Source organism: Pradoshia sp. Z6_59, from assembly GCF_058267515.1.
Window position 1 is genome coordinate 1 of the sequence record NZ_JBZCPP010000015.1, and the last position, 91,772, is coordinate 91,772.

At 37.2% G+C, this 91,772-nt stretch carries 84 protein-coding genes, 1 pseudogene and 1 riboswitch; of the genes and pseudogenes, 27 read left to right on the plus strand and 58 right to left on the minus strand.

Features of this window, described 5'->3' with window-relative positions; translation table 11 throughout:
- The 3 genes from AC4D4B_RS14390 to AC4D4B_RS14400 all read right to left on the minus strand — a co-directional run.
- The coding region (locus tag AC4D4B_RS14390; protein ID WP_491000341.1) for a class I SAM-dependent methyltransferase at nucleotides 1-400 on the minus strand (400 nt) is incomplete at its 3' end.
- Between the two features lie 251 nt (nucleotides 401-651).
- Nucleotides 652-1,761: an NAD(P)/FAD-dependent oxidoreductase gene (locus AC4D4B_RS14395; RefSeq protein WP_490996682.1), complete on the minus strand. Its 1,110-nt coding sequence runs from the start codon at nucleotides 1,759-1,761 to the stop codon at nucleotides 652-654.
- Nucleotides 1,762-2,086: 325 nt separating this feature from the next.
- Nucleotides 2,087-3,193 carry an NADH-dependent flavin oxidoreductase gene (locus AC4D4B_RS14400; RefSeq protein WP_491000342.1) on the minus strand — a complete coding sequence of 369 codons (1,107 nt, stop codon included), beginning with the start codon at nucleotides 3,191-3,193 and terminating at the stop codon, nucleotides 2,087-2,089.
- Between the two features lie 553 nt (nucleotides 3,194-3,746).
- Here AC4D4B_RS14400 and AC4D4B_RS14405 point away from each other — a divergent pair.
- Complete coding sequence (locus tag AC4D4B_RS14405) at nucleotides 3,747-4,679, plus strand: aldo/keto reductase (protein ID WP_491000343.1); 933 nt, start codon at nucleotides 3,747-3,749, stop codon at nucleotides 4,677-4,679.
- Between the two features lie 2 nt (nucleotides 4,680-4,681).
- On the plus strand, nucleotides 4,682-5,209 hold the full coding sequence (locus AC4D4B_RS14410) for a GNAT family N-acetyltransferase (RefSeq protein ID WP_491000344.1): 528 nt from the start codon (nucleotides 4,682-4,684) through the stop codon (nucleotides 5,207-5,209).
- 57 nt (nucleotides 5,210-5,266) lie between these two features.
- Here the strand turns inward: AC4D4B_RS14410 and AC4D4B_RS14415 are convergent, their stop codons facing one another.
- Entirely contained in the window at nucleotides 5,267-6,901 is a 1,635-nt protein-coding gene (locus AC4D4B_RS14415; protein ID WP_491000345.1) for a SulP family inorganic anion transporter, read from the minus strand.
- Between the two features lie 454 nt (nucleotides 6,902-7,355).
- Here AC4D4B_RS14415 and AC4D4B_RS14420 point away from each other — a divergent pair, with 454 nt between their 5' ends.
- On the plus strand, nucleotides 7,356-8,498 hold the full coding sequence (locus tag AC4D4B_RS14420; RefSeq protein WP_491000346.1) for a sensor domain-containing diguanylate cyclase: 1,143 nt from the start codon (nucleotides 7,356-7,358) through the stop codon (nucleotides 8,496-8,498).
- Between the two features lie 265 nt (nucleotides 8,499-8,763).
- Here the strand turns inward: AC4D4B_RS14420 and AC4D4B_RS14425 are convergent, their stop codons facing one another.
- The 3 genes from AC4D4B_RS14425 to AC4D4B_RS14435 all read right to left on the minus strand — a co-directional run bounded on the left by AC4D4B_RS14425 (nucleotide 8,764) and on the right by AC4D4B_RS14435 (nucleotide 10,747).
- The gene (locus tag AC4D4B_RS14425) at nucleotides 8,764-8,910 is read right to left on the minus strand and encodes a hypothetical protein (protein ID WP_491000347.1); all 147 of its coding nucleotides are present in this window, start codon (nucleotides 8,908-8,910) and stop codon (nucleotides 8,764-8,766) included.
- 210 nt (nucleotides 8,911-9,120) lie between these two features.
- A complete protein-coding gene (locus AC4D4B_RS14430) occupies nucleotides 9,121-10,248 on the minus strand; it encodes a PQQ-dependent sugar dehydrogenase (protein WP_491000348.1) in 1,128 nt (375 codons plus the stop codon).
- Nucleotides 10,249-10,312: 64 nt separating this feature from the next.
- Nucleotides 10,313-10,747: a helix-hairpin-helix domain-containing protein gene (locus AC4D4B_RS14435; protein WP_139063870.1), complete on the minus strand. Its 435-nt coding sequence runs from the start codon at nucleotides 10,745-10,747 to the stop codon at nucleotides 10,313-10,315.
- Nucleotides 10,748-10,901: 154 nt separating this feature from the next.
- Between AC4D4B_RS14435 and AC4D4B_RS14440 the strand changes: the two genes are divergently transcribed.
- Both AC4D4B_RS14440 and AC4D4B_RS14445 read left to right on the plus strand, forming a co-directional pair.
- On the plus strand, nucleotides 10,902-11,492 hold the full coding sequence (locus AC4D4B_RS14440; RefSeq protein WP_066108088.1) for an undecaprenyl-diphosphatase: 591 nt from the start codon (nucleotides 10,902-10,904) through the stop codon (nucleotides 11,490-11,492).
- A gap of 244 nt (nucleotides 11,493-11,736) precedes the next feature.
- Nucleotides 11,737-12,294, plus strand: coding sequence for an isochorismatase family protein (locus AC4D4B_RS14445; RefSeq protein ID WP_066108091.1), 558 nt, complete (start codon nucleotides 11,737-11,739; stop codon nucleotides 12,292-12,294).
- 51 nt (nucleotides 12,295-12,345) lie between these two features.
- On the opposite strand, the gene AC4D4B_RS14450 is transcribed toward AC4D4B_RS14445, so the two are convergent.
- A complete protein-coding gene (locus tag AC4D4B_RS14450; RefSeq protein ID WP_491000349.1) occupies nucleotides 12,346-13,275 on the minus strand; it encodes an EamA family transporter in 930 nt (309 codons plus the stop codon).
- Nucleotides 13,276-13,443: 168 nt separating this feature from the next.
- Between AC4D4B_RS14450 and AC4D4B_RS14455 the strand changes: the two genes are divergently transcribed.
- Nucleotides 13,444-13,920, plus strand: coding sequence for a C40 family peptidase (locus AC4D4B_RS14455; RefSeq protein WP_490996694.1), 477 nt, complete (start codon nucleotides 13,444-13,446; stop codon nucleotides 13,918-13,920).
- A 296-nt stretch (nucleotides 13,921-14,216) separates the two neighbouring features.
- On the opposite strand, the gene AC4D4B_RS14460 is transcribed toward AC4D4B_RS14455, so the two are convergent.
- From AC4D4B_RS14460 to AC4D4B_RS14475, 4 genes are all read right to left on the minus strand, one after another.
- Nucleotides 14,217-15,071, minus strand: a complete 855-nt coding sequence (locus AC4D4B_RS14460) for a DUF2785 domain-containing protein (protein ID WP_491000350.1) — start codon at nucleotides 15,069-15,071, stop codon at nucleotides 14,217-14,219.
- Nucleotides 15,072-15,229: 158 nt separating this feature from the next.
- A complete protein-coding gene (locus tag AC4D4B_RS14465) occupies nucleotides 15,230-15,964 on the minus strand; it encodes a class I SAM-dependent methyltransferase (RefSeq protein WP_491000351.1) in 735 nt (244 codons plus the stop codon).
- Between the two features lie 186 nt (nucleotides 15,965-16,150).
- Nucleotides 16,151-17,179: a S66 family peptidase gene (locus AC4D4B_RS14470; RefSeq protein ID WP_491000352.1), complete on the minus strand. Its 1,029-nt coding sequence runs from the start codon at nucleotides 17,177-17,179 to the stop codon at nucleotides 16,151-16,153.
- A gap of 362 nt (nucleotides 17,180-17,541) precedes the next feature.
- Entirely contained in the window at nucleotides 17,542-18,393 is an 852-nt protein-coding gene (locus AC4D4B_RS14475; protein ID WP_491000353.1) for a DUF1186 domain-containing protein, read from the minus strand.
- A gap of 145 nt (nucleotides 18,394-18,538) precedes the next feature.
- Here AC4D4B_RS14475 and AC4D4B_RS14480 point away from each other — a divergent pair, with 145 nt between their 5' ends.
- Together AC4D4B_RS14480 and AC4D4B_RS14485 are read left to right on the plus strand one after the other, a co-directional pair.
- Nucleotides 18,539-18,883 carry a DMT family transporter gene (locus AC4D4B_RS14480; RefSeq protein WP_491000354.1) on the plus strand — a complete coding sequence of 115 codons (345 nt, stop codon included), beginning with the start codon at nucleotides 18,539-18,541 and terminating at the stop codon, nucleotides 18,881-18,883.
- On the plus strand, nucleotides 18,883-19,197 hold the full coding sequence (locus AC4D4B_RS14485; protein WP_491000355.1) for a DMT family transporter: 315 nt from the start codon (nucleotides 18,883-18,885) through the stop codon (nucleotides 19,195-19,197). The genes AC4D4B_RS14480 and AC4D4B_RS14485 overlap by 1 nt, the downstream gene beginning before the upstream one ends.
- A 74-nt stretch (nucleotides 19,198-19,271) precedes the next feature.
- On the opposite strand, the gene AC4D4B_RS14490 is transcribed toward AC4D4B_RS14485, so the two are convergent.
- Nucleotides 19,272-20,165 carry a TetR/AcrR family transcriptional regulator gene (locus AC4D4B_RS14490; protein ID WP_490996701.1) on the minus strand — a complete coding sequence of 298 codons (894 nt, stop codon included), beginning with the start codon at nucleotides 20,163-20,165 and terminating at the stop codon, nucleotides 19,272-19,274.
- A 187-nt stretch (nucleotides 20,166-20,352) separates the two neighbouring features.
- Here AC4D4B_RS14490 and AC4D4B_RS14495 point away from each other — a divergent pair, with 187 nt between their 5' ends.
- The gene (locus tag AC4D4B_RS14495) at nucleotides 20,353-21,864 is read left to right on the plus strand and encodes a DHA2 family efflux MFS transporter permease subunit (protein ID WP_066108113.1); all 1,512 of its coding nucleotides are present in this window, start codon (nucleotides 20,353-20,355) and stop codon (nucleotides 21,862-21,864) included.
- Nucleotides 21,865-21,882: 18 nt separating this feature from the next.
- Here AC4D4B_RS14495 and AC4D4B_RS14500 read toward each other — a convergent pair whose 3' ends face one another.
- The 6 genes from AC4D4B_RS14500 to AC4D4B_RS14525 form a co-directional block, all read right to left on the minus strand.
- Nucleotides 21,883-23,418 carry an ABC transporter substrate-binding protein gene (locus AC4D4B_RS14500; protein WP_491000356.1) on the minus strand — a complete coding sequence of 512 codons (1,536 nt, stop codon included), beginning with the start codon at nucleotides 23,416-23,418 and terminating at the stop codon, nucleotides 21,883-21,885.
- 430 nt (nucleotides 23,419-23,848) lie between these two features.
- Nucleotides 23,849-25,471 (minus strand): glycoside hydrolase family 13 protein, encoded by a 1,623-nt coding sequence (locus AC4D4B_RS14505; protein WP_491000357.1) that lies wholly within the window; start codon nucleotides 25,469-25,471, stop codon nucleotides 23,849-23,851.
- 203 nt (nucleotides 25,472-25,674) lie between these two features.
- Nucleotides 25,675-26,811 (minus strand): FUSC family protein, encoded by a 1,137-nt coding sequence (locus tag AC4D4B_RS14510; protein ID WP_491000358.1) that lies wholly within the window; start codon nucleotides 26,809-26,811, stop codon nucleotides 25,675-25,677.
- Between the two features lie 9 nt (nucleotides 26,812-26,820).
- Nucleotides 26,821-27,534, minus strand: coding sequence for a hypothetical protein (locus AC4D4B_RS14515; protein ID WP_491000359.1), 714 nt, complete (start codon nucleotides 27,532-27,534; stop codon nucleotides 26,821-26,823).
- A gap of 222 nt (nucleotides 27,535-27,756) precedes the next feature.
- The gene (locus AC4D4B_RS14520; protein WP_491000360.1) at nucleotides 27,757-28,440 is read right to left on the minus strand and encodes a CAP domain-containing protein; all 684 of its coding nucleotides are present in this window, start codon (nucleotides 28,438-28,440) and stop codon (nucleotides 27,757-27,759) included.
- 515 nt (nucleotides 28,441-28,955) lie between these two features.
- Entirely contained in the window at nucleotides 28,956-29,411 is a 456-nt protein-coding gene (locus AC4D4B_RS14525) for a nucleoside deaminase (protein WP_490996707.1), read from the minus strand.
- Nucleotides 29,412-29,784: 373 nt separating this feature from the next.
- On the opposite strand from AC4D4B_RS14525, the gene AC4D4B_RS14530 reads away from it, so the two are divergent.
- Nucleotides 29,785-30,678 carry a cation diffusion facilitator family transporter gene (locus tag AC4D4B_RS14530; RefSeq protein WP_490996708.1) on the plus strand — a complete coding sequence of 298 codons (894 nt, stop codon included), beginning with the start codon at nucleotides 29,785-29,787 and terminating at the stop codon, nucleotides 30,676-30,678.
- Between the two features lie 131 nt (nucleotides 30,679-30,809).
- Here AC4D4B_RS14530 and AC4D4B_RS14535 read toward each other — a convergent pair whose 3' ends face one another.
- Nucleotides 30,810-31,400: a methyltransferase domain-containing protein gene (locus tag AC4D4B_RS14535; RefSeq protein WP_491000361.1), complete on the minus strand. Its 591-nt coding sequence runs from the start codon at nucleotides 31,398-31,400 to the stop codon at nucleotides 30,810-30,812.
- A gap of 408 nt (nucleotides 31,401-31,808) precedes the next feature.
- On the opposite strand from AC4D4B_RS14535, the gene qoxA reads away from it, so the two are divergent.
- The 7 genes from qoxA (at nucleotide 31,809) to AC4D4B_RS14570 (ending at nucleotide 38,469) form a co-directional block, all read left to right on the plus strand.
- Nucleotides 31,809-32,741, plus strand: coding sequence for a cytochrome aa3 quinol oxidase subunit II (qoxA, locus tag AC4D4B_RS14540; protein ID WP_490996710.1), 933 nt, complete (start codon nucleotides 31,809-31,811; stop codon nucleotides 32,739-32,741).
- A gap of 33 nt (nucleotides 32,742-32,774) precedes the next feature.
- Nucleotides 32,775-34,721 carry a cytochrome aa3 quinol oxidase subunit I gene (qoxB, locus tag AC4D4B_RS14545; protein ID WP_490996711.1) on the plus strand — a complete coding sequence of 649 codons (1,947 nt, stop codon included), beginning with the start codon at nucleotides 32,775-32,777 and terminating at the stop codon, nucleotides 34,719-34,721.
- Nucleotides 34,718-35,314, plus strand: coding sequence for a cytochrome aa3 quinol oxidase subunit III (qoxC, locus tag AC4D4B_RS14550; RefSeq protein WP_066108148.1), 597 nt, complete (start codon nucleotides 34,718-34,720; stop codon nucleotides 35,312-35,314). Before qoxB ends, qoxC begins: the two co-directional genes overlap by 4 nt.
- Nucleotide 35,315: 1 nt before the next feature.
- The gene (qoxD, locus tag AC4D4B_RS14555; protein WP_066108151.1) at nucleotides 35,316-35,597 is read left to right on the plus strand and encodes a cytochrome aa3 quinol oxidase subunit IV; all 282 of its coding nucleotides are present in this window, start codon (nucleotides 35,316-35,318) and stop codon (nucleotides 35,595-35,597) included.
- 249 nt (nucleotides 35,598-35,846) lie between these two features.
- The gene (locus AC4D4B_RS14560) at nucleotides 35,847-36,155 is read left to right on the plus strand and encodes a DUF2628 domain-containing protein (protein WP_490996713.1); all 309 of its coding nucleotides are present in this window, start codon (nucleotides 35,847-35,849) and stop codon (nucleotides 36,153-36,155) included.
- Nucleotides 36,156-36,397: 242 nt separating this feature from the next.
- On the plus strand, nucleotides 36,398-36,955 hold the full coding sequence (locus AC4D4B_RS14565) for a TetR/AcrR family transcriptional regulator (protein WP_491000400.1): 558 nt from the start codon (nucleotides 36,398-36,400) through the stop codon (nucleotides 36,953-36,955).
- 119 nt (nucleotides 36,956-37,074) lie between these two features.
- The gene (locus tag AC4D4B_RS14570; RefSeq protein ID WP_490996789.1) at nucleotides 37,075-38,469 is read left to right on the plus strand and encodes a DHA2 family efflux MFS transporter permease subunit; all 1,395 of its coding nucleotides are present in this window, start codon (nucleotides 37,075-37,077) and stop codon (nucleotides 38,467-38,469) included.
- A 58-nt stretch (nucleotides 38,470-38,527) separates the two neighbouring features.
- On the opposite strand, the gene AC4D4B_RS14575 is transcribed toward AC4D4B_RS14570, so the two are convergent.
- Nucleotides 38,528-39,460, minus strand: a complete 933-nt coding sequence (locus AC4D4B_RS14575; RefSeq protein ID WP_491000362.1) for a TRM11 family SAM-dependent methyltransferase — start codon at nucleotides 39,458-39,460, stop codon at nucleotides 38,528-38,530.
- A 134-nt stretch (nucleotides 39,461-39,594) separates the two neighbouring features.
- Here AC4D4B_RS14575 and AC4D4B_RS14580 point away from each other — a divergent pair, with 134 nt between their 5' ends.
- Entirely contained in the window at nucleotides 39,595-39,870 is a 276-nt protein-coding gene (locus tag AC4D4B_RS14580; RefSeq protein WP_490996715.1) for a CC/Se motif family (seleno)protein, read from the plus strand.
- A 66-nt stretch (nucleotides 39,871-39,936) separates the two neighbouring features.
- Here the strand turns inward: AC4D4B_RS14580 and AC4D4B_RS14585 are convergent, their stop codons facing one another.
- The 3 genes from AC4D4B_RS14585 to AC4D4B_RS14595 all read right to left on the minus strand — a co-directional run bounded on the left by AC4D4B_RS14585 (nucleotide 39,937) and on the right by AC4D4B_RS14595 (nucleotide 44,385).
- The gene (locus AC4D4B_RS14585) at nucleotides 39,937-41,754 is read right to left on the minus strand and encodes a carbon starvation CstA family protein (RefSeq protein ID WP_491000363.1); all 1,818 of its coding nucleotides are present in this window, start codon (nucleotides 41,752-41,754) and stop codon (nucleotides 39,937-39,939) included.
- 137 nt (nucleotides 41,755-41,891) lie between these two features.
- Complete coding sequence (locus AC4D4B_RS14590; RefSeq protein ID WP_490996717.1) at nucleotides 41,892-42,626, minus strand: LytR/AlgR family response regulator transcription factor; 735 nt, start codon at nucleotides 42,624-42,626, stop codon at nucleotides 41,892-41,894.
- A complete protein-coding gene (locus AC4D4B_RS14595) occupies nucleotides 42,601-44,385 on the minus strand; it encodes a LytS/YhcK type 5TM receptor domain-containing protein (RefSeq protein WP_491000364.1) in 1,785 nt (594 codons plus the stop codon). The genes AC4D4B_RS14590 and AC4D4B_RS14595 overlap by 26 nt, the downstream gene beginning before the upstream one ends.
- A gap of 345 nt (nucleotides 44,386-44,730) precedes the next feature.
- Between AC4D4B_RS14595 and AC4D4B_RS14600 the strand changes: the two genes are divergently transcribed.
- Nucleotides 44,731-45,642, plus strand: a complete 912-nt coding sequence (locus tag AC4D4B_RS14600) for a GRP family sugar transporter (RefSeq protein ID WP_491000365.1) — start codon at nucleotides 44,731-44,733, stop codon at nucleotides 45,640-45,642.
- Between the two features lie 621 nt (nucleotides 45,643-46,263).
- A riboswitch (glycine riboswitch) is annotated at nucleotides 46,264-46,341 on the plus strand.
- A 172-nt stretch (nucleotides 46,342-46,513) separates the two neighbouring features.
- Nucleotides 46,514-47,860 carry an amino acid permease gene (locus AC4D4B_RS14605; RefSeq protein WP_491000366.1) on the plus strand — a complete coding sequence of 449 codons (1,347 nt, stop codon included), beginning with the start codon at nucleotides 46,514-46,516 and terminating at the stop codon, nucleotides 47,858-47,860.
- A gap of 150 nt (nucleotides 47,861-48,010) precedes the next feature.
- On the opposite strand, the gene AC4D4B_RS14610 is transcribed toward AC4D4B_RS14605, so the two are convergent.
- The 4 genes from AC4D4B_RS14610 to rbsK form a co-directional block, all read right to left on the minus strand.
- Complete coding sequence (locus AC4D4B_RS14610; protein WP_491000367.1) at nucleotides 48,011-49,453, minus strand: DUF4179 domain-containing protein; 1,443 nt, start codon at nucleotides 49,451-49,453, stop codon at nucleotides 48,011-48,013.
- Complete coding sequence (locus tag AC4D4B_RS14615; protein WP_491000368.1) at nucleotides 49,422-49,988, minus strand: sigma-70 family RNA polymerase sigma factor; 567 nt, start codon at nucleotides 49,986-49,988, stop codon at nucleotides 49,422-49,424. Before AC4D4B_RS14615 ends, AC4D4B_RS14610 begins: the two co-directional genes overlap by 32 nt.
- A gap of 295 nt (nucleotides 49,989-50,283) precedes the next feature.
- Complete coding sequence (gene adhP, locus AC4D4B_RS14620; RefSeq protein ID WP_066108183.1) at nucleotides 50,284-51,309, minus strand: alcohol dehydrogenase AdhP; 1,026 nt, start codon at nucleotides 51,307-51,309, stop codon at nucleotides 50,284-50,286.
- A 234-nt stretch (nucleotides 51,310-51,543) separates the two neighbouring features.
- Nucleotides 51,544-52,458 (minus strand): ribokinase, encoded by a 915-nt coding sequence (rbsK, locus tag AC4D4B_RS14625; protein WP_490996723.1) that lies wholly within the window; start codon nucleotides 52,456-52,458, stop codon nucleotides 51,544-51,546.
- Between the two features lie 291 nt (nucleotides 52,459-52,749).
- Here rbsK and exaC point away from each other — a divergent pair, with 291 nt between their 5' ends.
- The 3 genes from exaC (at nucleotide 52,750) to AC4D4B_RS14640 (ending at nucleotide 56,353) form a co-directional block, all read left to right on the plus strand.
- Nucleotides 52,750-54,270, plus strand: a complete 1,521-nt coding sequence (gene exaC / locus AC4D4B_RS14630; RefSeq protein WP_491000369.1) for an acetaldehyde dehydrogenase ExaC — start codon at nucleotides 52,750-52,752, stop codon at nucleotides 54,268-54,270.
- Nucleotides 54,271-54,285: 15 nt separating this feature from the next.
- Entirely contained in the window at nucleotides 54,286-54,654 is a 369-nt protein-coding gene (locus AC4D4B_RS14635) for a DUF779 domain-containing protein (RefSeq protein ID WP_491000370.1), read from the plus strand.
- A 202-nt stretch (nucleotides 54,655-54,856) separates the two neighbouring features.
- Nucleotides 54,857-56,353, plus strand: a complete 1,497-nt coding sequence (locus AC4D4B_RS14640) for a peptide MFS transporter (RefSeq protein WP_175354309.1) — start codon at nucleotides 54,857-54,859, stop codon at nucleotides 56,351-56,353.
- Between the two features lie 88 nt (nucleotides 56,354-56,441).
- On the opposite strand, the gene AC4D4B_RS14645 is transcribed toward AC4D4B_RS14640, so the two are convergent.
- The 6 genes and pseudogenes from AC4D4B_RS14645 to AC4D4B_RS14670 all read right to left on the minus strand — a co-directional run bounded on the left by AC4D4B_RS14645 (nucleotide 56,442) and on the right by AC4D4B_RS14670 (nucleotide 65,730).
- The gene (locus AC4D4B_RS14645) at nucleotides 56,442-58,823 is read right to left on the minus strand and encodes a polyprenyl synthetase family protein (protein ID WP_491000371.1); all 2,382 of its coding nucleotides are present in this window, start codon (nucleotides 58,821-58,823) and stop codon (nucleotides 56,442-56,444) included.
- A 239-nt stretch (nucleotides 58,824-59,062) separates the two neighbouring features.
- Nucleotides 59,063-59,938, minus strand: coding sequence for a spermine/spermidine synthase domain-containing protein (locus AC4D4B_RS14650; RefSeq protein WP_491000372.1), 876 nt, complete (start codon nucleotides 59,936-59,938; stop codon nucleotides 59,063-59,065).
- Nucleotides 59,939-60,142: 204 nt separating this feature from the next.
- Nucleotides 60,143-61,536: pseudogene (locus tag AC4D4B_RS14655) on the minus strand (sugar porter family MFS transporter).
- 413 nt (nucleotides 61,537-61,949) lie between these two features.
- Nucleotides 61,950-63,368 (minus strand): L-arabinose isomerase, encoded by a 1,419-nt coding sequence (araA, locus tag AC4D4B_RS14660; RefSeq protein WP_491000373.1) that lies wholly within the window; start codon nucleotides 63,366-63,368, stop codon nucleotides 61,950-61,952.
- Between the two features lie 33 nt (nucleotides 63,369-63,401).
- The gene (locus tag AC4D4B_RS14665) at nucleotides 63,402-64,097 is read right to left on the minus strand and encodes an L-ribulose-5-phosphate 4-epimerase (RefSeq protein ID WP_491000374.1); all 696 of its coding nucleotides are present in this window, start codon (nucleotides 64,095-64,097) and stop codon (nucleotides 63,402-63,404) included.
- Between the two features lie 22 nt (nucleotides 64,098-64,119).
- The gene (locus tag AC4D4B_RS14670) at nucleotides 64,120-65,730 is read right to left on the minus strand and encodes a xylulokinase (RefSeq protein WP_491000375.1); all 1,611 of its coding nucleotides are present in this window, start codon (nucleotides 65,728-65,730) and stop codon (nucleotides 64,120-64,122) included.
- Nucleotides 65,731-66,060: 330 nt separating this feature from the next.
- Here AC4D4B_RS14670 and AC4D4B_RS14675 point away from each other — a divergent pair, with 330 nt between their 5' ends.
- Nucleotides 66,061-67,152 (plus strand): GntR family transcriptional regulator, encoded by a 1,092-nt coding sequence (locus AC4D4B_RS14675; RefSeq protein ID WP_491000376.1) that lies wholly within the window; start codon nucleotides 66,061-66,063, stop codon nucleotides 67,150-67,152.
- Nucleotides 67,153-67,298: 146 nt separating this feature from the next.
- On the opposite strand, the gene dhaQ is transcribed toward AC4D4B_RS14675, so the two are convergent.
- Nucleotides 67,299-68,297, minus strand: a complete 999-nt coding sequence (dhaQ, locus tag AC4D4B_RS14680) for a DhaKLM operon coactivator DhaQ (protein WP_491000377.1) — start codon at nucleotides 68,295-68,297, stop codon at nucleotides 67,299-67,301.
- Nucleotides 68,298-68,316: 19 nt separating this feature from the next.
- Entirely contained in the window at nucleotides 68,317-68,874 is a 558-nt protein-coding gene (gene dhaS, locus AC4D4B_RS14685) for a dihydroxyacetone kinase transcriptional activator DhaS (RefSeq protein ID WP_491000378.1), read from the minus strand.
- Nucleotides 68,875-69,050: 176 nt separating this feature from the next.
- Here dhaS and dhaK point away from each other — a divergent pair, with 176 nt between their 5' ends.
- Entirely contained in the window at nucleotides 69,051-70,808 is a 1,758-nt protein-coding gene (gene dhaK, locus AC4D4B_RS14690) for a dihydroxyacetone kinase subunit DhaK (RefSeq protein ID WP_491000379.1), read from the plus strand.
- A gap of 197 nt (nucleotides 70,809-71,005) precedes the next feature.
- On the opposite strand, the gene AC4D4B_RS14695 is transcribed toward dhaK, so the two are convergent.
- The 13 genes from AC4D4B_RS14695 to AC4D4B_RS14755 form a co-directional block, all read right to left on the minus strand.
- The gene (locus tag AC4D4B_RS14695; protein WP_491000380.1) at nucleotides 71,006-71,152 is read right to left on the minus strand and encodes a hypothetical protein; all 147 of its coding nucleotides are present in this window, start codon (nucleotides 71,150-71,152) and stop codon (nucleotides 71,006-71,008) included.
- Between the two features lie 49 nt (nucleotides 71,153-71,201).
- Nucleotides 71,202-71,435 carry a hypothetical protein gene (locus AC4D4B_RS14700; protein ID WP_491000381.1) on the minus strand — a complete coding sequence of 78 codons (234 nt, stop codon included), beginning with the start codon at nucleotides 71,433-71,435 and terminating at the stop codon, nucleotides 71,202-71,204.
- A gap of 131 nt (nucleotides 71,436-71,566) precedes the next feature.
- A complete protein-coding gene (locus AC4D4B_RS14705; RefSeq protein WP_491000382.1) occupies nucleotides 71,567-72,358 on the minus strand; it encodes a phosphotransferase in 792 nt (263 codons plus the stop codon).
- Nucleotides 72,359-72,782: 424 nt separating this feature from the next.
- A complete protein-coding gene (locus tag AC4D4B_RS14710; RefSeq protein WP_491000383.1) occupies nucleotides 72,783-73,175 on the minus strand; it encodes an HIT family protein in 393 nt (130 codons plus the stop codon).
- 132 nt (nucleotides 73,176-73,307) lie between these two features.
- Nucleotides 73,308-73,727 carry a universal stress protein gene (locus AC4D4B_RS14715; RefSeq protein ID WP_491000384.1) on the minus strand — a complete coding sequence of 140 codons (420 nt, stop codon included), beginning with the start codon at nucleotides 73,725-73,727 and terminating at the stop codon, nucleotides 73,308-73,310.
- Nucleotides 73,728-73,739: 12 nt separating this feature from the next.
- Complete coding sequence (locus AC4D4B_RS14720) at nucleotides 73,740-75,167, minus strand: SulP family inorganic anion transporter (protein ID WP_491000385.1); 1,428 nt, start codon at nucleotides 75,165-75,167, stop codon at nucleotides 73,740-73,742.
- Between the two features lie 317 nt (nucleotides 75,168-75,484).
- Nucleotides 75,485-76,237: a DUF1129 family protein gene (locus AC4D4B_RS14725; RefSeq protein WP_491000386.1), complete on the minus strand. Its 753-nt coding sequence runs from the start codon at nucleotides 76,235-76,237 to the stop codon at nucleotides 75,485-75,487.
- A 12-nt stretch (nucleotides 76,238-76,249) separates the two neighbouring features.
- Complete coding sequence (locus tag AC4D4B_RS14730) at nucleotides 76,250-76,579, minus strand: PadR family transcriptional regulator (RefSeq protein WP_491000387.1); 330 nt, start codon at nucleotides 76,577-76,579, stop codon at nucleotides 76,250-76,252.
- Nucleotides 76,580-76,835: 256 nt separating this feature from the next.
- Nucleotides 76,836-77,696, minus strand: coding sequence for an AraC family transcriptional regulator (locus AC4D4B_RS14735; RefSeq protein ID WP_491000388.1), 861 nt, complete (start codon nucleotides 77,694-77,696; stop codon nucleotides 76,836-76,838).
- Nucleotides 77,697-77,867: 171 nt separating this feature from the next.
- The gene (locus tag AC4D4B_RS14740) at nucleotides 77,868-79,013 is read right to left on the minus strand and encodes an anti-sigma factor (RefSeq protein ID WP_491000389.1); all 1,146 of its coding nucleotides are present in this window, start codon (nucleotides 79,011-79,013) and stop codon (nucleotides 77,868-77,870) included.
- Nucleotides 79,006-79,503 (minus strand): RNA polymerase sigma factor, encoded by a 498-nt coding sequence (locus AC4D4B_RS14745; RefSeq protein ID WP_491000390.1) that lies wholly within the window; start codon nucleotides 79,501-79,503, stop codon nucleotides 79,006-79,008. Before AC4D4B_RS14745 ends, AC4D4B_RS14740 begins: the two co-directional genes overlap by 8 nt.
- A 376-nt stretch (nucleotides 79,504-79,879) precedes the next feature.
- Nucleotides 79,880-80,509, minus strand: a complete 630-nt coding sequence (locus tag AC4D4B_RS14750; protein WP_491000391.1) for a hypothetical protein — start codon at nucleotides 80,507-80,509, stop codon at nucleotides 79,880-79,882.
- 29 nt (nucleotides 80,510-80,538) lie between these two features.
- A complete protein-coding gene (locus AC4D4B_RS14755) occupies nucleotides 80,539-81,252 on the minus strand; it encodes a hypothetical protein (RefSeq protein ID WP_491000392.1) in 714 nt (237 codons plus the stop codon).
- A 362-nt stretch (nucleotides 81,253-81,614) separates the two neighbouring features.
- Between AC4D4B_RS14755 and AC4D4B_RS14760 the strand changes: the two genes are divergently transcribed.
- Both AC4D4B_RS14760 and AC4D4B_RS14765 read left to right on the plus strand, forming a co-directional pair.
- Nucleotides 81,615-82,109, plus strand: coding sequence for a DUF7878 domain-containing protein (locus AC4D4B_RS14760; RefSeq protein WP_491000393.1), 495 nt, complete (start codon nucleotides 81,615-81,617; stop codon nucleotides 82,107-82,109).
- A gap of 150 nt (nucleotides 82,110-82,259) precedes the next feature.
- A complete protein-coding gene (locus tag AC4D4B_RS14765) occupies nucleotides 82,260-82,745 on the plus strand; it encodes a hypothetical protein (protein ID WP_490996751.1) in 486 nt (161 codons plus the stop codon).
- A gap of 483 nt (nucleotides 82,746-83,228) precedes the next feature.
- On the opposite strand, the gene AC4D4B_RS14770 is transcribed toward AC4D4B_RS14765, so the two are convergent.
- The 9 genes from AC4D4B_RS14770 to AC4D4B_RS14810 all read right to left on the minus strand — a co-directional run bounded on the left by AC4D4B_RS14770 (nucleotide 83,229) and on the right by AC4D4B_RS14810 (nucleotide 91,485).
- Nucleotides 83,229-84,932, minus strand: a complete 1,704-nt coding sequence (locus tag AC4D4B_RS14770; RefSeq protein WP_490996752.1) for a methyl-accepting chemotaxis protein — start codon at nucleotides 84,930-84,932, stop codon at nucleotides 83,229-83,231.
- 789 nt (nucleotides 84,933-85,721) lie between these two features.
- Complete coding sequence (locus tag AC4D4B_RS14775; RefSeq protein WP_491000394.1) at nucleotides 85,722-86,138, minus strand: DUF4304 domain-containing protein; 417 nt, start codon at nucleotides 86,136-86,138, stop codon at nucleotides 85,722-85,724.
- A 411-nt stretch (nucleotides 86,139-86,549) separates the two neighbouring features.
- On the minus strand, nucleotides 86,550-87,047 hold the full coding sequence (locus tag AC4D4B_RS14780; protein WP_491000395.1) for an SMI1/KNR4 family protein: 498 nt from the start codon (nucleotides 87,045-87,047) through the stop codon (nucleotides 86,550-86,552).
- A gap of 281 nt (nucleotides 87,048-87,328) precedes the next feature.
- Nucleotides 87,329-87,520 carry a hypothetical protein gene (locus AC4D4B_RS14785; protein ID WP_491000396.1) on the minus strand — a complete coding sequence of 64 codons (192 nt, stop codon included), beginning with the start codon at nucleotides 87,518-87,520 and terminating at the stop codon, nucleotides 87,329-87,331.
- A gap of 801 nt (nucleotides 87,521-88,321) precedes the next feature.
- Nucleotides 88,322-88,807, minus strand: coding sequence for an NUDIX hydrolase (locus AC4D4B_RS14790; protein WP_491000397.1), 486 nt, complete (start codon nucleotides 88,805-88,807; stop codon nucleotides 88,322-88,324).
- Nucleotides 88,808-88,960: 153 nt separating this feature from the next.
- Complete coding sequence (locus AC4D4B_RS14795; RefSeq protein ID WP_462406241.1) at nucleotides 88,961-89,302, minus strand: hypothetical protein; 342 nt, start codon at nucleotides 89,300-89,302, stop codon at nucleotides 88,961-88,963.
- Between the two features lie 145 nt (nucleotides 89,303-89,447).
- A complete protein-coding gene (locus tag AC4D4B_RS14800) occupies nucleotides 89,448-89,669 on the minus strand; it encodes a hypothetical protein (RefSeq protein ID WP_490996756.1) in 222 nt (73 codons plus the stop codon).
- Nucleotides 89,670-90,204: 535 nt separating this feature from the next.
- Nucleotides 90,205-91,074, minus strand: a complete 870-nt coding sequence (locus AC4D4B_RS14805) for an SMI1/KNR4 family protein (protein ID WP_491000398.1) — start codon at nucleotides 91,072-91,074, stop codon at nucleotides 90,205-90,207.
- A 156-nt stretch (nucleotides 91,075-91,230) separates the two neighbouring features.
- Nucleotides 91,231-91,485 (minus strand): hypothetical protein, encoded by a 255-nt coding sequence (locus AC4D4B_RS14810; protein WP_491000399.1) that lies wholly within the window; start codon nucleotides 91,483-91,485, stop codon nucleotides 91,231-91,233.
- Nucleotides 91,486-91,772: the final 287 nt, after the last annotated feature.

Sequence of the window (91,772 nt, forward strand, 5' to 3'; positions counted from 1 at the left end):
TTCCTTCATCAATAGCTAAATCAAATATATTTTTATGTATAAAGTTAATTGTTAATCCACTCTCTTTAGCCCGCTCTCTCCCCCATCTCAAACTTTCTTCAGATGAATCTACGGCATCAACATGACAACCTTTTTCAGCAAAAAAGATTGCATTTCGCCCGGGACCACATCCTAATTCCAATACTTTACTCCCAGGAACAAACAAGCCCTTGTCGAAATAATCTACCAAGTTTTCATCAGGCTGATTAGAAAAAAAAGGTACATTCCGATCACGATTCAAATAAAATTGATCCCAGTCAAACCTGGTTTGCTCTTTTAATAATTGATCCATCATCTTCAGCAAATCTTCATGGCTATAAATAGTTTCCACTACTTTTTCCTGCCTCTCTAAATTTATCATCCAATCTTATTTTACCATTTTATAACAATTATACATACTAAGACTACATTACTATTAGAGTCGTTTGGAATGATAAATACTTATGTACGACGTTTTAAAATAGCATGTAAAAGCAGGATTATAGCGGCCTTTTAATGAACGTACAATTCGATATAAAAATTCCAGTTTCAGAAAATGATGTTTCACCTGGGGGGTCGAATGGTTTTCTATTTGAGTATGACAAAGGGTCCATGATAAACATGGACCCTTTGTTACGCAAGAGCACCGTCTGGATTATAGGCGGATATATCGATATCCGTTTCTTGCCCGACTATTAACTTTGAGAGCTGTGACGCGATAAATGGACCCATCGTCAGTCCTGATGCCCCTAGGCCATTTATGACATAAAGATTAGAGTGATGCGGCATACGGCCGAATACGGGAAGGAATCCAGGAGTAAAAGGCCTGAAGCCAACCCTTGTTTCGGTCAAACCTGCATTTGCAAGACCGGGAGCAAGCTTAGTTGCTTTCGTTAGTACTTCCAGTACACCGCCTGCCGTTACCCCGGTATTCATCTCTTCATCATTTTCGTGCGTAGCACCAGCTATTATCCGTCCATCTGGAAAAGCAAGCAGATATTGATCGTTGGGCGGAATAATTACTGGCCAATCATGTGTTTCGGCATGGGTCAGCTTTAAATGACAAATCTGTGCTTTCTGAAAACTGACTTGCATCTGATATCCTAAGGGTTCTAATAATTGACCGGCCCAAGCACCAGCAGTAACTACGACCTGATCAGGCATCCATTCTTCATTGCCAGCTGTCACAACGATTCGTTCTGCTTTCATAGAAAGCTGTGCTTCGGCTGATACGAATCGTGCATTGTACTTCCTGGCTGCCCGCTGTAAGGCATTTCGCAAAGCCCGGCCATCAACGCGAGCAGCACCGCTGACATGTACCGCTCCATATCCTTCAGTAAGCATAGGAAATAACCGTTTTGCTTCGTTTTCGTTCAGAAGGGTTATCTTGCCCATCTCCGGTGCATCCGTTTTGCGCATTTCAGCACGTTGAAGCATCGCATCCAGTTTTTTAGGATCCTCATGCAGGCTCAATGCACCTACACGGGCATAACCCGTTTCAGTTTCTCCATCTTGACGAAGTTCTTCAATTATTTCCGGATAAAAGCGAGCACCACCTTTGGCCAGCTGGTACCAATCTTTATTTCGACGCTGAGATAACCATGGACAAACAATCCCTGCTGCAGCATCTGTCGCTTGTCCTTTATCAAAACGATCGATCACAGTTACCTGTAAGCCCGCCTTGGCAAGCTTATATGCGGTAACCGACCCTGCTATACCTGATCCGATTATTGTTATATGCATATACACCGAACATCCTTTTCTTCATTTAACTACAATATACCATAGCATAATCGACCTTTTCTCAGTATGATTATCGAATGTGACACAGTAAAAATAACCTGAACATTCTTAGACGGACCATAATGATGGAGATAGACTTACTTTGGATTTTTAGAAGTGATAGACTAGTTGCATCTCACCAAAGCAATAAAATCAATCATGAACTAGCAAAAAAACCTCTCATACGAGAGGTTTTTAAAAGCAATCCTTCTATCTGTTTATACTCAAAAGTCTCTTTCTAACGTAAGTACCAATGCTGAATTTTCCCTTTATTGGCTATCTCCTGCTATTCTTTTGTCGGAACCCAGCCTTTTGTCTGCAGGATGATGTTCCAAAGCGGTTCTGGAAGGCCATGACGATCTTCACGAGCAGGATCAATCAAGCTGGTAATTTCGTCTTCGCGTCCTTCTTTGATCTTTGTAACGAATTCCGGGTCGATTAACATTTCACGTCCCATGCCAATCAATGGTACTCCTGTATCTTTGGCTGCAGCCACGTCTTCGGCAGAGTATAAGGATCCGACGCCAATTAGAGGCATTCTATTATTGATGCGTTCCTGGATTAGATCAATGCGTTTGACACTCGCATCCGCACCGCGGCGTGCTGTGGAATGGAAGTCCATTAAAGATACATGCAGGTAATCCAATGGCTTTTCCACTAGAGCATCAATCAGCTCAAGTGTTTCTTTCATCGTTAATCCAGGAGTTTCCGGTTCCTCAGGAGAGAAACGATAACCAACAATAAAGTCTTTGGAGCCGTGTTTATCAACAGCACTTCTGACTGAGTCGATGACAGCCAATGGGAAACGCAAGCGCTCGCCCCATTCATCTTCACGGCGATTGGAAAATGGAGAGTAGAATTGTTGAATAATATATCCATTTGCACCGTGAATTTCGACGCCATCAAAACCAGCTTCGATAGCTCGGCGAGTTGCTTCGCCGAAATCAGCAACGATTTGCTGTATTTCTTCAGTTTCCAATGCACGTGGTGTAGCTGTACCTTTCTTTTCTACAGCACTTGGAGCAACTACATCCCCATTTGGCACTAGATCTGCCCCAGCTTCCCGTCCGCCGTGGTGAAGCTGGATGATTGCTTTAGCTCCCTCGGCTTTTATTGTATCTGCCTGAGTTTTCAGGCCTGCTATATATGTATCGCGTACAATGGATGGCTGTCCTGGGAACGCCTTTCCGTTATCGGATACATTTGTTGCAGCAGTAATGACCAAGCCTATATCCTTGGAACGCTGCGCAATATATGGAAGCTCCTGATCAGAAATCGTACCATCAGGATTGGAAGAGTAATGTGTCATTGGAGCGAGTACGAACCGGTTTTTCAGCGTAACGCCATTTGGCAGTGTAAAGCTCTCAAAAAGAGATGCGTATTTTTCATTCATGAGCTATTCCTCCTTTGTATGACCTTTATTCTAGTGAGTTACAAAAAGGGTAGCAAACAAAATGCTCATTCGTAAGTTAGTTATTATTTGTAACAATCTTGTACAGAAGAAGCTCATTATTGGTTTTCTGGATTCAGTAGTTAAGATTTCAGATTATGAATTCGTCAAAATTTATTGTTTTTATATTGATACAAAAGTTATTCATGTTAATCCAATCAATCATCTTTCTTGCTATACTCTCTTTTATAACTCTCTAGTAATCTGCGCATTATTTATTCAACAAAATTCCCCCCTGAAAATATAGTTACTTATTCGTAATAAATTTAATATTATTTTCATCTAAATGATATTGATAATCGTTATCATTTACAGTATACTATTTTTAGAACACATCATAAAAGCCATAGAACATAAATCCCCCCCTCTTGCATAAAGGCCCTAAGAGTAGTATCTTAGGGCCTTTATCTATTTATCAAATTCTAAATCCTATCATTTCCATATACTTCCTTACCTTTGTTATGATTGAATCATTACATGTTAAGGGGGGTTTTTTATGAATAACAAAATTCAGCTAGGTAAAACAGACTTACTTGTAAATCCGATAGGCCTTGGAACTAATGCAGTTGGAGGACATAATATCTACCCAAATCTCGATGAGGAAACTGGACGTGAAATCGTACGGACTGCCATCGATCATGGCGTGAATTTTATTGATACTGCCTATATTTATGGCCCGGAACGGTCAGAAGAATTAATCGGAGAAATTGTTAAAGAAAAAGGCAATCGTGAAAACCTTGTTATAGCTACAAAGGGGGCTCATAAGTTCATCGAAGATGATGTGGTAGTTGATAACTCCCCTGCATTCCTTATTAAAACTGTCGAAGAAAGCCTAATGCGTTTACGTACAGATTATATAGATCTCTTCTACATCCATTTCCCAGATCAGAATACACCAAAGGATGAAGCAGTCGGCGCCTTAAAGGAATTAAAAGATGCCGGGAAAATCCGTGCAATCGGAGTATCCAATTTTTCGTTGGAGCAATTAAAAGAGGCCAATAAGGATGGATACGTTGATGTAATCCAATCTGAATACAATTTATTTAAAAGAGATGCTGAAAAAGAGCTTCTCCCCTATACCGCCCAACACAATATATCCTTTGTTCCGTACTTCCCGCTGGCTTCCGGTCTTTTAACTGGAAAATTCACAAAGCATTCTACTTTTAGTGACGGACGTTCTCGTAATCCATTATTTCAGGGAGAACTATTTGAGCAAAACCTAAAAAAAGTAGAACAACTACGCAAGATTTCGAAAGCTAAAGACGTTGAAATCGCTCATCTTGTCCTGGCATGGTACTTGGCGCAGGATTCAATTGATGTTGTTATCCCTGGCGCAAAACAGCCGGAACAAGTCGTTGATAATCTTAAAACACTGGAAGTTATGTTATCCCATGAAGAAATCCAACAGATTAGTTCAATTTTCGAATAAGAATGGAAAAGCAGTCTATGAAACATATTGTGAAGTGGAATCAAACAGATGATTTACTTAAGCCAATCGTTTCTCTGTATCAACAAGTATGGACTATTGATACTGACTGTACAGAACAATTCAAACGACATATGAACTACGAAGGTTTTAGAGGATATATATATCTGAATGAAGAAGAGATTCCGGTTGGATTCGCCTATGGTTACGCTTCTCTACCGGGTCAATATTATCGTGAACGAATAGCAAACAATCTAAAATCCGATATATCCAATGCATGGCTAACCAATTGTTTTGAGTTCGTTGAATTATGCGTTCACCCATCCGTGCGCCAAAAAGGAATTGGTTCGCTATTACATGATTCCCTATTGACAGGCATACCTTTTGATACAACTATATTAACGACTCAGCACTCTAATCTGGCTGCAAGGAATCTATATGATAGAAAAGGATGGACTGTCATCAATGATTCCTTCTTCCCTAATGAAAAGACAAAAGAACGATATCTAATATTCGGCAAAAAGCTGTCATAGCTTATATTAAAAAAATAAGGAGAGCAGCCACACCGGCACTCTCCTTCTATCTTTATATTAACCTTGTATTTGATTGATTTTTGCAAGCGCCTGGTCAGTACTCCAGAATATATTGTCTTCTCCAACAACCTCCAGAATACCACCTCTTTCAAATCTGCTAAGAACTCTCCGCTGTACTCCGCTAAAGATGATTTTTACACCTTCTTGTTTCTTTAATTCACAGAATTCTACCATAGCTTGTACTCCTGAACCGTCAATGGAGGATACTCCACGCATGGAAAGGATCATAACACCTTGATTAATGTCTTCAAGGCGCTCAGTCAACGAGCTCACCGTTGCAAAGAATATAGGACCGGTGAGATAAACTACCCGAATATCTTCGTATGTCTGATTTGATTTTATCCCTTTTCCTTCTAATTTTTCGATATCAACTTTACTGATATTCATTTCTACGTCGGCACTGTTAATAACAAACAATATGGCTGAAAGGGCAATTCCTGCAACAATGGCAACCGTTAAATCAAACACAACGGTAGCTAACAATGTTAGCAAAAATTTAAAGATAGCGCCTTTGAATTTGTGAGAAAAGATATAATGGATACTTTCCCATTCATTCATCCGCCATGCCGTCACAATCAAAATACCCGCTAATGCAGACATCGGTATACTCGACATAATCGGGCTGAGGAGAAACATTGACAAAAGCAAACCAATCGCATGGAAAATCCCCGTCAATCTTGTTACCATACCAGCTTTAATCGCTACACTCGTACGGGCAATCGCAGCAGTAGCCGGAACACCGCCAAAGAATGGGATAATCATGTTCCCAATTCCCTGTGCAACCAGTTCACGATCCCCATTCATTTTTTCTCCAACCATGCGACCGGCAGAAGCCCCGCATAGTAAACTTTCAATCATTCCTAAAGCCGCAATACTGATTGCCGGCCATATCAAGGCTTCGATTTTAGCGAAGGATAAATCACCAAATACCAGTCGATTTTCCGGTAAAAATGTTTTAGGTATATCTCCCACGACCGCTACCGGTAATTTTAAAACGGCATTGATAATTAAAACAATCAGCAAGGCTGCCAAGGATGATGGGATTATAGCGTTCCATTTTTTTGGCCATACAATCATCGTGACAACTGTTATAATACCAATTACTAATGTAGCAAAATCAGGATTAAAACCATTCTCTATATAAGACATGATTTGGGCAATTGGATTCTCTCCGCTCGATTCGACTCCAAAAAAGTTATCTACTTGTCCCATCGCTATAATGATAGCAATTCCTGATGTAAACCCCGTTATAACTGGCATCGGTATAATAGAAACGACGCGTCCAAATTTCAGTAGGCCGGCAATCACCAATAGGATACCCGCCAGCAAACAGGCAATAAATACTCCATCAAGTCCATACTGGGCAACAACAGCAATCAAGATAGCTGACATCGCTCCCGTTGGTCCTGATATTTGATAGGAAGCACCTGATAGCATACTGATAATTAATCCTGCAAGAATCGCTGTAATTAATCCAGCAGCCGCATCCGCCCCACTGCTCACCCCAAACGCTAGAGATAAAGGGAGTGCAACAGCGGTTACTGTAATACCAGCCATAATATCTTTACGTAGCTTTTCAGAATTATAGCCGGCAAATTCATTATGCAAATCGTGAATATATTGTTTAAGCATGCTGATTCTTCTCTCCGTAATAATATGATAATAATCGCAACCTTATTATTATACTGACCTTGGATAATGAATTCTATTAACAATCAATTCCAAATCATCCTAGTACAAAAAAGAGAATGATATATCGAATATTAACGTAATTTTCCCCATAAATTTAAGGAGTACTATATCGTAATCTCTATTCAGCACTCCATTTAGGATATATAAATAAAATCCAAAAGTTTACAAAATAACCTATAAATGCATCATAAAATATTGTAGAATTAACTTTTAATACCATTAGAAAGAGTGAGTTACTCTGTATAAAAAAGTCTTCAAGTGGCAAATTGGCCATCGTTTCTTCTGGAGTTTATTATCAATCGGATTTATCTGGGTATGTTTAAACTTAGGTTCACTTTTCTATGTTAAAGGTGAATTCGCTTCATCGAACAAAGTGCTGAAGCAGCTAGATTCTATGAATCAACATGTTCTCGTACTCTATCAATCTTTAATTGATCAAGAGACCGGACAGCGCGGATATAGTTTATCTAAAAATGCTACCTTTCTTGAACCATTTTATGAGGGATCTGAAACCTTCAAGCAAACATCCGAAAAGCTCAAACAGGATATCACTATTTTTCCAGATGTCAGTGGATCTGTCAGCACCCTAATTGCCAGCGGAGAAGTTTGGAACAAGGAGTATGGATATGTTCAAATTAATATAACTAAAAATAATAAACAGATTTCCAATGATAAGCTTGCGGATAGTAAAGTTGCCTTCGATACCATACGTCACGACTACAAAGAAGCAACGAATGAAATCAAGCAATTGAAATTAAGATTGGAGGAGCGTTCACAAAACAGAGTGATGATTATTCTAACCATTTTTTGTTTTGGAATTCTGCTTATGCTGGTACTGGCTGTTTACTATATCATCCGGCATTTAACCAATTTGGTTCAACCGATTGTTGAATTGGAACACAGCGTTACTTCTTATTCCATGAAGGACTTTTCGGTTTCTGTCCCGAAATATCATAAGGATGATGAATTGGGCCGATTGATCACCGGTATCGAACATATGCGTACCGAACTAAAGGAGAAATTTTTCACACTTGAATCTATCGCCTATAAAGATGGGTTAACAGGGATTAATAATAGGAGAACGGCAGATTACTATTTAACAAATTTTATAAATAAAGCTCCTATGGAAAATGATTTAAGTATCATATTAATAGATATCGACCATTTCAAGGATTTCAACGATAAATACGGACATTTGGAGGGAGATCGGTCGTTAAAACACGTTGCTTCAGTTTTGCAGAAACATGTCAAAACCTTTGATGTACTTGCACGTTTTGGCGGTGAGGAATTCATTCTAATTTTGCCGAAAACTAAATATCTGTGTGCGTTGAAGGTCGCTGAGCGCTTACGGAAAGCGATAGAAAAAGAAGCTCTTGAGACATATCAAATCAGAGCGAGCTTTGGTGTAACCACCTTTGAAAAAGGGGATACCTATACTTCTCTTATTCATAAAGCAGATAAAGCTTTATATAAGGCGAAAGCAAAAGGAAGAAATTGCGTTGAACTTATGCTTACAGATATTGAATCACTCAGCTAGCATTAGTGGCTGAGTGTATTTATTTTATTTTTAACAGGAATATGGCTGCTATAATTCAACCACTCCAATTATCCCGAATATCAGCTGGAGGATATTGACATATCTAATCAGAATAACTTGAGCAATTATCCAAAAACAGAGAACTGAACCCATCATCAGCCCTGCTTTACCTGCTCTTGGATTCCCACTCTTCAAACAAATCCATGCAGACCAACCACCGCCAATCCCATTTAGTCAGAATAATAACAGGCCTGGTATAAACCAGCTACTTTTTTATAATTGTTAAACGTATATCCTTCAATTGGTTTTGAAATGCCGCTTCATTCAAATGACCTGACCAAAAGCTTTCTAGTGCTCTTTTCCACTCTCTCGATTCTCCGATTCTCGGATATCCCAAATTACTGTTTAACATGCTAGTCCCCCTATCTAAATAAGCCCAAACTAAAAAGCATTCCTATCCTCTTCTACTAAAAAAGATAGAAATGCTTTAAAACATTCCCTTAAATTTAAGGTTTACGACTTTTCACACCTCCCTTTCTCCACGTAGGTATTGTAGTGTAAAAAAAGAATGGCAGGTCTCCTGACTTAGGATCTTCACTTTTTCCATATTCGTACAGAATAATCAAATATCTGTTTTAGGAATCATCCTGATGATGCGGTCGTCTTTGTCTGATGGATTGCCCCTGCCATCCCTATTATTCGTCATCATATATAAGGTTCCATCCGGCGCTTCGATGATATTCCTGATGCGCCCATACTGATCTTTAAAGAGCGATTCTATGCTTTTCACCTGTTTTCCGGATTCATCAAGCTCTACCTTAAGAACCTGCACGCCACGCAGATTGGCAATCAGCAATTGGTTTTTCCATTCACCCTTCGAGACAAATGTCATTCCCGACGGGGCCCATGTTTCAGTTGCGCTATGAGCAATCGGCGTTTCCATTCCCTCTTTTGCTTCATCCCCCTGAATTATTGGCCATCCATAGTTTTTCCCTGCTTCAATCAAATTAATTTCGTCATGTGCTGATTGACCATGTTCCGAACTGAATAAATCTCCTGTAACAGGATGCCAGGCAAGTCCCTGCGGATTGCGATGCCCGTAGCTATAGACAGGCGACCCCTCAATTGGATTATCATCCGGAATGGAACCATCAAGATGGATTCTAAAAATTTTACCGCCCATACTTGTCTTATCCTGGGCTAAGTCAGGTTCATACCGATCTCCTGCTGTAATATAAAGCATCCCGTCTGGTCCAATCTTAATTCTCCCACCATTATGATTTGTATCTCCAACAATTCCATCAAGGATCACTTTATCAATCCTTGCTTGATTGTCACCTACTACAAGACGAAGAATACGATTTTTGATTTCACCATTATCTTCATAGGAGTGATACGTATACATAAAATGATTCGTTTGGAAATCAGGATCCAGTGCCAGTCCAAGTAATCCTCCCTCCCCTTCACTGATAAAAGGCGCTGGCAAAGACAGGAGAGGTTCTTCCCTTACTTTCCCATTACGGATTTCTCTTATTTGGCCAGGCCGTTCCGTAAAAAATATTCGTCCATCATCGGCTATAACCATTTCCCATGGTACATTGAGACCTTCAGCAACGACTTCTATCTCATATGGCTGCTTTTCATCTGTCTCAGTCTGTTTAACAACCGTGTCATTTTTCTCTTCCTTTGAACAACCAAGCAGAGCCATCATAATCAAAAAGGGGGGTAACAAGCGAAATATTTTTTTCATATTGGCCTCCTATTTATATGGGCTTTTTCAATGATTCTTCTAAAGAGGTCATACAAGGGGATCACTACTTTTCAGGGCGAGTAGGAGGATATCCCTGAGTATTTCGATATGCCTTCCGCTCGTCCGTAAAATCAGACCATACTAACACACAATTCAATTCATTGGCATGATAAACAATACAGCGGATTTGATCTTCCACACATGGATCGACACGGCATCCAACCAATTCTTCATAGCGGTCGAATAATTCTGCAGGATTTTCATTTCTAACGTCGTTTACAGAATAGAATCCCAGTACTTGTACCATCATTTTAGATGCACCCAACCCGATTGAAGGGATTTCCTGAAAGTCTAACAGACCTTTTAACTCCTTAGCCCGATCTGTAGAACAATTCAGTATGATTTTTAATTCTTCTGTTGTTTTCGTTGGTATTTGGTCTATTCGAACCTTGTTTTTACGAAGATTACTCCGTTCCGTCCCCGATAATGGCAGTTTCATTTATAGCCTCCTCTTATTCTTAGTTTTGTTAAATTTTATCATAATCCTTTCATACAGCTAAACGATATCGTCTAGAATACAAATACTATATAGAATCTCTTGAAATATTTAAGTAAATTATCCATAATAGAATAACTTGGGAGGAAATGAAAAAATGACTAATTCTGAAGCAAATATCACATTATTTCGTGCAGTCAATGACATTGGTAAAGAGTATCCGGACATCAATCCACTTTTTATTTTTTTTGCTGAATATACAGTATACTGCTTAATACTGGTTCTGTTGTTTTACTGGCTAACTCGTAATACTAGAAATAAATTAATGGTTGTCAGTGCTGTTATTGCTTTTTTTATCGCCGAAGTAACGGGCAAGTTAATTGGTATGATTTATTCACATCATCAGCCATTTGCCGTTTGGTCCGATGTAAACAAGTTAATTGAAAAAGAGGTTGGAAATTCTTTTCCGAGTGATCATACGATTGTATTCTTCTCAGTTTGTATAACCATTGCCCTCTTTCGTAAACGATTCTGGTATTTATGGACAACACTTGCACTCCTTCTTTCTATTTCCCGAATCTATGTAGGAGTCCATTACCCCGTTGATATTTTAGTAGGTGCACTTCTTGGAATAGGTGCGGCTTTGCTCGTTCACAAAATTATTCCTAAACAAAAATGGATTAGACAATCCATCGCTCTATACGAAAAGGGCGAAAGCTATCTGTTTAACCGAAATAAAAGTATTTAATCAACGTTCATTACAGCAATACAGCCGCCGACTAGATCGGTGGCTTTTTTATTTTTGCGTATCTTTTTAAAAGAAGCTATGTTAAGGTTTAATTGTCTGAAAATTACATTTATTAATTTTTAGGCATTATATTATCAAGGAGGTTAATTATATGAATATGGGACTATATCACAACTCAAAAAAAACCAAGGGGAATACAGCTAAATAAAAGAGCGCTTCCCCAAATTAGAAAGGGGAAAATCAGTTGAATCAACTATTATTAATTATTGATGCACAACAGGAACTAATAGATGGGAATCAAGACATGAGGGCTGTTTTTAAAAAAGAACAGCTTATTCAAAATATTAATTTAGTAATTAAAAAGGCAAAAGAGGCAAATGCCACGATAGTTTGTGTAAGAGATCTTGATATAGCCGGAGGTAAAGGGAAAGGATTTCAAGTTCATGATGAAATTCATCTACCTGTGGAAACAAAATTCTTTGACAAAGCAGCAACGAATTCCTTTCACGGAACTGGACTATTAAATTATTTAAAATCTAATGAAATTAATCATATTGTTATAATGGGCTGCGAAACACAGCATTGTATTGATAGTGCAGTCAGAACCGCTACTATTAATGGCTTCGATGTCACTTTAGTTGGTGATGGACATTCCACAATCGGCAATGACATTTTAAGCCCGGAACAAATCATAAACCATCATAATAAAACACTTCATGGCCATTACAATATAGAACATTTTTCTATTGTAAGAAACGCGGAAGATCATTTATTTCATCCCAGCCATGATTCGTACCGATAAACAGCAACAGGATCCCAATTCTTAAACAAATTGGGATCCTGTTTGTTTTACTCAATGATTATCACTGGATTTCTTCCCTGCCGGTTTATCAAAAAGGGCTAAAATGAAGACGGTACTGATAATACAGATTGTACCAAGCCACTCGGCTATTCCAAACGTAACATGCAGCCAAAGTATGGATACAACCGCTGCAGCAACTGGTTCCACAGATGCCAGCACACTTACCTCTGTAGCTCGAATATATTTCATACTTTCCAAATAGCATATAAACGGAACAATCGTACCAAATATAATCACAAAAATAACAGCAAGTACTGCATAAAAGCTCCATTCTCCCTTAAACTCCCATGGAGGATTATAGAATGAAAAGCAAACTCCTCCTATTAGCATTGCCCACCCTAAAACGAGAGTTGAACCCCATTTAGGAAGCAGTTTACGCGGAAGCAAAGTATAAAATGCTAAAGCGAATGCCGAACCAATTCCCCACATCAAAGCACTAACCGAAATCGATAAACTATGTATATTTCCTCTAGTTGCAATCAGAAATGTCCCCAATATGGCCAAACCTACAACAAGGATCTCTTTATTTGTAGGCAGCCTTTTTGAAATCACGGCAAAATAACAGGTAATGATAACTGGTGTTAAGTACTGTAAAACGGTGGCCGTAGCCGCATTGGAATAATTGATAGCCATAAAAAACGTGTATTGCACAGCCAATAAACCTAAAATGCTGAACAATAAAAGACTTCTTGCGTCTTTCTTGTCCTTCCAAATAGCACCTATCCTACTCTTTACTTTTAAAGAGACCAGGAACAAGAGAACCATTCCAGATACAAGCAAGCGAATACCCACAACCCATTCCGGGGTAAATCCGGCATAATGAAATAAATACTGCGCTACTGTTCCACATACTCCCCATAAAATACCGGCAGTTAATACCAGTAAAATTCCTTTAACTCTCGTATTTTTCAATAAAATCATGCTGTTCCCTCATATATTTCATAGTTTACAGTGCTATTATACTTTGATTTTCACAGAAAAGGGGAAGTTAAATTAGGGAGGTAAGAATGTAATATTTGAATCATAAAGTGCTCTGCTCAATAATAAGATATCCTTGTGTCAAAAAATTCTTTGAAAGCAGGGATGTTAATGTTAGCTTTACATGCAAGAAAATCCTCTATTCTGTTTGCCGTCGTAACAGCTGTTCTTCTACTCTTTTCAACCTTCTTCAGCCCAATACATGCTGATGCAGCACAATCTAAAAGTCAAAAGGCTGTTGCCTATTCAAAAAAATTAACGAACAGTCCATATAAATGGGGCGGAACAACACCAAAAGGGTTCGATGCCTCCGGTTTCACACAATATGTATTTTCAAAAAGCGTAGCAAAAAAATTACCGCGCACCAGTGCCGATCAACATAAAACAGGTACTTCCGTTGCTAAAAATAAATTGAAAGCCGGGGATCTAGTATTTTATAAAACGGACGGGAAAAAGGTATCATTTGTTGCCATTTATATCGGTAATAATAAATTTATTGGCGCTACATCAAAAGGAGTTAAAACACAAGATATGAATCTCGATTATTGGAAGAAACGTTATGTAGGAGCAAAACGAGTAGTTCAGTAAGCAGATGGATTGGTAAAATAAAAACTCTTTTTCTACTGGAAAAAGAGTTTTTACTCTTGATTAGCGGTAAAACCAAGTCATTCTCTCTAAATCTAATTAAATTTCCGTTTAATCAAATTTTAGTTTAGCGTGAATTTGCTCTCTATGCTGAAAAGATGAGGGTCCTCTGCCTTTATATAGCCCTTTTGAAATAACTTTTTTATACATAAAATACAGCTCCATTCTATAAGAATAGGCTGTATATTCAACCCTACAAAAACGTATGAAGATTATTTACAGAACAAAAATTTACTCTTTCAATAGATTCTTACCAGGCTATGTTCAATCTTCTTCTGAAGTGGCAATAGTCTAGGATTACCGTTAATTTTAATGTAAAAACTCTTTAAAAATGTTTTGATATTAAATACTAATAACCAATACTTTTCTTTTTCAATCTGTTCCTTTTGAATTTTTAATTCATCCGGTAAGTGTTGAAGTAATTCTTCTATTTCTATTACATTCAATCCTCTTTCTAGCATATTGAGAATAGGGATTAATAACCTTTCATCTTCATCGTGAATATATACACTACTTGATATAAAAACTTTACTCCATAACACTCTTAATATTTCAGGGTAATCTTCTTTATCTAGCTTTGGGTTCATCACCAACTCGTCAAAAGTGTCAGCTACGTGGGCGACGCTATGTGCCCACCCCTTACCCTCGATATATCCTCTTAAATCCTCTTCAAGATCAATGTACCGTATTAGCTTTTCTTTAATGTTATCAATAGTGACTTTCGATAAAAAATTTACTTGATTATCTCTGCCCAGTATTAATGCTATTAACAGGGTAGTAAACGTTCTTGTGAACACCGTATCGGATTCCTTTTCACCGATTCCCTTAAACATTAATTCATTTATACAAGTATCTAAGAGCTCAATTAAAAGTTCAGTTTCAATTTGATTGTTCTCAATAATTAATTTATAAAAGGAGGTATAGATCAGTTGGTCTCGGAGTTCACTATCCGTAGAACCAATATGCTCTAACATGGAGTTTAATAAGGAAGTTTCATCCAAGTCTTGCCAATAACATTTTCCATTTTTAAGTTCAGTCAAGATAGACTTTAGTTCACTTTCGCTCAATGAAACATTTCCTGACGATAACCACATAATTATCCCCTTTTTTCTTTAATTGAATATTGAATACTACATAATCATATTTGTTAGCTGGAAATACTCTTACAAACACAACACTATAAAATGTAAAATTTTCTTAACCTCATTTCATACTGTGAATAGCTGTATTCCATATCCCATTTAATGAATCATTATTTTTTTATACAAGAAAATGCCAGCACAACTGGAATTCTAAGCCTTCTTTTATATTCTTTCTCATCGGTGAAGTTGTCACGTACAGGTTTACCTTCTCGTAAATCAATCACTGAAAATCCAGAACTGATTAGTGCTCTAAAATACTGTTCGATAGTTCGGTGATATTTCACCACGATTTGTTCAATCCAAGGTTCTTTTCTTTCCCCCTCAAGGAAATAGTCATCCACAATCCAATTTTCACGTCTATCACCTGTTTTTTTACTAGTAAAAGAAGCTGTCGTAAGAGGATGCTGAACACTGAATACAAACTTACCTGCTTCTTTTAAAGACAAATGGATGTTACGAAACAAAGAATATATATCAGAGACATAATGGATTGCAAATCTGGATGTTACAATGTCAAACTTTTCTTCTACGTATGTATATGATTCCATTGTATGATGATGTACGCTTCCATTCACACCTGATAGGTTTCTCTTTGCTTCCTCCACCATTTGTTCAGAGCCCTCTATCCCAGTGTAGGACGCTGCACCGCGTTCTACTAAATCTTTGCCGAAGGAAGCATCACCACAGCCCAAATCTAATATATCTTTATTTTGAAATTCATTTAGTAGTTCATACATAATTGGAGTTTCAATAGCATTATTGGGACTATCTTTCCTGCTTCTTCTTTTCATAAATTCCGAAAAAAAATCTTCCTGTTCATAAACACTTGGTCCCCTATATTCCATCCATCTCTCCCCCTATGAAATTCTCAACCTACCCTTTAGTGGTCTATTTATCTGCATTCAATGCAGAGCAACGGAATATTAAAAGGAAGGCTGCTCAAACCTACCCCTCTTAGAAGATTGTCCTCTAAGACTCCTATTTCAGTTACCTTCATAGTCCCTGCTTCGGGGGTGTGTAAACCTCAAACCTTAATTCACACCCGCTTCAAGTATGCTAAATGTTTTTCTTTCACAATCCATTTCAGCCATAGCCCCGAGAGGAATAATACTCATTGGAGCCGTATGTCCAAAACTCATATTATAAAGAATCGGCAAATCCGTTAACTTTAACTCATCCCGTACCACACTAAGGATTGCTTCCTTATACTCATCGTAATAACAATCATCATATGGCTTAGAAAATAATAAACCCTTAGCATTTTGCAGAATTCCCTGCGCCCCGTAATTGCGCAGCCATCCAAGAAACAATTCCGGATTTACTTTCACTTCTGATGTCTCAAAAAATATCAGTTTATCCCTCCATTCATCAATCGCAGGCCATACTACAGTCCCTTTAAGCATTTCCAGCACATCCATGCATCCTCCCAATAATTTCCCCCTATGTATTCCCTCTCCCTGTAACAACTCATAACCGCTGTGCGGAGCAGTCTTTCTTTTACGTGTCCAATTTTGTTCTTCCCAAGGGATATATTCACTTGTCCATTCAGAAGGCGGTCCAACTTCGCCAATAGGTTCACCTGAAAATAAAACCCGTTTCACCCAATGATACGTATAATCAAAAGCCTCTACATTCTCTGCAAATTCAGCCAGAATCGAAGGACCATAATAACTCATTACCCCTGCCTTATAACAAATAAAATGAGTGACTGTAGAGTCAGAATAGCCAAGAAAAATCTTTGGATTATTTTTGATTACCTCATAATCAATGTATGGAAGCATTCGAATGCTATCATCTCCACCAATACAAGAGAATATCCCCTTAATTGATGGATCCCGAAAGGCATTCATCAAATCACGTGCCCGTTCTTCTGGATGATTATATACATACTCTGATCCCTTTAATGTATGAGGCAGCTCAACGACTTCTAAGCCAAATTCCTCTAACCGTTTCTTTCCTATCTGATAACGCCAATAAATATCAGGATCTCCTGCTCCACCCCATGAAAAACTGGCTGTAGCAATTCGGTCTCCACTACTTAATCGATTTGGCTTCTTCAACTCTATTTCACTCACCACTTTCTTTTACAATTATTTCCTTAATTGATTATATTATAAAAAATTCAAAATATATAAATAATTGTTTAACTATACTATTTTTAATAGTAATCTCACCATTTTCTTATAACCTAATGCAGGAGAACAGTGTGATGAACGTATTGAAACTCTGAGTGATTAATACACGATAAATGCTCGAATACATAAGCAGTATAGTAAATTGGCACTTCTACTCTACTTCACCTTCGTAGAGTAAGTGCCTTTTCATCACATGCAAAATACCCCCATATGTACAAAAACCCAACTTGTACATATGGGGGCTCAAATCCATAAAAACTATAAATCAGGATTTTCCACAGCATTTCTTATACTTTTTTACTTCCGCATGGGCATGGATCATTTCTGCCCACTTTTATGCTTCTGGAAGCCTGTGAATTTTCGGGTTGATAATGACCAGCCCACCACGTGAACTCTTCATGAACGTTTGTAATGGGCCGGCAATCATTTGCATATATCGGATCATAGTTCCTAAATTGCTCCTCCACATCATCGAGCGACATATGAAGGGCATTCACTTTCTTTTGGGCAAAAACCTCTTTGATATCATCATATAAATCCCGAAAATTTAATACCATACAGGAATCAATTAAAATAGTATACATATAACCAGATTCATCTTCCAGCTCCCCCTGCAGTAGATCATGATAGTAATATTCAACCATTTCCCTTGATATACGTTTTTGCAGGACAAGGGATGTAATTGCTTGAATCCCAGTAGCACGAATACACTCATCCAAAGATTGATCATCAATTAAATCAAATAATGCATCCAAATCCGGCATGGAAGGGATATTTCCATCCATAACTATTTCACCGGGATATGTATCAGCAAGTATACGGCCAGCCGTTGTAACCAGGTAATCATCATATAAATCCAAAGCAATATCATCCGGTAATTTTAAAGTTTGTAAAAATGGATAAAATGCTTCTCTGACGTTTAACTGTCCCAACAAAACAGCTGCATAAATATGGTCAATTCGATCAGGTTCACTAAGAAACATTTCTGGTTCCTTGCGAACCAAATCTACTATACCCAATAGCTCAGGAATAACATCCTCACGAATCATTAGGAGATCAAGTTCCTCTTTCGGATAGGTGTCGCCTATATAGCGAATCTTTTTTACTAATTCCTTGGTCGAAATAGTTAGATCATCCATTCTTTCACCCCTGTACCTTTCTTATATAAGTAGTTTATCAAACATTCTCTCAATTCTTCTACTCGCAAACCATTTTTATAATTGCTAAAATGAACAACAGTACAAACAATCTGCTATATTGTTATATCACTAGGGAGTTGTTTTGATGAACAGACATTGGTTAAAGGTTATTGTAGGGGCCTTCTTTGAGATCATCTGGGTAAGCGGTCTAAAAAATGCAGATAGTATATGGATGTGGCTGATTACACTAGCTGCAATCTGTATCAGCTTTTATATGATGATTGATGCAAGCCGCCACCTGCCGGTTGGGACGGTATACGCTGTCTTTGTTGGATTAGGAACAGCTGGAACGGTTATTGCGGAGATTCTCTTCTTTAGTGAACCGTTAAAAATAGAGAAAATAGCATTAATCCTTCTCTTATTAATAGGTGTGATTGGTCTAAAAATAGTGACTGATGAAGACACCTCCAAAAAGGAGGCAAATCAATAATGGCCTGGTTTGCACTGGTTATCGCTGGATTTTTAGAGATATTTGGGGTCGGCATGATTAATAGATTGAATAAAAATAGGGATTTCACATCCCTGCTTCTTTTGATTGTCGGTTTTTCAGGGAGCTTTTTCTGTCTATCATTCGCAATGAAGACACTTCCCATGGGTACTGCCTATGCTGTATGGACTGGTATCGGTGCAAGTGGGGGAGCATTAATTGGCATGCTTTTATTTGGAGAAGCGAAAAGTTTAAAACGAATTATTTTCATATTACTCATTTTAATTTCTGCTATTGGCCTTAAACTGGTATCATAATAGATCAAAATAGAAGGGACACACAAAAAACGAGCCATGCTATGGCAAACAATTTGCTTAGCTTGGCTCTTCTATTACTTGTTCAACCATTCCATGATGATTTCTCTAAACTTCTCATAGCAGGAAGTACCCCTCAAGATAGAATCATGATTTAATGAAGCAATCATATTTTTAACTAAGTAATGTCGCGGCTCTTTATTATGCAATAGTTCATCTTGCAGGAATTCGATTATTTGTAGCTTTTCCGCACGAAACTCAGCATCAACAACCTCTTGTTCAAGGTAAGTCTTTAGTTGGTTAACGGATTGGATTAAATCGTAGCAAAAATCCCTGTTTCCTTTTGGACCCTCCGGAATAAACATAGTTAACACTTCCGGTTCTATTAAAACAACATCATTCTTACTTACATCATCAACAATCACCTTTATGCGATCTAAATAATAACGAATTGCTTTTTTCGCATCAAGATCTCCTTTTGCAATACTATAAAAATGCATGTGGTGTTGGACCATGGCGGATAGAATAATTGCACAATCTAACAAATACGGTTTCTTCTCCACCCCAAAAATATCGACAAGGCGGTTGTGAATCCAATTTAAATATAACCATCTCGTTTGTTTCAAATAATCTTTTAGTTCAATATCATTAGATACCATTACATCTTCAATAAGGGCAAATAATTGATTATGCGAATGTGATTTCCTTTGTACATAAAGTTGCTCTATAAAGATGTCTATATTACTGAGATCCCTCCCAATAATTAATTCATCTCGCTGTTGGTGATACTCTTCAAGGAAGGAATCGTATACAGCTTTGAAAAGTTCACTTTTAGAAGGAAAATAATTATAAAATGTTCCTCTGGAGATCCCGCTATCTTCAATAATTTCTTGAATAGACGTATTTCTATATCCCTTTCCAATGAAAAGTTTCTTTGCATGGCTGATAACTTGCTTTTTTCTTACGTTCATAACAACTCAATCCATTCCTATGACTTCAGTTATTTGAGTGTATATTAGCTTATTTTTAGGGTAAATACAAATTTATATATTCTAAATTATTTTAATTGCTAAACGAAAAGAAAGAGAGTAATATAATCAACATGAATTATGAGTCTAATAATTAAACATATAGTATAAATCAAAAGGAGAGAAGTACATGACAGCAACAGAAAGACAACAAATGCGTCCCAATTACGGGATTATAGCCATTCTTTTAGCCGGTGCATTTGTATCTATATTGAATTCAACATTATTGAATGTTGCCCTTCCGTCCATGATGGCGGATTTTAAAGTTGAGCCAACAACGATTCAGTGGCTCGCAACAGGTTATATGCTGATAAACGGAATTATCATTCCATCAACAGCGTTTTTAATTCAGAAGTTCTCGGTTAGACACTTATTTATAACCGCGATGATTCTATTTACAATCGGAACAATCTTTTCCGGATTTGCACCGAGCTTCGCATTATTATTGGTTGGAAGAATGATTCAAGCAGCAGGCTCTGCCATTATGATGCCCCTCTTAATGAATGTTCTTTTAACGAGCTTCCCAATTGAAAAACGTGGTGGTGCGATGGGGATTTTAGGGCTTGTTATGATTTTTGCCCCTGCAATTGGTCCTACATTATCAGGGTGGATTATTGAACATTATGAATGGAGATATCTGTTCTATATGATCATCCCGTTTGCCGTTATTGTTTTACTACTATCGATTTTTAAATTAAAAGATAAGAAAGAAAAAAGTAACGCTTCATTGGATGTATTATCCGTTATTTTTTCAAGTGTCGGATTCGGAGGGTTATTATATGGATTCAGCTCGGCGGGTAGTAAAGGCTGGGATGATGTTGAAGTATTCGGTACACTGATTGCAGGTGTAATTGGCTTGATTTTGTTGATTGTTCGCCAATTTCAACTGGAAAAGCCGATGCTCGATTTCCGTGTCTATAAATATCCAATGTTCTCCTTATCTTCAGCTATATCGATTGTTTTGAATATGGCGATGTTTTCAGCCATGATTTTAATGCCAATTTACCTGCAAAATATACGTGGTATATCCCCATTAGATTCTGGTTTATTAATGCTTCCAGGTGCAATCATTATGGGAATTATGTCACCAATTACAGGTAAATTATTTGATAAATTTGGCGGTCGGATTCTTGCCATAATCGGTTTAACCATCACAGTCGCTACAACTTATTTCTTCAGTCAATTAACAACTGAAACTACTTATGGAACATTAATTGTGATGTACTCTGTTCGTATGTTCGGTATGTCAATGGTCATGATGCCGATTATGACCAACGGGATGAATTCATTGCCTGCCCGATTAAATCCACATGGTACAGCTATGAACAGTACACTTAATCAAGTATCCGGTGCAATTGGTTCCGCCTTACTTGTTTCCGTTATGACATCACGTACGAAAATACATGCGGAAGAATTGGCAGAAAAAGCAATGAGTAAGCTTACCGGTCAACCAAGTCCAGAAGAAATAGCTCAATTGGAGGCACAAATCTATACTCAAGCAACAGTAGATGGGATTAACGATGCATTCTTTATAGCGACATTTATTGCTGTATTGGCTCTTATCCTTGCCTTCTTTGTTAAACGACCAAAGAGAGCAGACGAACAAATCAACTTACAAAAAACACAAGACCTCTCCCAGTAACAGGAGAGGTTTTTCTTATTATTCCCAAGTCCATTCTTCTATATTGTTTAACAAAGATAGAGGCTGTTCATTTGATTGAAATGCCAGCTCCCCTAAATTTAATCCTTTCTTTGTATAGTATAAATGATCTGGATGGACCAACCATATCCATGGTAAATCCTTCGCGGTCTGCCTCAGAATTGATTGCCATATTTTAAAATCACCGCTAGCGAGCACTCCCTCAACCAACTGATTCACTTCAGCAGATATATGTAAATTCACCTTAGAATTATCTTTATGGAACCTATGATACAAATCAATCGGACTATGATTACCCACACGCATAATTAACGGATTATTAAACTTATTTGAATTGATTTCCTTCTCATTCTGACCAACCACTTCTACTGAGATTCCAATTTCAGCTAATTGTTGCATAAGTAATGTCCCTATGGACTGCGCTATGGGGTCAGACTCCAAAAATAAAAGCTTAAACTTCGCTTCTATTCCCTGTTTTTCCAATACACCATCCTCATCATTATCAATCCATCCCGCAATTTGCAAAATTTCTTTAGCTTTGTCGATATTATTATATTCAACCTCTGTATCTTTGTGGCCCCATGGAAGCCGCTCAGCATCATGATAGGCTGCTTCTCCATATCCATATAGAACTTCATTTATGAGGTAATCACGATTAACTGTTAAATTAATTGCCTGGCGGATGGGCCATTCACTCGTTACCTCGTTTCCAGTTTCTTTGGCAGAGACATCCGATTTCGTTGGGGCAGCAGTAAAGGAGATTCCATACTGATCACTACCTTTAAAAGCATTGATATCCATTCCATCTATTACGCCGACATTTGCAAATGCGGGAGATGTTTGAGCGACATCTACCAGATCCTTTTGCGCCGCTGCATAGGCTTCTTCCTCATTCATGAAAAGAATGATAATCCTTTTAAAGATAGGCTTTTTCCCATAATATTGCTCATTTCTGACAAAAACCGCCTGCTCTCCTGCATTCCAATCCTCCAGAATATAAGGACCTGAACCAATAGGATTCAATGTGAATAATTCATCATAATGATTCTCAGGGACTATTCCAAGCTGAGCAGCTGTATAACTAAAGGTTGACAAGGGTTTCTCCAATCGGAAATGGATAGTGTATTCATCTATGACCTTGACTTCTTTTAACAAAGATAAATCCTGCCATCCATTGTACTTAGCAGTATTAAAGGTAAAAGCTACATCACTCGCTTTCACTTGTTCCCCATTCGAAAAATATGCATCATCCCTAATTTTAAATTCCCAGGTCATTTTATCTTCACTGACCTGATATTCATCAGCTAAATCATATGTAATTCCCATATCCTTATCAAAGGATAATAAAGTACTTTGAATTAAAGGAGAACCGTTTGCCTGTGTATACAGAAAAGGGTCAAATCCTTTAATCGCATTCGGAGACAGCGCAACCGTTAATTCTTCCTGAATGGCTTCAGCTGTACCTATCCCTGCTCCCATATTAAAATATCCGGTAATCAAAATTATGATGATGATCCTTTTTATGATTTTCTCCATCTTAATCCCCCGTTAGATAACGGCATTACTTAAATAGATACCAAGTAGCCACAATAATAATATGTATTATGTACATACACCCCTAGTTAATTCTATTTATCCAAAAGAAAAGAAACAGGCTTTGAAACCTGCCTCTCTTCTAATTTCCTTTTTTATTTACCCGTATCGAATTCAGTCAGTATAACTAACAAAATATACCTGACCATCTAACTAATAGGAGTAGACTAAGAAGCGCCAGATAGGTTTTGGGTTCCATCATCTTTATCTTCTTTTTGATTCTCGGAGCTCCCCTCTGAATGGTTCGGAACTACATTTTTTACTTTCCGAACGACCTTCTGAACCATTCGGAACCTTAATTTTATTTATCGTCTTTTTTACTCTACATTGTTGCCGTTGAAATCAACGCCCTCTTCTTCTTTCGATTATCCGACTAGGCTTTTTTAAAATAAATACGTGCTTCATAGGCATTTAGTTTTTTACTTGTCGTTTCATTATAGTTAGAAATCAGGATAGATGTCCCCTGCATATCCATTTCATTGTTCAGCTCAATTTTTATAGGGTTGGGCTGAACATTAGAGACAAAGTAAATCGTCTCATCAGCGTAGCTTCTTTTGTATCCATAAAGATGAGGGTGTCCTTTAAATAATTCCTGATAATCCCCATATACGAAGACCTTGTGCTGTTTACGGAGCTTGATCAGCTTTTGATAAAAATAAAAGATGGATTCTGGATTACGCAATTCATTGCTCACATTAATTGATTTATAGTTTGGATTAACCTGAATCCACGGTGTACCTGTTGTAAATCCAGCATGTTCTTCATTAGTCCATTGCATCGGTGTACGGCTATTGTCTCTGCTTAATGGCTGCAAATCTCTAAGAACCGTATTCAGATCCGCTCCCTTTGACACCAACTCAGCATACTGATTTTTCATTGCAATATCGTTATATTCGTCAATAGAAGAAAGGCGAATCCCTGTCATTCCTATTTCCTCGCCTTGATAAATATAAGGCATGCCTGGCAAGGAATGCAGCATCGCAGCAAATAGTTTGGCTGATTGAACACGATACTCTTTATCATTACCGTATCTGGTTACCACTCTTGTATGATCATGATTATTAATAAATTGTGAGTTCCAGCCTCTCCCTTGTAAACCTTCATACCACCTGGCCTGAATCTCTTTAAACTTCGTTAAGTCCCAGGTTGGCATTTCATCACAAACTTCAAAATGAAACAAGCTATTCAGTTCATGGCGGTTTTTATCCACATATAATAGTCCTTGCTCAGGTGATACGAAGGCTACCTCCCCTACGGTCAACACATCATAATGACGGAATACCTGTTCATTCATTTCCTGCAAATAATCATGAACTTTAGGATGGTTGGCCAAATAACGAATATCATATGGATCGTCTGCATCCGAAAAATCCTCCGGCTTCGCAAGCAGAGCAATTGCATCCAGTCTAAATCCATTAATCCCTTTCTTTAACCAAAAATGCAGGATGCGATATATTTCTTTACGGACTTCCTCATTCTCCCAATTTAAATCAGGCTGTTCAGCTGCGAATGAATGAAAATAATACTGACCAGTCCGTTGATCATATTCCCATGCAGACGGTGAAAAGTAAGAACGCCAATTATTTGGAGGATTCTCCTGGTCTCCATCTCTCCAAATATACCAGTCTCTTTTTGGATTATCTTTACTGGAACTCGATTCTTTAAACCAACTATGTTCATTTGAGGTATGGTTTACGACTAAATCCATAATAATTTTTAAGTTTCGTTTTTGAGCTTCCTTCATTAATTCCTCAAAATCCTCCATACTGCCCGCTTTCGGCATAATGGAATAATAGTCGGAAATATCATATCCATTATCTTTATCAGGAGAAAGATAAAAAGGATTGAGCCAGATTACATCTGCACCCAATTCTTTTATATAATCCAGCTTCCTCGTTACCCCTCTTAAGTCTCCATACCCATCCCCATCACTATCATAAAAGCTTCTCCAATAAACCTGGTACACGACACTTTCTTTCCACCATTGTTTGTCCATCTCTCCCACCTCATAAAATGAATTATGTGAAGCTTATCTTTCAATTATTTTTCATTAGTTAGAGTAGAGCTTTTTCTCTACCATTTAAGAGCATACATCTCATGCTTCTTCTTGTTCCTCAGCAATTTAAACAAGAAAAGTTGAGCATGTATACCCTTTCATATGTCCATTTTTTTAGCACCTTAACATTTAATATAGAAGCTTTATTTGAAACAAGCCTGCTTTCTAAATCCTTTAAATATTCGCAGTGCGTCCTTTAACAACACGTATTCTTCCAGGGAATTGGAAAGCTGAAGTCTGTCATATAATTGACCAGCCTGCTCATTTACACAATCGCCTTCTAAAGCCAGAATCGAATCGAGCTTTACGAATATTTCTCTCATCAGATGGACATCTACATCCTCCCTTTGCATCCGCAAGAACACATCATAAATGGCATGATTCAAACGGCGCTGAGATGATAGAAAGTTTTCCATTTCTTCAAGCTGCAGCATTTGATTATTTAAAAATATTCTTTCCTCCATTAAAGCGGAAACGGCAAATAAATGATTGATTGTATGTGCATTATTTCTTTGGTTTAAATAAGCGGAGACTTCACGCTGCAATTCCTTGGATACTTGTTTGTAGCTTTTCATCAAATCTCTTGTACCCTTTTCCAGCGTATGTGGAAGTAATAAACGATTTGCAAGCATACCAATACCTATACCTATCAGAACAAGCATAACTCTTCTCAGTGACAGGAGCGTCGGGTCGCCCGTGAGAGCAGCTGTTCCAAGAGCAGATATCGTGACAGTCAATACGACATTTCTATACTTCACCGCATAGCCATTCAAATACCCAACCAGAAAGACCAAGAAGGAGCGTATAGTAGGTTCATGAAAGATACTAAATAATAGTACAAAGATAGCCGCTCCCATTAAAGTGCCGATCACGCGTTCCTTGAAGCGATATTTAGCTGTCTCATAATAGGGTTGCGTCACAGAAAATATAGTAAATAAAATCCAGCGTCCTTCATTGATGTTAAAATAATCAACGATTAAAGCAACAGCTGCAATAGTGATACCCAATCGCAGTGCGTATGTGAAACGAGCTGAATGTCGATTAATGTCCTTTAAAAATTGATAGGTATTCCGGTAGCCTTTAGGAATCTCTACCACACCCTCAACCTTGTTCAGTTCAGATGATTCACTAGTATGAAGGTACCTCAATAATTCACGCAATAATTTCAACGTACTAATGATTTCGGCTATGTATGCGGATTCATATTTGTTAAGCGCTTTATTTAGACCATTCAATGAATCATCAGATAAGCTTGACCCTTTATTGACGTAATCCCTCATCTGTCTCAATTAAAAATTCAGAGCATCCAAGACATCCTCTGGGTAGTCACTTGCAGTTTTGCGGTTTAACATCAAATGCAGCTTTTCAAGACAGACCGAAATCTTTAAACGAACTCTGCCTTCGTGAGTCAGATAGTAACCCTTGACTTTCCGAAAATAAATCACCTTCCTGAACTCGTTGATATCTGACAGAATGACGGAATCCAACTCTTGATCAGGCTGGTTATCTCGAATCCGATTTAACTTTTCTTGCAAATGGCTACATACCTGCAAGAAATAATGATTGCCCCTTTTAGATAATTTCCTTCTATTAAATACCCATTGTACCATCATGATAATCAAAGCCCCTGCAACTAGAGATAGTAGTCTCAATGGGAATTCCTCCAACGGAACTGGATCGGTCAAAATGAATAAATATTGCAAACCAACCGCAATATGGATAGGTCCTTTTATGTTAGATGTGAAAAAGTATCCTACAATAAACATAGCGATAAAGTTTACTAAAAGTCCTACCCAGGGATTGATCAAGGCCAGTTGACCAAATATTCCTTGGGACAAATTGACTGCCAAAATCAGCATTAAGCTCTTCCATGGGGATACAGTAAAATCCCTCTCTAAATACATGAGCAGAGCCACCACAGTCGTGACCCCAATCAAAACATTATGTTTCCCAAACACAGCCTCAAAGCCTGTCACAAAAAGGATAACAAAGATAAATATCAATGTTTTTGATATGATCAGCTACTTCATAGCTTCCCTTCCTTATCCATAAATTGTTATATCAGAATATTGAATCACAGTATAACATACTATGCTGCCAGGAAAAACACACACGAAAAAACTTTCTAGCTTGGATACATTAATTTAATAAAAAAAATGTCCCAAAGATAAGTTTTCACTTCCTTTTGGGACAGTCTATATAAAATCTATATTTATAGTACTCTCTTATTTGCCAATTAACATTTGTGTCCAGTAGTTGCCGTTCTCCACATAACCAATTCCGATATGTGTATAGCTGGAGCTTAAGATATTTTTTCTATGACCGTCGCTATTCATCCACGCATTTACTACTTCTTCTGGTGTGCGTTGACCCATAGCAATATTTTCAGCTGCCGCTCTATAAGAAATGCCAAATTGTTTCATCATATCAAATGGAGATCCGTAAGTTGGGCTTGTATGACTGAAATAATTATTCTTTTGCATATCCTCTGATTTTATACGTGCCACCTTGCTAAGCTCTGTATCCAAGGTTAGCGGTTTTAATCCTTGTTTAGCACGTTCCGCATTGGTAAGATCAAGGACTTCCTGCTCGTATGCACTTACTTCATAATCGCTTGATTCTGTATTACTGGAATCTGAATTATCTTCTTCAAATGTCGGAGTATCTGTAGTTGGCTTATTTTGTTCTACTGTATCATTTGAACCGGAATTAGTATCCTGACTTGGTTTATTGATAGTCGGAATTTGAATAGATCCACTTGGTAATTTAATAATTCCTCCACCAACAATTACTTTATATGAAGTCGTTGTATTTGGTTTAGAAGTAACACAGGCTGCCTCCGCACCTGTCATAGCTGTAAAGGAAAGCGTCGCCGCTGCAGCAACTGTAACGATAAGTTTACGTTTCATCGGTAAATCTCCTCCTGTCATGATGTTTGTTTAATCGACAAAGACATCGTAACATGAGTTTTTTGTAACATTTGAACCATAAACTACCAGACAACTAGAGATAGGATAATAGACATCCCTCGCACATAGCGTACACCTAACTTAATATATTGATATATCAACTGTCCTGCTTAAATCTCTCTTTTTTCCACATTCTGAAAATCAAGTCCCTCTTTTTGTAATATCCCCACTTTTATCCTATAAAATCATTATTGACAGGTATTTAATAATTGAGGATTCTTTACTGATACTACAGGTATGTTACAAGCATTGCAGTTATTTTTAAATAATGTTGAGTATACCCGGTATCGCAGGTTATGGTATGGGGAATTTAAATAGTACTTGTGTAAAAAAGATGGAGAAAACGAATTGTTTTCTCCATCTCTGTTCTTCTGACTTAGTCGTTATGTATAGCAGGGTAACATCTAGCCTGGATTAAAAAAATTATTCAGTTTCCTAATCAGTTAGTCTAGCTATTAATATATAACTCTATTCTCGATTGCTTGATAGGCCTTGAATAATTCCTTACATTCTTCATGATCAACTCGCTGTAAATCATATGAAAGCTTCCCGTCAATCATTTTATAAAAGACATCATCTCTAAACCCTATTTTATCTGTATCCAATCGATCACAACCATAATAAACAGTCGTGATGCCTGCCCAAAGAATGGCCCCTAAGCACATAGGACAAGGCTCTGCCGTTGTATAAAGCTCTGCTCCGGATAGGTCAAAATGATTTTCATGATGGCATGCTTCCTTAATCGCAACTATTTCTCCATGCATGGTTGGATCAAGCTCCTTAACCACCATATTATGGCCCTTTCCAATGATTTTCCCATCCTTGACAATGACAGCTCCGAAAGGTCCGCCATGCCCTTGTTTAATTCCTTCATACGCTTCTTCAACAGCGGCTTTCATAAATGGATTCATACGCCTTATTACCCCCGATATTGGATTTATCATCAGGATGCTGTATCTTGGGTGTAGTCTCCTAATTCCAATCTATTGTATTACTGGATGGTTAGTCAATATTCCTGTTAGACCTTGCTTAAAATCCTCAATTGCTTTATCACGCCATTTTTGTTGTTGTCGAATCATTATTAAAAACAGTTAAATTACCTCATAGGTTGAAAATGTCAGTGAAAATCAAAAAACTTAAATGAATTGCACCAGCGTGAATTAATTGGGAAATAAAAAAATAAGACTATTCCAAATGATTAATTAATTGGATGCTCTTTTTTTATGAATTTATTCTATACTAATAAGTAATGATGAATTCAATAAAGAACTTGAGGTGACCTTTTTGGAGAAACAAAAATACAGGGACCTTAAATTAGGTGAACGCGGAGCAATCCTAAGTATTGTTGCATACTTATTTCTTTCCATATTAAAACTGATTGTTGGATATATAAGTGAGTCTGAAGCATTACGTGCAGATGGACTTAACAATATAACTGACATCATTGCCTCAGTAGCTGTATTAATAGGTTTAAAAGTTTCCCAACGGCCTCCCGATAGCGATCATGCATATGGGCACTGGAAAAGTGAATCGATTGCCTCTCTCCTATCTTCTTTTATCATGATGACAGTAGGTATCCAAGTTCTAACTGATGGATTCCAATCCATTTTAAGCAAGGAAAAAAATATACCTGATATAACAGCAGCATACACGGCGATTTTTTCTGCCCTCGTCATGTACTTCGTCTATCGCTATAATATAAAGCTAGCAAAAAGAATCAACAGCCATTCCGTTAAAGCGGCTGCCAAAGACAATATTTCTGATGCGTATGTCAGTATTGGAGCAGCAATTGGTATATTCGGCTCCCAACTAAATATGCCTTTCCTCGATACAATTACTGCCATACTTGTAGGGTTACTGATTTGCAAAACTGCCTGGGATATATTTCGAGAAGCATCCCATTACTTATCAGATGGCTTTGATGAATCTAAGATTAAACTCTATCAAAATTCCATTGACCAAATAGAAGGGGTTAAAGGGATTAAAAAAATTATGGGACGAAATTATGGAAATAATGAAGTCATCGATATCATTATTTTGGTAGACAACACGTTAAATATTAAAGAAGCCCATGATATTGCAACTCTTGTAGAAAAAGATTTAATGAAGGATCATGGAGTATATCATGTCCATGTTCATGTAGAACCATTTGACGAAAAAAAGCCAGGTTCAACTTAATGATAAGTATCCGGCTGTTGCCCTACTGAGCTACAAATTGGTTGTTTATATTACTGAATCTACCACTCCTCCATACACCTTCTGATATCCTATACGAAAAAAGGCATTCCAATTGGAACGCCTTTTTCTATTTAATAAGCTAGCCGATAGATCAGTATTCTCTCAAACGGATTCGTTTCATTTAGAACAATCTCTTTGTGTAGTTCAAACACGGATTGATTTTCAAGAAAATATATATAATCCTCAGACGGATAATATAATATCAGGTGTACCTCACGATATGTTTCTTCAACGGATAACAGGATGTTCGTTAGAACCTGGCGGAAAATTTGTATTGTAAAAGGATTAAAGAAATAAAACCTATTATCAGTTGGTCGAATCTCAAACTCCTCTGCCAGACAACAGTGAAATTGAATTCGCTCTTTCCCCTTGTAAGTATAGTTCTTGAGATTTTCCTTAGCTTCATTAATAAATTGTTCATTCATTTCTACCCCACTTACAAATGCCCCTGTTTTGTAATGAAGAAAGAAATTTAGTCTCCCCTTTCCGCATCCAAAGTCGACCATATGATCATCACTATTAATATCATACTCATCCAATAATCTTTGTAAAATCCAATATGGAGTCGGTTCATACCGGTGATAATGCAAAGAATTATAAAATCCAGTTTGATTACCGACTGTTTTTATATGTAATAACTCATCATAATCCTTTTCTTTCATTGTATAACTCCGTTTCACTTATCTAGATTATTCATAAGTTTAAGCCTTTTTGATACTGATCGAAAGCCTTTTTCTATATAATAGTCGTTTGCAGATTTCACATCCTAGTATTCACATAAAAATGCTACTTTAAAGTGCCGATTTTACAATAAATTCTAAGAATATAATTAATTGTTAATTTGTTCACAACTTTGTCAAAATTAAAGATTTCCATGTCTTCTTTTAGTTTCATATATTTGTAATTTTTAAATTCAGTTATTATATTGAAAATCAGGGGCTATGGAAAAAGGAAGAATTATGCCTAAATAGCAGCAAGCAAGGGAAATTATAACTATCAAGGTGTGCAGATTTACATGAATTTCCCTTACATAGCTTAAATTTACTTATTACATTAGGAAGGGGAAAAATATGAATAAAAAATGGGCACTTTTGGGTTCCATGATGGCGTCTATTCTTATGTTAGCGGGATGTGACTGGGTAGTATTCGACACAAATGGTCCTGTTGCAAAAACACAATCCAATGCCATTCTTTTCTCAATGGCTTTAATGGCAGCTGTTGTGCTTGTAGTATATGTACTTTTTATCGTTATTTTATATAAATACCGAGCATCCAAAGCTCCAAAAGATTACGAGCCTCCACATATGGAAGGCAGCAAAGCGCTTGAAATAACATGGACAGTCATACCAATTATTATTGTAGCCGTTTTAGCTGTAGTCACAGTTAAAACTACATTTGAAGTAGAAGGAAAGCCAAAAGGCTATGAAGATCAAAAACCATTGGTTATCTACGCAGCTTCTTCAAACTGGAAATGGCATTTCAGTTATCCAGAGCAAGGTATTGAAACGGTTAACTATGTAAACATTCCAACTAATAGAGTTGTAGAATTCCGTCTATATTCTTACGGACCAATTACAAGCTTCTGGATTCCGCAGCTTGGCGGTCAGAAATACGCCATGAGTGACATGGTAACAAAATTAAACTTTGTAGCTGAAGCACCAGCTTCCATGATGGGAAGAAATGCAAACTTCAGTGGTGAAGGCTACGCTCATATGGATTTTGAAGCACTGTCTATGACTCCAGATGATTTCGAGGAATGGGTTAATGATGTGAAAGCAAATGAAGGTAAGTTAACAGAAGAAAAATTTGAAAAACTGCTTGATACAGCACACGTCGGCAGACAATCATATTCTTCTACTCACTTGGATTTCAGCCCTCCACCGGAAGGACATCATCATGGTTCTGACCCATCTCCATCAAACGAGAGCGATGAAGCAGACAACACGTTTGATGAAGATACAGAAAAAGGTAATTCCGAGCACGAAGATCATTCAAATCATTAAAATTAAAGCTTTCATAAGAAAGGAGTTACAACCTTGGATTGGGATAAATTTATAGTACATGGTGGCCCGTTAATCTATGGCGCAATGGTAAGTATTGTTGCCGTATCGATGGCTATCGTTATCGGCCTGACTTATTTTAAGAAATGGCGCTGGCTTAAAGATGAATGGCTTACCACTGTTGATCATAAACGTATTGGGGTTATGTATATTCTCTGTGCTTTAGTTATGTTATTCCGCGGCGGTGTTGATGGTTTATTAATGCGTGGCCAGTTGGCTAAGCCTGAAAACGGACTGCTTGATGCACAGCATTATAACGAAATCTTTACAACGCATGGCGTGGTTATGATTTTATTTATGGCAATGCCATTTATCATTGGATTAATGAATATTGTTGTGCCTCTTCAAATTGGGGCGCGTGACGTTGCTTTCCCTTATTTAAATGCTATCAGCTTCTGGTTATTCTTTGCCGGAGCCATGCTATTTAATATCTCGTTCGTTATTGGTGGATCACCGGATGCCGGATGGTCAGCCTACTTCCCGCTAGCAGGCATAGAATTCAGCCCAACTGTAGGAAATAACTACTACAGTATTGCGATTCAGATTGCCGGTATTGGGACGCTGCTAACGGGTGTTAATTTTATCGTTACAATTTTAAAAATGAGAGCACCTGGTATGACTCTATGGAAAATGCCAATGTTCACATGGTCTATTTTAATCACTAGCATCATTATCGTTTTTGCTTTCCCTGTTTTAACAGTAGCTCTTGCCTTAATGATGTTTGACCGTTTGTTTGGTACACAATTTTTCACTATGCAAGATGGCGGAATGGATATGCTTTGGGCTAACCTGTTCTGGGTATGGGGCCATCCTGAAGTATATATCGTTATTCTTCCTGCCTTTGGTATATTCAGTGAGGTTATTTCAACATTCGCAAGAAAAAATCTGTATGGATACAAATCAATGGTGTTCAGTATGCTTGCCATCTCTGCCCTATCCTTTACTGTATGGGTTCACCATTTCTATACGATGGGTCAAGGTGCCATGGCAAACAGCTTCTTCTCGATTACTACGATGTTAATCGCTGTACCTACAGGAGTTAAGATATTTAACTGGCTCCTTACGATGTATAAAGGAAAAATTGAAATTACCACGCCAATGCTGTATGCCCTGGCATTCATACCAATCTTCACCTTTGGTGGAGTCACAGGGGTTATGCTAGCGATGGCAAGTGCGGATTATCAATATCATAATACAATGTTCTTGGTAGCCCATTTCCACTATGTTTTAATACCGGGTACAGTGTTTGGGGTACTGGCGGGTATGTATTTCTGGTTCCCTAAAATCTTTGGATTCAAATTAGACGAGAAATTAGGAAAAATCGCATTCTGGATTATTTCTATTTCATTCAATGTCACATTCCTGCCTCTATTCGCATTGGGACTTAAAGGGATGAACCGCAGAATGTATACGTACTCTGAAGAAACTGGGTATGGACCATTGAACCTTATCGCATCATTAGGTGCTGTAGGTTTAGCAATTGGATTCATCGTTCTCGTTTATAGCTTCTACTGGAGCTTCCGTTATGCTCCAAGACTAAAAGGAGACTCAGATCCATGGGGTGGCCGTACATTGGAATGGGCAACAAAAACACCTGTTCCAGCCTATAACTTTGCCATTACTCCTGAAGTGGATTCTGTAGATTCCTGGTGGGATCACAAAAAAGGTACACATAATCTGTTCACACGAAAAATCGAAGAAATACACATGCCTAGCAGTGACTTTAAACCGTTTCTAATGGCAGTGGCCTTCTTCTTCTGGGGATTCTTTATGGTATTTAGTATGTGGATTCCAGCCATTATCGCTGCGGTTCCAATTATCTATTTGATGTTTGTACGTTCCTTCAATGATGATCATGGGTTCCATATATCTGTGAAAGAAATTGAAGAAGAAGAAAGAAAATTGCGAGGTGAGACAGAATGAAATTAGATGCCTCTCAACCATTGGAATATAGTACTGAACAAAATCAGCTTAAGATACTGGGCTTCTGGATTTTCCTTGGAGCAGAGATCGTATTATTCGCTACACTGTTTACTGTCTACTTTGTACTGGAAAATCGTACAGGTGATGGGCCTTCCGGGAGCGATATCTTCGCTCTTGGTGGGGTTTTAGCTGAAACCTTTATTCTTTTGGCAAGTAGTTTTACGATTGGGATCGCGATTCACGCTATGCGGATGGGCATGAAAAAAGCAATGATGGTTATGTTCTCGATTACGCTTGTCCTTGGATTAGCCTTCCTAGGCATTGAAATTTATGAGTTCTTCCATTATGTACACGAAGGAGCTTCCATCCAAACAAGCGGCTTCACTTCTGCATTACTTACATTGCTTGGAACACACGGAGCCCACGTAACCGGAGGAATTCTATGGGGAATCGCTATTCTGATTCAAGTGAGCAGACGCGGAATTAATCACCTTACTGCTAATAAAGCATTTATTTTTTCACTGTACTGGCACTTCCTGGACGTTGTTTGGATTTTCATCTTCAGCTTCGTCTACCTGAAAGGACTGATGTAAAATGGCTAAGTTATTCCCTAAAGAGCATATCATAGGATTTTTATCATCCATCGCTCTAACAGTGGCAGCATTATTAGTTCTTTTCCTGGAGATATCATTTGGATTTAAAATGGCTATTTTGCTTATCACAGCTGGCTTACAAGCAAGTTTGCAGATATTCCTGTTCATGCATATTAATGAATCCAAGGAAAGAAGAACACTCTATACCAATATCCTTTATGCATTATTTGTAGCCCTAGTTACCATCTTCGGTTCCATGTTCGTCTTGCTTTGGGATTGGTAAAAATCGATACAGCTATACGAAACGGACAGCGAGTTCTAGTCGCTGTCCGTTTTTCTTATTATGAGTTTGCCAAAGTAAGAGCTCCTATACCTACCATTCCCCTCATTCTGTTCGGCCCTTAATCCTATATAATAGATATTTCTCTATTACTCAAATTACCTGCATACCATACACATGCTTCTATAAACTACCATGTATTCATTTTAAAAATTCTTTTATGATGGAACTATATGAACCAGGAGTGATTGTATGAAAATATCTCTAATAAACAAGGATGGCATTATAAAAGAGGTCAAGCTTGGCTTCAGTTGGACTACTCTCTTTTTTGGAATATTCCCTGCTTTATTTCGCAAAGACTATAATTGGGCGATTATTATGCTTGGTATATCCATCACAATCAATCTTTTTCTATTTGGATTAGGCGCATTGCTAACAAGCGGCGTTTTCGCCTTTATCTATAATAAAATCTATATTAAAAACCTACTTACAAACGGCTATCGCCCTGTTTATGCTGCCGATCGAGAAATATTAATCAAGAAACAGCTATTAGCTGCTTAAAGTTATGATGGTCCCTTAGCCTTAAGGGACCGTTTCTATTACAACCCCATCTACTCATCTCTTTTCATTGGAAAAACCAATTTATAACCTCAACCACCCTTTCTAATCTATCTACTCTCGAAAAAATATACCTGCAACGAATGATTGACATAAAATACAGCCATCTTATAGAATGAAACAGTCACTCATTTATATAGACCAGTCATTATACTTGAAAAGAGGGATTTCATGTGAGTGCAAAAATGGACTCGCGTCAAAAAATTTTAGAGGCTGCTACTCGCCTTTTCAACATACAGGGATATCATGCAACAGGCTTAAATCAAATTCTGAAGGAAAGCGGTGCCCCTAAAGGGTCTTTATATTATCACTTCCCTGATGGTAAAGAACAACTGGCCGTAGAAGCAGTCAATAAAATGGCCGTTCAAATTGAAAATGATATTAAGCTGGCCATGAATCAGTATGATCATGCCTTAGAGGCATTCCAATATCATATTGAAAAAATCGCTCAACATTTCAATAAAAATGACCTTTTTGAAGGTTTACCAATTGGATTATTGGCAGCGGAAACTTCCTTAATGAGCGAACCTTTACGCAAAGCGTGCAAGGCAGCATTTGAAGGTTGGGAAACAATTTATTATGATAAAATGCTTCAAGATGGCTTTGAACCAGAAAAAGCGTACCGTTTAAGTCTATTGGTTAATTCAATGATCGAAGGAGCCATCACCCGTTCGCTAACCAATTTAAATGGACAGCCTTTACTAAACATCTCTAAATGTCTGCCCGATATATTAAAGAAATGAGCAACCATAAATGTATATCCTTAATCAGCATATTATATAGACTGGTCTAGTAATTATACATAATGAAAGGGGAATATTATTTGAGTAATAATCATGCTACAAACTTAGAAAATAAGCAGATTAAGCCACTTCCAATCGTGATTGCTATAATGATTGGTGCTTTTATCGGACTCTTTAGTGAAACTGCCTTAAATATGGCATTCACCAATATTATGGAGGACTTTCGCATTGAACCACATGTCGTTCAATGGTTAACAACCGGTTACTTACTTGTACTTGGTATTCTTGTGCCTGTAACAGCATTGCTTCTTCAATGGTTTACTACCAAACAATTATTCAGTGCCTCTCTCATTTTTTCTATTGTAGGAACATTAGTAGGAGCTTTGGCACCTAATTTTGAAATACTCCTTCTAGCACGTGTCATTCAGGCTATAGGAACAGGTCTATTACTACCGTTAATGACAAATGTTATTATGGTTATATACCCACCTCATAGACGCGGAACAATTATGGGGATGATGGGGCTTGTCATTATGTTTGCACCTGCTGTCGGTCCAACCCTATCAGGATTAATCGTAGACAGTCTGGGCTGGCAATCGATTTTCTGGCTATGCTTACCTTTGCTTATTTTTACATTCGTATATGGTCTCATCTATATGCAAAATGTATCAACCATCACAAAACCAAAAATAGATATTCTGTCTATTATTCTTTCATCCATTGGTTTTGGAGGAATCGTCTTTGGTTTCAGCAGTGCCGGGGAGGGTGCTGGCTCATGGAGCGACCCAGCTGTTCTTTTACCGATTATTGTTGGGGCACTCAGCCTTATCCTATTCTCTTTCCGCCAGTTTAAAATGGAACAGCCAATGCTTAATTTACGCGTATTTAAGTTCCCTATGTTCTCTATTGGACTTTTAATGGTATTCCTGGGTATGATGATCATCTTATCCTCATCCATTCTATTGCCTATGTACTTAAAGGGCGGAATGTTATTGTCAGCTTTTGCAGCCGGCCTTGTCTTATTGCCTGGCGGTATTGTGAATGGAATTATGTCACCAATTACGGGGAAATTATTTGATACCTTCGGGCCAAAATACTTGGTTATTCCCGGTTTTATATTAACAACAATATTTACCTACTTATTTACTAATATAACAACTGAAACTACCCAATTAACGGTTATCATCTTGCACACATGCATGTTGATTGGGGTTGCCATGATTATGATGCCTTCGCAAACAAATGGGTTAAACCAGTTGCCAAGACAGTATTACCCTGATGGAGCTGCTGTCATGAATACACTTCAGCAAATTGCAGGGGCGATTGGGACAGCAGTTGCTGTTAGCATCATGTCAGCTGGCCAGGCAAGCTATTTGGCTACAGCTGATCCCAATAATCCGCTTGCTGCCTCTGAAGCTTTGACAGCCGGTGTGCAAAACGCCTTTCTATTTGCTTTGATTGCCTCCATAATCGGATTGGTAGTTTCTTTCTTCGTTAAGCGTGTAGATGTTTAAAAGTATATAGAATAAGAGGGTGGCAAAAATCATGCCACCCTCATTTTTATTTATTAATCTAATAACATAACAAAATCTCTCTTGTAAACCCAATCTTCTTCGCTTCACATCGATCCTGTATAGTTAAGCCAGCTTCCTTAATCATGTCATCAATTCGTTCCCCGGTAACAACAACAATTCTGTCTGCAATGCGATTTGCATGCGTTAAAATTGATAATTGTTCTTGCGGGCTCGCTGTATGGCATAAATTATAGGGTAAATCAATGATAGCTGCATCATAATGGTCGGTAACTTCCTCAATTGCCCCTATTGCAATATCACAGCTATATCCAAAATGAGCTACATTTTCTCTGGCACCAATAGCTGGCAATGGCTTGATATCACGTCCACATATCGTAATCCCCATTGACAAGGCTTCCACCAGTACATTCCCAATTCCACAGCATGGGTCAATCGCTTTCACACCAACAGGGTTGGGAACCGCGATATTAGCAACTGCTCTTGCCATTCTAGTACTGAGAGCTGTCGAATACTCTCGTGGTTTCTTTTGATGATGCAACCAGACCGCTTCATTTTTTTCATAAATACCTACATACCATTTACCGCCGCAAGTAATGATGCCAAGAACGATATCCGGCTTCTCCAAATCAGCTTCACCCTGGATTTTTAATCCGATTTCCCGTTCAATCTTTCTTCGTTGACTAAAGCTAACTTTATCCTCTAGATCATTCGTTTTCACAAAGATTGTTTTGAATGTCTGATCCGGGAAGGAAAGTTTGCCTGCCTTGTGATAAAGGGCCTCCAAACTATCCCCTTCGGTCAGGACTTCTATTCTTTCCCTAATAAAGGGACTTCGGCTTGGATCGACTTTTCTTGTACTTTTAAAAACAAAATCATCAGGATTCATATCAAACAACGCCCTGAATTCCATTTTGCATAAAGGTTCTTCCTCTGAACTGCATGCATATGTGTATATAAAAATTGGCTCCACCAATCCCATTCTGTTGTATTCTCTTCAACAATCTATAAAAAGCTTATATCACTCTATTATAATGCATTTTTATAGGAAACTAAAATCCCATCCATTATAGTTAAGAACATACCTCACTTGAAGGAGGCACCAAAATGATTATTGTAATGGACGATGAATCAAAAAAGTGGATTGCATCCAAAGGGAATCAAGTAATCATTAAAAACTTAGATGTTAAAGCCTGCTGTGGACCCGGTGTTCAGGAACTTGTAGCATTGCCTGGTAAACCTAAAACTCTGAATCATTATTATCAAATTACATCCGATCAAGTATTATTTTATATTCATAAAAATGTACGAAAAAAGGAAAAACTGATTCTTACATTATCGGGCCTTCCCTTCTTAAAATCCCTCTCCGTTAAGCTTCATTAAAATTCATTTGAGCATAAAAAAACAGGTAAAGAGACCAGTTATTCGGACCCTTTACCTGTTTATTATTTACATCGTTTTCGTCAGTTCTTTCTCAGACTGTATAACCAATTGGGCTTGCGGCTGTTTGGATAGCTTAATCCATTTCATGATGGAAGCCACCATAATCACAACACCTAACGCAAGCATGATAATGGATAGAACACCGTTCAATACATTATATCCACCTGCATCCGGATTCAGATAGACATTCTTAATCATCCAGAATCCACCTACATTAACCGTAACATATAGATACGCCAATGGGACTAAGCATGTCATCATATACCAGCGTTTCTCTGCAATTTTCAAGACAACGGTAGCTCCAACAATCAATCCGATTGACGCCATCAACTGGTTGGATACTCCAAACAGTGCCCAGACGGAACTGATATCTCCAGAGAATAATAGATATCCCCAAATAAAGCAGGCTAATGCACTGGCAAAAATGTTAGCTCCAAGAGAATCTGTTCGTTTCAAAGGTTTAATAAAGTCTCCAAAGAAGTCCTGGATGAGATATCTGGCAACCCTGGTTCCTGAATCAATCGCTGTTAAAATAAATACCGCCTCAAACAGAATTACGAATTGATAGAAATAGGAGGCCAAGTGTTGGAAGAATGGTACACTGGTAAAGATTTCTGTCATACCGACAGCAAGTGTTACGGCTCCACCTGTTCTTCCCTCAAGGTCCATATCTACTGCTTCTTCCAATCTATCTAAATGGACTGTTTCCATTCCCAATGTTGAATAGACCTCAGGTGATGAGTTAATCGCAAAATAATCACCAGGCTGAAGAGCAACTGCAGCAATCAATGCCATAATAGCCACTAAACATTCTACTAGCATCGCACCAAAGGCTATGCCTTTAATATCACTCCAACGGCTGACCATTTTCGGAGTCGTACCTGATCCAACAAAAGCATGGAAGCCTGAAATGGCACCGCAGGCAATTGTAATTGAAATAAACGGCCATACTGGGCCCGCCACAATGGGACCTCCACCGTTAATGAAATCTGGAATAATAGCAGGAAACTCAACTGAAGGGTTAACGATAAATACACCAATAATAAGTGCTGCGAAAACTCCTATTTTCATAAATGTACTTAAATAATCACGTGGTGCAAGCAATAACCAAACAGGAAGTGCAGCAGCGAAAAAGGCATAGACTGGTAAAATAATAGCAAGAGTGCTCTTTTCAAGCGTTAGGAAATCGCCTAACCATGTTCCCTGAATTTGTGGACCAAAGAAAATTGCTAGCATAATTAAGATAAATCCAACGGTCGTCGGGACTTTTAAATTCCCTGTCTTTTTATGATAGATTCCCACTAACATCGCAATCGGAATTGTAATTCCTACCGCAAATGTACCCCATGGGTTTCTTTCAAGTGCTCCAAGTACAACCAATGACAAACCTGCCATCGTAATGGTGATAATGAATAGCATGGCCAATCCTGTACAGAATCCTGCTACAGGTCCAAGTTCTTCTTTTGCTACCTCGGATAATGATTTACCATCTCTGCGCATAGAGGCAAAGAGCACAACTGTATCATGAACTGCTCCTCCAATTACTGCCCCAACCAATAGCCAAATCAGCCCGGGTAAATAACCAAACTGAGCTGCCAGAATCGGCCCAACCAATGGGCCTGCAGCAGCAATGGCTGCGAAATGGTGTCCAAATACTACCCATTTATTTGTTGGCACATAGTCTTGACCATCCTCAAGCTTTTCAGCTGGTGTTGGTTTATCATTAGATAATTTCAACACCTTAGCCGCCATAAATGTCCCGTACAAACGATAGGCTATTAAAAGGATACAAATCGAGCCAATAACAATTGTAATCGCATTCATTTCAATGTTCCCCCTTTTTTGCATACGTATTATACTCTCATAGTATCAAATGAAAACTCTTACACCTCATTTTCAAAATGAACCGCAAAATAACTGGGATGAATTACAACTTACAACTAATGAATAGCAAATCAATCCTATATTCCTACTAATTGTTTCAGCTCCTTTACATAGGTTCGACTGACCGGAACCTCGGAACCATCCGACATACGTAAGTTATAGGTTGAATTAAACCATGGTAATATCTCCACGATATGATCGATATTCACAAGATAGCTTCGATGTACCCGAAAGAACTGTGTTTTGGGCAATTTTTTTTCCAATCCAATCAGTGCCTCACTTACTTTATAAAGATGATTAACAGCCTGGATTTTACACTTTCCTTCGTATGATTCTAAGAATACGATATCATTGCATGTAAGCAATATAATTTTTTCTTCTGTCATAACAGCTATTTTTCCCTTACATTGAAGATTACTGGTATCCACTTTTTCAGGCTCCTTTGTGTGTAAATGAAGCTTTTTAACTTTGTCCAGCGTTTTGTGAATACGTTCTTCACTGAAGGGCTTCAAAAGATAATCTACCGCATTCACGTCAAAAGCCTGAAGAGCATACTCGTCATAGGCAGTGGCAAAAACGATTGCTGGAACTGGGTTTAACCCTTCTAGTTTAGCGGCTAAATGTAATCCGTTCTCTCCCGCTAATTCAATATCTAAGAAAACAATATCCGGCTTTAACAGTGGAATATCACGTAATGCATCTTCTATACAATCACTCTCACCCAAGACATCCACTTCTTTGCTTCGTGCCAGTAAATATTTCAACTCGTCCCTGGCTAATGGTTCATCATCCACTACATAGGCTCGCAGCATCCTGCTCGTCACCTCCTTTACTTTCCAGCGGGATTAAGATATTAACAGTGGTGCCCTCACCCACCTTGCTATCAACCTTAAAATGGGCTTGGTTATTATAAATACCTTTTAAGCGTTCACTAATATTAAAAATAGCTGTACCATTTCCACCGGCTGACGGTACAACCTGCCTGCTCAGATTTTTCAATCTTTCTTCCACAATCCCCTGACCATTATCCGCAACAATCATTCTCATATAATTGCCATTTGAGCACACTTGTATATTAATTTTCCCAACCTGTTTTCTTTGTGGAAATGCATAATGAATCGCATTCTCTACCAAAGGCTGCAATAAAAATGGGGGAATCAATACATTTTCTAATCCTTTCTCTATATCAAAATTAACTTCATATTTGTGAGGAAAACGCGTTTGCTCTAAAGATAAATAAGCTTTTACATTTTCCAGCTCTTTTTCTAACGGAATCTGCAACTGTCTGGCTCCCTGTAAATTGCCTCGAAAAAATAAACTTAATTCTAATAGTAGTTTACGAGCTTTATCAGGATCAGTCCGGCATAGGGCAGATATCGTATTTAGACTATTAAATAAGAAGTGTGGATGAATCTGAGCCTGCAAGGCTTTTATCTCAGCGTCCTTTAAAAGCTTAGCCTGCCGTTCCGCTTCCGCCAGCTCAAGCTGAGTGGAAAATAAATTAGCCAGCCCCTCTGCTAACTGCTGCTGAACTCTGTCTAATTTATCCGGCTTTGTATAATACAATTTTAAGGTTCCTGAGATTTCCCCATTCACTTTTAAAGGGAGAACGATGGCAGCTACGAGCGGACAGTCCTTATGCCTGCACTCGATTTCCTCCTTCGATTTAGCTATTGATACATATCCTGATTCAAGTACTTTCTTAGTCAGCCCAGTACTCGGCTTTACGCTAGGTTTATGATGATCAGAGGCTGCCCCCAAATGAGCGAGAACCAAATGTTCATCCGTGATAGAGACAGCATCCGCATCGGTTAAATTAAGCATAATTTTCGATATTTCTTTGCATGATTGGGTGTTCAAGCCCTGACGAAAATGTGGCAGAGTCTGGTCCGCAATTAAAAATGCCTGATTGGTTTGATTCGCACGTGCTATCTCTCCATCACGCTTTATGGACTGAACGATCAGCATGAACAACAGTGTTCCGAATCCATTCATGGTGATCATCGGCAAACCGATAAACTGCACGAGGCTCCATGCATGCTCAAGAGGTTTGGCAGTAGCTAGGATGATCACCATTTGCAGAGCTTCGAGGGACATCCCGATACCTGCAGCAAACAATGGCGTTATCTGACCCCCGCTCCTTTTTCTTCTGTTGCCTATATACCCTGCCAATATTCCGGCCAGGATGGTAGAAAGGGCGCAGGAAAAGGCAGTAAACCCTCCCAATGTATACCGGTGTATACCGGCTATCAGGCCAGCTCCTCCTCCAACAACGGGACCTCCCAATAATCCACCTATCACAACACCCATCACTCTTGTATTAGCAATGGCACTATCTTCTCCAATAGCTGAAAGCCATCTATTCTCCTCAACCATAGAATGATAAACTTCTATTCCAGTATAATTACTAATAACCCCAAACATGCCGAATAATAGAAATAATTTCAACTGCTCATTTAGATTATGGTCTGGGTGAATGATTTGGCGAAAGGAATTCATTTTAGAAATTAAAAACGCTATAATGACAATAATGCCTACCTTTTCAAGCATAATTGGGACTAAATCTAACATGGCCAACTCCCCTGTTTAGCGAACTTTCCATCCTCTTCTATATTTGTTAATTCTCCTGCTATTATATTTGAAAAATTAAGAAAAACAAAAAGATAGCCCTTTCATTACTATTGTTATATTAAATGCACACTTCTATTATAGTTTCATCCTTTAAATCCCTTGACACAGTTTACAAGGAAATTATATTCTTGACTCTGTGACTCTATTAATATTCATTTTTATTCATAGCTCTGCTCTCCGTTTAGCAATAGCAGCAGTAACGTCTTCTCACTTGAGTAAACGATTTTGTATGTCTTGTTATACGGGGTTCAGAAAGCTTATTAAACTTCAACAAGGAGAATCGTTATGTGGTTTATTTTTTCACTACTAACAGCTTTAGCATGGGGTGGTGCTGACCTATTTTATAAAAAGGGATCAGACAGCAACGACAAGTACAGCCATATTAAAATTATCATCATGGTTGGTCTTGTCATGGGAATTCATGCAACAGCCTATATGATTATAAAAGATATACAGTTCAATCCAATGGAAATGATCCATTATTTACCTGTATCTGCTTTATACATCCTATCTATGGCATTTGGGTATATTGGTTTGCGCTATATTGAATTGTCCATCGCCTCACCAATCCAGAATTCCTCAGGTGTTGTAACAAGCATTCTGCTCTTCATTTTTTTCACTCATGAGCTAAGTATCATTGAAGTGCTTGGGATTATCATTATCACTCTTGGGATTGTGGGGATTGCCGTTCTGGAAAAAAGAGCAGAAGATGAAGCTCGTCGACTGAATTCTGAGCATATCGACAAAAAATACCAAATTGGTTTTTTGGCTATTATCTTCCCAATTTTATATTGCATTATTGATGGACTTGCTACATTTGCGGATGCCATCTATCTGGATGAATTGAATTTAATCAGCGAAAATTCAGCTTTGCTTGCGTATGAATATACCTTTTTCCTATGCGCTGCCGTATGTTTTATCTATCTTCGCTTTATTAAGAAGGAATCCTTCCATGTATTTAAAGAGCGCGATAAAGGGATAGCAGCTATTTTGGAAACGATTGGTCAATTTTTCTACGTATTTGCCATGGCATCAGGCTATGCAATTATTGCAGCACCATTGATTGCTTCTTACAGTATCTTTTCAATTATCCTGTCACGAATCTTCCTAAAAGAGAAACTGACTAAAAAACAATACATGATCATCGCAGTTGTTATCTTCGGTATTATCCTGCTGGGGATAGCGGATGAACTCTAAATTTCAATTTGCCTTTTAATAAAGTAGATTAAAGACCAAATCCTCGAGTGATTTGGTCTTTTTTCAGAAAGAATTGCGCTACTGTTAAAATAAACATGGAAAAGAGAGCTTTCGATTCTGGCCTTCCACTTAACCTCATTGCCATGCTTATATTTCTAAAGGAATGATCCTCAAGATGTTTAAAATAGTAAACAAAAAAGAGAGAGACCTAGTACCTTTCTTTACTATTTAATACTTATAGTAATTGTTTATCAGAACTGAAGCTTGTTTAGTATCATTAATTGATTGTTCAAAAGCAAGTATTTCAGATACCACACCACCTAATTCTAGTTCACCGCTTGATAAAGCTATATCAATAGTTGTGAAGGTAATATCGTAATGTTCCCTTGCTGTTAATCATTTCAAAAGCATATGGTTTATATTTATATCAAGTAAATCTTGGGCTCTTCCATATGCTTCAACAAATCATTTAATTACATGTACTTAGTTTGACAACATAATAATTTAGTGATAGCATTTTTTTCATAACATTTTTTCAGAATTATGTTAATAAGTTAACATACTCTGAGAATTAATAATTTAATATAGCACGCTTTGATCGCTGTGGATAAAACTATGGCGGGAGCAGCTTCTGGAGAGACTGTATTTATACAGCGCCGAAGGATTCACAATCTCAGGCAAAAGGACAGAATGGTAACGATTTTTGTTATTCTTGCCCTTTTAGAGATTGGAGACAACCAATCTCTTTTTTTATTGTCCAATATCAATAGTGAGGTGAGACATAGTATCTAAATAAAGCGAGAAAAATGATAAATATCTATTTTACTAGGTGCCTGTTTTAGACATCTAAGATTAAACGGGGGCATGCAACTTGGCTAAGCAAGAGTTAAAAAGGGATTTAAAAAATCGTCATGTACAATTAATTGCAATTGGGGGCACAATTGGAACCGGCTTATTTTTAGGCTCCGGCAAATCCATTCATTTAGCCGGTCCATCCATCCTATTTTCTTATCTGATTATCGGAGTAGCTCTATTTTTTGTTATGAGAGCATTGGGTGAATTACTTTTATCCAATACAAATCATACATCATTTATCGATTTTGCAGCTGATTATTTGGGTCCATGGGCTGGATTTGTGACTGGCTGGACGTATTGGTTCTGCTGGATTATGACGGCCATGGCCGATATTATTGCTGTTGGTTTATATACACAATACTGGTTTGATATCCCGCAGTGGGTGCCTGCTATCATTTGTTTAGTCATTCTATTAGGATTAAATCTATTAACCGTCAAACTATTTGGTGAGTTAGAATTCTGGTTTGCCATTATTAAAGTCGTCACTATTGTTGCACTTATTGTCGTAGGAATCGTACTGCTTGTGATTGGATTTGAAACAGATAGCGGAACTGTTTCTGTTTCTAACCTTTGGAATCATGGCGGCATGTTCCCGAATGGAATATCCGGGTTCTTACTATCACTGCAAATGGTTGTCTTCTCCTTCGTTGGAGTAGAACTTATTGGTGTATCTGCTGCTGAAACAGCTAATCCGCGAAAAAACATTCCATCTGCTATCAACAAAATACCGGTACGGATTTTGCTGTTTTATGTAGGTGCCTTATTTGTTATTTTATGCATCAATCCTTGGGATCAATTAAGTGCAACAAGCAGTCCATTTGTAGGTGTCTTCGCCTTAATCGGTATTCCAATGGCGGCAGGTATTATCAACTTTGTTGTATTAACATCCGCAGCCTCTGCTTCAAACAGCGGATTGTTTTCAACCAGCCGCATTCTTTACAACTTAAGCAATCATAAAGAAGCACCAAAAAGATTCTCAAAATTAAATAAGCACCATGTACCGAGCAATGCATTAGTAACTTCTACTATTGTCGTTTCTGTCGGTGCACTGCTTAGCAAGCTGATACCAGAGCAGGCCTTTACAATCGTTACAACAATCAGCGCCATCTGTTTCATTTGGGTATGGAGCATTATTTTAATCTCGCATATCAAATATGTAAAAACGAGACCTGATTTAAGAGCTAAATCTACATTCAAAGCTCCATTAACACCAACTATAAATTATGTAATCCTAGGTATGTTTGCTTTCATACTGATTGTAATGCTCATTGCTGCGGAAACACGCTTAGCAATGCTGCTTACACCATTATGGTTTGTCTTATTGATTATCATATATAACTATCATAAAAAGAAGAGATTATGATAATAGAGCAAAACTAAAAATAATAATTCACTCCAGTTGTTAGATCACACTTAACAATTGGAGTGCATTTTTTATCCATAGCATTTCTGTATTAAATGAAAACTTAGTCCAGCGATACCGAACTTAGCCAATATAGTTTCAAAACGATTTTTATTTATGATTCTCGATTTCCTCCTTATTCTGCGGTATATTCACTGTGAAAGGATCAAGCTCAACTCTCTCTAAAAATGGATAAAAATCAAACTGCATAATAGCATGATCCATTTCAAAATTGTTGATTTTTTGAATGATATCCCCCTCATATACAACTTCTCCACTTAAATCAAATACTGATTGAAAATGCATTGTATCTTTATCAAGGACTTTAACATGGTTACGATCTATATATGGTGTATAATCCTCGTCTGTATCCACAAACCTTTGATCAATTATATTAAACACATACCCTAAAGTATCGAGCAAATTCTCATATTTTTCTCCCTTAAGACTCTTAGGAAATCCATATAAATTATAGTCAACAATCAATTGATCCTTTTCATGTTTGATACCATTAACTCGGATCGACTTATCAGAACGTTGACTATTCAATGTAAAGGACGTACCTGCCGCTAGTTTTTTTTCTGCTGAAGGTTCTGATAGACTTAAATGTGGATAGAAAGTGATGGATTTAGCATCTGGATCTAAATTCTCTATCGTTCGAAATTCACGTACTTTACCATTTGTTTTCTTATTAACTTTTACAGGATTTCCAATATCCAACCTATTCCCCTTATTGTCAGTTGCCTTCCCTAAAAATATATCATCATTCTCATACTCTGTTTTTGTTTCAAACATAATAGTCGATGTAATGCTTCCATAAAGCAATTCATTAACTTTAATTTGGACATTTTCATTCGGATAGTTTTTTGTGTAATCTAATGCGATAGCTTTATTCTTTTTTTGTTTAATCGGAACCGAGAAATTCCATTCTCCTTTAGTCCCATTAATGCTATGGATCATGATTGGCAAATTAAAATTCTCCTTTAATTCCTCATATGGATAATTTAAAGTCATTTGAAAATCAAACCCATCTCCTTTTTTCTTAAAAGCAGTTGATTGCCCATTAAGCCAGGGATCAGCATCCCCTTCATAATTCTCGAAATTTCCATCCATACTTAACTCATCGCTCTCTCCTGGATTTTGCTCTCTTAGATTGCCATCTACATGTCCTGTAATCGAAACAATATACCCATCAAAATATGCATTAGTCAGGGTTACATTAACTCCCTTACTAGTACTGGTCTCATTTAATTCGTAAACCAGGTTTTGTTTTGCTAATTCTGTTCCAAGGGAATCTTCAAAATCTTTAAATATTTGACCTACTAAAGGAGTTTTTGCGAGTACTTTGTTCATCGTTGGATGGATAAACCCTGAACTGATTGTCAAAGATAGAATTGCTATAGAAGCCACTCCCCCGTATAGAAGTTTTCTCTTCATCGTCTGTGGTCTCTTTTTTTCATTTCCCTGCTTTAACCCATCATCAATGGCCTTAAACACACTTTCTTTAGGTACTGGTATTTGGTTAAATGCCTTCTTTAAATCCTTTTCTTCCATGGTCGAATCCCTCCTCATTTAAGATTTTTTTTAGTGCCTCTTTCCCTCTGCTTAAATTGGTTTTAACGGTTCCTTCAGGTATTTGCATAATAGTGCTGATTGTTTTAATAGAATAATCATGATAATAAAACAAAAGAATGCTTGTCCGATAATTCTCTTTAATTTGGACCAAAGCATCCATTAATTCTCCACAATCAACTTCTTTCTTTTCCTCCGATTGCGGAATCATACCTATTAATATTTCATCCGAGAAAGGTATAACAGTTCCTCTCTTTTTGACCACTTGTCCAGCACAGCGAATGATAATTTTCGTGAGCCAAGTCATGAAGTACTCAGGATGTTTCAAAGAATGAATTGAGATAAAGGCCTGATATGTTGCATCCTGAACCACATCCAATGCATCCTCCTGATTGTTAACATATATATAAGCCGTTCGATATATTCTTTCATAATGCTGCTTAACTAATCGTTCAAAGCTCTTTTTATTCCCCTTTATAGCTTTCTTGACCAGCCTCTGCTCTTCCTTGTAATCCACTTTCTCGCCCCCTTCTGTCTATTAGTGATGAATTTCCCTAAAAAGGTTTCAAATATTGGAAGTTTTTTATATTTATTTAGGATACTGAACACATACATTAGATTTATATATATTTCTACAGTACATCAACCAGCTTCACATCGTCTTTGTTTTTGGGGAAATAATCCTATTAACGTAAGCATGATTTTAATGTACTAAGCTCCCAAATATCTAAAAAGGTACAAAAAAAACAGCCTTACATCCTTGATTGAATGTAAGACTGCTTGAGTATATTTTTTAAGGTTATTGATTGGAATTATTCGTGTTTGTGCATATCGATGACCATACGGCCCTGGATTTTACCCGCTTCCATTTCTTCAAAAATATCATTTACTTCATGCAAGCATCTTGTTTCAACGATTGGCACTACTTTGCCCTCTGCTCCAAATTGGAAGGCTTCTTCTAAATCCTTACGTGTACCAACTAAGGAACCAACGATTTGAATACCATCCAATACGGTTTTCACGATAGCCAAATCCATTGTTTCAGGAGGTAACCCTACTGCAACAACTTTAGCCGTGGCACGAACAGAGTTAACAGCCTGGTTAAAGGCAACTTTGGAAACAGCTGTAACAACTGCAGCATGAGCTCCTCCAACTTTCTCCTGAATCCACTCACCTGCATCTCCATCTGTTAATGGATTACATACAAGGTCTGCTCCTACTTCTTTGGACAATGCCAATTTATCATCATTAATATCCACTGCAATTACCTTTGCGTTAAATACATTTTTCGCATATTGGATCGCAAGGTTACCTAATCCACCACAGCCATAGATAGCAATCCATTGACCAGGTTTAATATCAGAAACTTTGATTGCTTTGTAGCAAGTTACACCTGCGCAAGTAATACTGCTTGCTTGAGCTGGATCTAGTCCTTCAGGTACTTTAACTGCATAGTCCGCTTCTACGATACATTGTTCAGCCATTGCTCCATCAACCGTGAAACCGGCATTTTGTACGCTGCGGCAGAAGGTTTCATTTCCTGTCACACAGTACTCGCAAGTTCCGCATCCCTTAAAGAACCAGGCAATGCTGACACGATCTCCTACCTTTAAACTGGTAACATCGTCTGCAATTTCTTTCACAATGCCGATTCCTTCATGTCCAGGTATTCTTCCCGGAACTGCGCCGAAATCGCCTTTTGCTACGTGCAAGTCTGTATGACACACTCCGCAATATTCTACATCAACTAAAGCTTGACCGGGTTTTAACTTTGGCAGTTCCTTTTCAACTAATTCCACTTTACCAGGGTTCTTTGCACTCACTACAGCAGCTTTCATTCCAATCAATCCTCCGTATGTATATTTAACTTGCTCAACATTTCACATACTTAGTATAAATGTGTAAACTCGTAAAATCAACACAAATTGAGGAATTTTCTATATTTTTATAATCATAAAAATACAATTCGAACTAATAGGTGCTTTAATATAATGATGTATTAACTTTTTATCTCTATAAAGGAAATCTTCCTCTCATTTATCAAACTACAATAAAAAACTTGCTTATGACATTTATTTATTTAAAAATAGGCTAACTTCTTCGACACTTGGGTAAGAATTTTGAGTGCCTCGTTTTGTGACACTTAATGCTGCAAAGGCGGTTGCCATATTAATCGATTGTAATACATCCTTATTCTGTACATAATAATGAGCAAAACAGCCAATAAACGCATCTCCTGCACCAGTCGTATCAACAGCTTCTACCTTAAATGAATCTACCGTATGAGCACCGCTTTTGGTTACCCACATTACTCCACGGCTTCCCATCGTTACAATGACATTTGTAACTCCTTTATCTACCAGACTGGCTGCTGCAGCTTTAATTTGCTCAACCGTTGAAACAGGCATTCCGGTCAAGATTTCCAGTTCACTTTCATTTGGAACGAAAAAGTCACATTTACATACATAGTTAAAATCTAAATTTTTCGCAGCAGGCGCTGGATTCAAGATAACAGGAATCCCGTGCTCGTTTCCAAATTCTATCGCCCGATAAACGGTTTCAAGGGAAATTTCCAATTGAAGCACAATTAAAGAGCATGTCTTAAGCTTATCTGCTGCTTTATCTACATCCTCTGGTAAAAGATATTTATTTGCACCTTTAATGATTAAAATGCGATTATGAGAATCTGGATCTACGAAGATTGGTGCAACCCCACTGGAGCTTCCGGGAACCTTATTTGTAAATTCTGTATCAATTCCATAGCGTTCAAGATTTTGGATGGTGTTATCGGCAAAAATATCATCGCCTACCTTCGTAACCATCATTACCTTTGAGCCCAGTTTTGCAGCTGCCACGGCCTGGTTGGCCCCTTTTCCTCCGCACCCCATTGAAAAGCTAGGTGCCTCAAGCGTTTCTCCCTGTTCTGGCATTCTATCAATATAGGAAATAAGATCGACATTATTCGATCCAATAACCGCAATATCCATTGTATTTTACCTCCTTATTTTTCTCATCAAAGAGAAGATTCTACAGACTATTTTAGCACTGATACTAGGATAGGACGTTTTCGGAAGAAAGATTGTAATAAATGTATTCTAACATCCTACCCCAAAATAAAATTTTCTCTTCTCTTATATTCACAGTCATATTATTTGAAATTTTATCAAATTAGACAAATAATAGTATAGAAAACGCTTTACTGGTGTATTTTTATTCCAAAGTGGCATCAAAACTTTATATTTAAGAGTTTTCAATACGAACATAGGGGAGATATCAACATGATTTATGCAAATCCAAATACAGAAGGCGCAGTTGTCCATTTCAAAGAGAAATACGATAACTTTATTGGCGGAAAATGGGTTGCACCTGTTAAAGGTCAATACTTTGAAAATAAATCTCCGGTAACTGGAGAAGTTTTTACAAAGGCTGCTCGTTCTTCTGCTGAAGATATTGAATTAGCATTAGATGCAGCACATGCAGCAAAAGAAGCTTGGGGGAAAACTTCTACTGCTGAACGTGCACGTATTTTAAATAAAATTGCAGATCGTTTAGAAGAAAACCTGGAAATGCTCGCAGTAGCTGAGACTTGGGATAATGGGAAAGCAGTACGTGAAACATTGAATGCTGATGTTCCTTTGGCAATTGATCACTTCCGTTATTTCGCAAGTGCCATTCGTACACAAGAAGGAAGAACTACACAATTAGATAATGATACAGTAGCTTACCACTTCCAAGAACCGCTTGGAGTTGTTGGTCAAATTATTCCTTGGAATTTCCCAATTCTAATGGCTGTCTGGAAGATTGCCCCGGCATTGGCAGCGGGTAACTGCATCGTATTAAAACCAGCTGAACAAACTCCTGCATCCATTATGGTTCTTGTTGAGTTAATTCAGGATATACTCCCAGCGGGTGTTCTGAACGTCGTAAATGGTTTTGGTATTGAAGTAGGGAAACCACTTGCAACAAATCCACGTATTGCGAAGATTGCCTTTACTGGTTCTACAGCAGTGGGACGCCAAATAATGCAATATGCTACTGAAAACATTATTCCTGTTACATTGGAGCTTGGCGGTAAATCACCTAACGTATTCTTTGAAGATGTACTAGACAAAGATGATGAATTTTTAAATAAAGCAATCGAAGGCTTAGTGATGTTTGCTTTAAACTCCGGTGAAATTTGCACATGCCCTTCCCGTGCATTAATCCAGGAATCAATCTATGATAAATTTATGGAACGTGCATTAGAGCGTGTGAAAGCGATTAAGATTGGCAACCCACTAGATACAGAAGTTATGATGGGCGCGCAGGCTTCTAATGAACAAAAAGAAAAAATCTTATCCTACATTAAACTCGGCAAAGAAGAAGGTGCTGAATGTTTAATTGGCGGAGAAGAAAATGACCTTGGTGAAGACCTTAAAAATGGTAACTATATTAAACCGACTGTTTTCAAAGGGCATAATAAAATGCGTATATTCCAGGAAGAAATCTTTGGACCAGTTCTTAGTGTAACGACTTTCAAAGACTTTGACGAAGCAATGGAAATTGCAAATGATACCTTGTACGGATTAGGTGCCGGTGTATGGTCCCGCAGTGGAGATCTTGCTTACCGTGCCGGGCGTGCGATTCAAGCTGGTCGCGTATGGACAAACACATATCATCAATATCCAGCAGGTGCTGCTTTCGGCGGTTACAAATTATCCGGTATCGGCCGTGAAAACCATGCTATGATGTTAGATCATTACCAACAAACAAAATGTTTGTTAGTAAGCTATGATAAAAATGCTCAAGGTTTCTTCTAAAAGGAGTGCTCTAAAATGGTAGAACGTGTCGTAGCAACCAAAGAGGCACTTCAATTAATAGATTCATTAAAAAGGACTCACGGCTCTATTATGTTTTACCAATCCGGAGGTTGCTGTGATGGATCTGCTCCCATGTGTTATAAGGAAGGTGATTTTAAAACGGGGGATGCTGATGTATACCTCGGTTCCATTGGAGGAACGCCGTTTTATATCCATAAGATGCAATATGAGTACTGGAAACATACTCAATTGATCCTGGATGCTACTGATGGAAGAGGAGCAGCCTTTTCACTTGATAGTATAGAAGATCGTCATTTCATTACGAAATCACGAGTATTCTCTGATAAAGAATATGTGAGACTAAAAAATCAAATAGAAGCCTAAAAGAATGCCCCTAAAGTTATCAATAACTTTGGGGGCATTTTCTTTATATTTTTTTGATTTTCCTTTAACTTCCACCATATTCTATAGTTTTCGACATATTTCTATTAAATTAGCAAAATTATAGTCTCTCAATTTTGATTTTTTAGTTAATCTAAAATAAAATGGTATATTGTACTACATCATGCTAAAGGAGAGAGAATTTTTGGTTAAATTAAACAAACAGTCGGGTGTTCCAGGCATTCCGAACACAGGTTTTTTCGGACACCCAAAAGGACTTTTCACATTATTTTTCACAGAGTTTTGGGAACGTTTTTCGTATTATGGAATGCGCGCCATCCTGGTCCTCTACTTATACGCTGAAGTTAGCAAGGGCGGACTGGGCTTTGATCAAACCACAGCCATGTCCATTGCTGCCATTTATGGATCTTTAGTCTATCTATCAGGTATTATCGGTGGATGGGTTGCGGACCGTTTACTTGGGACAAGCAGAACCGTATTCTACGGTGGAGTTTTTATTATGTTGGGCCATGTTGTTCTGGCGTTGCCACTCGGGGCTGAAGCCTTTTTTGCCAGTATGTTCTTAATTATCATTGGTACTGGATTGCTAAAACCGAACATTTCCAGTGTTGTTGGTGATTTATATACAAAGGCCGACAATCGCCGGGACTCAGGATTCAGTATATTCTATATGGGGATTAATTTAGGTGCTTTTATAGCTCCATTTGTTGTAGAAGGATTACGCGGACATTACGATAGCTACCATGCAGGTTTTTCAGCTGCTGCTGTAGGTATGTTCCTTGGATTAATCGTATTTGTTATTACGAAAAAGAAAAATCTGGGTACCATTGGAACACAGCCACCTAATCCATTAAGCCCTGAAGGCAAAAAGAAATTTGCTCTTTATTTTGGGGTAACAATTGCTCTATTAATTGTCCTTTTCTACGCACTGATTACAATCGGTTGGCTAACCATTGATCGATTTGTCTTACTCGTAACGATTTTGGCAGTTATTATACCAGTCGTTTACTTTGTCTGGATGTACAAAAGCTCTAAAACAACTGCAGAAGAACAGTCAAGATTACTTGCCTATATTCCATTATTCCTGTCAGCAGTTATATTCTGGGCTATTTATGAGCAAGGCTCTAATTTACTGAATATTTATGCTTTAGAGAGAACTAATTTAACTTTGTTAGGTTTTAAAATCGCACCTGGTGTGCTACAGGCAATGCCTGCCCTCTTCGTAATCATCTTTGCACCTGTTGCAGCTTGGTTATGGATGAAGCTTGGGGATAGACAGCCTTCAACTTCCAGAAAATTTTCAATTGGCTTGCTATTAGCGGGTCTATCATTTATTGTGATGCTTGTACCAGGATACCTAAGTGGCGGTGACTCACTTGTTAGTCCTTATTGGCTCATATTGAGCTACCTAATCGTCACACTTGGAGAGCTTTGTCTATCTCCTGTTGGTTTATCTGCTACAACTAAATTGGCACCTGCTGCATTCTCCGCTCAAACGATGAGCCTATGGTTCCTCGCAAGTGCTGTTGCACAGGCCATAAATGCACAGCTTGTAAAACTTTATAGTACGGAAACGGAACTCCTGTATTTTGGATTAATCGGTGGATTCGCAATTCTATGTTCAATTATTATTTACTTCATCTCACCAACCATCCAAAAATATATGAGAGGCGTTAAATAAAAATAATAAAATGCCCCTGGTTTTACAACCGGGGGCATTTTTATGTTCTGGATGTTTTTTACTATAAGGCAGCGAACAGACAATCACTTTAGCGTTGTCTGTTCACCATATAATTCAATAAGTGCTTTAAAAATGAACTCTTTGGTGAAATCTGTACAATAGCTTCCATAGCATAGCAGTAATGATCCCACATTACTTTACGAGCACCCTCCCTGCCGAGGACTGATACAAACGTAGAATTATTATTTTCTTTGTCCTGTCCGACAGGTTTTCCAAGTAAAAGGTCATCCCCCTCCAGATCAAGCAAGTCATCTTTAATTTGAAATGCGATTCCGGCATGATGGGCGAATTTTTTTAACTTCTCTATCTCGGATTCCCTTACTTGAGCAAGAATCGCAGGCATAATGAGTGATGCCTCAAATGCGATTCCTGTTTTGTAGAAGGAAAGAGTGTTTAATTCCTCTAAAGTCAGCATTTTCCCTTTCGATTCCAAGTCCATCGCCTGCCCTCTGCACATATCCATGGCTACCTGGGATGAATATCGAATTAACTGCAGAACAGACGCCGCATCAAATTGCTTCAGTGATGCTTGTTCCTTCATAGCATTCTGAATAAGATATACTGAAGTTATTTCTGCTATTCCTGTATTATGGACCGTATGCAGGGTAGCACGGCCTCTTCGAATAGGCGCATTATCCTGAGATGGCAGATCATCGAGAATAAGAGATGCCGTATGCATATATTCGAGGGATTTAAGAAGCGGCACAATTGCTGTAGAATCCAGCCCATACTCCTTGACTCCCATCATCCAGGTCACGATTGGTCTTAACCTCTTTCCATCACCTTCAAGACTATAATTTGCCGCGTCAATGATTGGATCATTCGTCAAACGTGCAGATTCTAGTTGATTAATAGGCAGATATTGATTAATCTCCTGACGAATGCTCTTTATTGTGTTAGCAAATTCGCCTTCCTCCTGACGATCCTTTCGTAAATTGGAAAGGATATGATCGCGGAGCAATTTATCAAAGAAATCTACATCATCTGCTTTTTGAACCATCGTTTGGATAAGTTGATTAAATGTCGGCATGTTTGCTGTTAATAAATTCATCAATTCATCATACTGCTTAGTACCTAATCGTTCTTTATTTCTTTTTAGACCATTAATTGCTCGATCCAGTATGACCTCACAAGCATGAGGATCAGAATCATATACATGATGAATTAAGTTGTAAATAACCGTCCAATATAATTCAAATGGGTTAATAAGGTCAGGGCGCTTATCATGATACGTTAGATAATACGTATACGGAGTAACCGCTCCTGCATCCATATCATCAAATAAATCCGCAAAGTCATCTGCCAATTGATTGTATATTCCATAATAAAACGTGCGTTTGTTAAACCCTTCATCCTCCGGGGCACTAATAACAGAACGAACGATCAATCGTGAAGACGATGATTTTAATATGATGGGAATAAACAAATCTTCATTGGTGTAATGTTCATTTGTTAACTCTTTAACTCGGTCTACTTCCTGTGAATGAAAAAACACATACGCCTGGTCGAAAAATATTCTAGCATTTTCTGGGCTTTGGCATCCTTTAATATACTCAAATGCTTCCTTCAGTTCTGAATGAATAAATCGGATAAGATCTTCATTTTTACCAGACCACTCGTCTATTTCTGGGACTGTCCCATTGATAAGCGTCATTCTAATGAGAGTTGAAAACTGCTTTTTCTCCTCATCGGATAAAACATTTGCATCTAGTAAATCATCTATAAAAGGATAGGTCAGACCATAGGAATATCCTAACCGAATGGCTTCATCAAGCTTCTGGGCCCGTTCCTCCGAGGAAATATCAGAGCCCATTTCTTCCCTAACGTGCATCATAACTCCACCTATGATTTTGATTAATTTACGTTGGGCATTTTCGGCATCCATTCCAATCGGTATAGAGGATGACACGATTCTTAGCTTGTCGAATAGCCAGATGACTGTTGACTCGATATTCTCCTTTTGACCCCATCTGTACAAACCGTGCGTACTAAATAAATCAAACTCACCAGCTTCTTCAAATTGATCTGTAACCAATTGAGTGATGAGCGAATCCACGACTTGTTTAATTTTAGTTTGCGTTTCAGGCTTGTCCAAGGCTTTTCCTAAATCTCTCAGATAGATATATGAAATACTTCGGTGAAGGTACTGCTCCAGTTTCCCTCTCTTATTCAACCAGCTTATATACTGATGATACTCCTTATTTGTTGGTTTTTTATTTTTATGAGCAAAAAGGGAAGCTAAGGGTCGATGACGGATATGGTTCTGCTTCCACGATTGAATATCTTTCGTTAATGCATCGATATAACTCTTCTCAATAACTTGAGCATGCAAGGATTCAAAATACTTTTCAGCCTTCTCCTCAGCCAATGCATAACATGTATTGCTATTATTTATGACCTGTTCATTCATAAGTTCAATTACCTCTTGTTTCTTTTGGTTAGACGATTTCCAACTTGCTTACTACAAAAGTAACATCTTTATAAGCAGAAAGCTAAAATAATCAATGTGGTATTTTTGACCTGTTTCTCAATGAACAATTATCGTCCCTGCCCAACGTCTTATTTATATATACTCGTCAGGAAAAAAATACTTTACTAAATATAAAAATCCCTCTTCAATAACTTGAAAGAGGATTCCTCATGCATGTTTTATAAATAACATTTAATTGATTTTTCAATCCAATAGGTAAATATCGTATTTGGGCATCTTTTTTCAAATAACTTCATTTTTAAATACATATCAATCCCATCTGAAACATCATGCCATAAATCTGTAAAAACAAAGTCAAACTGACCCTTGGCCATTGATTTTTGAGCATATTCAAAGGCATTGGCTTTAATGATCTTAACCTTTTGATGGTTTTTGAATTGCGGCAATATATATGTTTGGAACAGGTTAATCACGTCTTCATTCATTTCAACTACCGTGATGCTGTCAACATTCTCTTTTTCAGAAATCATATAGGTATAATAACCAAGTCCCAACCCATATGTAAGTACATTTCCAAACGCCTGCTCAATCGGTTCTTTCATGGTTTCGATTTCATTAGGCGTTACCGTCATCCATATTCTTTCGTTTTCTAAAATAGCTGGATACTCAAATTCTGTTTCAAAAAAACCGATTTGCGGGATTTGCCTACCTTCTTTTGTTTTGACAATATCATTGCATACAAACCCCTCAAACGGTTTATACTTTTCATATTTTAGTTCACTATTACCAATCTTCAACGTTGGGATCTTGATATTCTTAAAATAAGGGTTTTCGTAATATTCCTTTTCATCCAGTTTATAAAACATTCCATTAAAGTAATTGTTGAATAGATCCTTATCATCCGTCTTATCCACAATATCCAATCCAAAAGCAGCCGCTAAAATGACCGCAAACGCATGCTCATAAGATACGCCATACTGAACAATCTCATTTATCTCTTCCCTATCAACAAAATCGGGCGCCTTATTCAAATAATTGCTTAGCAATGCGAATACCTTATAATTATCTTCTTTTACTCCATCATTCGGTTTCATTTCTTCACCTGTATTCGTTGAGTTATAGTAAAATAATAGCGAAAAAATCGGGATGGGGCAATGAAACTGGAATTCCCTTTAAGTAAACATAGGCACTTCAGATATATGAATGAATAAAAAAGTCCCTGATTCCTGTATAGAAATCAAGGACTGCTTACTGTATAGCTTTACTGTAATTCGATAAGCAAGTAATTATGTTACTTACTATGCACTTTTCACCTTAGCTTGTTTACTTTCTCCAATTTTCTCTATATCCTCTAAACTGCGACCGCGAGTTTCAGGGACGCATGTCCGTATAAATAGGACTCCCAGTAAACAAATACCACCGAAGATGGCAAAAACAGCTTCTTGAGGCATAAAAGCAATCATGATTGGGAAAAGCAATCCGACCAAGAAAGAACCAATCCAGTTAAATGATGATGCTAATCCTGACGCACGCCCGCGAATGGCTAGCGGGAATATTTCTCCAACTATGACCCATGTTAAAGGAGCCCATGTGAATGAATAAAATGCTACATAGATACTTAAGAAAACAACCATTATCATCGGATTTACATTAGGAATTAGTATGTTTAAGATTGCTGGAAAAATAAAGGATAGTCCCATAATAGTTCCGCCTACTGTTAATAAAGTACGGCGTTTAAATTTATCAGCAATGACCAGGAATACTAATGATCCTATTACAAGGATAATCCCCTGAAGATTGGCCACATCAACGCGGAGCTGGCTGCATGGCCTGTTGCATTTTCTACAATCAAAGGAATGTAATAGAAGATGGCATTTGCACCCTGGAATTGTTGAAAAGCAGCCACACCTACACCCGCAAAGACCAAGTAACGGTATTTACCACTTAAGAGAGTTCCCCAAGACGTTTTCTGACTTACCGTTTTTTCTTCTTTTGCAGCTTCTTGAATTTGTTTTATTTCAGCATCAATATCTTTTTTATTTGAACGAATATAGCCCAATACCTTACGAGCTTCATCAAATTTATTATTCTTAATTAGAAATCTTGGTGATTCAGGTAGCTTCAACATTCCAAAAAACAAAATGATAGCAGGTACTGCAGCCAAACCAAGCATCATTCTCCATGCCATAGTTTCTGGCAGGTCTTTCAATAGATAATCAACAATGTATGAAAGCAACATTCCAGAAACGATCATTGTTTGATTTATTCCCGAGAGACGACCGCGCAATCGTGCAGGCGCCATTTCCGACATATAAGCTGGAACCAAAGCAGAAGCAGCCCCAACAGCCAGTCCTAAAAACATCCGAGAAACAACCAAAAATAGTATTCCATCATGAGGGGCTATTCCTGACAATATGGACCCCAAAACAAAAATGACAGCAGATATTAAAATCATTTTGCGTCGTCCTAAACGGTCAGACAGCTGACCAGCCACGACACCTCCAAATATAGCTCCAAACATTACCGAAGAGGTAATCCAACCAATAGCGGTAGCTTTTCCTTCTAGACTCCAATCACTTTCTAGAAAAGGCAATGCCCCCGTCATAACACCTATATCATAACCAAAAAGAATGCCGGCAAAAGCTCCAAAGAAATAAATAAAGCGACTTGAGATTTTCTTTTCATTAACCACGTCTGTTCCCTCCACTAGGTGCAAATATATATTGCTAGAAATCCCACGGCTAAAGCTATTGATAGCTTCAGTATATTTAAAGCGTTTTCAGTTCGTGCAAAAATGCTATTTTACCAGTAAGTTTTTAATAGAATATTTACGTTCACAGCTTGTCTTACATGAAAGTTGGTGTTCCTATTAAATTTTAGAGATAACTCTACTTAACTTATGAAGATTTTAGATATGAAAAGGATTTGGCCATCTTTACGCCAAATATAATGAATCCATAAACATATCGTTTTATTTCTTCATCTTAAACGCTTTCATTCATATATAAACAAAGAACACGCTTACAAATAAAAGCAGCTTATTCTATCTTCCGGATACTATATTACCCTCCAAGGAAGCATAAGCCCCCTTGGAGGATAAAAACATTACCTAATAACTACGTAATCTAAGTCAACAAGCTTTGCATACGTGATGATTTGATCTGTTGTCAGATTCAATGAAACAACTGTATGATGACCGCCGCCATTCTCAATCCAAGCTTTAACCCCATCCTGGAAGTTTGGCTTCACTTCCCAAAGTACACGGGCAACTGGAAGGTTAGGTGCTTCAACAGTTGGCTCAAAGGCAGAAACTTCATTAATCAAAAGCTTGTATTGCGTACCAAAGTCAGCCATTGAAACAACAACACCATCTCCTGCCTTACCATCGAATACTAAACGAGCTGGATCCTCACGATCACCAATACCTAATGGAGATACGACGATTTTTGGCTTGTTACAAGCTAATGTAGGATCGACTTCAAGCATATGCGATTGAAGAGCAGCTTCTTTTCCAACAGCCAGTTCATAAGTGTAATCTTCCATAAATCCAGTTGATTGGTTATGGCTCATCACTTTAAGTAAGCGATCGAGGGCCGCTGTCTTCCAATCCCCTTCACCAGCAAAGCCATATCCTTGTGCCATCAAACGTTGAACCGCAAGACCAGGAAGCTGCTTCATGCCATATAAGTCTTCAAAGTTAGTTGTGAAGGCATTGTAACCACCATCATCAAGGAAACGCTTAATCGCAATTTCATAGCTTGCTTGTACCTTCACGCTCTTTTCCCAATCTTCTTTGCTGTACGTGCCATAATCAAATTCATATAGTTCCGCATACTCAGCAATTAAATCTTCTACTTCTTCTTCCTTAACGTCATTCACATATTGAACAAGATCGCCTATACCAAAGTAGTCAACAGTCCATCCAAATTGAATTTGAGCCTCAACCTTATCCCCTTCGGTTACTCCAACATTACGCATGTTATCACCAAAACGAGCAACTTTTATATTGAAGCTTTCGGCATAGGCAACCGCTACATCCATCCATTCTGCCATTTGCTTTTGGACTTCAGCACGTTTCCAGTAACCTACCACAACTTTATTTTGCTTTTTCAAACGCGCATTTATAAATCCATATTCACGATCACCATGAGCTGATTGATTCAGATTCATGAAGTCCATATCAATGGTTTCCCATGGAATACTTTCGTTAAATTGCGTTGCTAAATGAAGCAATGGCTTTTGTAATAATTTTGTTCCGCGAATCCACATCTTTGCAGGTGAGAAGGTGTGCATCCAGGTTATTACGCCCGCAACCTCATCACGATAGTTCACTTCTTTCATAATGCTTGTAATTTTATCTGCACTTACAGCTAAATCCTGCAATACGAGCGGATAGGGTAATATACCGCTTTCATTTAAGGCATCCGTCATCGTTTGTGCGTGTGCTTTAACTTCCGCCAGTGCCTCTTCCCCATATAGATGCTGTGAACCTACGACAAACCAAAACTCTTTTACTTTAGACATAATAATCCTCTTTTCGTAGTTTGATAGTTTGTATTATTTTTGCCCATAGTAGGCATTTTTCCCATGTTTACGTAGATAGTGCTTATCTAAAATACGTTGTGGCAATTCCTCAGCAAAATGATTCAATTCGCGTGTAAATAAATTCATTTTTGAGACCTCTTCTAAAACCACGCTATTCATAACTGCTGTTTTTGCATCCTTGCCCCAAGTAAATGGTCCATGTCCATGAAGTAAAACACCGGGAACTGCCAATATATCTAACCCACGTTTTTCAAATGTTTCGATAATTACCTTTCCAGTTTCCACTTCGTACCCACGATCCACTTCCTCTTGAGTTAAAAACCTCGCACATGGAATGGAACCATAGAATGTATCGGCATGAGTAGTTCCCATCGCCGGAACATCTAAACCTGCTTGAGCCCATATGGTCGCCCAGGTTGAGTGAGTATGCACAATGCCGCCAATTTCTGAATAATGCTTGTAAAGTACTGCGTGAGTCGCTGTATCCGATGAAGGATTCAATTCCCCCTCAACCACCTGACCATCCAAATCAACAACCACCATATCACTTGGCTTCATCGTCTTATAATCAACACCACTCGGTTTGATAACAAATAAGCCACTATCACGGTCAATTGCACTTACATTTCCCCACGTAAATTTGACGAGTCCATGCTTGGGCAATTCTAAATTTGCTTCAAATACTTCCTCTTTTAACTTTTCTAACACTTGAAACCCTCCAAACTTGGACTCATAAAATCAAATGATCGACAGCTGCCTGCTCAATTACGAGACCTTTTTTATATCGTTCTATAAATTTCTCAAAGCCTTTAACATCAAACTGATCCGGATATATTTCTTGACTATCAACCTCGTAAAAAACTTTTTGGTCAAGGAATTCTTCCAGGCATTCTTTATCATTTTTGTTCATCATGTAAGAAGCCAAGATAGCCATTCCCCAGGCACCGCCCTCTCCGGCTGTTGCCATAACGGATACTGGTGCATCAAAGGCAGCTGCGACGATTTTTTGACCTACAATAGGTGTTTTGAATAAACCGCCGTGAGCCAAAATGCCGTCAATTTCGACACTTTCTTTTTTAGTCATAATGTCCATTCCAATTTTTAAAGCACCAAATGCAGTAAAAAGATGAGCTCGCATAAAGTTGGCTAAATTAAACTGACTATCAGGAGGTCGGACGAATAGCGGTCGCCCCTCTTCTAATCCTGTAATATTCTCACCGGACAAATAGCCATAGCTTAGCAATCCACCTGCATCAGGATCAGCCTCCAAAGCTTTATTCAGCATCACTTCATATAATTGATCCGTTTCAATCTTTTGGCCCATTGCTTCAGAAAACTCACGGAATAATTTCAGCCAGGCATTTAAATCACTGGAGCAGTTATTAGCATGAACCATCGCTACTGGACTGCCATCAGGTGTTGTTACTAAATCAATTTCCGGATACACTTTTGAGAGTTCTTTTTCCAATACAATCATGGCAAAGACTGATGTTCCTACTGAAATATTACCAGTACGCTTTCTCACACTATTTGTAGCAACCATTCCTGTACCGGCATCACCTTCCGGCGGACAAAGCGGAATACCTGGTTGTAAATTTTGTGATTGATCAAGAATTATTGCCCCAACTTCTGACAATTCACCAGCTTCTTCTCCTGAAAGATAAATTTTAGGAAGAATCTCCTTCAGGCTCAAAGGACAGCCTTTCGTGGAAATTAGTTCATCAAACTGCTTAACCAATGATTCATTGTAATCCTTTGTTGATTCATCGATCGGAAACATACCTGAAGCATCTCCAATACCGATTGCTTTATTACCAGTCAGTAACCAGTGGATATAACCTGCCAGAGTCGTAACATAATCAATACGCGGCAAATGTTTCTCTTCATTTAAGATGGCTTGATAAAGATGAGCAACGCTCCATCGTTCTGGGATATTGAATTTAAATGTATCAGTCAATTCTTTAGCTGCCGCACTCGTTGTTGAGTTACGCCAAGTACGAAACGGAACAAGCAATTCGCCAGTATGATCAAAGGCCATATATCCATGCATCATGGCTGAGATTCCAATAGAACCAATCTTCCGAATCGTTATCCCATAATTTCTTTCAACCTCTTGCTTCATCTCACGATACGCCGCTTGCAGTCCAGTAATAATATCTACTAGGCTATATGTCCAAAAACCACCCTCTAAGCGGTTTTCCCACTCATAGCTTCCGGATGCAATCGTTTCAAAACTATGATCAATTAACACTGCCTTGATACGTGTAGAACCAAACTCAATCCCAAGAGAAGTCTCTCCCCTAGTAATCGCCTCTTGTATGTTTGCTTTGTTCTTTTTCATATAAACCCCCATCTGATAGCGGTTCCAATATTCAGAATGATTACGCTTTCTATTTGTTAACTCGATTATATTAATTTGTACGTACAAATGTCAACTGATATATAATTAGTACACACAAATTCAACATTACTGATTCTCATACATTTCAATCAAGACCCACAAAACCATATATTGGGTATACTATTAAAAGAAATAATTAAAGATGTTACTTATAAAAGAGAATTAGATTGCTTATTTTATTTCTTACTAATTCAAAGTAAAATATGTACATACAACTATTTCGAATCAATCAATTAGTGCAAGAGCACCAATGAAGGAAGTGAGCAATAAATGAAACCAAAATATCAGGTCATCATTGATGAAATAAAAAGCAAGATTCTTTCGGGAGATTATAGAATTGGTGACCAAATCCCTACTGAAGCTTCCCTCCAAGAAAAATACGAAGTGAGCCGACAAACAGTTCGTAAAGCTATATTAGAATTATCAAACGAGGGATTTTTAAGAAGTGAAAAAGGGTCCGGCACTTATGTCAGTAACCAATATCAAGCAAAATCAGGCGGTCAATCTAACACTAAAACAATCGGAGTCATTACAACCTATATTTCTGATTATATTTTCCCCTCCATTATTCGAGGGATTGAGGGTAGATTAAATGAAGAGAATTATTCGTTATTATTAGCCAGTACAAATAATGATGTCGAACAGGAAAAAAAAGCTTTGGAAATGATGCTGTCATTTGGAGTGGACGGCTTGATCATAGAGCCTACAAAAAGCAATCTATATAATCCAAATATCTCTTATTACCTGTCATTCAAAGAACAAGAGGTTCCATTCATTATGATTAATGCTTATTATGAAGAATTAAGTGTTCCCTTTCTTTGTCTTGATGACGTCCAGTCCAGTTATCTCGCAACAAAGGAATTAATTTCGAAGGGACATACACAAATCGGGCTAATATCAAAATCAGATGACCTGCAAGGAAAATATCGAATGAAGGGGTATATAAAAGCGCTTGGAGAAGCAAAATTAGGATTTCGACCTGAGCATGTACTTACATTCGATACAGAAACAAAGCCCAATTTATCAGCAAGCTTGAAGAAATTTTTAGAGGAAAATATTCAATCATTAACAGCTATTGTTTGCTATAACGATGAAGTCGGTTTAGAAGTAGCAAATGTGTGTAAACAGCTTAATATTTCAATCCCAGAGAAATTATCAATAATTGGGCAGGACAATTCCTATATTGCCAAAAACGCGAATATTGCACTGACAACATTAACCCATCCACAGGAACAAATGGGACGCGATGCAGCTGATTGGCTCATTAAGAAATTGCAAGGAAAACGAGATTTACCAAACGAAACTTACTATGAGCCAGTGCTGATTGAAGGAGAAACAGTAAAAGTTTTAGAGGTCAATTAGGCAATAGTTATGATTTTATATGGCGTTACTAAATTACTTATAATAAAAGAAGCCCTGTTTATGCTCGTTATGATACCCGAGCATGAACAGGGCTTTACTCTATTTCTCCTATATACGTATGTGACTGTGCACTAATCAAATCTTAACTACCAGTTAGCTACTTCCACCTTTGCTTTTAACCATTTTTCCCAAACAGGATCCTTTATTTTAAGTAAGCTTAATGAAATGCCTTTCATATCAAGGGAAGTTAAATGGTTTCCAACCTTCACAAATCTAATATCCAAGCCTTCCAGCTCGCATAAACGCCGGATATCATTAGTAAAGATATACTGTTCCATCAGCGGTGTAGCTCCTAACCCATTCACCAAAATAGCAAATTGATCTCCTTTTTTCCAACGGTAAAGACTTTTAAGTTTATTCATAAGCTCTATGGCTAATATTTCAGAGGAATGAAATTCTTCTTTCCGGTATCCTACTTCACCATGAATCCCGATACCGTAAAATACTTCATTATCCTGTAGTATAAATGAACTTCTATCTGACTCAGGATGGGTTACCGGTGAAAGCGCAACTCCCAATGTATGTAAATGACTGATGACAGACTGGCCAATTTCCTTTAATTCGTTTAGAGAATATCCCTCACGTGCAGCAGCTCCAAGTATTTTATGGACAAACACAGTACCAGCCACACCACGTTTCCGCTTATTGAAGGAAATGTCGTCTTCAATGGAGACGTCATCACTTACAATGACATGATCAACAGTCCAGCCTTCTTTTTGGGCGATGGATTCAGCCAATAAGAAACTCTCTAAATCCGCTTTAAAGTTTTTGATGATGAGCAAAACACGCTTATTTTTATCAATCATCCGAATGGCGGCTACTATTTGCTCAGTTGTTGGCGGAGTGAAAATTTCTCCATTAACCGAAATGGAGAGCATTCCATTCCCTACATATCCATAATGAGCCGGTTCGTGTCCGCTGCCGCCTCCGCTTATGATGACAACCTCCTCACTTATATCTTTTAAATCCTTCCGATAGACAATATCATGCTCGGGCTCATAAGAAACCCTTTCTTTATGTTCAAAACAAAATCCAGCCAGCATGTCGCTTACAGTATGCTGAACATCATTAATTATTTTTTTCATTCTTATTCCCTCTCGCTGCTCACTCCTGCAGAAATGGCAGTAATTGATCAGTTATCATATATTTCATCAAGGATGACATCGTGGAAGACTCGAGTGTGCAATCTTTCTCAATCCACTCTTTAATTATCCCTACAAACCCATAGCTATAAAAAGAAGCCATTAATTCTTTCCTTTCATTAGAAATCATTAATCCGCTTCCGTCAAAACGTTTAGCAATAATCTCAAGATACAAATTCTTTGTGTGTTCATATAAGTATTCATTAAAGGAATTTTGCTCTTCTACTTTAAATGCATTTTGATAGAATCGCCGATTCTGACTGAAGTATTCCAATAACAAATTAAAAATGTTCTCCCACTTTTCATATCCAATAAAGTCTGTAATATTTTCCTTCGTTTCTTCTTTATAAATCCAGCCAAGCAATTCATATTTATCTTGAAAATGATAGTAAAATGTTTGCCTTCGCATCTTACAGTTTACCATAATGTCACTAACCGAAATTTTATGAAAAGGTTCAGTTACCATTAAATCTTTTAATGATTTTGCAATTATTTTTTTGGTGATAATCGATGAGGTCATAGGTTACCTTCCCTATTAAAATTGTAATTTAATTATACAAAAATGATATAAATACGGCTATTTTGACAAATGCGGTTTTTTGTCCGTTTACTTTAAAACGCTTACATTATACTGTTAATAGTATGAATAAATTTAGCAATACTACCAATTTTTAATAGAAACAGGAGGCAATACAAATGAAAAAGATTATAAATAAACCTGAGAACCTCGTAATGGAGATGGCTAATGGATTAATCATGGCACATCCGGAACTCGAGTTTCTGAAGAAATATAAAATTATTAAGAAACGAGTAATAGATGAGAACAAAGTGAGCCTAATTAGCGGGGGAGGCAGTGGGCATGAGCCTGCACATGCGGGCTTTGTCGGAAAAGGTATGCTTGATGCTGCAGTGTGCGGGGATGTGTTTGCTTCACCATCTCAAATACAAGTTTATCAGGGAATCAAAGCAACTGCCGGTCAAAAAGGGGTCCTGATGATTATTAAAAATTACAGCGGTGACATCATGAACTTTAAAAATGGTGCCGCTTTGGCGATCGAGGATGGTATCCAGGTTGAATATGTCCGAGTAGCTGACGATATAGCCGTTGAAGACAGTTTGTATTCTGTAGGACGCCGCGGTGTTGCAGGAACTGTACTTGTTCATAAAATTGCCGGAGCAGCTGCAGAAGAAGGCAGAGACCTTATGCAGGTAAAAGCAATGGCAGAAAAAGCCGCAGAAAATGTAAAAAGCATTGGGGCAGCTCTTACATCCTGTACCGTTCCTGCTAAAGGAACTCCGACATTCAAATTAGAGGAAGATGAAATCGAATACGGTGTCGGCATTCATGGAGAACCAGGAATCAGAAGAGAAAAATTGATTTCTGCAGATGAGTTGGCTAAACAAATGATAGATGATCTTCTAAAGGATTTTGGAATAAATGGGGATGAATCATCTGATATTGCTATTCTCGTAAATGGCTTCGGAGGTACTCCACTTCAAGAACTCTATCTATTTAACAATTCGGTTATGAGAGAAATGAGTAACAGAAACATTCATGTTTATAGAACCTTTGTCGGCAATTATATGACAAGTATTGATATGGCCGGAGTATCCTTGACAATTATGAAGCTTGATGATGAGCTGAAATCATTATTATCAAGCGAATGTTCTGCTGCGGCATTTAAAGTGGATGCACCTGTTGAGGGTGTTCAGTATACTGACCCTGTTGATGAGATTGAAGAAAAAATCGTTTCATTCAATACAGAGACAAGTGAGGAATACGCTATAATCCAAGATGATGTACTTTCCTTAGAGAACATCATCTATCTCATTGATAAAATGAGCGAAGTCATTATCCGAAATGAGATACCATTTTGCGAGCTTGACTCTCATGCCGGCGATGGAGACTTTGGTATGAGCGTTGCTAAAGGATTCAAGCAATTGAAACGGGAATGGAGTTCTATCTTAAATCAGGAACCATTAACTATTGGAGCATTCCTTGATGCATGCTCGATGGTCATTATGGAATATTGCGGCGGAGCGTCCGGTCCAATTTGGGGTTCTGCATTCCGTGCAGCCGGCAAAGCCGCAGGCGATAAAAATGAATTAACGATTGAGGAATTTGCAAACCTATTACAGGCAGCTGTTAAAGGAATACAAGTAACTGGTGAACGTTCATTTGGTAGAGGTGCAGTGGTCGGTGACAAAACTCTGATTGATGCTTTAGTTCCATGTGCTGACTCTTGGTCTGAGTGCGCAAAAGCAGGCATAGACTTTAAAACTGCCTTTGAAAAAGGGGCATCAGCTGCTGTTAAAGGCGCTAAATATACAGAAACAATCGTCGCCCGCATGGGACGTGCTGGTACAGTTGGTGAAAGAAGTCTGGGTTATCCTGATGCTGGAGCTTATGGACTTGGAGTTATTTTCACGGAGCTCTCCAGCAGTCTAAAATAAACCATATTGATTGCCAACTACACAATTCTTATAACCTAACCACTCTAAGGAGCTGCAACTGTGCAGCTCTTTATTTATCATTTAGTCTTAGAATAATAAAGCAGCTTCAGTTGAGAGGGCTATTTTCGAGAGGGTTTTAACAATGGTAAAAAGGAAAATTAAATGACAACATTTTGATCATCCTTGTTCAGACATCTTTAATAAATATATTTAAATAATAGGTACAGAACTATGACACCGACTACGACTATTCCTCCTATTGTCGGACTTCCATAAACGGTTCTATTCCATCCATCCTCGGTGTCTATCTTACTTTTGTTACGCTTATCTTTGTCCTCATTCAATGGTAACACCTCCATATAAGTGCTATAACACTATTAAAGAACTACTACCTTAAGCGATAAAATTTTGAAAAAGATGGACGGTCAAAACTGTTGTTAACAAACACCCACAGGACGTTAAGATTATTGTTTTTCTATTGTCTTGTTTTTCTTCAGGTTTATTGAACTCGTTAATTTGTATAATCCATATTGTCATAGTTACAAGCGCAAGAATTCCAATGAACATACCAATCACTTCCTTTTTCCCTTTTATTTCTTGAACACTACCCCACTTTGATTGTAACATTTTGTAAATTTGCAACAAGTCTTTCTTCGCTTACTTGTCCCGTTATTATCATAAGAAATTAAACATAAAAAGACATCTTTTGATCAATCTGGTCCTCTGCTTTTGCCTCTGCCAAGTTCATTTTCCCCTCTTTAAATCCACTCTTTTCCATGTTCACGAATGAAATTGATATCGTTTTGATATTTTTCAAGGTGTCTCTCATCTATCATTTTTTGAAAATTACTATCTCCTTCTTTAGCTTTTCTTTCAATCGTTTTACATAGCCCTTGTAATCGCAACAATACCATTTCCAAAAAATCTTCTTCCAATTCCTTTCCATAGGATTCAAAAAACAATTTTACTCTTTGTTTTATTTTCATAGCGTGGTCTAAGAAATTATAAATAACTTCTTCACCTGTTTCAGATTGATAAACTCTACTTAAAGGAATACAAGTATAAAGAGTATAGGCAATGTCCCAAAGTCTCGGTCCAGGACCAGCAACATCAAAATCTATTATCCCTACCGGTCGTTTACGATTAAAGATAATGTTGTATATAGCGAAATCATTATGACAAAGCACCTCGAATGGTTGCGGAGTATTATCTATCGACTTCCAATCTTCTTCAATTAAAAAATCATTCACTGAATCGTGGTAGAGACGTAGCATCTGAGCTATTTCTTTTAAAACTTCATCAGACCACATATATTCCTTTAAAGGATAATTACCAGCTTCACCTTCTATATATGACAAAATCTCTCTACCTTTGTCATCAATGCCCAAAAATTCAGGGGCATATTTGAACCCTTTGTTTTCCAAATGTATTAATAGCTTGTGAATTTTCGTACTGTCTGGCTTTAAATCTCTTCGAACAGTATCTCCTAATCGATATACGGTTGAGACATTTCCTCCAGTTAGAATTTCTTCATCTTCGTATTTAGACATCTCACAAATACTCCTCAATATTATAAAGTTTGCCTCTGATATAGTTTCTCCCTATTATTCAACTTTCTTGCTTCTCTACCTCCCATAAGGAATTCAACACAAAAAGGCATTAATCCTTCTTGGATCAAAGCCCCAAAAGTTTGAATAAGAATTTACATTTACTATATTCAACTATACATATGGCTAATTACGTTTTTGGATTATTTGACGCATAGGAGATGCCAAAGCTAAAAATATAAGTGCTATAAAAGTCACTTTAATTAAAGAAATTTGCTCCATCATAGGTGTATGCGTTGAACAGCTCAAGGAAAAAATAGACCACCAACTTGGTTCGACATATTGTAGAGATACTCTGTACCAAATGATAAAAATTAAAAACACTAATAACCAGTAAAATCTTCACAAAAACACTCCTTTACTTTATTTAGATAAATAAGGATCTCTTATTTTCTAAACTTTTCAGCCAGTGTCTAAGTCCTTTGCCAGCATAGGGTTCATCTTTAAAACGAGGAATAATATGCAGGTGTGAGTGCATGATATGTTGGCCTGCAATTGTATTGCAGTTCCAGCCAATGTTGTACCCATCAGGTCGATATGTTTCATCCAGTAAATCTTTCACTTCTTGGAGTAATGAATAGGTCGCTGACCATTCATTTTCTGTTAAGTCAAATGCTGTTTCTCTGTGTTTTATAGGAACTATTACTCCTGAACCGACTAATACTTCTTGGGGCATTTGCAGGAACATACAATGTTCATTTTTTAGAACCACTTTTTGCAGTTCTATTGAATCAGGATTACAAAATGGGCATTCTTTCACTTCTGTCACCTCCTCAGCTTCAATATCATTTTACAATATTTTACTCGTATTATAATAATCTTCAAGAAAATAACTTCAGAAAAATCAAAAACGCAAAGGCATTATGACCTTTGCGTTCTCTTATACAGTGGATTATTTTACAATTAAGGCAGGGCAGGTAACCCGTTTCATCACTTTGTGGCTGACGCTTCCCAATACCATTTCCTGAAAGCCATTCAAGCCACGGCTGCCAATCACAACAAGATTAACGGATTTCTCATTAGCATAACGGACGATTTCAGGACCGGGCGTTCCTTTTAAAATAGTTATTTTGACTTTTATGTTTGCCTCTTTGATTAGCTTTTCAATAGAAATCAGCTTGGCCCGGCGTTCCAGCTCTAAACTTTCAACCGAGTTTGCATGCAAAACTTCATTTTTAGCCTTATTAAAATCAATCACATAAACAACCTCTATTAATGAATCAGGCATGGCCCCTGCCAACTTCACAGCTTCCTTTGCAGCCCTTATTGAATTTTTAGAACCATCAGCTGCCAATAAAATGTGTTTATACATTTTCTAACCTCCTTAATGTCCACTTGATAATCCCCAAAGCTTGTTATACAACTGCTTACTTGTTGGGTTCATGCCTTTAATAGAAACAGATATTCCTTGCTCCTCCAGTTTATTCACTACTTTTACAATCGATCCCACTGCTGATTCATCCCATAGATGACTGCTTGAAAGATCTATCGTAATTTCTTTTTCATTCACATTTTCAAACGCCTGAACAAAACCTTGAGTAGAGGCAAAGAATAACGGACCTTCTACGATGAATACAGAATCTTCTTTATGCACTTTGACCTTCGAAATTCGCCCAACAAAGAAAAGAGCACTTAGAATGACTCCAGTAACGACACCAATTGCTAAATTATCCGTATAAACTACGATTCCAACAGTCAGCAGCATAACAAGTGCCTCTGTGCGTGGGGCAGTTACGATATATTTAAACGATCCCCAGTCAAATGTCCCAATACTAACCATAATCATGATTCCAACCAAGACAGGCATTGGTATTTTAACAACTAAATCTCCCAGAACAAGAATGAGGAACATTAAAAACAGACCTGCTACAAGAGTAGATAGACGACCTCTTCCTCCTGATTTGACATTAATAACTGATTGTCCGATCATGGCACAACCCGCCATTCCTCCAAAGAACCCATTGATAAAATTGGCAATTCCCTGTCCGCAGGCTTCACGAGTTTTATTGCTTTTCGTATCTGTCATATCATCAACAATTTGTGCGGTCAGTAAAGATTCCATTAACCCAACTATCGCCAGTGCAATCGCATAAGGTAAGATAATTTGAAGGGTTTCTAGATTTACGGGTACGTCAGGTAAAAAGAATGATGGAAGACTCTGCGTGATGGTTCCTAAATCTCCAATTGTCTTCATACTGGCACCAGACCACAAAGCAGCTATAGTTAATAGAATAATAGCAATCAGCGGAGCTGGAATAGCTTTAAAAAATCGCGGTACCGTATAAACAATTAAGAGAGTCAGAGCTACATATAAATAAGTAATCCATCCTCCCCCCCATATATGCGGGACCTGGGCCATAAAGATCAAAATGGCAAGAGAGTTCACAAAACCAATCATGACAGAATTGGGAATAAACCGCATCAGCTTTGCGATTCCCAATACACCAAATAAGATTTGAATGATTCCTGTTAAAATAGTCGCTGCCAGCAAATAATTTAACCCATGATCTGCAACCAAATCGCCCATTACAAGAGCCATAGCTCCTGTCGCTGCGGAAATCATGGCTGGTCTGCCACCAACAAATGCAATAATAACAGCAATACAAAATGACGCATATAATCCAACCATAGGATCGACACCCGCAATAATCGAGAAAGCAATCGCTTCTGGTATAAGTGCTAAAGCTACAACAATACCCGATAATATATCTCCCCGTATATTACCAAACCATTGTGTTTTTATAGATTGCATATATAAACCCCTTTCGTGATAGTACATATATACGTCCCAAAACTAGACTGTTTTTGGGACAGCATTCATTATCTTATCACGTATATTCCCCAAAAATCGATTTCCAAATGGTTGAAAGTGAAAATATTCTAATAGGGCGATTAAAGATAAGAATAAAGATTAGTAAATCCACCTAATATCATATAAACCCTTCTAACCTAACCTGAATTCTTCGTTAATAACCGGCTTGTCATTGAAAATACATCAAAGAAATTAGAAAAAGGGCCTCCAGAAAGTCAGTCAAACTAACATTCCGGATAACCCCCAAAAAACTTTTGTTATGATTTTGTTTTTCTCACTTCATAAAATAAATAAATTCCGATCAATATATATGTTATAGCTAAACCGATAATTAACTGCAATTCTTCACTTAAGGTTGTTTGAGATAATACAATGGTCGGCAGGTGAAACGAAATTAACATAATGGGCAGGATTGCGGTTTTTGCCCAAATGGAGAATACAACGATAAAGCAAAGAAAAAGTAAGCCGATGACTGTACTCCCTAAAACACCAAAGTTAATGGTTGGTGTCGGATAGATTGAATCAGCGACAAGCAAACCCATAAAGACGACCATACTAATGAAAATAGGGGCTAATAATAATAAAAACTCTCGAATTTTAGACACTTGATTCCTGGTTGTATAGCGAAATGCAATCATCACTCCGAATAAAAAGAGTACACAATACACAGCCGTTCCAATGATTTTTAATACACTATAGCTTAATGTACCTTTCAAAAGATCTCCGAAAACCGAAAATGACATGGCTCCAGCTATAATCAGGGGTATATATTTTACCCATGCTTTATAATCCGTCCTCATTTCATTGGAAATACTTTGCATATACTCTTTAGGAGAAGAGCCAATGATTTGATCAATCGATTTACCATTTAGCTCCGCTTCATATAAATGCTCCTCAAGTTCTTTCGTAATATCATTAATTTCCTGATCATTTTTACCGCTTGAAAACAAGTAAATCTTTAAATCATCAATAAACTTCTGACTTTTAACAGACAGTTGAAGTTGCTCCACTTTTGCTTCACCTCATCCTTCAATTTCTTTCTTAATGACCGCGTTTACGCTTTTCTCAAGGTGACCCCATCTAACTAGAAAATGATCTAAAGCTACCTGCCCTTCAACTGTTAATGAGTAATATTTTCTCTTTGGACCAGCAATTGAATCCCGACGAACAGACGTAATAAGTCCTTCCCGTTGCATTCGGAGCAATAATGGATAAATGGTACCTTCGCTGATCGTCTCAAATCCATACTCACTTAAACGTTCTGCCATCTCATATCCATAACATTCTTTTCCTTTGATAATAGCCAAAAGGCAACCATCCAATATACCCTTCATCATCTGGGTTTGTGACATCTCTAATCCACCACTCTTTTTATCTTGCATTGCAAGGTATATCACCAGTTTAAACCACACTACCTTGCAATACAAGATAATAGTTAATTACTTACAAAAATCTTTCTTATATGAAGGTCCAAAAAGAAATCACTAGGGCAAGATCCCCTATTAAATTTAAGTCTCTCCATCTCTCAAATAGAAAGAAGCAATGTAGCCCACTACATTGCTTCTTTCATTGAATCCGCTTAATTAATTTATAAGCTTATCCTTTTATTTATTTTTTAATTGGTATCCATATTTCTGAATAATAATCCTTAGAAGACGGATCTCCATCACTTAAGTAAACCTCCATCTCAGGTCCACCCGAATGCTCATAGCCTGTTGCCGGAAACCATTCAGAGAAAATTCGATTCCACACCTTTGGCATGGCATCAGGCATAGCGCCATGAACAGGAAAAACAGCCCAGGTAGCAGCCGGAATCTGTCGTTCTTCCCAATCATTTGGGACATGTTCTATATGTTTCTCTGCCCCGATCAAGTAAGTTAGATTTTCTTGTAGTTTATCAAAGTCCATACAAACTCCAATTAATCCAAGAGATCCACTATTTTTAGCAAGAACAGCGGCGAATCCATTCTGATTAGATTCATCCCAGAAAGAGGCTATTTTCCGATTGTTCTCTCCCCCACTAGTACTCGTGCGTATGCTTTTCCCAACAACCTTAAATGCTTCCTTTTCGACAATCTTATAATCCATTCCCACATCACCCTTTAACTGAATTTGAAAGGAGAGCCTCGGATAAGCCTTCAAGGATTGGGTGTTTTTCTTAGCAGATGACGGATTGATTCCATGAATTTTCCGGAATGCTTTTGTAAAGGATTCCGGAGTTTCATAGCCATATTTCAGTGCAACATCGATTACCTTAGACTTGGAATGTACCAGTTCCTGCGCAGCAACTGTGAGACGGCGATTCCTAATATATTCACTCACGGTATATCCCGTCAGCATGCTGAACATCCGCTGGAAATGAAATTTTGACATACACGCAATTTCAGCAATATCTTCCACACAAAGATACTGTTCCAAATTATCTTCTATATACTCGATGCTGTCGAGCATCCTTTGAAGTCCCTCCATGTAAGCACTCTCCTTTCTAAACTCAGTCTACCAACACCGGTTAAGCAAATCCGGTTAATCCGTGCTCTTTTATGACAGTCCAGAATAGAATAAGAGCACTTAATCAGTTATTAAGCTATCTCTATTAAACTACCTGAATATCGCCTAACAAATGTTTTAATCAAACTATTTTCAGAGTTCACTTTCCCAATTCCAAAATTCTATTTCGTCTACTTCTAATTCACTTATTTTTCCTTCATCCTGTAATTTTAAAACTTCTTTTGTTGGTCCTGTAATAACAGCCCCGTAATGCATATAACCATGCTTCTCCATGTATTGAATACGTTTTGAAAGATTTAGCTCTCCCATATAAAAGTTTTCTGCTTTCCCTTCATATTTTTCCAGGAATTGCAGTGTTTTTCGGAATTGCTTATGCAGTGGTTTTCCTTCGCCTACCTCGTATTCCGGTGAAGAAGACCCTTCAGAAACTATTTCTGTTCCAAAGAAACCTTTTTCCTCTTGTTGAAAATCTACGATCATGTCATCTTCATGCCAAATTGGTTCACTAGGAAAACCAATTGGTTCAAATATAGCTTCCTCTTTCTTTTCAAAGCCAGTATCTACTGCAAGCCATATTAATCTCATATCCTTAGCCTCGAATAATGAAAATACCTCTTCTGTCTCTAATAATTCAGTAAATGAAACATAGGCTGAAACAACCGTCCCTTCTGGAACCTTTTTTAATCGTTCCCACCCCGAAAAACCTCGTGGGCTTGAACCCGGATAAATAAAAGCAGGACTGTTATTAGATATAGGGCTAAAATAAGTAACTTCGGGATATGACATCCTCGAGAAGAAAAAATCAGTTTCCATTTCACCTACTTTGATCGTTTCATCTCCAATAATCTTATTTATATCTCTTGAGGCTGTCATTCCAAAATAAGCAGAAGTGCTCGTACTTGTACCATCCATATGACCATAAGGATTCATTACAGTCAGACTGTAATCAACGATATTACGTAATTTCTCTAGTCGGTCAGGAGTCCCGAACGAGTAATACATCAGAGTTAGGATGGAAGAAAAGAATGAGAATAGAAGAAATAAACCTATAGCCATAAGTGCTGTTTGAAATCTCGCCTTCCATTTTGCAAATCTCATTATTCGTTGTTGTTTTTTTATGCCGATATCGGAATTAGTTAACTTTCCCCTGTTTTCTTCATCAGTTTCTTCCAAATATCTCTCCATACTCTCCAGTTCTTTCTCAATCTCTTTTGCCTCTTCTGCAGAAAGTTCACCTTTTTCATATGATTCCAGTCGCTTTTTAAAATCATCACTCATATTCTTTACTCCTTCTTTGCCTTATTGCTTTTCTCCCGCGAAATAAAAGAACTTTTACATAGGCCTTACTCACCTTCATTACTTCAGCAGCTTCCTCATATGTTAGACTATTAAAATCACAAAGCAGTACCGCCATCTTATGTTTTTCGGGTAATGTTTTCACTTCACGTAATAACTCTTCTATTTCCTCATGAATCACAATCGTTTCATCAATCGCTTTATTCTTATCTAAAAATCTAGAAAAATAGCCTTCATCCTGAATTGTTACTCTTTTATGCTTTCTATGATGATCAATATATGCATGATAAGCTACCGTAAAAAGCCATGCCTTTACACTTCCACTTTGATAATTCTCAATATATAAATAGGCACGAAAGAAGGTCTCTTGAACAAGGTCCTCCGCTGTATGATGGTTATGACAAAGAGAGAAAAGAAAACGATATATATCAGAAAAATAAGTGCTATAGAGATTATCTATTGAATCCGTCATCATTCCCTCCTCTCTTTAATATCACGTACAAAAATAAAAAAGGTTACAAGAATTAAAATATTTTACAAATCATCAATCTTTATGAGCATATCAAAAGATGGGGAATAAAGTTTACTTTTGACTGGTTTGATTTCTTTAAACAAAAAAAAAGCATTAATGGATGCCTTCTTTTGTGCACAATATATGTAAATAGCCACTAGGAAGATTGATAAAAAAAAGACCCGTATTCGTATAATTCACGAAACAAGGATCAATCTGGAAAATGTATTTTTCGGAATCTACAGGTATACTACCTCATTACAAAGTGATATCACTACTATAAATCCTTTTTAGACTTGGATGAATCAACTGATTATCTTATATTTACTTTCCTCGATTAACAATTTTCTTTATGTAACTTGATTAAGTCTTGGACGATTCCAGGTCGCTGCGTTGGAATACGGGGACATACGTGATAGTACTCTTCATTTCTCAGATGTTTCTTTCCAAAGGTTGGAACAGTTGCTTCATGAAGTAAGATTTTCCATGCATGTTTAATTACTCCGTAATTTTTCCATCTTCGCTCATTAGCTACTCCCCATCCAAGAAGAATCCAAGGATGCCGTCTTAACTCCTGTACAGATACTAAAGAATCCTTTGGATCGTATTCCTGCTCTTTAATTAGTTTTTCCAATAGATCAATAGCTCTCCCTTGGGAGGGATCTTGGATTATAAATAGATTATAGATATAAAGTCTGCCAGAAAAAACATGTCTATCTTCGTAAATTCCTTCTACGATTCGTACTAACTGTTCCATGGTTTCATCCAATCTGTGTATCTTTCCTTCAGCTTTCCCTTCTCTATGCAATTCTGCTGCCAACTCACCCCCTAATTCTGCTGATCCAGGATTACATAAAAGACAAGCTCCTATTGATTGCTCTGAATCTCCCCACTGAATGTATGTCGATGTGCGGTAAATATAATTTCCTCTCTTTTGATAGTGTGCATAGGCTGTAGGTATGTTCATAAACAGTTCCTCCCTTAGCACTCATATGTTTATTGATCTAAATTCTGTTTGACTGATATTACAGGAAGATACAAGATGACTAAATTGGATAATAATGAGGCAGCATGGTCTATCCCTAATGTATGGAATACTTGTTGATAGTGAGCAATAAACTCCTCTTTAGAGGTGGCAATGTGGTCACTGTCGTTGATAAATTGTACAAGCATCAGCCATGTAGGAATTTGAAGTTCTTGATTTAGGATTTGTAAATAAGCTAAGCGATTCGCCAACTGATAATAGTCGTTCAGCCAAGGAGTTATAGATGTAGTGGATCCGAATTTCTTTTGTGTGACAGTGAGGGTTTCAGTGATTTTAGCGATACTTTGTAAGGAAGTAGCTTTTATCTTGGAGTGAGTTTCACGACGATGGGCCTTGGCTTCCACCAAAATCAATCCCTTTTGGCGGCTACCTTCCACTGTCCCTATTCCATCCCAGACAGGACCGTTTTTCGGCCAATAGGCTCGTAATATCTTGTTGGCTGTGAGCAACTTGTCATCCTCATCGTAGTAAAACTTTAAAAAGTCATCCTGGTATTCTTTGTAGCTTTCATGGGCAAGAGGGGATTTCCAGTCAATCTTTTGTTCTTCTTTTACAAATGCCAAAAGGGAGGGAGAGTGAGAAAAGATTTCTTGATTCAGTACTTCACCATAATCATTTACATAGGTTCGAAGATGCAGTTGGCTTCCTTTCGTTTCAATTGTCATAATGTCCACCTGGAACTCGTTTGTTTTTTGTATCGATACAAATCTTCTATAAAACAAAATTTAGGGCCTAAAAATAACTCACTTTTAATCTCAGAATCCCAAGCCATTATTACATCTTTTTTCATAGGACCTTTCACTCCTTATCTCATTTCCTAAATAATACCATATAGGGCAGCAGTTGTGATTCAGTAATTTCTTTTCTAAGCGTACATTTAGATAACCGGGAAAGAATAATGGATTAAATTTAGAACACAAAAGAAAGATTTATAAACTTTATATCGAATTCTATTGTATATAACTTAAAATAGCCTCCAGCATTTTAAGAAAGGACAAAATTAGAATAGAGATAGGATGACGGAGACATGGACCGTATTTCAAACGAAATAAAGTTTGAATACAATTTTGTAGTAGATAAAGGAATCATTTCAAAAAAGCATAAAAGGGATGTTCCTGCCCTATTAGCTGTAGATGCCACATTTACAATAAAAATTAACAATGAATTATACTTTGAAACAGAACTGGCTATACTCGAATTCTATAAAGCATTGTATAGCTGGAAAGAGGAAATCACGGGGAATCATGTACCCGAATTCCATTATTATACGATCGAATATGCTGAATATGAGGATGGGGCTATTCTTTCATTAATCACTTTTTCCAATATGGCCAGAGTAAAATCAATCTGGGCAGAACAAGATTTATATAATGTTTTTGTTTTAGACTATATCGTAAAGGAATTTATTCTATTAGAGGAGAAATTAAAGCAGGACATAGAGGATTATTTTGAAATAAGATTAAAAGATTTTATCAAACACATTCCTGTCCAAGTGCTTACTATAGATTCTGGTGACTGGTAAAACTGTATTATTATTTCTATTAACCACAATCGATTGCGCGAAATGATAAAAAGCTATTTGTTACATTGATTGTATACTTTACTAGATTGGTCAATTTATTAATTTAAGAATACTCCAAGTGCTATCGAGGCTTCTTTGAAGGAGGATAACATGAAAAAAAAGAGAATTTTATGGATTGGATTTATCATCTTCATTCTTTTTGGGGCATGGTTTACATACCAAAAGGTCACAGATGACACGTATGTTGGCATGACTATCATTCCAGAGAATGAAAAAGACATTCCCTTATATGAAGGGTTAAAACCAGACAGAAACTACTATTATATAAAGGGAAATCATAGCAAGGAGATTTATGAATTTTACTTGAAAAAGCTATCTGAAAATGGATGGATAGTAGAATATTCAAACGGTGATGACAAAGAGCGAGGAGATGATTGGAATAATATTTCGTTTTCCTGGTTGAAGGAAGGGTTCGACGGAGAACTACATATGAATATTGGGTATGATAAAGACTCGAAGGAAACATACGTAATGTTCGATAAACGGGACATAGATAAATTAGAGACGTGGATTGATGAATCACCAAGTATGCCGATGATGAAAGCTGTTCTGAAATTACCGATACGTCGAAGCTAAAAGAAATAACGTCGCTTATTAATCATTCACTGGATTCGTACAAAGATGAGATACCTCAAAGAGAGAAAACAAGTGTTATGAATTTAGGGAAATTTAACATCCAAGTCCATTATGGGAATGATGAAGATATCTATTTTCAATCTGAAAAGGATTTAAAAATGATGAAAGCAAACCCTGAATTTTTTAGACTAACAAACTTACATCCATAAGTAACGAAATAGATTCACCTAAACACTCAGAAGGTTTCCGATGTTTAAGTGAATAAGTTTTGATAAACTTTATAAAATCCTCCTTCAAACCCCTTTTACCGCTCGAAATTTTTGCTTCGAAACCTCTGTTTTGACCTTTTATTGAAGTTTTTACTTATAAGCTTTTTTGGTTTAAGCATAGGGTTAAAAATGAGGAAGACTTAGTAAGTCAAAATGACAAAAGAGTAGATCGGTTATAGATCTACTCTCGATTTTGATTTTAAATGGATACTGATTAAAGTTTGAAGTTGCTCACTAAGTCGTTTAACTCTTCTCCCAATCTAGCCAATTGTTCAGCACTATCTTTTACTTCTTCCATAGTATGGCCAGTTTGCTCGGTAGCTGCAGCTGTTTCTTCAATTCCAGCAGAGGATTCCTGGCTAATAGCTGCCATATCCTGAATGGATTGATTCATATTTAAACTGTCAGATACGACTTCTGTTAAGTTAGAAGAAATACCCTGAATTCCTTCAACCATTGATGCAACAGCTATGTTGATCTCTTTAAAAGTATTATGTGTTTCTTCGATTTGTGAAGTACCTTTTACTACTTCTTCAGAACCCTTAGATAGGGAAATTACCAGGTCCCCAAATTGTCTTTGAATCTCTTCTACTATAAAAGTAATGTCTTTTACAGATAAAGCGGTTTGACCAGCCAATTTTTTCACTTCATCGGCTACAACTGCAAATCCTCTACCCGCTTCTCCTGCTCTAGCTGCTTCAATCGACGCATTCAAGGAAAGTAGGTTTGTTTGTTCTGCAACATTGTTGATGACTACTACAAGTTGAGAAATTTCCAGCGATTTTTCGTGCAGGGCTTCCATTTTCACAACAGCATCATTTACAACCGCATTTATGTTTTCCATCTGTTGACTAGATTCTTCCATTAATTGCGTTCCGCTATTTGTCATAAGTAAAACTTCCTTAGAAGAGGTTTCAATTTCTTTACCATATTGATCTGCTTCTTCTACTTTGATTGCAAATGTATTCGTGATACTTGCGATTTCGCTGGATTTAGCAGCTAATTGTTCAGAACCGGAGGACAACTCTTGCATGGTAGCAGAGATTTGTTCAGAACCAGAAGATACCTCTAACGCTGATTGAGTCAGTTCTTCACTGTGACTGGCAACCGTTTCTGATACGCCTGAAATCTTACCTAAAATACTTTTCAGCTCTTTTTGCAATTCATTGATAGCTAATCCCAATTGACCAACTTCTTCTTTTGATACAACCACAATCGGGTCAGATGTTAAATTACCTGTACTTATTATCTTCACTTTCTCCACTACTTTTCTGATTGGTCCCAGAGTCAGCTTAATCGTAATATAGGCAATCACAATAATTGTAAGTAAAATCACTACGGATACAATTATTCCGACCATGTTGGCATTTTCTCCATACCCAATTATATCGTTACCTATCTTGTTAATTTCTTTTTCACGATTATCAGCCACCTCTTTAAAGCCGCTAATTAGTTCACTTTCTAATGGTTGAACCTGGGTTGTTAAAATTTCAACCGCTTTTTCTTTATTATTATTGTCTATTTCCTGGAATACTTGATCTGTTAACGTACCCCATTCAACTTTTCTATCTAAAAGTTCTTTTATCTTATCTGATTTACTTGATTCCAGCAGTTGATTTTCCAGAGAAATACTGTCTTCTACACCAGATTCAAATTCCTTGCGAAATTTCTCATCATTCGATATCAGATATGATTGCAGAAGGCTCGTTCTCTCTGTCATATTTACGACTATTTTTTCATCTAAGACTAGCAAATTTAGCTGCTCATCTAACACATTTTCCATTTTGCTATTAATACTTTCAAATGCAAAGTGACTGTACCCGGTAGTGAAATTAACCATTATAAATACTAATATAAATCCGATAATCAGGTTCGTTTTTAAACCCAATCGATTCAAGAAAGCTATATACGATTTCATATTGATTTGCCCCTTTTTATGTAAGTTTTAGCGATATGTAATCATACTCGTAGTTAATAATTAACAGCACATCCTGAACAGATAGCAAAGAAATATAAATGAATCTAATAAGATTTGTCATCTTTGCCCTATTACTATGGAGCGAAGTACTTATTAACTATATCGACGGTACTTTTTTTGTTTATAGAGACTTTTGGCTTATTTATAAGAATCCATCTTATAAATGCTGATTTCAAAAAATAGAACATTCAATTCTAGGAATATTGCGTATTTCTAGGATATCGCTATCAAAGTAGGATAAAAATCATTTGAATTTCGAGGGAATTTCATTTACACATTTTCACGATTTTGGGGTTATTTCGCTATAATAAATATCATAGAAAGATAGGTAGTTTAGAATTTGAAACCTGTATCCTAAAAGCATTAATAAAGCACTAACTATAGCCACAATAACCGGCATTGCTATTTTTTACTGCAAATAAAAAAACCAACCTGCACAGACAGATCAGTCAAAGAGAAACAATTCAAAATGGTAAAGTTAACGCTCTTTAAATTTGAATATTATGCTACATGGCCCATTGGAATAGATAAGGAATTAATAAAATAAGAATTACTGCTACAGCAAACACAACTATAACTTTGGTTAAATCCTTTTTCAATAAAACACCACCATTATTATTGTTAGTTCTGTATCAGTATTATTTATATCCCATAAAATCTGGCTCATTATGTACTAAAAAGGTTCATAATCATTGGTAAATTAGACAGTTCCTAAAAATAAAGTAGTTATTAAGATTTATATAAATTTTTAATCCAATTATAGTCTGATACATGTAATAAATTCTTCACTTTTAATGCAACTAAATTAAGATCTTCTTCACACTGTGCATTCTCATAATCAAACCAGGTTTCATATTCATCTATATTTTCTTTGAGTCTATAACGGTCATTTACATCATGTGCAGTTACTTTATTTGGCGGTACTTCTTCCCCCCAGCTCATCGTTACACCCTCTTTTGGACAAATAGCTAGCTCTACAACAAAAGATCCACCATAACGATTAAATTGGAAAGTAATTAAGTCTATATTCTCTTCATTTTTCCTTCTAAAATGTGGAAATGACCCTTTAAAACCATATTCTCTTAAATAAGGAATTACACTCTTTTTTAATGCTTTAATCATATCTACTCGATTATTGAAAGCCATGATGAGCATTCCTCCGAACATTCATTTTAAAAAATGATTATTAATAAAAGTTATTATATTCAGATATATATTTATCAATTACGTTCATTCTGAATGAAGGAATCAGGTAAAGATTTGCTAACTAACGTTATATGGTTAGGAAAAACCCTAGAAAGACTCGATAGGATTAAAAGTAAAAGATAAAAGGACATTGGGCAAAATGACAAGTAAATGATTCTTATGTGATTTTCCTTAAATAGTCTACCTATGTGCCCCTGTCGTCCCACATTAGCTCTCCCATATAAGAAGAGAAAATGTCCACTCTAAAAACCAGGAACCTGCCATTTGGTGGGCTTTTTTTGATTCACCACACACGATAAAAGCCGCTGAATTAATTAACGGCTTTCCTTCATTCTTCTATTTAGTTTAGATTCATTCGCCTTCTCTTACAAACCATTCCCAAAAAGATGTGCCTTGAGCCACGGTGAAATAATCTAAAAATGAAGCAAACCCAAACGGGAATTTAACAAGCTCCTCGTCCTCATAATTCAGAGCTTCTCCTATCCACATCTTGTTCGTGCCGCTCTCCAAATCGCATTCACAGACAATTTCTATACCGTCCATTCCAACACCCACAGGAATAAAGTTATCTGGACACTCCCATAAGTCCTTATGTTCATCAATTTCCTCAATAGAAAATAAGGTAGTGCCATTACCTTCTTCAAATTGAAAGAGGCTGGCTCCATTATGCTGCATGAAAAACTCTTTTAACGCTCTCGGAGCAAAATCTGGTAGCTTTTTTATTTCGGAATCGGTAGCCGGCGGATTAAAGCTAAACGAGGCATTTAACACCTCTCCATCTTCTTTTTGAATCAACAATTGACCATCATTTAACCGTTGTTTTAATGTATCTAATGGTTTCAAATTCATTGGTCCTTTCTAATCAATAGTGCCTCTACCAAACATTGACCGTTCCTGTATGGAACGACTTTTTCAGTGTAATCAAATTAAATATTAATTTTATATTCTCCTAATATACACGAGGTCGAATATAATGTACCTAGGTTTCACCTCTATTGGTATACCATATTTATCCTCAAACCAATTTAAATATTTGTTTTTCTTTGATGTCATCCTTCTTCGGGATATATTTTTTTGACATTCATTATAGCTCTTCCTCCTTGCGAATATACTCGAGTGTGTCATCGAGTTTAATGCGATTGATATTCTAGCCATTTGTCTATTTCTTTTTTCACAAAACGATTTTCACCCGAAATAGATATATAAGGAATGTATTGGTAGATTTCATAACTGTTCACTGACGCTTTCTCTCTATCATCTTTTTCAATGATTTCTTCTATGTCTTTAGTGCTTACAGATAAATATTCTGCTAGTTCATCCATAGTAAGCACACTTGTCGCTGTTAATACATTATCTCCATTATTTGTAGTAGTAGAACCGGAGATTAAAAAAGCACCAACTACTATACTTACCGATATTAAAATTCCTCCTGCAATAACAGATATATTACCATTCTCTGCTAATCAATAAAAATCCTTCTTCCGCTAACCTTCCCCGTTTATACATTAAGGAATCAAACAAAAAAGCAAACCGAGTCTGAATCGGAAAACTTTATTTTAACTAGGAAAACTTTATTTTATGGTTACATAGGAGAAAGAAGACGTTCTAGGATACAAGATAATGGTATAGATAGATCATCTAACTATTTTTCTATGGCTCTGTTCGTAAAGATTGTTGCTAATGGCTTAATAAAAAAGAGAGAGCTTTTGCTGTCTCCGCTATTGAACTAACGCCCCTATTAGTTTAAGTACGTTTCTTCACAAACTTACTCCACACTCTTCTTTCATTACAGGAATGCTGCCCCTTTAACTGCATAATAAAAAGAGATGAACCTCCCTTTGCCAAAATACTAACCATTATTTCGTAATTTTGGTAAAATAGATTTTATTATAATACTAATTTTTTTGGAGGGAGTAATTCACATTTTAAATTATTACGCAATATTCGGATTCCTAACACTACCAATTTGGGGTGTTGTTTTTTGTTTGAACTTGATTTCAATTATTGAAAAAATTAATGATGGTGAAAACTACACTAAAAATATATTTTGGTTCACATTATCATTTGTAGTAATCATAACTGTGATTGCGGTTCTAACAACAGGAGCATAAATGAATGAAAACTTACTTGGAAACCAGTTCATCAACCTTATAGTTAATTAATTTTGCATCTTCTAGTACACACAAATGATTATATTTCTTTTCATCGTTTAAAATATTCGGCAAGTAATGAGGTATCATTTCTCCTAAACCATAATTTTTGTCTTCAAATATCCAAGGGATTTTCTTCCAATCGAGAATCCCTTCGTCTACTTTTTTTGGAGTTTCATATATGAAATTTTCATCCATATAAACCAGATAAACATACATTCCACCCGTATAAGAGCTATCCACTTCCCAAGTAATTATCCCTTTATCAATAATTTCACTTCTGCTAATATCAATATCTGTTTCTTCTTTTACTTCCCTAATTACACATTCTAAAGGTGTTTCATTTTCTTCTATTTTTCCACCGACACCATTCCATATTCCTAATGTTGGCTTACGTTCTCTGTTAAGCATTAGAATTTCATCATTCCTACGGATAAAACATAGTGTTTGTTTATACACATTTACCCCTCTTTTCTTTCACTAACCTGCCCCGTTTCTACAATAAGAAGTTCAACACAAAAAGGCATTAATCCTTCTTAGATCAATGCCCCCGATAGTTTAAGTGTATTTATTCGCATAGAACTATCCAAAATAGTTCTCTATATGCAATTTCTAATAATCTAACTGCTTTAAACTCAATAATAAACCGTCATCTGTAATCTTTTTAATTTTGTATAAATTTAACTTTCTGTCAATTATTTTATCCGTTTTATCTTCTTTACTGAATGAAATTCTTACTGCATTTATTGCATAAATAAGAATTGATAACACACCTGCACTTCCTAAGGCCACTCCTATACTTTCGTTCTCTGGAGGATGAGTATCCATAATCTTTCTTATGTCTTTATAATAGTCTCCTTTAATAAGGATATATTCAGATTTTACCTCTAAACCTGCTAATAACTCAGTTCGATTATGTGCTTCATAAGCTTCTATACCGTTCTCTTTGTACATAAAAAACCCACCTTTCAAGTGTCATAATAATTATATGAATAAAAATAAACTAAAGGTTCGATTTTTTCTAATTTTATTTATTCGACTAAACTGCCCCGTTTGTGGAATAAGAAGAAGCGTCAAAATGACGGTCTTACTCTCAGTTCTAGGATATTGAAGACTTTATATTCTCCATATATAAAAATATAAAAATTATACTAATGATTAAATAGTATATACCTAATATAGAGAAGGCATCTGTTGCTACCATTGCAAATTCTTTATTTAGAATTACTGCTCTCCACAAAATAGAACTAACGATAAAAGTTATAGGAAACACAGCAAAGAAACCAGCAAAGTATAGTTGAAATCGCTTGCTACCATTCATATAAAAACCTCCCTTTTAGATGTTCTAATGACGTTTAATAAACCCAATCATCATTTCACTAACCATAATATACCATATCGTTCTTGAGCTAAACTGCCCCTTTACTTCCATAAGAAATTCAACACAAAAAGGCATTAATCCTTCTTGGATCAACGCCCCTTTTTGTTTAAATGAAGACACTCACAAACCAGCATCGTTATTATCTTAAATCAATCTGATAAATGTATATAATCTAATACTCCTATTTCGAAAAAGCTTATTAGCTGACAAGCCTGCTTTTTTTGTGACAATTTTCGGCACTTTACCTTTTAAAAATGAACCTCCAAATGATGGTGCAGCACCAGGAGGTCCTATTTGTTTTTCCGGGGCCACAAAATTATTGATTGCTGTTGTTTATTTCCGATAAAGATGTGCATTTCCATTCAATCCTCCCCGTTCATTAAAAATATTTATAAGAAAAAGCCCCTAGATTTACCTAAGGGCTTCTTACTTCAATTTCACTATTTAAATATTTTTATTCTTCTTTACCTCTATATTATTCATCTTCATATGGTACTACTTCATAATCATCATCATCAAAAATTTGCTCCTCTTTTGCCTCTTCCATTTCTTTAATAAATTCGGTTATCAGAGTCGCATAATGGGCAACATTAGGGTGTTTCTTTAACTCATCTATTATCTTATTTACAATAGGAAGATCATATTTAATCCTTTGAAAGCTTATGTATTGAAATAAAGATGATCCTATCTTATCTTGAACCTTCTCATTGGTTTCATTTAATAAATTTAGGACATAGTTTTCTGTAATACTATTTTTGGGGTAATAGAATAAATTATCCAGTGCTTTTTTGATTTTAGTAAAATGCCCTGATTGTAGTAAAGAGATTAATTCATCTTCTGGCATCGCATCTAATTTGTAATCCTCATCTTCGTCAGGATTAAAGCGGTAAAGGCCCTCTTCCTGGATGTATAAGTCCTTTATAAATTCGTCAAAATTATCAGCTAAAATAAAATCTAATTTTTCTTCTGTATCTATATACGAAACAGCAGGCTCAACTCTATTATTCCTATAATCCAAAGCAAACCAAGTGTGACCATCCCCGTGTAACAAGACAAGTTCTTTAGGTAAATTCCACTCTTCAGTCATAAAAGCTGTATCTAAAATACCTGGCATTTCTCCTACTCCCTGTAGGTATCCAAATTCCACAAAAAAGTTTCCATCTATTGGGCGTTTTCTTAAACGGTAAGCATTAAATCGAATAGACCCGCCATTTTGCTCTAATATCAACTTACGATAAGTTTCAGGGAGCTTTTGTCCCAGTTCCTTTTCAGCTTCTTCTATTTCAGCTTCACTTACGGGTGGCTTTCTATAATAATCTTCACGTCTTTTAAGCCAAAATTTCATAATTATCCTCCTTAAACCTTCCTTGATTTGATATAAATCCTTCTTCCGCTAACCTGCCCCGTTTCTACAATAAGGAATTCAACACAAAAAGGCATTAATCCTTCTTAGATCAACGCCCTCTTTACTTCAATAAGCACTTTCATTATTGGAATGTAATTACTTATTAGGGACACCCTTTATAAAAACTCTAAATTCTTTTTTCCTTCCTCGTCTTTTAAAACCCAATATATACATACTTTTTTTCTTATCATTTACAATTCTAATCTTATAACAACCATATTTAGTAATAATGATTTTACTAATCACATCTAAAAATTCTTCCTTTGAGCCTTGAAATGACAGGATTTCATAACCATTTCCGCCATAACCTGGACTTCTAGTAATATAAAATACCGTATAAGAATTCTTCATAGATTACCCCATCAATAAGTCCTAATGTCTTATTTTTTAGAATTTTCTCAGTTTATTTTTTTAACATTATATCTTATTTCTCTGCTTTATTCTTTCGCTAACCTGCCCCTTTTTTTCCATAAGAAATTGAATATAAAAAGTCATTAATCCTTCCTTGGATCAATACAGATAAGGCAGTCAGTTGTTCTTACTGTATCCAAAATCATATAAGATTAAAAACAAACCAATCATAAAAAAAATAAACGCACTGGGCATATCAGTAGTTATGAACGAAAGTTCCTCTTTAA

What these genes read in the sequence shown, in the direction of transcription:
- AC4D4B_RS14595 (WP_491000364.1), bottom strand. Translation starts at nt 44,385, where the DNA reads ATGTTAGATTTAGTCCCAATTATGCTTGAAAAGGTAGGCATTATTGTC.
- AC4D4B_RS14805 (WP_491000398.1), bottom strand. Translation starts at nt 91,074, where the DNA reads ATGAAATTTTGGCTTAAAAGACGTGAAGATTATTATAGAAAGCCACCC.
- AC4D4B_RS14480 (WP_491000354.1), top strand. Translation starts at nt 18,539, where the DNA reads ATGAACAGACATTGGTTAAAGGTTATTGTAGGGGCCTTCTTTGAGATC.
- AC4D4B_RS14475 (WP_491000353.1), bottom strand. Translation starts at nt 18,393, where the DNA reads ATGGATGATCTAACTATTTCGACCAAGGAATTAGTAAAAAAGATTCGC.
- AC4D4B_RS14705 (WP_491000382.1), bottom strand. Translation starts at nt 72,358, where the DNA reads ATGTCTAAATACGAAGATGAAGAAATTCTAACTGGAGGAAATGTCTCA.
- AC4D4B_RS14770 (WP_490996752.1), bottom strand. Translation starts at nt 84,932, where the DNA reads ATGAAATCGTATATAGCTTTCTTGAATCGATTGGGTTTAAAAACGAAC.
- AC4D4B_RS14505 (WP_491000357.1), bottom strand. Translation starts at nt 25,471, where the DNA reads ATGGACAAACAATGGTGGAAAGAAAGTGTCGTGTACCAGGTTTATTGG.
- AC4D4B_RS14455 (WP_490996694.1), top strand. Translation starts at nt 13,444, where the DNA reads ATGTTAGCTTTACATGCAAGAAAATCCTCTATTCTGTTTGCCGTCGTA.
- AC4D4B_RS14760 (WP_491000393.1), top strand. Translation starts at nt 81,615, where the DNA reads ATGGACCGTATTTCAAACGAAATAAAGTTTGAATACAATTTTGTAGTA.
- AC4D4B_RS14440 (WP_066108088.1), top strand. Translation starts at nt 10,902, where the DNA reads ATGACTAATTCTGAAGCAAATATCACATTATTTCGTGCAGTCAATGAC.
- dhaK (WP_491000379.1), top strand. Translation starts at nt 69,051, where the DNA reads ATGAAAAAGATTATAAATAAACCTGAGAACCTCGTAATGGAGATGGCT.
- AC4D4B_RS14525 (WP_490996707.1), bottom strand. Translation starts at nt 29,411, where the DNA reads ATGAATCCATTTATGAAAGCCGCTGTTGAAGAAGCGTATGAAGGAATT.
- AC4D4B_RS14565 (WP_491000400.1), top strand. Translation starts at nt 36,398, where the DNA reads ATGGACTCGCGTCAAAAAATTTTAGAGGCTGCTACTCGCCTTTTCAAC.
- AC4D4B_RS14810 (WP_491000399.1), bottom strand. Translation starts at nt 91,485, where the DNA reads ATGAAGAATTCTTATACGGTATTTTATATTACTAGAAGTCCAGGTTAT.
- AC4D4B_RS14755 (WP_491000392.1), bottom strand. Translation starts at nt 81,252, where the DNA reads ATGACAATTGAAACGAAAGGAAGCCAACTGCATCTTCGAACCTATGTA.
- AC4D4B_RS14395 (WP_490996682.1), bottom strand. Translation starts at nt 1,761, where the DNA reads ATGCATATAACAATAATCGGATCAGGTATAGCAGGGTCGGTTACCGCA.
- AC4D4B_RS14460 (WP_491000350.1), bottom strand. Translation starts at nt 15,071, where the DNA reads ATGTGGTTATCGTCAGGAAATGTTTCATTGAGCGAAAGTGAACTAAAG.
- AC4D4B_RS14800 (WP_490996756.1), bottom strand. Translation starts at nt 89,669, where the DNA reads ATGAATGGTAGCAAGCGATTTCAACTATACTTTGCTGGTTTCTTTGCT.
- AC4D4B_RS14720 (WP_491000385.1), bottom strand. Translation starts at nt 75,167, where the DNA reads ATGCAATCTATAAAAACACAATGGTTTGGTAATATACGGGGAGATATA.
- AC4D4B_RS14700 (WP_491000381.1), bottom strand. Translation starts at nt 71,435, where the DNA reads ATGTTACAATCAAAGTGGGGTAGTGTTCAAGAAATAAAAGGGAAAAAG.
- exaC (WP_491000369.1), top strand. Translation starts at nt 52,750, where the DNA reads ATGATTTATGCAAATCCAAATACAGAAGGCGCAGTTGTCCATTTCAAA.
- AC4D4B_RS14490 (WP_490996701.1), bottom strand. Translation starts at nt 20,165, where the DNA reads ATGAACGTAAGAAAAAAGCAAGTTATCAGCCATGCAAAGAAACTTTTC.
- AC4D4B_RS14465 (WP_491000351.1), bottom strand. Translation starts at nt 15,964, where the DNA reads ATGGAATATAGGGGACCAAGTGTTTATGAACAGGAAGATTTTTTTTCG.
- AC4D4B_RS14610 (WP_491000367.1), bottom strand. Translation starts at nt 49,453, where the DNA reads ATGGAAGAAAAGGATTTAAAGAAGGCATTTAACCAAATACCAGTACCT.
- AC4D4B_RS14670 (WP_491000375.1), bottom strand. Translation starts at nt 65,730, where the DNA reads ATGAAAAAGAACAAAGCAAACATACAAGAGGCGATTACTAGGGGAGAG.
- AC4D4B_RS14450 (WP_491000349.1), bottom strand. Translation starts at nt 13,275, where the DNA reads ATGATTTTATTGAAAAATACGAGAGTTAAAGGAATTTTACTGGTATTA.
- AC4D4B_RS14645 (WP_491000371.1), bottom strand. Translation starts at nt 58,823, where the DNA reads ATGAATGAACAGGTCATAAATAATAGCAATACATGTTATGCATTGGCT.
- AC4D4B_RS14765 (WP_490996751.1), top strand. Translation starts at nt 82,260, where the DNA reads ATGAAAAAAAAGAGAATTTTATGGATTGGATTTATCATCTTCATTCTT.
- AC4D4B_RS14590 (WP_490996717.1), bottom strand. Translation starts at nt 42,626, where the DNA reads ATGCTGCGAGCCTATGTAGTGGATGATGAACCATTAGCCAGGGACGAG.
- AC4D4B_RS14430 (WP_491000348.1), bottom strand. Translation starts at nt 10,248, where the DNA reads ATGAAAAAAATATTTCGCTTGTTACCCCCCTTTTTGATTATGATGGCT.
- AC4D4B_RS14600 (WP_491000365.1), top strand. Translation starts at nt 44,731, where the DNA reads ATGTGGTTTATTTTTTCACTACTAACAGCTTTAGCATGGGGTGGTGCT.
- AC4D4B_RS14485 (WP_491000355.1), top strand. Translation starts at nt 18,883, where the DNA reads ATGGCCTGGTTTGCACTGGTTATCGCTGGATTTTTAGAGATATTTGGG.
- AC4D4B_RS14735 (WP_491000388.1), bottom strand. Translation starts at nt 77,696, where the DNA reads ATGGAGGGACTTCAAAGGATGCTCGACAGCATCGAGTATATAGAAGAT.
- qoxD (WP_066108151.1), top strand. Translation starts at nt 35,316, where the DNA reads ATGGCTAAGTTATTCCCTAAAGAGCATATCATAGGATTTTTATCATCC.
- AC4D4B_RS14750 (WP_491000391.1), bottom strand. Translation starts at nt 80,509, where the DNA reads ATGAACATACCTACAGCCTATGCACACTATCAAAAGAGAGGAAATTAT.
- AC4D4B_RS14785 (WP_491000396.1), bottom strand. Translation starts at nt 87,520, where the DNA reads ATGGATGAACTAGCAGAATATTTATCTGTAAGCACTAAAGACATAGAA.
- rbsK (WP_490996723.1), bottom strand. Translation starts at nt 52,458, where the DNA reads ATGGATATTGCGGTTATTGGATCGAATAATGTCGATCTTATTTCCTAT.
- AC4D4B_RS14650 (WP_491000372.1), bottom strand. Translation starts at nt 59,938, where the DNA reads ATGAAACCGAATGATGGAGTAAAAGAAGATAATTATAAGGTATTCGCA.
- AC4D4B_RS14580 (WP_490996715.1), top strand. Translation starts at nt 39,595, where the DNA reads ATGATTATTGTAATGGACGATGAATCAAAAAAGTGGATTGCATCCAAA.
- AC4D4B_RS14730 (WP_491000387.1), bottom strand. Translation starts at nt 76,579, where the DNA reads ATGTCACAAACCCAGATGATGAAGGGTATATTGGATGGTTGCCTTTTG.
- AC4D4B_RS14500 (WP_491000356.1), bottom strand. Translation starts at nt 23,418, where the DNA reads ATGGAGAAAATCATAAAAAGGATCATCATCATAATTTTGATTACCGGA.
- AC4D4B_RS14405 (WP_491000343.1), top strand. Translation starts at nt 3,747, where the DNA reads ATGAATAACAAAATTCAGCTAGGTAAAACAGACTTACTTGTAAATCCG.
- qoxC (WP_066108148.1), top strand. Translation starts at nt 34,718, where the DNA reads ATGAAATTAGATGCCTCTCAACCATTGGAATATAGTACTGAACAAAAT.
- AC4D4B_RS14780 (WP_491000395.1), bottom strand. Translation starts at nt 87,047, where the DNA reads ATGAATTTGAAACCATTAGATACATTAAAACAACGGTTAAATGATGGT.
- AC4D4B_RS14435 (WP_139063870.1), bottom strand. Translation starts at nt 10,747, where the DNA reads ATGAAACTGCCATTATCGGGGACGGAACGGAGTAATCTTCGTAAAAAC.
- AC4D4B_RS14415 (WP_491000345.1), bottom strand. Translation starts at nt 6,901, where the DNA reads ATGCTTAAACAATATATTCACGATTTGCATAATGAATTTGCCGGCTAT.
- AC4D4B_RS14560 (WP_490996713.1), top strand. Translation starts at nt 35,847, where the DNA reads ATGAAAATATCTCTAATAAACAAGGATGGCATTATAAAAGAGGTCAAG.
- AC4D4B_RS14520 (WP_491000360.1), bottom strand. Translation starts at nt 28,440, where the DNA reads ATGAAACGTAAACTTATCGTTACAGTTGCTGCAGCGGCGACGCTTTCC.
- AC4D4B_RS14675 (WP_491000376.1), top strand. Translation starts at nt 66,061, where the DNA reads ATGAAACCAAAATATCAGGTCATCATTGATGAAATAAAAAGCAAGATT.
- AC4D4B_RS14795 (WP_462406241.1), bottom strand. Translation starts at nt 89,302, where the DNA reads ATGTACAAAGAGAACGGTATAGAAGCTTATGAAGCACATAATCGAACT.
- AC4D4B_RS14425 (WP_491000347.1), bottom strand. Translation starts at nt 8,910, where the DNA reads ATGTTAAACAGTAATTTGGGATATCCGAGAATCGGAGAATCGAGAGAG.
- AC4D4B_RS14740 (WP_491000389.1), bottom strand. Translation starts at nt 79,013, where the DNA reads ATGAGTGATGATTTTAAAAAGCGACTGGAATCATATGAAAAAGGTGAA.
- qoxA (WP_490996710.1), top strand. Translation starts at nt 31,809, where the DNA reads ATGAATAAAAAATGGGCACTTTTGGGTTCCATGATGGCGTCTATTCTT.
- araA (WP_491000373.1), bottom strand. Translation starts at nt 63,368, where the DNA reads ATGTCTAAAGTAAAAGAGTTTTGGTTTGTCGTAGGTTCACAGCATCTA.
- dhaS (WP_491000378.1), bottom strand. Translation starts at nt 68,874, where the DNA reads ATGACCTCATCGATTATCACCAAAAAAATAATTGCAAAATCATTAAAA.
- AC4D4B_RS14535 (WP_491000361.1), bottom strand. Translation starts at nt 31,400, where the DNA reads ATGAAAGAAAAGGATTATGATGAGTTATTACATATAAAAACAGTCGGT.
- adhP (WP_066108183.1), bottom strand. Translation starts at nt 51,309, where the DNA reads ATGAAAGCTGCTGTAGTGAGTGCAAAGAACCCTGGTAAAGTGGAATTA.
- dhaQ (WP_491000377.1), bottom strand. Translation starts at nt 68,297, where the DNA reads ATGAAAAAAATAATTAATGATGTTCAGCATACTGTAAGCGACATGCTG.
- AC4D4B_RS14745 (WP_491000390.1), bottom strand. Translation starts at nt 79,503, where the DNA reads ATGACGGATTCAATAGATAATCTCTATAGCACTTATTTTTCTGATATA.
- AC4D4B_RS14585 (WP_491000363.1), bottom strand. Translation starts at nt 41,754, where the DNA reads ATGAATGCGATTACAATTGTTATTGGCTCGATTTGTATCCTTTTAATA.
- AC4D4B_RS14410 (WP_491000344.1), top strand. Translation starts at nt 4,682, where the DNA reads ATGGAAAAGCAGTCTATGAAACATATTGTGAAGTGGAATCAAACAGAT.
- AC4D4B_RS14495 (WP_066108113.1), top strand. Translation starts at nt 20,353, where the DNA reads ATGACAGCAACAGAAAGACAACAAATGCGTCCCAATTACGGGATTATA.
- AC4D4B_RS14715 (WP_491000384.1), bottom strand. Translation starts at nt 73,727, where the DNA reads ATGTATAAACACATTTTATTGGCAGCTGATGGTTCTAAAAATTCAATA.
- AC4D4B_RS14510 (WP_491000358.1), bottom strand. Translation starts at nt 26,811, where the DNA reads ATGAGGGATTACGTCAATAAAGGGTCAAGCTTATCTGATGATTCATTG.
- AC4D4B_RS14635 (WP_491000370.1), top strand. Translation starts at nt 54,286, where the DNA reads ATGGTAGAACGTGTCGTAGCAACCAAAGAGGCACTTCAATTAATAGAT.
- AC4D4B_RS14775 (WP_491000394.1), bottom strand. Translation starts at nt 86,138, where the DNA reads ATGGCTTTCAATAATCGAGTAGATATGATTAAAGCATTAAAAAAGAGT.
- AC4D4B_RS14420 (WP_491000346.1), top strand. Translation starts at nt 7,356, where the DNA reads ATGAATCAACATGTTCTCGTACTCTATCAATCTTTAATTGATCAAGAG.
- AC4D4B_RS14400 (WP_491000342.1), bottom strand. Translation starts at nt 3,193, where the DNA reads ATGAATGAAAAATACGCATCTCTTTTTGAGAGCTTTACACTGCCAAAT.